This is a genomic window from Streptomyces sp. STR69 (assembly GCF_024519455.1).
GTDB lineage: Bacteria > Actinomycetota > Actinomycetes > Streptomycetales > Streptomycetaceae > Streptomyces.
On the sequence record NZ_JALJRY010000035.1, the window covers coordinates 4,920 to 111,045 of the forward strand.

At 70.3% G+C, this 106,126-nt stretch carries 107 protein-coding genes and 1 pseudogene (1 of these 108 running past the window's edge); 49 read left to right on the forward strand and 59 right to left on the reverse strand.

The features are described from left to right. On the forward strand, window positions 1-626 hold the 3' portion of the coding sequence (locus OC490_RS41710; protein ID WP_262063268.1) for an SPFH domain-containing protein. It extends 460 nt beyond the left edge of the window; the window shows 626 of its 1,086 coding nt (coding positions 461-1,086); its start codon lies off the left edge, out of view; it ends in the stop codon at window positions 624-626. Then, entirely contained in the window at window positions 623-1,522 is a 900-nt protein-coding gene (locus tag OC490_RS41715) for a hypothetical protein (RefSeq protein WP_262063269.1), read from the forward strand. Before OC490_RS41710 ends, OC490_RS41715 begins: the two co-directional genes overlap by 4 nt. A 140-nt stretch (window positions 1,523-1,662) precedes the next feature. On the opposite strand, the gene OC490_RS41720 is transcribed toward OC490_RS41715, so the two are convergent. The 3 genes from OC490_RS41720 to OC490_RS41730 all read right to left on the reverse strand — a co-directional run bounded on the left by OC490_RS41720 (window position 1,663) and on the right by OC490_RS41730 (window position 6,475). Next, the gene (locus OC490_RS41720) at window positions 1,663-4,209 is read right to left on the reverse strand and encodes a polynucleotide kinase-phosphatase (RefSeq protein WP_262063270.1); all 2,547 of its coding nucleotides are present in this window, start codon (window positions 4,207-4,209) and stop codon (window positions 1,663-1,665) included. Continuing rightward, the gene (locus OC490_RS41725; RefSeq protein ID WP_262063271.1) at window positions 4,206-5,684 is read right to left on the reverse strand and encodes a 3' terminal RNA ribose 2'-O-methyltransferase Hen1; all 1,479 of its coding nucleotides are present in this window, start codon (window positions 5,682-5,684) and stop codon (window positions 4,206-4,208) included. Before OC490_RS41725 ends, OC490_RS41720 begins: the two co-directional genes overlap by 4 nt. A gap of 131 nt (window positions 5,685-5,815) precedes the next feature. Beyond that, complete coding sequence (locus tag OC490_RS41730; protein WP_262063272.1) at window positions 5,816-6,475, reverse strand: TetR/AcrR family transcriptional regulator; 660 nt, start codon at window positions 6,473-6,475, stop codon at window positions 5,816-5,818. A gap of 108 nt (window positions 6,476-6,583) precedes the next feature. Between OC490_RS41730 and OC490_RS41735 the strand changes: the two genes are divergently transcribed. Beyond that, entirely contained in the window at window positions 6,584-8,104 is a 1,521-nt protein-coding gene (locus OC490_RS41735) for an MFS transporter (protein ID WP_410099247.1), read from the forward strand. A gap of 83 nt (window positions 8,105-8,187) precedes the next feature. On the opposite strand, the gene OC490_RS41740 is transcribed toward OC490_RS41735, so the two are convergent. Beyond that, a complete protein-coding gene (locus OC490_RS41740; RefSeq protein ID WP_262063274.1) occupies window positions 8,188-9,111 on the reverse strand; it encodes an LLM class F420-dependent oxidoreductase in 924 nt (307 codons plus the stop codon). A 244-nt stretch (window positions 9,112-9,355) separates the two neighbouring features. On the opposite strand from OC490_RS41740, the gene OC490_RS41745 reads away from it, so the two are divergent. Next, window positions 9,356-9,532: a hypothetical protein gene (locus OC490_RS41745; RefSeq protein ID WP_200713655.1), complete on the forward strand. Its 177-nt coding sequence runs from the start codon at window positions 9,356-9,358 to the stop codon at window positions 9,530-9,532. A gap of 32 nt (window positions 9,533-9,564) precedes the next feature. Here OC490_RS41745 and OC490_RS41750 read toward each other — a convergent pair whose 3' ends face one another. The 4 genes from OC490_RS41750 to OC490_RS41765 form a co-directional block, all read right to left on the reverse strand. Next, window positions 9,565-10,038 carry a DUF6099 family protein gene (locus OC490_RS41750; protein ID WP_262063275.1) on the reverse strand — a complete coding sequence of 158 codons (474 nt, stop codon included), beginning with the start codon at window positions 10,036-10,038 and terminating at the stop codon, window positions 9,565-9,567. Between the two features lie 191 nt (window positions 10,039-10,229). After that, entirely contained in the window at window positions 10,230-10,556 is a 327-nt protein-coding gene (locus OC490_RS41755) for a nucleotide pyrophosphohydrolase (RefSeq protein WP_262063276.1), read from the reverse strand. Beyond that, window positions 10,553-11,779, reverse strand: coding sequence for an AAA family ATPase (locus OC490_RS41760; RefSeq protein WP_262063277.1), 1,227 nt, complete (start codon window positions 11,777-11,779; stop codon window positions 10,553-10,555). The genes OC490_RS41755 and OC490_RS41760 overlap by 4 nt, the downstream gene beginning before the upstream one ends. Before the next feature lie 86 nt (window positions 11,780-11,865). Next, a complete protein-coding gene (locus OC490_RS41765; protein WP_262063278.1) occupies window positions 11,866-12,261 on the reverse strand; it encodes a cell division protein SepF in 396 nt (131 codons plus the stop codon). Window positions 12,262-12,459: 198 nt separating this feature from the next. Between OC490_RS41765 and OC490_RS41770 the strand changes: the two genes are divergently transcribed. Continuing rightward, a complete protein-coding gene (locus OC490_RS41770; RefSeq protein ID WP_262063279.1) occupies window positions 12,460-16,500 on the forward strand; it encodes a bifunctional nitrate reductase/sulfite reductase flavoprotein subunit alpha in 4,041 nt (1,346 codons plus the stop codon). Between the two features lie 199 nt (window positions 16,501-16,699). Beyond that, window positions 16,700-18,376, forward strand: coding sequence for a hypothetical protein (locus tag OC490_RS41775; protein WP_262063280.1), 1,677 nt, complete (start codon window positions 16,700-16,702; stop codon window positions 18,374-18,376). Between the two features lie 7 nt (window positions 18,377-18,383). Here OC490_RS41775 and OC490_RS41780 read toward each other — a convergent pair whose 3' ends face one another. Then, window positions 18,384-18,896, reverse strand: a complete 513-nt coding sequence (locus tag OC490_RS41780) for a YceI family protein (protein ID WP_262063281.1) — start codon at window positions 18,894-18,896, stop codon at window positions 18,384-18,386. A 113-nt stretch (window positions 18,897-19,009) separates the two neighbouring features. Here OC490_RS41780 and OC490_RS41785 point away from each other — a divergent pair, with 113 nt between their 5' ends. After that, window positions 19,010-19,498 (forward strand): MarR family winged helix-turn-helix transcriptional regulator, encoded by a 489-nt coding sequence (locus tag OC490_RS41785; RefSeq protein WP_262063282.1) that lies wholly within the window; start codon window positions 19,010-19,012, stop codon window positions 19,496-19,498. 6 nt (window positions 19,499-19,504) lie between these two features. Here OC490_RS41785 and OC490_RS41790 read toward each other — a convergent pair whose 3' ends face one another. Further along, window positions 19,505-20,524 carry a LacI family DNA-binding transcriptional regulator gene (locus OC490_RS41790; RefSeq protein ID WP_262063283.1) on the reverse strand — a complete coding sequence of 340 codons (1,020 nt, stop codon included), beginning with the start codon at window positions 20,522-20,524 and terminating at the stop codon, window positions 19,505-19,507. A 186-nt stretch (window positions 20,525-20,710) separates the two neighbouring features. Between OC490_RS41790 and OC490_RS41795 the strand changes: the two genes are divergently transcribed. From OC490_RS41795 to OC490_RS41815, 5 genes are all read left to right on the forward strand, one after another. Beyond that, window positions 20,711-22,633, forward strand: coding sequence for a glycoside hydrolase family 127 protein (locus OC490_RS41795; RefSeq protein WP_262063284.1), 1,923 nt, complete (start codon window positions 20,711-20,713; stop codon window positions 22,631-22,633). A 48-nt stretch (window positions 22,634-22,681) separates the two neighbouring features. Continuing rightward, complete coding sequence (locus OC490_RS41800; RefSeq protein WP_410099248.1) at window positions 22,682-23,941, forward strand: extracellular solute-binding protein; 1,260 nt, start codon at window positions 22,682-22,684, stop codon at window positions 23,939-23,941. An 87-nt stretch (window positions 23,942-24,028) separates the two neighbouring features. Next, window positions 24,029-24,916, forward strand: coding sequence for a carbohydrate ABC transporter permease (locus OC490_RS41805; RefSeq protein ID WP_262063285.1), 888 nt, complete (start codon window positions 24,029-24,031; stop codon window positions 24,914-24,916). A gap of 44 nt (window positions 24,917-24,960) precedes the next feature. After that, a complete protein-coding gene (locus OC490_RS41810) occupies window positions 24,961-25,722 on the forward strand; it encodes a carbohydrate ABC transporter permease (protein ID WP_262063362.1) in 762 nt (253 codons plus the stop codon). 32 nt (window positions 25,723-25,754) lie between these two features. Further along, entirely contained in the window at window positions 25,755-27,491 is a 1,737-nt protein-coding gene (locus OC490_RS41815; RefSeq protein WP_262063286.1) for an RICIN domain-containing protein, read from the forward strand. Window positions 27,492-27,501: 10 nt separating this feature from the next. On the opposite strand, the gene OC490_RS41820 is transcribed toward OC490_RS41815, so the two are convergent. The 9 genes from OC490_RS41820 to OC490_RS41860 form a co-directional block, all read right to left on the reverse strand. Continuing rightward, window positions 27,502-28,101 carry a sigma-70 family RNA polymerase sigma factor gene (locus OC490_RS41820; protein WP_262063287.1) on the reverse strand — a complete coding sequence of 200 codons (600 nt, stop codon included), beginning with the start codon at window positions 28,099-28,101 and terminating at the stop codon, window positions 27,502-27,504. Window positions 28,102-28,222: 121 nt separating this feature from the next. Then, window positions 28,223-28,882, reverse strand: a complete 660-nt coding sequence (locus OC490_RS41825) for a hypothetical protein (RefSeq protein ID WP_262063288.1) — start codon at window positions 28,880-28,882, stop codon at window positions 28,223-28,225. A 104-nt stretch (window positions 28,883-28,986) separates the two neighbouring features. Then, the gene (locus OC490_RS41830; RefSeq protein WP_262063289.1) at window positions 28,987-29,661 is read right to left on the reverse strand and encodes a 4-carboxy-4-hydroxy-2-oxoadipate aldolase/oxaloacetate decarboxylase; all 675 of its coding nucleotides are present in this window, start codon (window positions 29,659-29,661) and stop codon (window positions 28,987-28,989) included. A 9-nt stretch (window positions 29,662-29,670) separates the two neighbouring features. Beyond that, on the reverse strand, window positions 29,671-30,888 hold the full coding sequence (locus tag OC490_RS41835) for an aspartate transaminase (protein WP_262063290.1): 1,218 nt from the start codon (window positions 30,886-30,888) through the stop codon (window positions 29,671-29,673). Between the two features lie 4 nt (window positions 30,889-30,892). Further along, entirely contained in the window at window positions 30,893-31,636 is a 744-nt protein-coding gene (locus OC490_RS41840; protein ID WP_262063291.1) for an SDR family oxidoreductase, read from the reverse strand. 59 nt (window positions 31,637-31,695) lie between these two features. Then, window positions 31,696-33,012 carry an MFS transporter gene (locus OC490_RS41845; RefSeq protein WP_262063292.1) on the reverse strand — a complete coding sequence of 439 codons (1,317 nt, stop codon included), beginning with the start codon at window positions 33,010-33,012 and terminating at the stop codon, window positions 31,696-31,698. Window positions 33,013-33,113: 101 nt separating this feature from the next. Next, complete coding sequence (locus OC490_RS41850; RefSeq protein ID WP_262063293.1) at window positions 33,114-34,151, reverse strand: biotin-dependent carboxyltransferase family protein; 1,038 nt, start codon at window positions 34,149-34,151, stop codon at window positions 33,114-33,116. After that, entirely contained in the window at window positions 34,144-34,875 is a 732-nt protein-coding gene (locus tag OC490_RS41855) for a 5-oxoprolinase subunit B family protein (protein WP_262063294.1), read from the reverse strand. The genes OC490_RS41850 and OC490_RS41855 overlap by 8 nt, the downstream gene beginning before the upstream one ends. Beyond that, entirely contained in the window at window positions 34,875-35,657 is a 783-nt protein-coding gene (locus OC490_RS41860) for a LamB/YcsF family protein (RefSeq protein WP_262063295.1), read from the reverse strand. The genes OC490_RS41855 and OC490_RS41860 overlap by 1 nt, the downstream gene beginning before the upstream one ends. Window positions 35,658-35,919: 262 nt before the next feature. On the opposite strand from OC490_RS41860, the gene nac reads away from it, so the two are divergent. The 5 genes from nac to OC490_RS41885 all read left to right on the forward strand — a co-directional run bounded on the left by nac (window position 35,920) and on the right by OC490_RS41885 (window position 40,518). Next, window positions 35,920-36,834, forward strand: a complete 915-nt coding sequence (gene nac / locus OC490_RS41865) for a nitrogen assimilation transcriptional regulator NAC (RefSeq protein ID WP_262063296.1) — start codon at window positions 35,920-35,922, stop codon at window positions 36,832-36,834. Between the two features lie 124 nt (window positions 36,835-36,958). Then, window positions 36,959-37,930, forward strand: a complete 972-nt coding sequence (locus tag OC490_RS41870) for a 2-hydroxyacid dehydrogenase (protein WP_262063297.1) — start codon at window positions 36,959-36,961, stop codon at window positions 37,928-37,930. Window positions 37,931-37,997: 67 nt separating this feature from the next. Then, entirely contained in the window at window positions 37,998-38,468 is a 471-nt protein-coding gene (locus OC490_RS41875; protein ID WP_262063298.1) for a MarR family winged helix-turn-helix transcriptional regulator, read from the forward strand. After that, entirely contained in the window at window positions 38,465-39,925 is a 1,461-nt protein-coding gene (locus OC490_RS41880) for an MFS transporter (RefSeq protein ID WP_262063299.1), read from the forward strand. Before OC490_RS41875 ends, OC490_RS41880 begins: the two co-directional genes overlap by 4 nt. Further along, window positions 39,922-40,518 carry a cysteine hydrolase family protein gene (locus tag OC490_RS41885; RefSeq protein WP_262063300.1) on the forward strand — a complete coding sequence of 199 codons (597 nt, stop codon included), beginning with the start codon at window positions 39,922-39,924 and terminating at the stop codon, window positions 40,516-40,518. The genes OC490_RS41880 and OC490_RS41885 overlap by 4 nt, the downstream gene beginning before the upstream one ends. On the opposite strand, the gene OC490_RS41890 is transcribed toward OC490_RS41885, so the two are convergent. The 4 genes from OC490_RS41890 to OC490_RS41905 all read right to left on the reverse strand — a co-directional run bounded on the left by OC490_RS41890 (window position 40,492) and on the right by OC490_RS41905 (window position 44,501). Continuing rightward, complete coding sequence (locus OC490_RS41890) at window positions 40,492-41,451, reverse strand: RNA polymerase sigma factor (protein WP_262063301.1); 960 nt, start codon at window positions 41,449-41,451, stop codon at window positions 40,492-40,494. The two genes, OC490_RS41885 and OC490_RS41890, sit on opposite strands and share 27 nt — an antisense overlap. Window positions 41,452-41,571: 120 nt before the next feature. After that, window positions 41,572-42,966: a carotenoid oxygenase family protein gene (locus OC490_RS41895; protein ID WP_262063302.1), complete on the reverse strand. Its 1,395-nt coding sequence runs from the start codon at window positions 42,964-42,966 to the stop codon at window positions 41,572-41,574. 149 nt (window positions 42,967-43,115) lie between these two features. After that, window positions 43,116-43,826: an alpha/beta fold hydrolase gene (locus OC490_RS41900; protein ID WP_262063303.1), complete on the reverse strand. Its 711-nt coding sequence runs from the start codon at window positions 43,824-43,826 to the stop codon at window positions 43,116-43,118. A gap of 90 nt (window positions 43,827-43,916) precedes the next feature. Further along, entirely contained in the window at window positions 43,917-44,501 is a 585-nt protein-coding gene (locus OC490_RS41905) for a hypothetical protein (RefSeq protein ID WP_262063304.1), read from the reverse strand. A gap of 165 nt (window positions 44,502-44,666) precedes the next feature. Here OC490_RS41905 and OC490_RS41910 point away from each other — a divergent pair, with 165 nt between their 5' ends. The 3 genes from OC490_RS41910 to OC490_RS41920 all read left to right on the forward strand — a co-directional run bounded on the left by OC490_RS41910 (window position 44,667) and on the right by OC490_RS41920 (window position 47,014). Beyond that, window positions 44,667-45,353, forward strand: a complete 687-nt coding sequence (locus OC490_RS41910; RefSeq protein WP_262063305.1) for a DUF998 domain-containing protein — start codon at window positions 44,667-44,669, stop codon at window positions 45,351-45,353. Continuing rightward, window positions 45,350-46,024, forward strand: a complete 675-nt coding sequence (locus tag OC490_RS41915) for a TetR/AcrR family transcriptional regulator (protein ID WP_262063306.1) — start codon at window positions 45,350-45,352, stop codon at window positions 46,022-46,024. Before OC490_RS41910 ends, OC490_RS41915 begins: the two co-directional genes overlap by 4 nt. Window positions 46,025-46,120: 96 nt before the next feature. After that, a complete protein-coding gene (locus OC490_RS41920) occupies window positions 46,121-47,014 on the forward strand; it encodes a hypothetical protein (RefSeq protein WP_262063307.1) in 894 nt (297 codons plus the stop codon). A 387-nt stretch (window positions 47,015-47,401) separates the two neighbouring features. Here the strand turns inward: OC490_RS41920 and OC490_RS41925 are convergent, their stop codons facing one another. The 3 genes from OC490_RS41925 to OC490_RS41935 all read right to left on the reverse strand — a co-directional run bounded on the left by OC490_RS41925 (window position 47,402) and on the right by OC490_RS41935 (window position 48,975). Further along, the gene (locus OC490_RS41925; RefSeq protein WP_262063308.1) at window positions 47,402-47,842 is read right to left on the reverse strand and encodes a hypothetical protein; all 441 of its coding nucleotides are present in this window, start codon (window positions 47,840-47,842) and stop codon (window positions 47,402-47,404) included. Next, entirely contained in the window at window positions 47,839-48,150 is a 312-nt protein-coding gene (locus OC490_RS41930; RefSeq protein ID WP_262063309.1) for a transposase, read from the reverse strand. The genes OC490_RS41925 and OC490_RS41930 overlap by 4 nt, the downstream gene beginning before the upstream one ends. Window positions 48,151-48,294: 144 nt before the next feature. Beyond that, complete coding sequence (locus OC490_RS41935) at window positions 48,295-48,975, reverse strand: ferritin-like domain-containing protein (RefSeq protein WP_262063310.1); 681 nt, start codon at window positions 48,973-48,975, stop codon at window positions 48,295-48,297. 172 nt (window positions 48,976-49,147) lie between these two features. On the opposite strand from OC490_RS41935, the gene OC490_RS41940 reads away from it, so the two are divergent. The 11 genes from OC490_RS41940 to OC490_RS41990 all read left to right on the forward strand — a co-directional run bounded on the left by OC490_RS41940 (window position 49,148) and on the right by OC490_RS41990 (window position 57,602). Then, window positions 49,148-49,843, forward strand: a complete 696-nt coding sequence (locus OC490_RS41940) for a response regulator transcription factor (protein ID WP_262063311.1) — start codon at window positions 49,148-49,150, stop codon at window positions 49,841-49,843. Continuing rightward, window positions 49,833-51,287 (forward strand): sensor histidine kinase, encoded by a 1,455-nt coding sequence (locus OC490_RS41945; protein ID WP_262063312.1) that lies wholly within the window; start codon window positions 49,833-49,835, stop codon window positions 51,285-51,287. Before OC490_RS41940 ends, OC490_RS41945 begins: the two co-directional genes overlap by 11 nt. Window positions 51,288-51,382: 95 nt before the next feature. After that, entirely contained in the window at window positions 51,383-51,709 is a 327-nt protein-coding gene (locus tag OC490_RS41950) for a rhodanese-like domain-containing protein (protein WP_262063313.1), read from the forward strand. Between the two features lie 62 nt (window positions 51,710-51,771). Then, entirely contained in the window at window positions 51,772-53,001 is a 1,230-nt protein-coding gene (locus OC490_RS41955) for an FAD/NAD(P)-binding oxidoreductase (protein WP_262063314.1), read from the forward strand. Window positions 53,002-53,127: 126 nt separating this feature from the next. Beyond that, a complete protein-coding gene (locus OC490_RS41960) occupies window positions 53,128-54,513 on the forward strand; it encodes a rhodanese-like domain-containing protein (protein ID WP_262063315.1) in 1,386 nt (461 codons plus the stop codon). 83 nt (window positions 54,514-54,596) lie between these two features. Next, window positions 54,597-55,178: a rhodanese-like domain-containing protein gene (locus tag OC490_RS41965; RefSeq protein WP_262063316.1), complete on the forward strand. Its 582-nt coding sequence runs from the start codon at window positions 54,597-54,599 to the stop codon at window positions 55,176-55,178. Continuing rightward, window positions 55,175-56,140 carry a sulfite exporter TauE/SafE family protein gene (locus OC490_RS41970; protein WP_262063317.1) on the forward strand — a complete coding sequence of 322 codons (966 nt, stop codon included), beginning with the start codon at window positions 55,175-55,177 and terminating at the stop codon, window positions 56,138-56,140. The genes OC490_RS41965 and OC490_RS41970 overlap by 4 nt, the downstream gene beginning before the upstream one ends. 63 nt (window positions 56,141-56,203) lie before the next feature. After that, window positions 56,204-56,473 carry a metal-sensitive transcriptional regulator gene (locus tag OC490_RS41975; RefSeq protein ID WP_315986730.1) on the forward strand — a complete coding sequence of 90 codons (270 nt, stop codon included), beginning with the start codon at window positions 56,204-56,206 and terminating at the stop codon, window positions 56,471-56,473. Window positions 56,474-56,504: 31 nt separating this feature from the next. Then, window positions 56,505-56,810, forward strand: a complete 306-nt coding sequence (locus OC490_RS41980) for a three-helix bundle dimerization domain-containing protein (RefSeq protein WP_262063319.1) — start codon at window positions 56,505-56,507, stop codon at window positions 56,808-56,810. After that, on the forward strand, window positions 56,807-56,986 hold the full coding sequence (locus tag OC490_RS41985; protein WP_262063320.1) for a hypothetical protein: 180 nt from the start codon (window positions 56,807-56,809) through the stop codon (window positions 56,984-56,986). The genes OC490_RS41980 and OC490_RS41985 overlap by 4 nt, the downstream gene beginning before the upstream one ends. Window positions 56,987-56,996: 10 nt before the next feature. Continuing rightward, window positions 56,997-57,602, forward strand: coding sequence for a class I SAM-dependent methyltransferase (locus OC490_RS41990; protein WP_262063321.1), 606 nt, complete (start codon window positions 56,997-56,999; stop codon window positions 57,600-57,602). 25 nt (window positions 57,603-57,627) lie between these two features. Here OC490_RS41990 and OC490_RS41995 read toward each other — a convergent pair whose 3' ends face one another. Beyond that, window positions 57,628-58,305 (reverse strand): peroxiredoxin, encoded by a 678-nt coding sequence (locus tag OC490_RS41995; RefSeq protein WP_262063322.1) that lies wholly within the window; start codon window positions 58,303-58,305, stop codon window positions 57,628-57,630. 285 nt (window positions 58,306-58,590) lie between these two features. Here OC490_RS41995 and OC490_RS42000 point away from each other — a divergent pair, with 285 nt between their 5' ends. Continuing rightward, window positions 58,591-58,884 carry a hypothetical protein gene (locus OC490_RS42000; protein WP_262063323.1) on the forward strand — a complete coding sequence of 98 codons (294 nt, stop codon included), beginning with the start codon at window positions 58,591-58,593 and terminating at the stop codon, window positions 58,882-58,884. A gap of 17 nt (window positions 58,885-58,901) precedes the next feature. Here the strand turns inward: OC490_RS42000 and OC490_RS42005 are convergent, their stop codons facing one another. The 4 genes from OC490_RS42005 to OC490_RS42020 form a co-directional block, all read right to left on the reverse strand. Next, a complete protein-coding gene (locus OC490_RS42005; protein ID WP_262063324.1) occupies window positions 58,902-59,579 on the reverse strand; it encodes a PIG-L deacetylase family protein in 678 nt (225 codons plus the stop codon). A gap of 1 nt (window position 59,580) precedes the next feature. Further along, window positions 59,581-60,054, reverse strand: a complete 474-nt coding sequence (locus tag OC490_RS42010; RefSeq protein ID WP_262063325.1) for a DsrE/DsrF/DrsH-like family protein — start codon at window positions 60,052-60,054, stop codon at window positions 59,581-59,583. A gap of 64 nt (window positions 60,055-60,118) precedes the next feature. Then, on the reverse strand, window positions 60,119-60,436 hold the full coding sequence (locus OC490_RS42015; RefSeq protein WP_262063326.1) for a TusE/DsrC/DsvC family sulfur relay protein: 318 nt from the start codon (window positions 60,434-60,436) through the stop codon (window positions 60,119-60,121). A gap of 43 nt (window positions 60,437-60,479) precedes the next feature. Then, window positions 60,480-61,721, reverse strand: a complete 1,242-nt coding sequence (locus tag OC490_RS42020; protein ID WP_262063327.1) for an NAD(P)/FAD-dependent oxidoreductase — start codon at window positions 61,719-61,721, stop codon at window positions 60,480-60,482. 275 nt (window positions 61,722-61,996) lie between these two features. Here OC490_RS42020 and OC490_RS42025 point away from each other — a divergent pair, with 275 nt between their 5' ends. Genes OC490_RS42025 through OC490_RS42035 form a run of 3 tightly spaced genes read left to right on the forward strand, consistent with a single transcriptional unit; the run spans window position 61,997 to window position 64,563 of the window. Next, the gene (locus tag OC490_RS42025) at window positions 61,997-62,449 is read left to right on the forward strand and encodes an OsmC family protein (protein ID WP_262063328.1); all 453 of its coding nucleotides are present in this window, start codon (window positions 61,997-61,999) and stop codon (window positions 62,447-62,449) included. Further along, window positions 62,446-64,140 (forward strand): aminotransferase class V-fold PLP-dependent enzyme, encoded by a 1,695-nt coding sequence (locus OC490_RS42030; protein WP_262063329.1) that lies wholly within the window; start codon window positions 62,446-62,448, stop codon window positions 64,138-64,140. The genes OC490_RS42025 and OC490_RS42030 overlap by 4 nt, the downstream gene beginning before the upstream one ends. Window positions 64,141-64,191: 51 nt before the next feature. Next, the gene (locus OC490_RS42035; protein WP_262063330.1) at window positions 64,192-64,563 is read left to right on the forward strand and encodes a thioredoxin family protein; all 372 of its coding nucleotides are present in this window, start codon (window positions 64,192-64,194) and stop codon (window positions 64,561-64,563) included. Between the two features lie 47 nt (window positions 64,564-64,610). Here OC490_RS42035 and OC490_RS42040 read toward each other — a convergent pair whose 3' ends face one another. Beyond that, entirely contained in the window at window positions 64,611-65,198 is a 588-nt protein-coding gene (locus tag OC490_RS42040) for a rhodanese-like domain-containing protein (RefSeq protein ID WP_262063331.1), read from the reverse strand. 80 nt (window positions 65,199-65,278) lie between these two features. Here OC490_RS42040 and OC490_RS42045 point away from each other — a divergent pair, with 80 nt between their 5' ends. Beyond that, window positions 65,279-65,566, forward strand: coding sequence for a metal-sensitive transcriptional regulator (locus OC490_RS42045; protein ID WP_101403955.1), 288 nt, complete (start codon window positions 65,279-65,281; stop codon window positions 65,564-65,566). Window positions 65,567-65,587: 21 nt separating this feature from the next. On the opposite strand, the gene OC490_RS42050 is transcribed toward OC490_RS42045, so the two are convergent. The 3 genes from OC490_RS42050 to OC490_RS42060 all read right to left on the reverse strand — a co-directional run bounded on the left by OC490_RS42050 (window position 65,588) and on the right by OC490_RS42060 (window position 68,158). Next, window positions 65,588-66,334: a sulfite exporter TauE/SafE family protein gene (locus tag OC490_RS42050; RefSeq protein ID WP_262063332.1), complete on the reverse strand. Its 747-nt coding sequence runs from the start codon at window positions 66,332-66,334 to the stop codon at window positions 65,588-65,590. Beyond that, window positions 66,331-66,720, reverse strand: a complete 390-nt coding sequence (locus tag OC490_RS42055) for a rhodanese-like domain-containing protein (protein ID WP_262063333.1) — start codon at window positions 66,718-66,720, stop codon at window positions 66,331-66,333. Before OC490_RS42055 ends, OC490_RS42050 begins: the two co-directional genes overlap by 4 nt. 70 nt (window positions 66,721-66,790) lie before the next feature. Then, window positions 66,791-68,158: an MBL fold metallo-hydrolase gene (locus OC490_RS42060; protein ID WP_262063334.1), complete on the reverse strand. Its 1,368-nt coding sequence runs from the start codon at window positions 68,156-68,158 to the stop codon at window positions 66,791-66,793. Between the two features lie 180 nt (window positions 68,159-68,338). On the opposite strand from OC490_RS42060, the gene OC490_RS42065 reads away from it, so the two are divergent. After that, window positions 68,339-68,734: a DUF302 domain-containing protein gene (locus tag OC490_RS42065; protein ID WP_262063335.1), complete on the forward strand. Its 396-nt coding sequence runs from the start codon at window positions 68,339-68,341 to the stop codon at window positions 68,732-68,734. 621 nt (window positions 68,735-69,355) lie between these two features. Here OC490_RS42065 and OC490_RS42075 read toward each other — a convergent pair. The 7 genes from OC490_RS42075 to OC490_RS42105 form a co-directional block, all read right to left on the reverse strand. Continuing rightward, a complete protein-coding gene (locus OC490_RS42075; protein WP_262063336.1) occupies window positions 69,356-69,934 on the reverse strand; it encodes a hypothetical protein in 579 nt (192 codons plus the stop codon). 374 nt (window positions 69,935-70,308) lie between these two features. After that, complete coding sequence (locus OC490_RS42080) at window positions 70,309-71,490, reverse strand: PAS domain S-box protein (protein WP_262063337.1); 1,182 nt, start codon at window positions 71,488-71,490, stop codon at window positions 70,309-70,311. Between the two features lie 45 nt (window positions 71,491-71,535). After that, window positions 71,536-72,645, reverse strand: a complete 1,110-nt coding sequence (locus OC490_RS42085; protein WP_262063338.1) for a SpoIIE family protein phosphatase — start codon at window positions 72,643-72,645, stop codon at window positions 71,536-71,538. 25 nt (window positions 72,646-72,670) lie between these two features. Continuing rightward, window positions 72,671-73,099 (reverse strand): ATP-binding protein, encoded by a 429-nt coding sequence (locus OC490_RS42090; protein ID WP_262063339.1) that lies wholly within the window; start codon window positions 73,097-73,099, stop codon window positions 72,671-72,673. After that, on the reverse strand, window positions 73,096-73,482 hold the full coding sequence (locus OC490_RS42095) for an STAS domain-containing protein (RefSeq protein ID WP_262063340.1): 387 nt from the start codon (window positions 73,480-73,482) through the stop codon (window positions 73,096-73,098). Before OC490_RS42095 ends, OC490_RS42090 begins: the two co-directional genes overlap by 4 nt. Then, window positions 73,479-74,696 (reverse strand): PAS domain S-box protein, encoded by a 1,218-nt coding sequence (locus OC490_RS42100; protein WP_262063341.1) that lies wholly within the window; start codon window positions 74,694-74,696, stop codon window positions 73,479-73,481. The genes OC490_RS42095 and OC490_RS42100 overlap by 4 nt, the downstream gene beginning before the upstream one ends. A gap of 411 nt (window positions 74,697-75,107) precedes the next feature. Then, window positions 75,108-75,623 carry a DUF5994 family protein gene (locus OC490_RS42105; protein ID WP_262063342.1) on the reverse strand — a complete coding sequence of 172 codons (516 nt, stop codon included), beginning with the start codon at window positions 75,621-75,623 and terminating at the stop codon, window positions 75,108-75,110. A gap of 602 nt (window positions 75,624-76,225) precedes the next feature. On the opposite strand from OC490_RS42105, the gene OC490_RS42110 reads away from it, so the two are divergent. Beyond that, window positions 76,226-76,807 (forward strand): hypothetical protein, encoded by a 582-nt coding sequence (locus OC490_RS42110; RefSeq protein WP_262063343.1) that lies wholly within the window; start codon window positions 76,226-76,228, stop codon window positions 76,805-76,807. Between the two features lie 314 nt (window positions 76,808-77,121). Here OC490_RS42110 and OC490_RS42115 read toward each other — a convergent pair whose 3' ends face one another. Continuing rightward, window positions 77,122-77,613, reverse strand: coding sequence for a nitroreductase family deazaflavin-dependent oxidoreductase (locus tag OC490_RS42115; protein WP_262063344.1), 492 nt, complete (start codon window positions 77,611-77,613; stop codon window positions 77,122-77,124). A 944-nt stretch (window positions 77,614-78,557) separates the two neighbouring features. Here OC490_RS42115 and OC490_RS42120 point away from each other — a divergent pair. The 3 genes from OC490_RS42120 (at window position 78,558) to OC490_RS42130 (ending at window position 82,089) form a co-directional block, all read left to right on the forward strand. Then, window positions 78,558-80,315 carry a GAF domain-containing protein gene (locus OC490_RS42120; protein ID WP_410099249.1) on the forward strand — a complete coding sequence of 586 codons (1,758 nt, stop codon included), beginning with the start codon at window positions 78,558-78,560 and terminating at the stop codon, window positions 80,313-80,315. Between the two features lie 251 nt (window positions 80,316-80,566). After that, complete coding sequence (locus OC490_RS42125) at window positions 80,567-81,421, forward strand: slipin family protein (RefSeq protein ID WP_262063346.1); 855 nt, start codon at window positions 80,567-80,569, stop codon at window positions 81,419-81,421. Between the two features lie 287 nt (window positions 81,422-81,708). Beyond that, the gene (locus OC490_RS42130) at window positions 81,709-82,089 is read left to right on the forward strand and encodes an STAS domain-containing protein (protein ID WP_262063347.1); all 381 of its coding nucleotides are present in this window, start codon (window positions 81,709-81,711) and stop codon (window positions 82,087-82,089) included. A gap of 61 nt (window positions 82,090-82,150) precedes the next feature. Here the strand turns inward: OC490_RS42130 and OC490_RS42135 are convergent, their stop codons facing one another. Further along, window positions 82,151-82,360, reverse strand: coding sequence for a hypothetical protein (locus OC490_RS42135; RefSeq protein ID WP_262063348.1), 210 nt, complete (start codon window positions 82,358-82,360; stop codon window positions 82,151-82,153). 966 nt (window positions 82,361-83,326) lie between these two features. Here OC490_RS42135 and OC490_RS42140 point away from each other — a divergent pair. The 3 genes from OC490_RS42140 (at window position 83,327) to OC490_RS42145 (ending at window position 86,651) form a co-directional block, all read left to right on the forward strand. After that, window positions 83,327-83,722, forward strand: coding sequence for a luciferase family protein (locus OC490_RS42140; RefSeq protein ID WP_262063349.1), 396 nt, complete (start codon window positions 83,327-83,329; stop codon window positions 83,720-83,722). A 30-nt stretch (window positions 83,723-83,752) separates the two neighbouring features. Beyond that, the gene (locus OC490_RS49665; protein ID WP_410099250.1) at window positions 83,753-83,965 is read left to right on the forward strand and encodes a three-helix bundle dimerization domain-containing protein; all 213 of its coding nucleotides are present in this window, start codon (window positions 83,753-83,755) and stop codon (window positions 83,963-83,965) included. Between the two features lie 250 nt (window positions 83,966-84,215). Then, the gene (locus OC490_RS42145; RefSeq protein WP_262063350.1) at window positions 84,216-86,651 is read left to right on the forward strand and encodes a hypothetical protein; all 2,436 of its coding nucleotides are present in this window, start codon (window positions 84,216-84,218) and stop codon (window positions 86,649-86,651) included. A gap of 411 nt (window positions 86,652-87,062) precedes the next feature. Here OC490_RS42145 and OC490_RS42150 read toward each other — a convergent pair whose 3' ends face one another. Further along, complete coding sequence (locus tag OC490_RS42150) at window positions 87,063-87,311, reverse strand: hypothetical protein (RefSeq protein WP_262063351.1); 249 nt, start codon at window positions 87,309-87,311, stop codon at window positions 87,063-87,065. Here OC490_RS42150 and OC490_RS42155 point away from each other — a divergent pair. Beyond that, a pseudogene (locus OC490_RS42155) lies at window positions 87,285-87,757 on the forward strand (iron-containing alcohol dehydrogenase); the annotation flags it as partial. The gene OC490_RS42150 and the pseudogene OC490_RS42155 sit on opposite strands and share 27 nt — an antisense overlap. A 453-nt stretch (window positions 87,758-88,210) precedes the next feature. Here the strand turns inward: OC490_RS42155 and OC490_RS42160 are convergent. Together OC490_RS42160 and OC490_RS42165 are read right to left on the reverse strand one after the other, a co-directional pair. Continuing rightward, entirely contained in the window at window positions 88,211-89,539 is a 1,329-nt protein-coding gene (locus OC490_RS42160; protein WP_262063352.1) for a class I SAM-dependent RNA methyltransferase, read from the reverse strand. A gap of 118 nt (window positions 89,540-89,657) precedes the next feature. After that, a complete protein-coding gene (locus tag OC490_RS42165; RefSeq protein WP_262063353.1) occupies window positions 89,658-91,709 on the reverse strand; it encodes an APC family permease in 2,052 nt (683 codons plus the stop codon). A gap of 370 nt (window positions 91,710-92,079) precedes the next feature. Between OC490_RS42165 and OC490_RS42170 the strand changes: the two genes are divergently transcribed. Together OC490_RS42170 and OC490_RS42175 are read left to right on the forward strand one after the other, a co-directional pair. Next, the gene (locus tag OC490_RS42170; protein ID WP_033283949.1) at window positions 92,080-92,751 is read left to right on the forward strand and encodes a potassium channel family protein; all 672 of its coding nucleotides are present in this window, start codon (window positions 92,080-92,082) and stop codon (window positions 92,749-92,751) included. Then, complete coding sequence (locus OC490_RS42175; protein WP_019061074.1) at window positions 92,751-93,428, forward strand: potassium channel family protein; 678 nt, start codon at window positions 92,751-92,753, stop codon at window positions 93,426-93,428. Before OC490_RS42170 ends, OC490_RS42175 begins: the two co-directional genes overlap by 1 nt. A 79-nt stretch (window positions 93,429-93,507) precedes the next feature. On the opposite strand, the gene OC490_RS42180 is transcribed toward OC490_RS42175, so the two are convergent. From OC490_RS42180 to OC490_RS42215, 8 genes are all read right to left on the reverse strand, one after another. After that, window positions 93,508-94,269, reverse strand: a complete 762-nt coding sequence (locus OC490_RS42180) for a DUF3159 domain-containing protein (RefSeq protein WP_262063354.1) — start codon at window positions 94,267-94,269, stop codon at window positions 93,508-93,510. A 3-nt stretch (window positions 94,270-94,272) separates the two neighbouring features. Next, complete coding sequence (locus OC490_RS42185) at window positions 94,273-94,671, reverse strand: OB-fold nucleic acid binding domain-containing protein (protein WP_262063355.1); 399 nt, start codon at window positions 94,669-94,671, stop codon at window positions 94,273-94,275. 45 nt (window positions 94,672-94,716) lie between these two features. Beyond that, complete coding sequence (locus tag OC490_RS42190; protein ID WP_019072966.1) at window positions 94,717-95,400, reverse strand: response regulator; 684 nt, start codon at window positions 95,398-95,400, stop codon at window positions 94,717-94,719. Then, window positions 95,397-97,973, reverse strand: coding sequence for a sensor histidine kinase (locus tag OC490_RS42195; RefSeq protein WP_262063356.1), 2,577 nt, complete (start codon window positions 97,971-97,973; stop codon window positions 95,397-95,399). The genes OC490_RS42190 and OC490_RS42195 overlap by 4 nt, the downstream gene beginning before the upstream one ends. A 147-nt stretch (window positions 97,974-98,120) precedes the next feature. Further along, on the reverse strand, window positions 98,121-99,296 hold the full coding sequence (locus OC490_RS42200) for an alginate lyase family protein (RefSeq protein WP_262063357.1): 1,176 nt from the start codon (window positions 99,294-99,296) through the stop codon (window positions 98,121-98,123). 157 nt (window positions 99,297-99,453) lie between these two features. Next, window positions 99,454-100,206 (reverse strand): DUF3710 domain-containing protein, encoded by a 753-nt coding sequence (locus OC490_RS42205; protein WP_019072963.1) that lies wholly within the window; start codon window positions 100,204-100,206, stop codon window positions 99,454-99,456. Window position 100,207: 1 nt separating this feature from the next. Further along, window positions 100,208-100,729, reverse strand: coding sequence for a dUTP diphosphatase (dut, locus tag OC490_RS42210; RefSeq protein WP_019072962.1), 522 nt, complete (start codon window positions 100,727-100,729; stop codon window positions 100,208-100,210). Next, window positions 100,726-101,310: a PaaI family thioesterase gene (locus OC490_RS42215; RefSeq protein ID WP_262063358.1), complete on the reverse strand. Its 585-nt coding sequence runs from the start codon at window positions 101,308-101,310 to the stop codon at window positions 100,726-100,728. Before OC490_RS42215 ends, dut begins: the two co-directional genes overlap by 4 nt. 58 nt (window positions 101,311-101,368) lie before the next feature. Here OC490_RS42215 and OC490_RS42220 point away from each other — a divergent pair, with 58 nt between their 5' ends. Next, window positions 101,369-101,833 (forward strand): DUF3093 domain-containing protein, encoded by a 465-nt coding sequence (locus tag OC490_RS42220; RefSeq protein ID WP_200717221.1) that lies wholly within the window; start codon window positions 101,369-101,371, stop codon window positions 101,831-101,833. A gap of 28 nt (window positions 101,834-101,861) precedes the next feature. On the opposite strand, the gene OC490_RS42225 is transcribed toward OC490_RS42220, so the two are convergent. The 4 genes from OC490_RS42225 to OC490_RS42240 form a co-directional block, all read right to left on the reverse strand. Beyond that, window positions 101,862-102,779 carry an EcsC family protein gene (locus tag OC490_RS42225; RefSeq protein ID WP_262063359.1) on the reverse strand — a complete coding sequence of 306 codons (918 nt, stop codon included), beginning with the start codon at window positions 102,777-102,779 and terminating at the stop codon, window positions 101,862-101,864. 13 nt (window positions 102,780-102,792) lie between these two features. Next, a complete protein-coding gene (locus OC490_RS42230) occupies window positions 102,793-103,089 on the reverse strand; it encodes a DUF4193 domain-containing protein (protein ID WP_005481602.1) in 297 nt (98 codons plus the stop codon). Window positions 103,090-103,484: 395 nt separating this feature from the next. Next, window positions 103,485-104,717: a sensor histidine kinase gene (locus OC490_RS42235; protein WP_262063360.1), complete on the reverse strand. Its 1,233-nt coding sequence runs from the start codon at window positions 104,715-104,717 to the stop codon at window positions 103,485-103,487. A 6-nt stretch (window positions 104,718-104,723) separates the two neighbouring features. Further along, a complete protein-coding gene (locus OC490_RS42240; protein WP_010983842.1) occupies window positions 104,724-105,377 on the reverse strand; it encodes a response regulator transcription factor in 654 nt (217 codons plus the stop codon). Window positions 105,378-105,792: 415 nt separating this feature from the next. Here OC490_RS42240 and OC490_RS42245 point away from each other — a divergent pair, with 415 nt between their 5' ends. Beyond that, window positions 105,793-105,966: a hypothetical protein gene (locus OC490_RS42245; protein WP_019072956.1), complete on the forward strand. Its 174-nt coding sequence runs from the start codon at window positions 105,793-105,795 to the stop codon at window positions 105,964-105,966. Window positions 105,967-106,126: the final 160 nt, after the last annotated feature.

A 106,126-nucleotide genomic window follows, 5' to 3' on the forward strand; every position in this document is an offset into this window, starting at 1 on the left:
GAAAGGCCCGCCTCCCCGCCACCGGTATCGAGGTGGTCGCCGTCCGCGTGATGGCGCTGCGGCCCGAGCCCGAGGTGGAGCGGGCGCTGCGCACCCCGGCCCGCGAGCAGATCCAGCAGGAGGCGGACCGGGCCACCTACGAGCGGCGGGCGGTGGCCGTCGAGCGCGAACGGGCGATCGCCGAGAACGAACTCGACAGCCAGATCGAACTCGCCCGCCGCGAGGAGCAGTTGGTCGACCAGCGCGGCACGAACGCCCGCCGCGAGGCCGAGGAGCACGCGGCGGCCGACGGGGTCCGCGCGGAGGCGGAGGCGACCCGTACGGTACGGCTCTCGGAGGCCGAGGCCACCCGGACGGTACGGCTCGCCGACGCCGAGGCGGCGCGTTCCGTACGGCTCGCCCGTGCCGAGGCCGAGGGCTCGCGCGAGGTGGGCGACGCGCGGGCGTATGCCCAGGCCGCCTGGCTGCGGGTGCACGCCGATGTCGACGTCGCCACGCTGAACGCGCTCACCGGGACGCGGCTCGCGGAGAACCTGCCGAACATCGACAGCGTCACGATCTCGCCGGACGTGCTGACGGGGCTGCTCGCCCGGCTCGGTGCCGGTGGTGGCGGGGCCGGCGCGTGAGTCTCGCACCGCGGGTCGTCCTCGTCCACCGGACCACGGAGTACGAGGAGTTGGTGGCCCGGCACGGGACGCACGGCCAGGCCGCGTACTTCCTGCGGTCGCGCGGCCGGGACATCGAGGAGGTCGCCGAACGGCACCGCCGGACCAGGCGGGCACTGGCCGAGGTCTCCTCGGCGGTACCGCTGACATGGCGTCAGACGCAGGTCGAACGGGCCGACTTGGACCGATTCCTGTTCGCGCCGGAGGACGTGGTGGTCGTGGTCGGGCAGGACGGGCTGGTCGCGAACGTCGCCAAGTACCTCACCGGGCAACCGGTGTTGGGCTTCGACACGGATCCCGGGCGCAACCCGGGTGTCCTGGTACGGCACCGGCCGTCGGACGCCGGCGTCCTGCTGGCCTCCGCCCTCGCGGCCGGCACGGGGGTGGACGAACTCACCATGGTCGAGGCCGTCGCCGACGACACGCAGCGGCTGGTCGCGCTCAACGAGATCTATCTGGGAGCCGTCGGTCATCAGACGGCCAGATACCGCCTGGGTCTGGAGGGCGACGGGGGTGTCGTCGAGGCCCAGGCGTCCTCCGGGGTGCTCGTGGGAACGGGCACCGGGGCCACGGGGTGGCTCCGGTCGGTGTGGCAGGAGCGGGGCAGTGCGCTGTCCCTGCCACACCCCTCGGAGGACCGGCTGGTGTGGTTCGTACGGGAGGCGTGGCCTTCGCCGGTGACGGGGACGTCCCTCGTCGCCGGTGAGCTGAGTGGTTCGGCGGGGTTGCAACTCACCGTTGAGTCCGAGGAGTTGGTTGTGTTCGGGGATGGGATGGAGGGGGATGCGGTGGGGTTGACCTGGGGGCAGGGGGTGCGGGTGGGGGTTTGTGGGGAACGGTTGCGGTTGGTGGGCTGAAAAACAATTTCCCGCCCACCCACCCGACTCGGACGCTTTGAAGGTTGACTTGTTGGCCGACCGTAAACAGGTGGGTGGGTGGGAAGCGGGGGTCTGGGGGCGGAGCCCCCAGGGACGCCTGCCCCCGCCTGCCCGTACCGTCACAGACGTGGGTCCACCGGCTCCGACTCCAGCGCCAGCACCGCGAACACCGCCTCGTGGACACGCCACAGCGGCTCCCCCTCCGCCAGCCTGTCGAGGGCCTCCAGACCGAGCGCGTACTCCCTGATCGCGAGTGAGCGCTTGTGGTTCAGGAAACGGCCGCGCAGGCGGGCGAGGTTGTCGGGGCGCGTGTACTCCGGGCCGTAGATGATCCGCAGGTATTCGCGGCCACGGCACTTGATGCCCGGCTGGACCAGTCGGCCCGTCTCGCCGCGCACCACCGCGCCCACCGGCTTGACGACCATGCCCTCGCCGCCCCGGCCCGTCATCTCCAGCCACCAGTCGACGCCCGCCCGGATCGACTCCGGGTCGCCGGTGTCGACGTACAGGCGGCGGGTGGTCTGCAGCAGGCCGGTGCTGTCGTGCTCCACCAGCCGGTCCAGCAGGGCGAGTTGTTCGTCGTGCGGGAGTGCGGCGAGGCTGCGGCCCTGGACCGCGAGGAGCTGGAACGGGGCCAGGCGGACACCGTCGAGGCCGTCCGTGGTCCAGCAGTAGCGCCGGTACGCGTCGGTGAACGCCGAGGCGTCGATGGCCCGTTCGCGCTGCCGGGACAACAGGTCGGCCACGTCGACTCCACGGCCCGCCGCCCCCTCCAGCGCGGCCAGTGCACCCGGGAACACCGCTCCCGCCGCCGCGCCGACCGCCGCGTACTGACCGCGCAGCAGCCCGGACGCCTTCAGCGACCACGGCATCAACTCCGCGTCCAGCAGCAGCCAGTCCGTCTCCAGATCCGACCAGAGGCCCGACTCGTCCAGCGCCGTGCGCAGTCGGCCGAGGATCTCCTCGGTCACCGCCGCGTCGTCGAAGAACGGGCGGCCGGTGCGCGTGTACAACGACCCCGTCGAACCGCCCTCCACGCCGAAGCGCTTCGCCGCCGTCTCCGCGTCCCGGCACACCAGCGCCACCGCCCGCGAACCCATGTGCTTCTCCTCGCACACGACCCGCGCGACCCCGTCCTGCGCATACTGCGCGAACGCCTCGGCCGGGTGCTCCAGGTAGCCGTCCACATGCGAGGTCGCCGTGGGAGCCATCGTCGGCGGCAGGTACGGCAGCAGGCGCGGGTCGACCGCGAAGCGGCTCATGACCTCCAGGGCCGCCGCCGCGTTCTCCTCACGGACCGACACCCGGCCGGCATGCCGGGTCTCCACCACCCGGCGGCCGTGCACGTCCGCCAGGTCGAGCGGGCGTCCGTCGTGGCCGCCGGGTGCCTCGGTGAGCAGCGGGCGGGTCGGCTCGTACCAGACCTGCTCGGCCGGTACGTCGACCAGCTCCCGCTCCGGCCAGCGCAGCGCGGTCAGCTTGCCGCCGAAGACCGCGCCCGTGTCGAGGCAGATGGTGTTGTTGAGCCAGGTGGCCTCGGGGACCGGGGTGTGGCCGTAGACGACGGCCGCGCGGCCCCGGTAGTCCTCGGCCCACGGATAGCGCACGGGCAGGCCGAACTCGTCGGTCTCGCCGGTGGTGTCGCCGTACAGCGCGTGCGAGCGGACCCGGCCGGAGGTGCGGCCGTGGTACTTCTCGGGCAGGCCCGCGTGGCAGACCACGAGCCGGCCGCCGTCGAGGACGTAGTGGCTGACGAGTCCGTCGATGAACTCCCTCACCTGGGAACGGAATTCGTCGGTCTCCTCCTCCATCTGCTCGATCGTCTCCGCCAGGCCGTGGGTGTGCTGGACCTTGCGGCCCTTGAGATAACGGCCGTACTTGTTCTCGTGGTTGCCCGGTACGCACAGCGCGTTGCCCGACCCGACCATGGTCATCACGCGGCGCAGCACGCCGGGCGAGTCGGGGCCGCGGTCGACGAGGTCGCCGACGAAGACGGCCGTGCGGCCCGCCGGGTGGACGCCGTCGTCGTAGCCCAACTTGCCGAGCAGGGTCTCCAGTTCGGCGGCGCAGCCGTGGATGTCGCCGATGATGTCGAAGGGGCCGGTGAGGTGGGTCAGGTCGTTGAAGCGCTTCTCGGTGACGACCGTGGCGTGGTCGATCTCCTCGACGCCCCGCAGGACGTGCACCTTGCGGAAGCCCTCGCGCTCCAACCCCCGCAGGGAACGGCGGAGTTCGCGGGTGTGACGGGTGATCACGCGGCGCGGCATGTCGGCCCGGTCGGCGCGGGCGGCGTTGCGCTGGACGCACACCTCCTCCGGTACGTCGAGCACGATGGCGATGGGCAGGACGTCGTACTGCTTTGCCAGGTCGATCAGTTGGCGTCGGCTGTCCTGCTGCACGCTGGTCGCGTCGACGACCGTGCGGCGGCCGGCGGCGAGGCGCTTGCCGGCGATGTAGTGCAGGACGTCGAAGGCGTCCCGGCTGGCGCTCTGGTCGTTCTCGTCGTCGGCGACCAGGCCCCGGCAGAAGTCCGAGGAGATGATCTCGGTCGGCTTGAAGTGGCGGTGCGCGAAGGTGGACTTGCCGGAGCCGGAGGCGCCGATCAGCACCACGAGGGAGAGGTCGGTGACGGGCAGGACCCGCCCCTTGTTCTGCGTCTCGGTCATGCCGCCTTCGCCTCCTTCGTGGTCGTCTGCTTGGCCGTGCTCATGGAAAAGACCGCCATCTGGGTGGGCGGTCCCACCTCGGGGTCGTCGGGTCCTACCGGTACGAACTCGACGTCGTAGCCGTGCCGTTGGGCGACCTTCGCCGCCCACTCCGCGAACTCGGCGCGGGTCCACTCGAAGCGGTGGTCGCCGTGCCGGACGTGTCCGGCGGGGAGGGTTTCCCAGCGGACGTTGTACTCGACGTTCGGGGTCGTCACGAGGACCGTCCTCGGGCGGGCGGCGCCGAACACCGCGTACTCCAGCGCCGGCAGCCGGGGCAGGTCGAGGTGCTCGACGACCTCGCTGAGCACGGCGGCGTCGTAACCCTTGAGGCGGTTGTCGGTGTAGGCGAGCGAGCTCTGGAAGAGCTGGACGCGCGAGGACTGCCGCTCCCCCATGCGGTCGAGCTTGAGGCGGCGGGCGGCGATGGTGAGCGCGCGCATCGACACGTCGACGCCGACGATCTCCGTGAACCGGGTGTCCTTGAGCAGCGTCTGCACCAACTGGCCCTGTCCGCAGCCGAGATCGAGCACGCGGGCGGCGCCGGACGCCTTGAGCGCCTCGACGATCGCGTCCCGGCGCTGCACGGCGAGGGGCGTCGGCTTCTCCTCCGTCTCCGTCTCCGGCTCGACGGCGTTGTCGATCTCCTCGACCTCGCTGTCGTCGGCCTCGGCGAGCCGCACCAGTTCCAGTCGCTCCATGGCCTCCCGGGTCAGGGACCAACGGCGGGACAGATAGCGGCTGGTGATGAGCTTCTGCTCCGGGTGCGCGGGCAGCCAGCCCTCGCCGGCCCGCAGCAGTTTGTCGACCTCGTCGGGGGCCACCCAGTAGTGCTTGGCGTCATCGAGGACCGGGAGCAGGACGTACAGGTGGCGCAGCGCCTCGGCGAGGGTCAGCGTCTCCGATTCCAGTACGAGGCTCACGTACCGCGAGTCGCCCCACTCGGGGAACTCGGCGTCCAGTGCGACCGGTTGGGCGGTGACCGTCCAGCCGAGGGGCGCGAAGAGCTTCTGTACGAGGTCGGTTCCGCCTCTGGCGGGCAGTGCGGGTACCTCGATGCGCAGCGGCAGCGGCCGGGCCGCGCGCTCGGGGCGGGCGTTGCACACGCCGCGCATGGCGCTGGAGAAGACCGCGCTGAGTGCGACGGCGAGCAGTGAAGAGGCCGCGTACGGACGGTCGTTGACGTACTGCGCGAGTGCAGCGTCGGGCGCGCCGCCGCGTCCCTTGCCCTTGCCGCGCCGGACCAGTGCCACCGCGTCGACCTCCAGCAACAGCGCCGCCGTGCAGCGCTGCGCATCCGCCTCGGGGTAGAGGACGTACGCCTTGCCGTAGGACGTGGAGAACGCCTGCGCCTTCTCGGGATGCTTGTGCAGCAGGAACCCGAGGTCGGTGGCGGGGAGTTCGGGGGTGCCGGTGGTACTGATGGTCAGGAACATGCGGAGGACCTCTCCGACGGGTGGATGAGTGCGGTGCCGTACGTGCGGAAGCCCCCGGGGGTCGGTGATCCCGGGGGCTCGGCAGGACGACCGTCCCACCTTCGCACAGGGCGGGCGAGCTGCGCCTTCGGTTATCGCGCGGGGTTCCCGGCCAGGCGTTCCACCGTCGTGACCGTCTGGTCGAGGATCGTGTCGAAGAGGCGGGCGTGTGCGGCGGGGAGGTCGGCGAGGAGGCGGCGGAGGGCGTCCGCCGTGGGGTCGGGGGCGTCGTCGAGGAGGGCCGTCATCTCCTCGTCGGGTCTGCGGTAGCCCTCGTAGACGGCGTTGCCGAGCAGCGTCGAGGAGATGAGGGTGACGGCGAGGGCCAGGTCCTCGGCGGAGAGGCCGGCCGGGAGGAGGATCTCGCGCAGGCGGGTCAGGCCGGGGGTCCAGGCGGGGTGCCGGGTCGTCGTCATGTACGGCATGAGCTGCGGGTAGGGGCGGAGGTTGGCCTGCCCGGCGCGCATCCAGGCACGGAGCCGGTCGGGCCAGGGGCCCTCGGGGATGGGGTCGCGCCGCATGGCCTCCAGGACGTGGTCGGCGGCGGCCTGGAGGAGGGCGTCGCGGTCCGGGAAGTAGCGGTAGAGGGCCATGGGGGCGGCGCCGACGACGTCGGCGACCCGTTTGATGGTGAGGGACACGGCCGGTTCGGCGAGCAGTACCTCGACCGCGCCGTCGACGATCCGCTCCCGTGACAGCCGGGGCGGGCGCCCCCTGCCCCGGCGGCCGGAACCCGTCGCCACCTGCGTCATCCGCCGCACCTCTCCGTCCGCGACAACCGTGCCCGGACAGGGGAAGGCTACCGCTCCGGCCCTTCCCGATCCCGCCTCCGGCTATTTTGCGTATGCCATACGAAAAACATGCCAGACTCGTTTCGTTCGGCCCCCTGTCGCGCGCATCAGCCGGAGGCTTCGCCATGTCCGCGTCCACCGTCCCCACCCGTCGAGGGATCCGGGCCCTCGCGCTCCGGCGCCGTGGTCTGGGTCCTGGCCCTCGGCGGGATCACCGTCTCGCTGATGCAGACGCTGATCATCCCGATCGTGCCCGAACTCCCGAAGCTGCTGAACTCCTCGCCGTCCGACGCCACTTGGGCGATCACCGCGACCCTGCTCGCCGGTGCCGTCGCCAACCCGGTGGTGGGGCGGCTCGGGGACATGTACGGCAAGCGGCGGATGCTGCTCCTCAACCTCGTTCTGCTGATAGTGGGTTCGGTGGTCGGCGCGCTCAGCGACTCGCTCGCCCCGATGATCGTCGGGCGAGCGCTCCAGGGCTTCTCGATGGCGGTCATCCCGCTCGGCATCAGCATCATGCGCGACGAACTCCCGCCGGAGCGGCTGGGATCGGCGACCGCGCTGATGAGTGCGTCGCTGGGGGTGGGCGGTGCGCTGGGGCTGCCGACGGCCGCGTTCATCGCCGAAAAGGCGGACTGGCACGTGCTGTTCTGGACGGCGGCGGTGCTCGGTGCCGTCGTGACCGCGCTCGTCGTGGCGCTCGTACCGGAGTCGGCGGTGCGCAGCGGAGGCCGGTTCGACGTCGTGGGCGGCGTCGGGATGTCGATCGGTCTGGTGTGTCTGCTGCTCGCCGTCTCCAAGGGGGCGGACTGGGGTTGGGGCAGCGGGACGACGACGGGTCTGTTCGTCGTGGCCGTCGCCGTGCTCCTGGTGTGGGGCTGGTGGGAGTTGCGCACCGACCGGCCGCTGGTCGATCTGCGGACCAGCGCGCGACGTCAGGTGCTGCTGACCAACCTCGCGTCCGTGGTGTTCGGCTTCGCCATGTTCGCGATGTCGCTGGCCGTGCCGCAACTGCTCCAGCTGCCCACGCTCACCGGCTACGGCCTCGGCCAGACCGTGCTGGCGGCGGGTCTCACGCTCGGCCCCTCCGGTCTGGTGATGATGGCCACGGCGCCGCTGTCCGCCCGGATCTCGGCGGCGGCCGGGCCCAAGGTCACCCTCATGCTGGGCGCGTTCGTCGTGGCCGCCGGTTACGGCCTCGGCGTCGTCATGCTGGCCACGGTCTGGCAGGTCGTCGTGGTGTGCTGTGTGATCTCCGCCGGGGTCGGTTTCGCGTACGGCGCGATGCCCGCGCTGATCATGGGGGCGGTGCCGCTGTCCGAGACGGCCGCCGCGAACAGCCTCAACAGCCTGATGCGGTCCATCGGTACGTCCGCCTCCAGCGCCGTCGCCGGAGTCGTACTGGCGCACATGACGACGACGTTCGGCTCGCTGACGGTCCCCTCCCACAACGCTTTCCGCGTGATCATGGGCATCGGTTCGGCGGCGGCCCTGGCGGCCCTGGCACTGGCCGCGTTCCTCCCGGGCCGACGACCGGCCGTCGACGCGGGGGTGCCGGCGGCGGCCTCCGCCGGGGCGGGGGTGGGGTAGGGGTTCCGAAAAAGTGTGTCACTTTCCCCTGAAAGTGACACACTTTTTCGGAGAGGGTCCCGGGGCCCGGCGCCCTCGCGGTGCTACGACAGCTGCGACTGCACCTGGGACGAGATCAGCTCCAGGTGGTCCAGGTCGTCGAGGTCGAGGATCTGGAGGTAGATGCGCCGGGAGCCGGTCTCGGCGTAGCGGCCGATCCTGTCGACGACCTCGGACGGGGAACCCGCCAGGCCGTTGGCCTTGAGTTCGTCGACCTCGCGGCCGATCACTGCGGCGCGGCGGGCGACCTCCTGGTCGTCCTTGCCGACGCAGACGACGAGGGCGTTGGAGTAGACGAGGTCGTCGGCCTTGCGGCCGGCCGCCTCGGCGGCGGCGCGGACCCGGCCGAACTGCAGCTCACTGTCCTCGATCGAGGCGAACGGCATGTTGAACTCGTCGGCGTACTGAGCGGCCAGCTTCGGGGTACGGCTCGCGCCGTGGCCGCCGATCAGCACGGGGATCCTGGTCTGCGCGGGCTTGGGCAGCGCGGGCGAGTCGGTCAGGTCGTAGTACGTGCCGTGGAAGTCGAAGGTGTCTCCGGGCTTGGTCTCCCACAGCCCGGTGACGATGGCCAGCTGCTCCTCCAGGCGGGCGAACTTCTCCTTCGGGAAGGGGATGCCGTACGCCTTGTGCTCCTGCTCGAACCAGCCCGCGCCCAGGCCGAGTTCGACCCGGCCGCCAGACATCTGGTCGACCTGCGCGACCTGGATGGCGAGGACGCCGGGGAGGCGGAAGGTGCCGGCCGTCATCAGGGTGCCGAGGCGTATGCGCCTGGTCTCGCGGGCGAGGGCGGCGAGGGTGAGCCAGGCGTCGGTGGGACCGGGGAGACCGTCGCCGGAACCCATGCTCAGAAAATGATCAGAGCGGAAAAAGGCGTCGAAGCCGAGGTCCTCGGTGGCCTTGGCCACGGCGAGCAAGGTGTCGTAGGTGGCCCCCTGCTGGGGCTCGGTGAAGATGCGAAGATCCATGCCTCCATCCTGCACGTCGGCCCACCGGTCAACCCCACCGGTCCCTCCGGCCCCACTCTTGCCCGGTCGGGTGAAATTGCGTCAACCGTGCGCACGGGGACTGCCCGTGCCAGTGACCCGCCCCGGTGATGATCGTTGGCTCGGGCGGAGCCGGACCGCCCGGATTCCCGCACCGGCAAGGCGACGTCGGGGCGTCACCCGCATCGGCCTCCGCTCTCGGAGGCCACGGGCCGAGGAGGCCGTCATGTCCGAAGAAGCCGTGCCGCAGCAGGGCGGGCCTGCACAACCGAAGGGGTTGTTGCAGCAGATGGAAGAGCTGATGGCGTCACTGAACGCGGACCTGTCCGCCCTCGACGCGGATCTGCAGTCGGCCGGAAGCACGGGGTCGGTGTCCGCCGAGGAGGGCGGCGCGACCGCCTGACGCTTCTGCGGCGCCGGAGGCGGACGTCTCGGTCACCCCGCCTCCCGCTCCGGTACCTCCGCCCGCTCCCGGTCCGCCAGTCTTCGCAGCATCTCCAGGACCCGGTCCCGCGACTCGTCCGCCGCGTCGATCGCCTCCATGCACTGCCAGTACGTGCCCTCGTCGTCCGCCGCGCAGGCGATGCCGACCAGGGCGATACCGACCTCGCCGAGCAGGCCGCCGAGGCAGAGGAGCGCGAGGCGCGCGTCGCCCAACTCCGTGAGCTGCGCCGCCCGTAGGTCCTCGACGGCGAGCACCGGGGTGTCCAGGACTCCGCAGCCCCGGCCCGCCAGCTCCGTCAACCCCAGCGCCTCACCGCGCAGTTCGGGCGGGCCGAAGACCGCGAGGCGGCTGCCGATCGCCTGGGCGAGGGCCTGCGCCTGCCACACCTCCGTCATGGTCTGCGGCACGTCGCCGCTTCCGGCCAGGGCGCGCCTGCTCGTCACGATGAGCCGCATCGCGTCCATGTGCTGCCCCCGTCATATCCCGACGTGCCGGTCGCACGTCCGCCCGAACTCCCTTGTCCACTACCCAGAGTGAGAGTCCCTGAGACGAAAAGCCAGAGGAAGGCGGAAATCTGTGGACAACAAATCGGTTGCGGACAGATGAATGACTCCGGAGAGTGAAAATGGACGCGCCCGCTCCCCCAACTTGTCCATTACGGCCGGGGAAACCTGTCCTCGTTCCGGTCGATCTTCGCCTCCAGCGCGGCGAGCGGGTCGATGCCGAGCACCTCGCACAGCTGCAGCAGGTAGGCGAGCACATCGGCGACTTCGTCCCGCACCCGGTGCGCGCTGTCCGGGTCGTCCATGACCCGCGCGGACTCCTCGGGGGTCAACCACTGGAAGATCTCGACCAGTTCGGAGGCCTCCACGCTGAGCGCGGCGACGAGGTTCTTGGGGGTGTGGTACGGCTGCCAGTTCCTGGCGGCGGCGAACTCGGCCAGTCTGCGCTGCAGTTTCGCCACGTCGAGATGTTCTGTCACGGCTCCAGGTGTACCACCGTGACCCCCTCGATCCGGTCGGCCCAGGACGCGTCGCTCACCGCACCGACCAGCCGGATGTGCCCGCGCTCGCACATCCGGGCGGCGAGCCGCAGCAGTTCGGCCCGTTGCCGTACGTCCAGTCCGCGGTCGAGGCCGTCGGCGAGGACGGTGAGGGTCTGCATCGCGGCCGGGACCTCGCCCGGCGGGTCGACCTCCAGGACCCCGGGGCCGGTGAGGAGCACCAACGCGAGGGCCGCGTAACGGAGTTCACCGTCACCGAGCCGTTCGAAGCCGGTGCGCCCGCGGTCGCCCCGGTCGAGCACGGCCCTGGCCGTGCCGTCGCCCAGGGGTTCCGCGAGCACGTCCGCGACGGTTCCGGCGCAGCCGGTGCGCAGGGCCGCGACGAGTTGCCCGTGCCGTCGCCCGCACTCGCTCCGGGTGCGCCACAGCACGTCGGCGAGGTTGCCGCAGTCGCGCAGCAGCCGTCCGTCGCCGATCGGCACGGGTGCGCGCATCCGCTCGGGCGCCGGATCGCAGGCGAAGACGGAACGCAGGGCAACCACCATCTGCTCGGCGGCGGCGAGGACTTGGCGCTGTCCGTCCGTCTTGCCCGCGACCCGCAACGGCAGCAGCGCGGTGCCGAGCCGGTCGTCGGGCAGCGGGGCGCGGGTGACCGGTGACGAACCCGCCGTGTGCCAGGCGGCCTGTACCGAGCGGCGGGCGGGGTCGCGCAGGGCGGTCTCCAGGAGGACCAGGCCGCCGGACGTCAACCGCTCGCCCACAATGCGCAGTTCGGGATCGGCCTGGACGGCGACGTCGAGCCGTACCGGGCCCTCGGGTCCGTCCGCCGTACAGCCGATGCGGAAGCCGCGCCGGCGCTGGGCGTCGGGCCGGGCCCGGTCCGGGACGCAGGCGACCGGGTCCGGGAACACCTCCCCCACCTCGCCTCCGCCGCCGAGCCGCGCGAGTGCCTCGTACGCCCGCAGCGCGCTCGTCTTGCCGCAGCCGCTGGGCCCGGCGAAGAGGGTGAGCGGCCCGAGCGGGAACCCGGCGCCTCGATGCGTGGCGAACGCGGACAGCCGCAGCTCGGTGAGGTGCGGCCGGTCGGGGCAGGACTCGGGGCTCCCGGGGCTCGCCGATGACGGCCGAGTTGAGGCGGCCTGCGGCGACACGCGGGGCTCACACGGCGGAGCGGACTGCGGGGACTGCGGGGACACGGCCATATCCGGACCGTAGGCCTCCGCCGTCAGGCGAACCGTTCCGCCCGGGGGACCTTCCTACGATCGAGCGACGGGCCTCAGGAGTCGCCTCACGCTCCCGGAACCCCCGCCCCCTGCATCAGCCCTCGCACTTCCGTCCCCGGAGGTGTGAGCAGGAACACATTCCGGTCGACGCGGGTCATCCCGCTGGCCAGGCCGAAGACGACGCCCGTGCTGAAGTCGAGCACCCGCTTGGCGACGTCCGTCTCCGCGCCGGTCAGGTCGAGGAGCACCGGTATGCCCGCCATCAGGGTCTCCGCGACCTCGCGGGCGTCCCCGAACACGTTCACCCGGAGGACGACGAAGCGGCGGCGCGGCTCGGTCTCGGCCTCGGGCACGGCCCGGTGGCTCACGGCGGACGGCCAGGCGTCCCGGCCTCGCAGCGGCACTACCTGCGCGAGCCCCTCCCACTGTTCGTCGGTGACATCGTGGCTGTTCACCGGCATGCTCCGTCCTGGGTCGCGCTGGCAGTCTGCATCCGGCAATTGTTGCGCACTGTCACCCGTTCGGCCCACCAGCGACACACTCCGCGACAAGATCGGCCGCATCTCACACCGGCCCCCGGCCGGTTGTGCAGCGCGCGTAACCCCTCATGATCGAGCCGCGTGACATCGGCGTAACGGGCAATTCGTACGGTCTACGGCATGACGACAAGCCTCCGGACGCAGCAGGTACGAACGGTCTGCTCGTACTGCGGTGTGGGCTGCGGCATGCTGCTCGACGTCGGGGCGGGTCCCGACGGCAGGCGTACGGTCCTCAAGGCGTCCGGCGACAAGGCGCACCCGGCGAACGCGGGGCGGCTCTGCACGAAGGGCGCGACCACGGCCGAGATGCTCGCCGCGCCGGGCCGGCTGACCACCGCGCTGGTCCGGGACGACCGGGGCGCGGAGCCACTGCCGGCGCCCGTCGCGGACGCCGTCGCCGAGACCGCGCGCCGGCTGCGGAAGATCGTCGACGAGCACGGGCCGGACGCGGTCGCCTTCTATGTCTCCGGGCAAATGAGCCTGGAGGCGCAGTACTTGGCGAACAAGCTGGCCAAGGGGTTCGTGCGGACCAACCAGATCGAGTCCAACTCCCGGCTGTGCATGGCGAGTGCGGGTGCCGGCTACAAGTCGTCGCTGGGCGCGGACGGGCCGCCGGGTTCGTACGAGGACTTCGAGCGGGCGGACGTGTTCCTGGTCATCGGCTCGAACATGGCCGACTGCCATCCGATTCTCTTCCTGCGGATGATGGAACGGGTCAAGGCGGGCGCCAAGTTGATCGTCGTCGACCCGCGCAGGACCGCGACGGCGGCGAAGGCGGACCTGTTCCTGCAGATCGCGCCGGGCACCGATCTCGCCCTGCTCAACGGCCTGTTGCGGCTGCTGCACGAGAACGGGCACACCGACCCGGAGTTCATCGCCGCGCACACCGAGGGCTGGGAGGCGCTGCCCGGGTTCCTCGCCGACTACGCGCCGGACGCCGTCGCCGCCCTCACCGGACTCGCCGAGGACGACATCCGTACGGCGGCCCGGCTGATCGGCGAGGCGGGCGAGTGGATGAGCTGCTGGACGATGGGGCTCAACCAGTCCACGCACGGCACCTGGAACACCAACGCCCTCGTCAACCTGCATCTCGCGACGGGCGCCATCTGCCGCCCCGGCAGCGGGCCGTTCTCCCTCACCGGCCAGCCGAACGCGATGGGCGGCCGTGAAATGGGCTACATGGGACCGGGGTTGCCCGGCCAGCGGTCCGTACTGGTCGACGCGGAACGGGAGTTCACCGAGGAGGTGTGGGGGCTGCCGCCCGACACCATCCGCGCGGACGGCGTCGGCCGGGGCACCGTCGAGATGTTCCAGAAGATGGCCGACGGCGACATCAAGGCCTGCTGGATCATCTGCACCAACCCGGTCGCCTCCGTCGCCAACCGACGCACCGTCATCGAGGGCCTGGAAGCAGCCGAGTTCGTCGTCACCCAGGACGTCTTCACCGACACCGAGACCAACGCCTACGCCGACGTCGTCCTCCCCGGCGCGCTGTGGACCGAGTCCGAGGGTGTCCTCGTCAACAGCGAGCGCACCCTCACCCTCGCCCGCCCCGTCGTCGACCCGCCCGGCGAGGCCACGGCCGACTGGCGGCTCATCGCGGCCGTCGCCCGCGCGATGGGGTACGAGAAGGGCTTCTCCTACGACAGTGCAGAGGAAGTCTTCGAGGAGATACGGCAGTTCTGGAACCCGGTGACCGGGTGGGATCTGCGCGGGGTGACCTACGAGCGGCTGCGGTCCACGCCGGTGCAGTGGCCGGCGGCTGAGGAGGACGGGCCGGACCGCAATCCCATCCGGTACGTGAGTGGCGGCGAGCTGCGGTTCCCGACCGCCAGTGGGCGAGCGGTGTTTCACGCTCGCCCTCACCTGCCGGCCGCCGAACTGCCCGACGACGACTACCCGTTCGTGCTGAACACGGGGCGCCTTCAGCACCAGTGGCACACGCTGACGAAGACGGGGAAGGTCGCCAAGCTCAACAAGCTGAACCCCGGGCCCTTCGTCGAACTGCATCCGCAGGACGCAAGGGAGTTGGGCATCGCGGAGGGCGATTCGGTGGAGGTCGCGTCGCGACGGGGGCGGGCGGTGCTGCCAGCCGTGGTGACCGACCGGGTGCGGCCGGGGGGTTGCTTCGCGCCGTTCCACTGGAACGACCTCTTCGGCGAGTATCTGAGTGTCAACGCGGTGACGAGCGACGCGGTCGATCCGGTGTCGTTCCAGCCGGAGTTCAAGGTGTGCGCGGTGTCGCTGGCGAAGGTGGCGAGCGCACCACCGGCACAGCCCGAGGTTGTCCTGCCGACCTCCGTGACCCCTTCCGCCGTCACGACGGGCGGGAATCCCTTCGGTCTCGACCCCGCCCCGCCGCCCGTGCTCACCGCGCAGGAACGCGTCTATCTGACCGGCTTCCTCGCGGGCATCGAGTCCGGCGCTCCGGGTGTGCCGACGCTTCCGCCCGACGCGCCCTTCAGCGCCGAGCACGCCTTGTGGGTCAACGGTGTTCTCGCCGGGATGTACTCGCGGTCGACGGCCGCTCCCCCACAGGAACGGCAGCAACAGCCGCGGGCCGGGCGGCAGATCGTCGTCCTGTGGGCCTCGCAGACCGGCAACGCCGAGGAGTTGGCGGCGGCCACCGCGGAGCGTCTTGGCTCGGCCGGACACCGGGCGAGTCTGCTGGGCATGGACCAGGCGGACGCCGGCACGCTTCCGGCCGACGCCGATCTGCTCTTCATCACCAGCACGTTCGGTGACGGTGACGCGCCCGACAACGGCTCCGGCTTCTGGGACACGCTCTCCGGCGAGCAGGCGCCCCGGCTGGACGGAGTGCGGTTCGCGGTGCTGGCCCTGGGCGACTCGTCGTACGACGACTTCTGCGGGCACGGGCGCCGACTGGACGCGCGGCTCGACGAGTTGGGCGGGGTGCGGCTGACCCCGCGCACGGACTGCGAGCCGGACTTCGAGCCGTCGGCGGACGCGTGGCTGGGCCAGGTGATCACCGCGCTGGGCACCGATGCCGAGGCCCCGAAAGCACAGCCCCGTACCCCGAAACACACCCTCACCACCGCCCGTCTCGTGGGCAACCGGCTGCTCAGCCGGCCCGGCGCGGGCAAGGAGGTCCGCCGGTTCACCTTCGACACCAGCGGCACCGACCTGACGTACGAGACCGGTGACGCACTCGGCGTGCGGCCGGTCAACTCCCCCTCCCTGGTGGACGAATGGCTCGCCGTCACCGGCACCGATGCGGGGGCGGTCGTAGACGTGGCGGGTGTTGGCGAGTTCCCTTTCGCCGAAGCACTTCACCGTCAGCTGGACATCACCCGCATCACCCCCGACCTGCTGCGCTTCGTGGCCGAACGGGCCCGGGACGACCGGGAGTTGCGCAAGCTGCTGCGGCCGGACAACAAGGACCGGCTGGCGCAGTGGAGTTGGGGGCGGCAGGCGGTGGACGTGCTCGCCGAGTACCCGGTGAAGGCGGCTGCGGAGGACTGGGCCGGAGTCCTCAAGAAGCTTCAGCCGCGCCTGTATTCGATCTCGTCCAGCCCACTCGTCGACCCGCACAGCGTCTCGCTGACGGTGTCGGTGGTGCGTTACGAGAATCTCAACGGCCGTCCGCGCGGCGGCGTTTGCTCACCGTTCCTGGCCGATGCCGATGCCGAGGCGGGGACCGAGGTGCCGGTGTTCGTGCAACGCGCACCGCACTTCCGGCCGCCCGCCGATCCCGCGACACCGATGGTGATGGTCGGACCCGGCACCGGTGTCGCGCCGTTCGTCGGGTTCCTCCAGGAGCGGCGCGCGCTCGGGCACGCGGCGCCGAACTGGCTGTTCTTCGGTGAACAGCACCGCGGGACGGACTTCTACTACGAGGAGGAACTCACGGAGTTGCTCGACGAGGGCACGCTCGCCCGGCTCGACACCGCCTTCTCCCGCGACCAGCGGGCCAAGGTGTACGTGCAGGACCGGATGCGTGAGCACGGGCCGGAGTTGTGGCACTGGCTGCAGCAGGGCGCCCACTTCTACGTGTGCGGTGACGCCTCGCGGATGGCGAAGGACGTGGACCGTGCGCTGCGTGACATCGCGGTCGCGCACGGCGGTCTCGACGAGGTCGAGGCGGCCTCGTACGTGAAGCAACTGGCGGCGGCGAAACGGTATGTGCGCGATGTTTACTGAATGAACTGATGGCTTCGGTCAGTTGAACAATGACGTTCGCTTTTGCGTCTTTCCCGCCACAAAAGCGGACTTCTTACCGCCCTCACACCCGACTCTTCACGATGCGCGGCACCCCGCTCACCAGGGCCGAATAGCCTCCTATGTCGTGCACTTGGCAGAAACACCTCAGGTGACACCCGGTCGGCGGACACAGTCGGCGGTGTCCGCCCCGGAGCCCCCCGCGCAGTGGCACCGCATCCTCACCCTCCTCGCGGACATCAGTCTGTTCATCGGTGTCCGCCCGGTGTGGACGCAGGCCGCCAGCCACCGGCTCGTCGTGGCGGCGGTCGTCTCCCTGTGCTACGTCTCGATCCTGGTGTGCGGGGTGCTGGCCCTGGTGGTGCGCCGGTCGCGGTCGCTGGCCCGGGTGGATCTCGTCGTCCTGGTGACGGCGGTGCTGCTGACGCTGTCCGCGTGGTCCGTGTTCCACAACGGCGGCGACGAGGCGGTCCTCACCACCCAGGCCGCCAAGGAACTGGTCGCCGGGCACCCGGTCTACGGACAGCCCTGGCCGTGGCTCTTCCACTCCGGCCAGGGGGTCGCGCTGACCCCGACCGTGACCGGCGGCTACGACTACACCTACGGATATCCGCCGCTGGAAACGCTGTTGACGGCGCCCCTGCTGTGGATCGGGCACGGCGGCGCCCCCGCGACGGCCGTCGCCACCGCCGCGCTCATCGCGGGCGCGGTCCTCATGTGGCGGCTGCTGCCCACCCAGTGGCGCTCAGCGGCCACCATCGCATGCCTGGGCCTCGGCCTGCTGCCGACCTACGGCCGGCAGGGCTATCCCGCCGTCCTGGCCATGGCGCTGCTGATCCCGGTGGTGGTCCGCTGGCCCCGGATCGGCAGGGGCGGCCGGCTCGGCCCTGCCGGGATCGCCCAGGCCGCGTGTCTGGGGGCGGCCTGCGCGGCGCAGCAACTCCCCTGGTTCCTCACGCCGTTCCTGCTCGCCGGGATCTACGCCGTACGGCGCGGCGAACTCGGCGCCAGGCAGGCGGCGTTGGTGCTGCTGCGGATCATCGGGGTCGCGCTCACCGTGTGGCTGCTGATCAACACGTACTTCATCGTGCACGAGCCGGGCACCTGGATCGCGGGCATCGCGCTGCCGCTGACCCAGGGCGCGGTGGTGCACGGCCAGGGCCTGGTGGACATCTCGCTGTACTTCACGAACGGCAGCGACCGGCTCGACTGGTACTCCCACGCGAGCATGCTGCTGGCGGCGGGACTGCTCGCCGTGTTCATGCTGTTCGTACGGCGGCTCGGCCCGGCCGCGACCGTCCTGCCCTGGTGCGCCTTCTATTTGGCGACCCGTTCGCAGGACGGCTACTACCTGATGATGACCCCGCTGTGGCTGGCGGCGGCGGTCACCACACCGCTCTCCGAGTTCCGCGACGCGTGGCAGCCGCGCCCCCGGGCGCTGTCCGGCCCGCGCGGCCGCCGGGTCAGGGTCGCGGCGGCCGTGCTGCTGCTCACGCCCGCGCTGGCGAGCGCCGCCGTCGCGGCGACGGGGGCACCGCCGATGAGCATGAAGCTCGCCGGGGTGCGGCGCGCGGCGCCCACCGTCGTGACCCGGCTGACCGTCCAGGTCACCAACTCGTCCGGCAGCGCCCTCTCGCCGCACTACATGCTCACCACGGGTCAGGGCATGAGCAGGTTCTGGTCCCAGGTGGGCGGCCCGACGACACTGCCCGCGCACAGCACGCGGCGCATCGAACTCCAGGCACCCGGGGGGAAGTTCACCCTCCCCCACAAGAAGGTCCGGATCCGGGTGCGCGCGTTCACCGCGACTCCGCAGACGCTGTCCAGCTCGGACGTCCGGCTGCAACCCGCGGGTTGACGGTCCGTCAGGCGGCGGTACGCAGGAAACGCAGCGTGGTGGTCACGGTGGTCAGGCCGCGCAGCATGCCCATCTGGTTCCAGCCCAGGCCGAACTGGTCGCGGTCCACGGTGAATTCGGCGTCCAGGGTGAGTGCTTCGCCGGTGGCGTCCTTGAGGCGGGCCGTGAAGGTCTGCGGGCGGCTGATGCCGTGGACGGTCAGCTGGCCGACGACGTGCACGGTGTCGCCGGTCAGCTCCGCGCTGCGCACCGCGAAGGTGATCTCCGGGAACTTCTCGACGTCGAACAGGTCGGCGGAGCGCAGATGCTTGTCGCGCTTGGCGTTCTTGGTGTCCAGGGAGGCGGCGGCCAGGGTCAGCGTGCCGATCGCGGACCCGTCGGGCCGGACCTCGCCCTGACCGGTGACGGTGCCGAAGGTGCCCTTCACATTGACCAGGCCCCACATCGTCCTGTGGCTGATGCCCACGGTGGAGGCGGCCTGGTCGAGCTGCCACACCCCGGTTTCGACGGCGACGGTCATGATCTCTCCACCTGGTTCCAGTAGTCCAAATTTGAATGAGCCACACGCTAGCCCATTATCCAAAACTGGACAACCACCTCCTCCAAAATTGGACAACAGGTAGACTCGGAGTCATGGCCGACCCTGTTGAGCACCCTGCCGACCAGCCCGAATGTCCCTCCATGCAGGGCGGCGGGCTGCTCCCGCCCGAGCTGCGTGCCTGGATGCTGCTGCTGGCGGCGACCGGCGCTGTGGAGCAGGAGCTGCGCTCGGTCGTGAAGGGCAACCTCGACGTCTCGCACGACGAGTTCCTGGTGCTGTGCCTGCTGGCCGAGCAGCCCGAGGGGCTGCGCATGACCCGGATCGCCGAGCTGCTCGGCCGCCCGAAGACCCGGCTGACGTATCAGATCGCCTGTCTCCAGCACGCGGGCCTGGTCACCCGCAAGTCGGTCTGCGGGGACAAGCGCGGGGTCGAGGTCGCGCTCACGGAGAAGGCCCGACGCCTGCTGACGGAGGCGTCGGAGACCCTCTCCGAGACGGTCAAGCAGGCCCTCACCCAGTTCGTCGGCCCGGCCCAACGCGAGGCGATGTGCGCCCTGTTGCCGGATCTGGCCGCCGACTGACAGGGTTCAGCTGGACTCCCGCACCACCAGCCGGCACGGCACCGTGTGCAGCCCGGGCGCCTGCTCCGCGTCGATCGCCTCCAGGAGCCGTAGGGCCGCGATCCGGCCGATCTCGTCGAGGCTCATGTCGATCGTGGTGAGGGGCGGACGGCTGGCCAGGGACATCGTGTCCCAGTTGTCGTAGCCGACCACGGCGATGTCGGCGGGGACGCCCACCCCGCGTTCGCGCAGCGCGTCCGTGGCGCCGCGGGCGATCTGGTCGTTGCCGCAGAAGAAGGCGTCCGTGTCGGGTGCCGTGCGCAGCACCGCGTCGGCGGCACGGCGGCCCCAGGCCTCGCTCCACTCGCCGAAGTGGACTCGCCCGCCGGCGAGTTCGAGCCCGGCGCCCCGCAGGTGGTCGCTCGCGAACCGGGCCCGGTCCCGGGCGGCGGCGTGGTGGGCCGGGCCCGTGATGTGCGCGATCCGGGTGCGGCCGGTGGCCAGCAGATGTTCTACGGCGAGGCGCGCGCCACCCTCGTCGTCGGAGACCACGGAGGTGTCGTCCGGGTCGGTGGACGGGGACAGCGCGTAGACCACCGGGACCTCGTCGACGCCGGTGAGCGGGGGGCGCGGATCCGTGCGGCGGCCGGTGACGATGATGCCGTCGACCCGGCGGTCCATGAGGTTGCGCAGATGGTGCTGTTCGCGGATGGCGTCGCCCCGGGTGTCGCACAGCAGCACGGAGATCTTCCCGGCTCCGAGCGCGTCCTCGGCGCCCAGCAGCACCGGCGTACTGAACCGGCCGATGCCGTCCGTGGTCATCAGGCCGACCGTCCAGCTCCGGCCGGTGTGCAGACTCTGCGCGTTCTGGTTCGGCCGGAACCCGAGGGCCTCGACCGCGTCCAGCACCCGCTGCCGAGTCTCGGGCCGCATCCGCCCGCCGCCGTTCAGCGCCTTCGACGCGGTGCCCACGCTGACGCCCGCGAGCGCGGCGACATCGGCGAGTCTGGCCCGGCCCGCGGAGGACGAACGAGAAGCAGAGGTCACGGGCAATCCTTTTCCTTCACGTCGGCGATACGTCGGCGCTGACGGCCTCATCGGCGACAGTAGCAGCCCCTGGGTGCGCTGAAAAAACCTTTGTCTGGCTACTTGACCCCGCTCTGCCCCCTCCCCTCTACTCTCCTCCAGGAAAACGATTGCTCAAACGAGTTCCTGAGAAGAATCCGGAGAGCCATGCCCCGCATCGCTACCGCCCCCTCCCCCAGCGGCCCGGTCCGGCTCGGCCCGGCCGCCCGCGCGGCACTTCGGCCCGCCACCGCCGAGGTCGACGCGGGCTTCTGGCACACCCGCCGCGAGATCAACGCCCGGGTGTCCCTCCCCCAGGGTCCCGGCCTGCTGGAATCCGCGGGCAATCTGCACAACCTGCGCCTGGCGGCCGGCACCGCCGAGGGCGAGTACCGGGGCGCGTACCCGTTCGTCGACACCGACGTCTACAAGTGGCTGGAGGCGGCCTCCTGGCAACTCGCCCAACAGCCCGACGGCGAACTGGAGTCGGAGGTCGACCGGATCATCGCCCTGGTCGCCGACGCGCAGCGGCCCGACGGCTACCTCAACACCTGGTTCCAGACGCGGGAGGGCGGCGCGCGCTACCAAGACCTGCGCTGGGGACACGAGTTGTACTGCGCGGGTCATCTGATCCAGGCGGCTGTGGCCCATCACCGGGCCTCCGGCCGACCCGAACTCCTCGATGTGGCCCGCGGGTTCGCCAATCACCTCGGCCAGGTCTTCGGCCCGCCCGGCAGCGGCAGGCCGATCGACGGCATCGACGGGCACCCCGAGGTGGAGACCGCCCTGGTCGAGCTGTACCGGGAGACCGGTGAACGCCAACACCTCGACCTGGCGGGCTACTTCGTCGACCGGCACGGCCACGGCCTCCTCGGCGGCGAGGCCTACTGCCAGGACCGGGTCCCGGTGCGCGAGGCGACGAACGTGGAGGGCCACGCCGTACGGCAGTTGTACCTGCTGGCCGCGGTCGCCGACCTCGCCACCGAGACGGACGATCCCGAACTGCGCTCCGCCGCCGAGCGGTTGTGGCACGCGATGACCACGACGAAGACCCACCTCACCGGCGGCCTCGGCGCGCACCACGACCAGGAGGACTTCGGCGACCCGTACGAACTGCCCAACGAGCGCGCGTACTGCGAGACCTGCGCGGCCATCGCGTCGGTCCAGTGGAGTTGGCGGATGGCCCTGCTCACCGGCGAGGCCCGCTACTCCGACCTGATCGAACGCACCCTGTACAACGGCTTCCTGGCCGGAGTCTCGCTCGACGGCGAGAGCTGGCTGTACGTCAACCCGCTCCAGGTCCGCGACGGCCACACCGACCCCGGCGGCGACCAGTCTGCGCGCCGCACCCGCTGGTTCCGCTGCGCCTGCTGCCCGCCGAACGTGATGCGGCTGCTGGCCTCCCTGGAGCACTACCTGTCGTCCGGCGACGAACAGGGCCTGCAGATCCACCAGTTCGTCACCGGCCGCTACTCCTACGGCGCGATGTCCGTGCGCGCCGAGACCGACTACCCCTGGCACGGCACGATCGCCCTCACTGTCGAGGACACCCCCGATCGGCCGTGGGCCCTGTCCCTGCGCATCCCGCAGTGGTGCCGCGAATTCCGGGTGCGCGTCGGGGAGTTGTCCTACGACCAGACGGACGCGCCCGTCTCCGGCGGCTGGCTGCGGCTCGAACGGGCCTGGGCACCAGGCGACCTGGTCGTCCTGGAACTGGGGCTCGAACCCCGCCTGACCGGCGCCGACCCGCGGGTGGATGCCGTGCGCGGCTGCGCCGCGATCGAGCGCGGACCCCTCGTGTACTGCCTGGAACAGGTGGACCACCCCGGCGGCGGACTGGACGACATCGTCCTGGACCCCACACGCCCGCTCGCCGTGAAGCACCGCCCCGACCTGCTCGACGGTGTCACCACCGTCGTCGCAGCCGGGTACCGCAGGCGCCTTGCGGACGACGGGAGTTGGTGGCCCTACCGGGCCGCCGGACCCGACGCCGCACCGGCCGGCGACTTGGTCGAGCTCACCGCGATCCCCTACTACGCGTGGGCCAATCGGCAGGACGGCAGCATGCGCGTCTGGCTGCCGACCTCCTGAACTCCCCTGTCCTTCAGCCCGGTTCACCCTGACAACGAGGTCACTCCCGTGCGAAACACCCGCCGAATCCGCGACACCCGCAGGACCCTCCTCATCGCGCTCGCCACGACCGGTGCGCTCGTCTCCGTCGCCGCGTGCGGCTCCGGCTCCGGCTCCTCCTCGTCCTCCGGCAACTCCAAGACCTACACCTTCTGGGACCCCTACCCGCAGTTCGACGCATCCTCCGACTGGGGCAAGCGGGTCGCGCAGTGCGGCACGCAGGCCGGGGTGAAGATCAAACGGACCGCGTACGACACGTCCGACCTGGGCAACAAGGCGCTGCTGGCCGCCCAGCAGGGCAACGCGCCGGACGTGATGCTGGTGGACAACCCCGTCGTGTCCACGCTGGTGGAGGCGGGCATCCTCAACAAGACGAGCGACCTCGGGCTCGACACGTCGGCGATCCAGAAGAACATCATCGGCGCGGGCACGCTGGACGGCTCGGCGTACGGGATACCCGTGGGTGCCAACACCCTTGCCCTCTACTACAACAAGAAGGTCCTGACCGCCGCGCACGTCGACCCGGCCTCCGTGAAGGACTGGGCCTCGCTGACGGCGGCGCTGAAGAAGGTCAAGGCCGCGGGCAAGAAGGGAATCACGTTCTCCGCGATCAACACGGAGGAGGGCAGCTTCCAGTTCCTGCCCTGGTTCTGGGGTGCGGGTGGCGACCTGACCAAGCTCAACTCGCCAGAGGGTGCTGCCGCGTTGACGCTGTGGAAGGACTGGGTCGACGCGGGGTACGCACCAAAGGACGTTCTCAACAACACCCAGACCACCAGCTGGCAGGAGTTCGCCACCGGGGACTACGCGTTCAGCGAGAACGGCACGTGGCAGCTCGGCAACGCGGACAAGGCCGGGTTCGGGTACGGGATCATCAACATCCCCGCGCAGAACGGGGGTTCGGCCCCCGTGCCGACCGGCGGCGAGTTCGTCACCGTGCCGGTGCAGAAGGACACCGGGCGGTACGACGTCAGCAAGAAGATCGTGACGTGTCTGACCAGCGCGGACAGTCTGCTGGCGACCGACACGACGTTGACGTATGTGGCGCCGACTGCTGCGGTGCAGGCCGAACAGGTGGCTAAGAACCCGGAGTTGAAGCCTTGGGTCACTGCGGTGGCGGCAGCTCGGGGGCGGACCAGCGGCGGGCTCGGCACCAAGTACCCGACCATCTCGCAGCCCTTGTGGACGGCTGTGCAGTCGGCGCTGTCCGGAGGGAAGAGTCCGCAGGGGGCCTTGGATGTGGCTCAGTCCGCTGCGGGCAAGGGGTGACGGGTGGTTCTGAACCTGCGGGCCGGTGGGGGCTGGTCACGCAGTTCCCCGCGCCCCTGTCGGGGCGCCCCACACCTGGGAGTTCGCATGTCCCCCACTCTTCATAGGCGGCTGACCTCGCTCGCCTTCGTCGCGCCCCTCCTCGCCTACCTCGCCGCCTTCTACGCCTACCCCCTCTATCGCAATCTCGATCTGAGCCTGCGTGACTACACTGTTCGGTCGTTCGTGCAGGGGGATGCGCCGTACTCCGGGTGGGACAACTTCTCCACCGTCCTGCATGATCCGACGTTCGGGCCGGCGATGCGGAACACGATGGTGTTCACGTTCGTGTCGATCGTCTTCCAGTACGCGGCCGGGCTGGCGCTCGCCGTGTTCTTCAACCGGCACTTCCGACTGGCCTCCACGCTCAGGGCGTTGTTCCTGATCCCGTGGCTGTTGCCGTTGATCGTGTCGGCGTCGACCTGGTCATGGATGTTCAACAGCGAGTCGGGGGTGGTGAATTACGGCCTGCACCTGGTCGGCGTGGACCCGGTCGGCTGGCTCACCTCGCCGGACTGGGCGTTGACGTCGGTGATCGTCGCGAACATCTGGATCGGCATCCCGTTCAACCTGGTGATCCTCTACAGCGGGCTCCAGAACATTCCGGCGGAGTTGTACGAGGCGGCCTCCCTGGACGGGGCGGGTGCCTGGCAGCAGTTCCGGCGGATCACCTTCCCGCTGCTCCGCCCGGTGTCCGCGATCACCCTGCTCCTCGGACTGGTCTACACCCTCAAGGTGTTCGACCTGATCTGGATCATGACGAAGGGCGGTCCCGGCGACTCCTCGTCGACGCTGGCGACGTGGTCGTACCAGCTCGGATTCGGCACGCTGCTGCCCAAGTTCGGGCCCGGCGCCGCCGTCGGCAACATCCTCATCCTGATCGCGCTCGTCTTCGGGCTGCTGTACATCCGCGTCCAGAGGAGGCAGGAGTCGTGAAATCGCGCGGCTACACCGTGATCGGCCTCGTCCTCACCGCGCTGATGCTGTTCCCGGTGTACTGGATGCTGAACGTGTCCCTCACCCCGCAGCAGGACATGCGCAGGTCCCCGCCCGACCTGTTCCCACTGCACCCCACGTTCGAGGGCTACCGGGCGGTGCTCGACGACCAACTCCCCTACCTGGGCACCAGTCTGCTGATCGGGATCGGCACGGTCGCCCTGACTCTCCTGATCGCCGCCCCGGCCGGCTACTCGCTGGCGAAACTGCGGCCACGCACCGGCGGCGCCCTGAGCCTGGCCCTGCTGATCGCCCAGATGATCCCGGGCATCGTCATGGCGATGGGCTTCTACGGCATCTTCCTGGACCTCGGCCTGCTCAACTCCTGGTGGGGACTGATCATCGCGGACTCCACCATCGCCGTGCCCTTCGGCGTCATGATCTTCACCGCGTTCATGTCGGGCATCCCCGGCGAGCTGATCTCGGCCGCCCTGATCGACGGCGCCGGGACCTGGCGCACGTTCCGGTCGGTCGTCCTGCCCCTGAGCCGCAACGCGATCGTCACGGTCTCGCTGTTCGGCTTCCTGTGGGCCTGGTCCGACTTCGTCTTCGCCAACACCCTCGACGGCGGCGGAAGTTGGCGGCCGATCACGCTCGGCATCTACAAGTACATCGGTAACAACAACCAGGAGTGGAACTCGATCATGGCCACCGCCGTCGTCGCGTCGATCCCGGCGGCCGTCCTCCTGGTCCTCGCCCAGCGCTACGTGGCCGCGGGCGTGACCGCGGGCGCGGTGAAGGACTGACAACCCGTTAACTCCTTGAGGAGACCCCAGCCATGAGCCGCACATCCCTCAGAGCCACCCTAGGAGCCGCGACCCTCACGGCCGTCGCCGCGCTCAGTACCGCCGCCCCAGCCCAGGCCGCCCCCACCTCCGCGACCACCCTGGTCGTCAACGCGGCCTCGACCCTGCGCTCGGTCACCCATGTGGCGACCGGCAGCCTCTACGGCCTGGCCGACGCGAGCACCCCCGCCGACAGCCTGGTCACCCCGCTCAAGCCCAACACCTTCGTGCAGATGGCGCCGGGCGGCTCCCAACTGCCCAACGGTGAGCCGAAGCCCGCCGGTGACGCGCTCGTCGTGGCGTCCAAGGCGGCGCGGGCGGGCGCCAAGGTGGTGGTCCGGATGCCCGACTGGTATCCGAACTTCCCGTATCAATGGGTGAGTTGGAGCAACTGGCTGTCCGCCGTGGACCAGCAGGTCGCGTCCGTGAAGTCCTCCGGCGCCACCAACGTCAGCGCGTACGAGCTGTGGAACGAGCCCGACTGGACCTGGGACACCTCGGCGGCCGGCGCTTTCGACGCGGGGTGGGCGACGACATACAAGGAGGTCCGCGCCAAGGACACCAGCACGCCGATCCAGGGCCCGAGTTACTCGGCGTGGAACCAGAGCTGGATGAGCACCTTCCTCACCGACGCCAAGGCGAGCGGCACCGTCCCCGACATCGTCAGCTGGCACGAGTTGCAGGGCTCGCAGAACATCGCCGCGCACGTGGCCGCGTACCGCGCGCTCGAAACGAGCCTGGGCATCAGCCCGCGCCCGATCTCGATCGAGGAGTACGGCACGACGAGCGAGGTCGGTGTCCCCGGCCAACTGGTCGGCTATGTCGCCAAGTTCGAGCGGACCGGCGTCCACGACGCCGAACTCGCCTTCTGGAACCACTACGGCACCCTCGGCGACACCCTGACCGACACGGGCGGCTCGCCCAACGGGTCGTACTGGCTCTACAAGTGGTACGGCGACATGTCGGGCAACATGCTCACCACCACTCCCCCGGCCCAGACGGGCATCGACGGCGCCGCCGCGCTGACCGGCGACGGGAAGCAGATCAGCGTCATCTTCGGGGGTGGAGTGGGGTCAACGGCCGTACAGGTGAACGGGCTCGGGTCGTTGTCCGCCTTCGGCAGCACCGTGCACGTCAAGCTGGAGTACACGCCGTCGAAGGGGCGGACCACGGCCGTGTCGGGGCCGATCACCGTCTCGAACGCCGACTACACCGTGTCGAACGGCTCGATCACCGTGCCGGTCGCGATGAACGCGTCCGACGGCTACCACCTGGTCGTCACGCCCAGCGGGACCTCGACCTCGCTGGCGGGGACGTACCAGATCAAGAACAAGAACAGCGGGCTGGCCCTGGACACACTGGGGGCCGCAACGGCCCAGGGCACGGCGGTCGTTCAGGCGACGTCGAGCACCGGTACCAGCCAGTCCTGGACGCTGACGGCCGCCGGCTCCGGCCTCTACAAGATCACCAACAAGGCGAGCGGACTGCTGCTCGGCATCACCAACGCGAGCACCGCGGACGGCGGCACCGCCCTCATCTGGGGCGACAACGGCACCGCCGACCACCTCTGGCAGCTGATCCCGGCCGGGGACGGCACGTACAAGATCGCCAACTACAACAGCGGTCTGCTGCTCGGCGTGACCAACATGAGCACCACCTCCGGTGCGCAGGTCCTGCAGTGGGACGACAACGGGACGGCCGACCACCTGTGGAGCCTGACCGCCCGGTAGGGAATCCCGGTCAATGAGTGGGCAGGGCGCCCTCGTCGGTCAGCAGATCCACGAGGGTGGCCCGCGCCCGGGCCACCCGTGAACGGACCGTGCCCACAGGGCAGTTGCTGATTTCCGCCGCCTCCGCATAGGGCAGACCGAGCAGTTGGGTGAGGAGGAACGCCTCACGGCGGTCGTCCGGCAGCAGGGCCAGCAGATCGAGCAGCGCCACCCCGTCGTCGAAGCCGGGCAGGCCCTGGGGCTGGGCGAGTTCGACGGCCAGTTGCCAGTCCTGTACGTCGGACAGGCGTGGACGGGTGGCGGCGCGGCGGTAGCTGTCGATCACCGCGCGGCGGGCTATGGCCAGCAGCCAGGTACGGGCCGAGGACCGGCCCTCGAAGCGGTGCAGGCTGCCGAGCGCCCGCAGGAACGTGTCCTGCGCGAGGTCGTCCACCGCCTGCGGGTCGGCACACAGATGGGCGACATAACGCAGGACGTCGCGGTGCAGGGCGCGCACGAGGCGGTCGACGGCGACGGGGTCGCCGTGGCGGGCGGCGAGCGCCCAGTTGGTCACCGACTCGTCGCTCGACTCCATCGAATCGGGCGCGGCGGGCAGGGCAGGAGTGATCACCTGGAGTCCTTCTCGGTCATCCGCGAAAGGAGAGCCGGCCGCCCTGCGGCGCCGGGAGCGGCGCGGAGGGTACGACCGGGGCCCGAGGCGCGCGGGAGCGGCCTCGGGGTGCCAGCTGTCGTCAGACGACAGCCGTCCCCAGGGGTGGGCCCCGAGAGGTGATCGCGTGGACGAGAAGGAGAAGCCGCGGCGCCCGGTCGGAACGGGGGCGGCGCGGACGGAGCCGCGGGCGGTGCGGTGGGGCGGGCAGCGCCAGCAGCAGTCGTAGCGGAGCCGCCAGGCGTCCGGCGACGGCCCGCAGCAGACGGAACGCGGCGCGTTCGCCGTACGCCAGCCACAGGCCGCAGAGCAGGGCGGCGAGGAGGTGGGCGGTCAGCATGCCGGGCGAGGACGTGCCCCCGACGGTGGGGGCCACCGACATATGGCCCATATCCATGGAGTCCGTGGCACTCATATGCATGGAGCCCATGTCGGCCGACCCCATATTCATGGACGCCGACATGTCCATGGCCGTCGACCGTCCCGTCACGGGCTGCGCCAGTGAGAACGCCGAGTGGAGGGCGGCCTGGGTGGCGACCACGAGGGTCACGATCAGCGGGAGCCCGCGTTCACGGCCCGCCAGGGACCAGGCGGCGCCCGCGGTCACGGCCAGTCCGGCGGCCAGTGCCCACGCGGGGACATGGCGGCCGGACATCAGAACGTGCCCCAGGGCGGCGAGCACCACACAGACGGCCGCGAACACCGCGGACCGTACCGTGCGCGCACCCCACCCTGCCGTCATGGCGCCTCATCCTGGCATCCGAACCTGGGCCTCAGCCGTGGGTACGGAATTTACCGGCCCTGAACTCAGCGGGACGCGGTGGTGGCGGGCGCCGCGGAACGGCCCTACTCCTCGATCACCAGGCCCTTCGCCGCCAGCACCGGGGCGAGGCCGCACATCTCGATCACCGTCCTGCCCGCCCGGTACGCGGCGATGTATCCCGCCTCGGCGTCGACCCGTTCCTGTGAGGCGCCGACCGCCTCGGCCGCGTCCTCGCGGCGGACGACGACCACGCCGTCGGCGTCGGCGCGCATGATGTCGCCGGGGCGGACGAGGACGCCGCCGATGGTGACCGGCTCGCACATGGGGCCGACGGTCTCCTTGACCGTGCCCTTGATGGAGACGCTGCGGGAGAAGACCGGGAAGCCGAGGGCCCGCAGGTCCTCGGTGTCACGGACACCCGTGTCGGTGATCAGACCGGCGAGGCCCTTGGACTGGCAGGCGTTGGCGAGGACGTCGCCGAAGGAGCCCGCCTCCTCGTAGTTACCGGCGGACACGACGACGACGTCGCCGGGCTGGGCGTAGGCGATGGCGGTCTGGAGCATGAGGTTGTCGCGCGGGGCGCACTGGACGGTGAAGGCCGGGCCGCACAGGGACATGGTGTGGTCGACCGGCTTGATGGCCGAGTCCAGCGCCCCGAGACGGCCCTGCGCCTCGTGGATCGTCGCCGAGGAGAACTCACTCAACTGCTTGACGACGGAAGGCTCCGGCCGGTCGAACTTGGTGCTGACGCGGATCATGACGACCTTTCAGACGGAGGGGGCGGCGGACGTCAGTTCGGCGCACGCCGCCGCGATGCGCTCGCAGGCCTCGGTGAGGACGTCCGTCGACGTGGCGAAGGAGATACGGAAGTAGCCGGGGGCGCCGTACGCGGCTCCGTGGATCACCGCCACCTGCCGGCTGTCGAGGAGGTGCCGGGCGAAGTCCTCGTCGTTCTCGATCCGGGTGCCGGCGGGCGTGAACTGCCCTATGGCCGCACGGCAGTTGACCAGGAGGTAGAAACCGCCGTCCGGGATCGTGCAGCTGAGTTGAGGCACGTCGTTGACGAGCTTCACGGTCTCGTCGCGGCGGGCGCGGTAGACGCGCACGGTGTCCTGGACGAAGTCCTGCGGTCCGGTGAGCGCGGCGGCAGCGGCGGCCTGGCTCACCGAGGAGGGGCACGAAGAGGTCTGCGACTGGAGGGTGTTGATCGCGGTGACCAGATCCGCGGGGCCGACCCCGTACCCGATGCGCCAGCCCGTCATCGCGTAGGTCTTGGAGACACCGTTGGTGAGGAACACCCGGTCGGCCAGGCGGGGTTCGACGGCTGCGAGGGACGGGGCCGCCTCGTCGCCGTACCAGATCTCGTCGTAGATCTCGTCGGTGAGGACGCCGACGTGCGGGTGGGCCAGCAACACCTGGGCGAGGGCGCGGAGTTCGGCGGTGGTGTAGGCGGATCCGGTGGGGTTTCCCGGGGTGTTGAGGACGACCCAGCGGGTGCGTTCGGTGAGGGTCGCTGCGAGGCGCTCCGGGGTCAGCTTGAAGCCGTCCGCCTCGGGGCAGTCGACGATGACCGGGGTGCCGTCGTTGGCGCGGACCATGTCCGGGTACGACACCCAGTACGGGGCGGGGACGACGACCTCGTCCCCCTCGTCCAAAGTGGCCATCAGCGCAAGGAAGATGACCTGCTTCGCGCCCCCGCCGACGGTGATGCGGGAGTCGGTGACGTCGAGTCCGTGGCGCTCGCGGAGTTTGCCGGAGACGGCCGCACGCAGGGCCGAAGTGCCGTTCACCGGCGTGTACTTGGTCTCGCCCGCCTCGATGGCCTTGATCGCGGCGGCCTTGACATGGTCGGGGGTGTCGAAGTCGGGCTCGCCCACGGTGAGGTCGAGGATGGTGAGCCCCTGGCTCTTCAACTCGCGTACGCGCTGGGCCGCCGCGGTGCTGGGCGAGGGCTTGATGCGCCGTAGCCGCTCTGCCGTCTTCATGCGATCAGCCCTCCCTGCGCTCGAAGTTGAGGCCGCCGGGCACCTGGAAGGTGGGCAGGATCTCGATGTGGCCGATGTTGACGTGCCGGGGCGCGTCGACGGCGAACTCGATGGCGTCGGCGATGTCCTCGGGCTTGAGGGACTCGTAGCCGTCGTAGTACTCGCGCTGGGCGGCCTCCATGTCGCCGAGGAGACGGCCGAAGATCTCCGTCTCCACGCGGCCGGGGCAGATCTCGCTGACGCGGACCCGGCGGCCGTAGCCGTCGACGCGGAGCTGGCGGGAGAGGGTGTGCACGGCGGCCTTGGTGGCGTGGTAGATCGTGTTGCCGCCGAAGTTGTAGACACCGGCGATGGAGCTGATGTTGACGATGTGGCCGAGGTCGCGCTCGACCATGCCGGGCATGAGCAGGCGGACCAGGTGCAGGACGGCCTGGATGTTGACGGCGATCTGCTCGTCCACGGCGAACTCGTCGGCGGTGAGGATGTTGCCGGTGCGGGAGACGCCCGCGTTGTTGACGAGGACGTCGATCTCCAGGCCGGCCAGTACGGCGGTGAGCGCCTCGGTGTCGGTGATGTCGACGGCGTGGGGGATGCAACCGGTCTCGTCGGCAAGGGTGTTGAGCCGGTCGGCGTTGCGGGCCACGGCGTGTACTTCGAGGCCGCGCTTGGCGAGCCGTTCGACGACCACGGCTCCGATGCCGGTCGACGCTCCGGTGACGAGGGCCGTCCTGTAGTCGGAGATGGGCATGCTGAGGTGCTCCTTGTTGTGCGGGGGGGGTGCAACGGACGTGCGGGTGCGGGGAGTTGTCAGGCGTCGCGCAGGGGCAGGTGGGCGCGGTCCTTCACCTTGGACACGGCGAGGAGCGTGCCCAGGGCCGTGATGACGGCGTAGAAGGCCGGCATGTTGACGTTGCCCGTGCGGTCGATGAGGTAGGTCATCAGGAGCGGGGCCGTGCCGCCGAAGAGGGCCGAGGAGACGTTGTAGCCGAGACCGTAGGCGGAGTAGCGCACACGGGTCGGGAAGAGCTCGACGAGGAGTATGTGGATGACGCCTGTGTGGCCGGCAAACACAACTGCCATGACGCAGGCGCCGATCACGGCGAGGCCGACGTTGCCGGTGCCGATCAGCAGGTAGCAGGGGATGCCGACGATCGCCATCGCGACGGCGGCTCCGGCGAGGACCTTCTTGCGGCCGACGCGGTCGGAGAGGCGGCCCATGTAGGGGATGGCGAAACAGATCGCGACCAGGCTGGAGGCGGTGACGAGGAGGCCCTGCACCTTGCTGAAGTTCAGCTCGGTGCTCATGAAGGTGGGCATGTAGCTGAACAGGACGTAGTAGCCGGAGCCGTTCATCAGGGGGATGAACAGGGCCAGCAGCATGGCGCGGCGGTGCTCGGCGGAGGCGAAGGCCTCCTTGAGCGGGTTCTTGGAGAGGCCGTCCTCTTCTTTGAGGCGCGTGAAGTTGGGGGTGTCGCTGATGCGCTTGCGGATGTAGATGCCGGCGATGCCGAGCGGCACGGCGAGCAGGAACGGGATGCGCCAGCCCCAGGACTCCATGCGCGCGGAGCCGAGTCCGCTGGTCATCGCGGCGGCGACCAGGGTGCCGGTGAGCAGGGCGAGGAACGAGGCGATCTGCGCGTAGCTGGTGTAGAGCCCGCGCTTGCCCTCGGGGGCGTGCTCGGCGAGGAAGCTCATCGCGCCGGAGGCCTCACCGCCGACGGAGAAGCCCTGCGCGACGCGGAGCAGGATCAGCAGGGCGGGGGCGGCGACGCCGATGCTGGCGTAGGTCGGCAGTACGCCGATGGCCGCGGTGGCGGCGCTGATGAGGAGGATGACGAAGACCAGCATCCGCTGGCGTCCGATGCGGTCGCCGAGGTGGCCGCAGATGACGGCGCCGAGGGGGCGGAAGAAGAAGGAGACTGCGTAGCCGAGGAAGACGAACTGGACGGCGGTCGCGTTGTCCGTGTTGGGGAAGAAGACGGCGGCGAGCGATCCGGCCATGAAGCCGAAGATGCCGTTGTCGTAGAGCTCGGCGAAGATTCCGACGCAGCCCGCGAGGGTGACCTTGCGGGCGGTTCTGGGATCGACCGTGTTGGGGACGGGTTGAGCGGCCACGGTACTCATGGCGTCTCCTGTCTGGGCAGCCGGATGCTTCCAGCGGGTGAGCGGGAGTTGTTGAGCGGTGGGGCCTGGTGCGGGTGGAGTTTGTGGGCGTCAGTTGCGGTTCAGTGCGATATGCGGGTCGGTGGGGGCTGGGTGCGCAGTTCCCCGCGCCCCTTCAGGGCTGGCCCGTGTTGGATGCGTAGGGCCTCGAAAGCTGTGTGGACCCTCGTTCTCAGGGCGTCTATCGCGTGGCGTTGGGCGCGGTGGGCGGTGATCGCCTGGTCGAGGGTGCGGTGGCGGAAGCGGATGGTCTGGCCGGGGCGGACCTGGCCGAGGGCGGACAGGCCGGTGGCGGTGACGACGGCGAGGACGGGGTAGCCGGCCGTGACACCGCGACCGCGGTGGAGTACGAGGAGTTCGTCGCCGGCGGGTACCTCCACGGCCCCGATGGGGACGCCTCGGGAGAGCACCTCGCCCTTGGTGACGCGGCGGGGCACCACGCCTTGCAGACGCAGACCGATGTGGTTGCTTCGCGGGGTGACCGTGAAGGGGGCGTCGAACAGGCGTCGGCCCGTGTCGCCGAACTCGGCCCGGTCGGGGCCGTCGGTGACGTCGATGGTCCAGCTGGTGGGGAACGGGGGGACGGGTGCGTTCAGGCGGAAGAGCGGGATCCGCGAGAAGGGGTGGTCCATGGGCGGGCAGGCCGTGCGCAGGGCGAGTTCGTCGCCCGCGCGGAGAGGCGGGCCGAAGCCCAGGATCGTGTCGGGGGCGCAGCTGCCCTGGAGGCGCTCCGCCTCGAACGAGCCGAGTACGGCCAGGTAGACGCGGAGGCCGCGGTGGATGCCGGTGACCCTGACCGTTTCGCCGGCCCGGACCGGGACCGGTTCCCACTGCGGCCGTACGACACCCTCGACGGTGACGTGGGCAGGGGCGCCCGTCACGGCGATCAGGATGTCGCCGGAGGGGACGCACGCGAAGTCGAGGGCGGTGATCTCCAGCAGCGGGGCGCGGTCGTCGTTGCCGCACAGGACGTTGGCGACGCGCGCCGAGTGCTGGTCGGCGGCACCGTTGGAGGGCAGGCCGTAGCGGGAGCGGCCGACGCGGCCGAGGTCCTGCACGGTGACGAGGCCGGCGGTGCGGACGGTGAGGGTGTCAGCCATGGCCGACCGCCGAGTCCGCCAAGTCCGCCAGGGTCAAGTCCGTGTATTCGTCCCACTGTTGGGGTTCGATGGGCCGGAAGCGGAAGGTGTCGCCGGGGCGGTACGCGGTGATCGGGTCGCTGTGCAGGTCGAGGACACGCACGGGGGTGCGGCCCAGGAGCGGCCAGCCGCCGGGCGACGGCATCGGGCAGATGACCGCCTGCCGACCGGCGACCGCGACCGAGCCGGCGTCGACGCGGGTGCGGGGCGACGCGAGGCGCGGTACCGGTTTCGGGAAGGGCGGGCCGTCCGTCATCGGGGCTCCGGCGGGTGCGCCGAGGCAGCGCACGGTGAGGTCGGTTCCGGAGTGCAGGGCGATGATCTCGCCCTCGGACAGGCCGAGTTGGGCGGCGACCTCCGGCAGGTCCGGTCCGTACTCGCCGCCGTAGACGACGGGGACGACGAAGCGGCGCCGGGGTGTCGTCGGCTCGGGGTGCGGGCCGAGGCGGGTCGCCTCGTGGGCCAGGACGCGGCGGACGGTGGCGTGGTCGGTGGTGGCGCAGTCGAATTCGACGAGCAGGGCGTCGTAGGTGGGCACCACGTCGTGGACACCGGTGAGTTGGACGGCGTTCAGGGCGTCGGCGAGGGCGTGGACCAGCCGCCAGGCGGGTTCGGCGTCCAGGCCGACGGCCTTGGCGACGAGGGCGGAGTCGCCGCAGTCGGTGATGGTGACGTTGGCACTCATCAGGCGTCCTTGCCGCTGAGGACCTTGTCGAGCGAGGTGATCTCGACGCCGGCGGTGAGGAGTTGCTCGCGGATGCGGCCGGCCAGGGCGATCGCGCCGGGGCTGTCGCCGTGCAACAGGACGGTGTCGCAGGCGACTTGGACGTCCGTGCCGTCGACGCTGCGGATGGCGCCCTCGGTGACCATGCGCAGGGTGCGGCGGGCGACCTCGTCCGGGTCGTGGATCACCGAGCCGGGCTCGGAGCGCGGGACGAGCGTTCCGTCGGCGCGGTAGGCGCGGTCGGCGATGCCCACGATGCCGACCCGCAGGCCGCGGGCGCGGGCCGCGTCGGCGAGTTCGCCGTCCTGCGCGAGGACGATCAGGGACTCGTCCAGGGCGGCCACGGCGTCCACGACGGCGCGGGCGTAGTCGGCGCGTACGGCGACCAGGTTGCCGAGGCGGCCGTGCGGGGCGATGTGGTGCACCCGGGTGCCGTGGGCGACGGCGAAGGCCTGGAGGGCGCCGATCTGGTAGAGCACGTCGGTGCGGACCTCGTCCGGGGTGAGGTCCATCGCGCGGCGGCCGAAGCCGACCAGGTCGGGGAAGCTGGGGTGGGCGCCCACGGCGACCTGCTTCTCCACACAGGTCCGCACGGTCGCGTCCATGATGCGGGGATCGCCGGCGTGGAATCCGCAGGCAACATTGGCGGAGGTCAGCATCTCCAGAAGGGCCGCGTCGTCGCCCATTGTGTAGGCGCCGAACCCCTCGCCGAGATCGGCGACGAGATCAACCATGGGGGTCATGACGTCCTCCGGGAGAGAATGCGGGAATTCGGGAATGCGGAACTCCGGGGAAGGGAATTCTGCGGGGAGGGTAATTCCGGTATGGGGATGCCCTGGATGTTCGGCTCAACTTATTCCGCCGGTCGCGTGATCGCCAATATCCGTTCGGTCTGGCGTTATCGCGAACCGCTATGACTCCCCTCACACCCGCCACTCGCCGGGGCTGTGCTTCGGGGTGATCCCTCCCTACGATGAGGCTTCGCTCCACCCGGAAGGCCCGCGCATGGACACCAGACGTCTCTACTCGTTCATCAAGATCATCGACGCGGGGAGCATCACGCGCGCGGCCGACATCCTGCACATCGCCCAGCCGGCGCTGAGCCAGCAACTGTCCGCCCTTGAGGCGCAGTTCGGGCAGCAGCTACTGATCCGCAGCAAACGCGGGGTCGCCCCGACCGAGGCGGGCCGGGCGCTGTACCGGCACGCCCAGCTCATCCTGCGGCAGGTGGACCTCGCGCAGGCCGCCGTGGACGTCTCGGGCCGGGCCCCCGCGGGCAGCGTGTCGGTGGGCCTCGCGCCGTACAGCCTGGGCGCGGCCCTCGCGCTGCCGCTGCTCAAGAGCGTGCGCGAGCGCTACCCGGACATCCTGCTGCACATCAACGAGAACTTCGGCGGGGTGATCAGCGAGGCGATCATGACCGGCCGGATGGACATGGCGTTCATCTACGGCGCCGGGCCGCTGCGGGGTGTGCAGTTCGAGCCCGTCCGCACCGAGGACCTCTTCCTGATCGAGTGCCCCGGTGACACGGCGCCCCCGGGGCAGGGCGAGGTGCGGCTCGCGGAACTGGCGAGCCTGCCGCTGCTGTTGCCCAGCCGGATCCACACGATCCGGCAGGTGGTGGACGCGGCCTTCCAGCAGGCGTCGCTCCGGCTGAACGTGGTGGGCGAGGTGGAGTCGGCGCTGACCCTCGTCAACGCGGTGGACGCGGGCCTCGGCGCGACGGTCCTGCCATGGTCGGCCGCGCGCGCCATTCTCGATGTCCGGGCCCTGTCCGTACGGCGGATCGTGGAACCCGTCACCACGGTCAAACTGTCCGTGGTGACCTCGGACAATCAGCCGCTCTCGGAACCCGCGCTGGCCGTGCACGATCTGTTCCTGGAGCTGATCGACAGCGACAGGAATAAGGACGACCAATAGCGTCACACGAATCCGTTATTTGTTTCCGGTGACCGCCGGGGCTAGCTTTCTTCGAAACCTCTTGGCAACCACTTCGAAATCGTTCGCCCGGTCGGTAATACACGGCTCGTCACTGGAGAAGCACATGAAGAAGCGTGTCCTCGCCACCCGTGAAAACCTGCCCGGCCGAGGTCTGGACCGCCTCTCCGGGAGCGCGGAACTGGTGACCTGGCCCGGTGCAGGCAAGCCCGGACCCGCCGAACTCGCCGAACTCGCCCCCGGGGTGAGCGGTGTACTGGCCCTCGGCAACGACCCGGTCGACGGCGCCCTGATGGACGCGGCCGGCCCCTCGCTGCGCGTGATCGCGCTGGCCAGCATGGGCTTCGACAACGTGGACCGGGCCGCCGCCGCCGAGCGCGGCATCGTCGTCACACACACGCCCCGCGTGCTCGCGGAGACCACCGCCGACCTCACCTTCGCGCTGATCCTCGCCGCCCGCCGCAGGCTCGGCGCGGCCGGGGCGAGCCTCGCGGACGGTTCCTGGGGACTGTTCCGCATGCACGACTACCTCGGCCTGGACGTCCACGGCGCCACCCTCGGCCTGATCGGCTACGGCCAGATCGGCCGCGCGGTGGCCCGCCGGGCGCACGGTTTCGGGATGCGGGTGATCCACCACGACCCGTACGCCCCGGACGACGACCTGTCGACCTCGGTCGGCCTGGCCGCGCTGCTGGCCGAGGCCGACGTCGTGTCGTTGCACGTACCGCTCACCGAGGAGACCCGCCATCTGATCTCGGCCCGTGAGCTGGCCGCGATGAAGCCCACGGCCACGCTGGTCAGCACCTCGCGCGGCGGGGTCGTGGACGAGGAGGCGCTGCTCGACGCGGTCCGTGCGGGACGCCTGCACTCCGCCGGGCTCGATGTCTTCGAACGCGAGCCGATGGGACGGGAGTTGTCCCCGCTGGTCGCCGAGCCGAACGTGATCGCGCTCCCCCACATCGGATCGGCCACCGAGGCGACCCGGGCCGCGATGGTCGACCTGGCCGTCGACAACATCCTCGACGTGCTGGCCGAACGGCCCGCCCGTACGCCTCTTCCGGGCAGTGCGGGGGTGTGAGTCAGGAGACGGCGAAAACTACACAAGCAACTTGGCAAAGTTACTTGTGTAGTTTTACGGTGGGGTCATGAACACGAACCCCGGGCCGCCGCCGACGGTCGCCACCGCGCAACGGCTCAGCGACGCGATCATCCGGCTGCGGGCACGGCTGCGCACCGAGTCGGGGCAGCACGCGACCGGTCTCACGCCCACCCAGCTCGCCGTGCTGGGGAGCGTCGTACGGGAAGGACCCGTCACGGCGGCGCGGCTGGCCGCGCTGGAGCGGGTCAGCGCGCAGTCCATCGCGCAGAGTCTCGCCGTACTGAAGGCCGCCGGGCTGGTGCACAGCGAGCCCGACGCGCGGGACGGCCGCAAGAAGCTGATGAGCGCCGACCCGTCCGCCGCCGAGCTGATCGACAAGCTGCTCAGGGGCCGCGCCACCTTCCTGGCCAGGGCCATCGATCAGCTCGTCGCCCCAAAGGAGCGGAAGGACGTCGACAAGGCCATCGAGCTGCTGGAGCGCCTCGCCGGGGCCGAGCTGGACGACGGCCGCATATGAGGACCGACGCCGCCAAAGCCGTCGCCGCGGCCCGCGACCTCGCGCGCAAGCCCTTCACCTGGACCTTCACGACCCCGCTCTATGTGGGCGCGAGCCTCAACCCGGTCAACAGCTCCATCATCGCGACGGCCCTGGTGCCGATCGCCACCGAGCTGCATGTCCCGGTCGGCAGCACCGCCGTACTGGTCTCCTCGCTCTATCTGGCCAGCGCCATCGCGCAGCCCACCGCCGGCAAGCTGGCGGAGGTGCTCGGAGCGCGCCGGATCTTCCTGGCCGGGATCGTGCTGGTGCTGCTCGGCGGTGTCGTCGGGGGCCTCGGCCAGAACCTGGCGATGCTGACCGTCGCCCGGGTCCTGGTGGGCATCGGCACCTCGGCCGCGTTCCCCTGCGCGATGGTGCTGATCCGGCGCCGAGCCCAGGACGCCGGTCTCGACGCCCCGCCGGGCGGAGTGCTCGGCGGGATCGCGATCGCGGGCATGGCCACGGCCGCCGTCGGCCCGCCGATCGGCGGACTGCTGGTCGGCGCGGCCGGCTGGCGCTGGGCGTTCCTGATCAACATCCCGGTCACCGCGATGGCGATGGTGATGGCGGTGCGCTGGCTGCCCAAGGACCCCGTGCTCGACCGCGCGGACCGGCGTTTCCGCACGGTCGCCGACCGGATCGACCTGCCCGGCATCCTCGGTTTCGCCGTGACGATGAGCGCGCTGGTCGTCTTCCTGATGAACCTCCCCCGGCTCGACCGGCCCGCCCTCGCCGTCTTCGTCCTGGCCGCCGTACCCACCGTCCGCTGGGAACTGCGCAGGACCACGCCGTTCTTCGACTTCCGCGGCCTCGCCGCCAACGGCGCCCTCACCCGCACCTATCTGCGCCAGGGGCTCACCCTGCTCGGCACCTACTCCGTGATGTACGGCATGACGCAGTGGATGGAGGCCGCGCACGGATACTCCACCGTCACGGCGGGACTCCTGCTGCTGCCGATGGGCGCCGTCTCCGCGCTGCTCTCGCGCCCGCTGGCCAGCCGCAATCTGGTGCGCGGCCCGCTGATCGTCTCGGCGGTGACCATGCTGATCGGCTCGGCCGGGATCATGCTGCTCACCTCGGACAGCCCGGCGATCGCGCTCGTGCTGGTCTCGCTGATCTTCGGCGTCACCTCGGCCACCACCACCGTGGGCAACCAGACCGCCCTGTACCTCGCCGCGCCGCCGGACCAGATCGGCACCGCCTCCGGGCTGTTCCGGACCTTCGGCTACCTCGGGACGATCACGTCCGCCGTGATCGGCGGGATCGTCTTCCGCGACGGCGCGAGCGACCACGGTCTGCACATCCTCGGCCTCGTGCTGGTCGGGGCGGGCGTCGTGGTCCTCCTGCTGACCGTACTGGACCGCCGGCTGATGGGCCGCGACACGACCGACTCCCCCGCACATACGGAAAACCCCACCAAGGAGAACCTCGCGTGAGCACCACCCCCCTCCCCACAATCGACCCCGAGCGCACCGCCCTGCTGGTCATGGACTTCCAGAACGGGATCGTCCCGATCGCCCCCGACTCCGACGCGCTCGTCCAGCGGGTCAAGGGCTCCATCGCCGACGTCCGCGCGGCCGGCGGCACCATCGGCTACGTCCGCGTCGCCTTCACCGAGGACGACTGGGCGGCGGTCCCCGAGCACAGCGCGTCCTTCAGCGCGGTCGCCGGGGCGAAGATGCTGCACCACGAGGACGTTTCGACCCAGATCGACGAGCGGCTCGCCCCCGAGGACGGCGACGTCGTCGTCCGCAAGATCCGCTACGGCTCCGGCTCCACGACCGATCTCCACCAGCAGCTGGGCGAGCGGGGCATCGACACCCTGGTGCTCGCCGGGATCAGCACCAGCGGTGTCGTCCTGTCCACCGTCATGGACGCCGCCGACCGCGACTACCGCGTCCTCGTCCTGTCCGACGGCGTCGCCGACCCGGACGCCGAGACCCACCGGGTGCTGGTCGAGAAGGTGTTCCCGTCCCGCGCCCGGGTCATCGACACGGCGGCGCTACGAGAGCTGCTGCGCTCCGCCTGACGGGGTCCCCGGGAAGACCACCCGGAGCTTCCGCACCCGCCCGTCCTGCCGGAACATCAGCCAGGCGAGGCTGGGCGGGCAGGGGTTGGAGATGCCGGCGGGGTTGACGGCCTCCATCTCCCAGATGGCGATGTCGCGGCTGGCCACGACATGGCGCAGATGCTGGGTCACGCCCTTGGTCCGGGTCTCCCGCATGGCCGGGAAGGGATGGACGCGTCCGCCCTCCTTGTTGAGGACGCCGACCAGTTCGGTCTCCGCCGGCCACAACTCCAGGATCTCACCGGGCAGTTGACCGCGCATGGCACCGTCCAGCGTGACCTCGGCCTCCTGCCGGCTGTCCTCGGTGATCGCGGCGGCGTCCTCGTGGCCCTGCGTCCGGGTGGACAGCAGCACCTTGGCCATCTTCGCCCTGGCCTGGTTGAGCCGGCTGCGCACGGTGCCGACCGGCACCTCGCAGGCCTCGGCGATCTCCTGGTACGAGGTGATCCCGCTGAAGTGCCGCAGCATCAGCACCAGCCGCTGCTGCTGCGGCAGTTCCTCCACCGCGTCCCAGATCCAGTCCCGCATCGCGTGCTGCTCGATCAGCCGCTCGGGATGCGACGGCCCGTCGTCACGCGACCGCAGCTGCTCCAGCCCGTCGAGGCCGGGCAACTCCCGGTTGGCCCTGAGCCGCATCCGCGCGGAGTTCCGCACGATCGCCCGCAGCCACGCCCCCACGGCCGCGGGCTCCCGTACGTCACCGATGCGCCGGAGCGCGGTCAGGGCGGCATCCTGTACGGCGTCCTCGGCGTCGGGGCCGTAGCCGAGCAGGCTCAACGCGACCGCGCGCATGGGCGCCTGATGGCGTGTCAGCAAGAGTCCCAGGGCGCCGGAGTCGCCCGCCTGGGCCCTGCGGGTGAGTTCCTCGTCCGTGGGGTGGTTGAGGGGCACCATGAATCCGAAGCCTCCATGACGACGCATCGCGAACGGAGTGCTGCCAGGGACCTCGTGCATCGGGTCGAGGGGCCCCTGCCGAGGAAGATACGCCGGAGCGGCTCCCCGGCAAGGGCGTTCTCAGTCCTCGGACCGGGTGCCGGGCTCGGGCAGCCAGCTGCCGTGGAAGCCGGACGGAACCGGGTACGGCAGTTCCACGACCGCCTGCACCGAGAGGTCCGCGGCGTCGAGGACGAGGAGTTCGCCCGCCGCTCCGTCGTCGTCCGAGAGGAGCGACAGGAGCCAGCCCTCGTCCTCGGCGGTGCCGTCGGCCGCGGGGACGAAGACGGCTTCGCCGGAGTAGCGGCTGCCGGGCGTCTTATGGACGTCATCGGTCTGGCGCGCGAGGTCGTGCTTGGCGATGCCGTCGCCGTTGACCGTGTAGAGGTAGCGGTTCGGGCGCCCGGTGAGGGTCTCGTTGTGGGTGGGGAACTCGGCTTCGCGGTCGTCGAGTTGGGACTCGAAGACCCGGCCGGCCACCGGGTCCAGGATCCACCGGTACAGCACGGACGGCGCCTGGGTGTGGCCCGGTTCCCGCACCCCGACCCGCCCGCTCGGCACGCCGGGGGCGCCCGAACCGGTGGGCCCGCCGATGTCGCCCCAGACCTTCCGGAACCCGGCGTCGTCGTAGCGCACCGCGTCCAGCACCACCCGGCCCTGCGGGTCCTCATAGGCGTTGCCCACATGGAAGACGTAGCAGGGGTCGACGTCGAACCAGCGCACCTCGGTGCTGCCGGGCTCGCGCGACATGATCCCGATCCGGGCGCCGTACGCCTCGGCCCACTGGTACGGCATGCCGCCGCGCCCGGCGAGTCCGGCGTCGAAGACCACGGGCAGGTCCATCCACACGATGTGGTGCTCGGTGATGGCGAAGTCGTGCATCATCGTCGGGCCCGGCACGTCGATCGGCCGGCTGTCGAGCAGCTCGCCCTCCGGGGTGACCCGGTGGTAGGTGAGGTAGGGCGGCGCGAACCCGGTCCCGAACAGGTGGAGTTCACCGGTGACCGGGTCCTCCTTGGGGTGCGCGGTCATCGCGGTGGTGAGCTTCCCGCCGAAGTCGTACGGCCCGACGGTGTCCAGCTCCGGAGTGACCCAGTAGGGCAGGCCGACCTCGCACAGCGCGAGCACGGTGTCGGCGTGCCGGATCACATGGGTGTTGGCGGGTGTCGCGGCGAGGTCGATGCTGAAGTCCTCGCGGACGAAGGGGTGGCCCTCCAACTCCCTGGTGCGGACCCACCTGTTGCGGTACCACTCGGCGCGGCCGTCGCGCAGCCGGATGCCGTGCAGCATGCCGGGGCCGGTGAACCAGTGACCCTTGTCCTCGCCGGGCAGCGGGTTGGGGCCGTTGCGCAGATAGCGGCCGTCCAGCTCCGGCGGCAGGGTGCCGCGCACGGTGAGCTGGGCGGCGGTGTGCTCCTCGGGGACCGGGGCGAAGCGGCCCCGGAGATACAGCGGAACGGTTGTCTCGTCGGTCATCGGTGCTTTCCTTGTCGAGCCGTGCACCCGAACCGCGTTGGTCCGGGCGGGAGTTGGCCGTGGCGGCGGACACCCGCCGGGCGTCCGCCGCCGCGGTTGCGACGGCCGCGCTGAGCACCGCGGCCGCCACGACTGCCTGCGGAGTGGCCTCACGCGGTGGTGCCGGACGCCGCCTTCCCGATGAACGCGGCGACCTCGGCGGGCTTGGACACGTACACGGCGTGGCTGCCGCCGGTCTCGGCGACCGTGGCACCGGCGCGCTCGGCCATGGCGCGCTGGGCGGGCGGCGGGATCATGCGGTCGTCGGTGGCGACCAGGTAGAAGGCCGGCTTGCTGCGCCACGCGGGCCGGGTGACCGCACCGCCCAACGCGTCCAGTCCCCACGGCACTTGGGAGTCGGCGAGGAACCGGGCGTCGGCGGCGGGCAGGTCCCCGGCGAAGGACGCGGCGAACTTCTCCCGGTCGAGGAAGAGGAAGCCGTCGACGGGCGGCAGGATGGGCGGCACGGGGGCCCCGGGCGGCGGGTCGGCGATGAGGGTGTTCACCGACTCGCCCTTGTCGGGCGCGAAGGCCGCGATGTAGACGAGCGCCGACACGTTCTCGTGGTTCCCGGCCTCGGAGATCACGGCGCCGCCGTAGGAGTGTCCGACGAGTACCGTCGGGCCGTCCTGGGCGTCGAGGACCCGTTTGGTCATGGCGACGTCGCCTTCGAGGGACAGGGTGGGGTTCTGGACGACGCTGACGTGGTGGCCGTCGGCGCGGAGTGCGTCGTAGACGCCCCGCCAGCCGGATCCGTCGACGAATCCGCCGTGCACGAGGACGATGTTCCGCGCTGTGGCGGCTTCCTGTGTGGTGCTCACGATGCGCCAACTCCTTCGTGGGGGTGAGTACTTGGTGTCGAGAGGTCGTGAAGTCGCGGTACGGGGACGGTCGTCGGCCGTCCGGCCGGGCTACGGGACGGCCCGCACCGGCGGTTGTTGGGCCAGGGCCATGAGCCGTGCCTGGACGCGGGCGGGATAGACCTTCGTGAAGACCGCGGGACCGACGAGCCCGACGACATGGGCGGTGATGCCGACCCACGCCGGGGCGTCCACCGCGCCGGCGACGGCCAGGCTGACGGCGATGAAGGTGAAGCCGGCTCCCCAGGCGCTGGTGACGTAGTTGTTGAACTGGAGGAACCCCGGCGTGTCCCAGTACTCGCGGGGGGTCTGCCGCTTGGCGATCCCCAGCGTGAAGGGGCTCCAGACCACCAGGCTTCCCCAGGCGGTGCCGCCCAGCCAGACGAAGGAGATGACGTCGGTGTGGTCGGCCAGCGACGATTCCGGCCTGGCGAGGGCGACGGCGCCGATCACCACGAAATAGGCGAGGGTGCTGATCTCCAGGACCAGGGCGTCGAAGCCGACCCCGCGGCGACGGTCGTTCAGCATCATCAGCAGCCCCGTGACGAGACCGCCGAGCGCGCCCCAGCGCCAGTCGAAGGACGTCAGGACGCCGGCGACGATCCAGGGGGCGAATCCGGGCAGATAAGCCAACATTGATTGTTCCTCGGTGGAATGGAGTGGACGCCGACTAGATGCACGGCGGCCCTCGAAGTTCGAACCCCGCTTTGTGACGCTCGCCATATGACCGTCGACCGCTAACCGGATGAATCTATCCACTTAATGTAGGGTGGCGAACGAGACCTGTCGAGAGGAGTTCCCATGCCACGCACGAACCGGCTTCCCCTGGCAGGGGCAGTCGTCCTGCTGCTGAACGCGGTGCAATGGGTGCTGTCCGAGGCGGTCTCCGCGATCGCCTGGACGTCACCGCCGTACAGCTACGCCACGAACTACATCAGCGACCTGGGCGTCCCCGACTGCGGCACGCACTACCAGGGCCGCACCATCTGCTCGCCGGACCACACGCTGATGAACACGTCGTTCGTCGTCCAGGGAATCCTGTTCGCGACCGGTGTCGTCCTGCTGGCGGCCACCCTGCTCACCGGCCGCGCGCGCCTGATCGTCATCGCCCTCGCCACCGCGCACGCGGTGGGCTTCGTCCTCGTCGGCCTGTTCCACGGCTCCCCGGACGGCCCGGGCCACAGCCTGGCGCTGCACGTCGGGGGCGCGTCGGTCGCCATCCTCTGCGCGAACACGATCGCGATCCTCGCGGGCTCGCTGCGGAACCTCCAACTGCCGCGCGCCTACCGCGTGTTCAGCATCACGGTCGGCACCCTGGGGCTGCTCAGCGAGGCGTTCGTGGGCGCCTCCACGAGCACGGCCGGGATCTTCGAGCGGGGTGGTGTCTACTCGTGGCTGCTGTGGAGCGTCGTCACCGGCGTCTCCGTCCTGGTCGGGTACCTGCGCCGGCCGGTCGGGGCGAGGATGCCGGAGAATGTCCCGGCGTGAGCCCCGAGACACAACGCCCGCTGCGCGCGGACGCGGAACGAAACCGCCGCCTGATCATGACGACGGCCGACCGCCTGTTCGCCCGACGCGGGGCCACCGTCCCCCTCAACGAGATCGCCCGCGAGGCGGGGCTCGGCGTCGGCACGGTGTACCGGCGCTTCCCGGACCTCCAGGCACTGGTCGACGCCCTGTTCACCGAACGGTTCGCGGTGTTCCTGCACCTCGCGGCCACGGCCGCGGAGCAGCCGGACCCGGCCGGGGCGCTACGGCACTATCTGCTGGAGGCTGCGCGGATGCGGGCCGAGGACCGCGCTCTCGAAGTCGTCCTGGCCAACGCCGACTTCACCAAGGGGACGACCGCCCGGACGCGTGACCGGCTCGGCCGGCTCGTGGACGGGCTGGTGGCACGGGCGGTGGCGGCGGGCGCGGTCCGCGAGGACTTCGCCAGCGCCGACGTGTACGCGTTCCTGTACATGATCGGCGCCGTCGCCGACCGCACGAACGACGTGGCTCCGGACGCCTGGCGCCGCTACGCGGAGGCGCTGATGGTGGGCTTCGGCCTCGATCCTGCACCGGCACCGCACCCGACCGCCATGACCGACGACCAGCTCCTCGACAGCTGGCCGAAGCCTTCGGGCGGACAGGACCAGGGCCTGTCCGGCGGCTCCTGAGGTGAACCTCTCCGTACCCCGGCTACGTGTCCGGTGCAGTGCCCGTGGCGATCCCGCGGGCCCACCGATCGTCGACGGACAGGAACGGATGACTCAATGACGAGATCTACGACCGCGACCCGACTCCCGCTCGACCGTCCCACCCGCTCGCTCACCAGCCGTGGCCGCGCGCTGGGCGTGGCACTGACCCTCGGCGCGTTGCTGGCGTCGGGAGCGACAATGACCCTCGCCGCTCCGGCAGTTGCCGCGACGGGTGACGTCAAGTGCCCGTCCGCGGACTGCGTGCGGATCGCACCGGCGGCCGGCTCCCCGGTCGCCATCGCCCCCGACAACGCCGGCGCTGTGTACCTCGCGTACTCGGGCGGCGACCTGCTCGAGCTCGACCTGGCCACCGGGGCGCTCAGTACGGTCACGACCGGTCTGGGCAACCTCCGCGGAGTGGCCGTCGCCGGCGGCAACGCGTACATCACCAACTTCGACGGCACGCTCCAGCAGGTCTCGCTCGCCACCGGCAGCCGCCGCACCCTGGCCTCCGGCCTGCCCTCGCTCTTCGGTGTGGCACGCTTCGGCACCACCACCTATGTCACGGACGGCAACGGGGAGATCGTCGCCGTCCCGGACGGCGGGACGGCCCGCGTGGTGGCCACCGGACTCGGCTTCTCCTACGGCCTCGCCTTCGACAGGGCGGGCCTCGCCTACACCGCGGACATGGGCCAGGGCCGCATCCTCCAGACGAACGTGACCACCGGCACGACACGGGTACTGGCCGGCGAGAGCTACGAACCCACGTCGATCTCGGTCGGCGGCGACGGCCTGGTCTACTTCCAGGTCGGCGACGAGGTGAAGCGGGTGAACCCCGTCACCGGGGTGCAGTCCCACGTCACCGACCTCCTCGGGATCAACGCCTTCAGCTTCTCCCTGGCGGCATCCGGCGACGCGTACACCGCCAACGACGGCCTGTGGCGCATCAACGGGCTGACGTCACGATGAGGCGGTAGACACCTCGTGATCAGGGAAGGGTGCCCGCCGGGTCTCCGCCCGGGCGGGCATCCTTCGGGATCAGGGAGCGGGCCGTCGAACCCCCGGAGGGCGAAGAGCGTCCTGACGGGCTAGTACCGGAAGTTGGCCTCCCCGTCACGGATATGGATCATTACCGGGTCAATCACCTCGCCGTCGTCCTGCGAACAGAGTTGCAGATGAAGTTCCCTCACCGCTCTCACAGCTTCCCGCATGGCCGGTTCCGCACCGGATTCGAAAGCCTCTGCCTGAGCTTCGAAAAGGGCCTCCTTCTCCGCCCGGTCATTCCCGGGTGTGAATGCACAACGAAACCATGGTTGATTCATTTCAAGAAGAACGAGAGTCCCCAGTCGAGCGTTCTCATTTCGCAGCTCCCATGATCGTGAGGGCACTTGACACCTTCCACCTGGTGACAGGTTCGGCACCGGACACAGAGAAGTCCCAGAACGTGTCAGGGGTGGGAAGATGTGCGGCAGCATCAAGCTTCTCGGAACTGACTCGCGACAGGTCCACAGCGACAATCCCCTTCTCGCCGTTGCCGCTGAATTTCCAAGCGACATTCGGGTCACGGGACAGGGATATCCAGGGTGAGTCATTGTGCTGGACCACGTGTCGCCAAGCAGGAGTGTGGATCTCCCGGATCTGTCGCGCCAGTTCTTCTTCCTCATCCACCCGCTGCTGTCGTGTCTCCTTGTTCTTGTGCCAGGTGTAGTAGCCGGAGCGGTCCCAGACCAGGACGTCGCACATCCGCTTCACGCCGTGGGCGTTCCGGTGTTCGTCGACGAAACGGAAGCGGATCACCGTGTCGTCTCCCGTGCGAAATAGGCAGCAGCTTTCCGGAGGATCTCGTTGTCCTCCTTCAGCCGGGCGTTTTCCCGCCGCAGGCGCCTGAGTTCCTCTTGTTCGCCGGCGCTCATATGGGAATCACCCCCGCCGTCCAGCGTCCGGGAACGCCGGGTGGCGTCCTCGCGGACCCACTTCCGCAGGGTTTCCAGATGGATGCCCAGGCCCCGGGCGATGTCGGTGAGAATGCGGTCCTTCGAGGAACGCACGAGGTCGACCGCGTCCCGTTTGAACTCGTCCGGGAAATTCCTTCGCTTTGCCACCATGGATCACTTCCCCTGGATGACGAAACATCCAGCGTCCAGGTGTCGGAATCTCGGGGTCACTCCACTCTCCGACGAACCCGACGGTCCCGGCCAGGTACAGGCCGGGACCGTCTCCCTTTGCTCGTCCTACTCGTGTTGCTCGTCCTACTCGTCGGCGATCCAGTGCTCGAATGCCGTCAAGTGCCTCTCGGAGGCGGCGAGCAGGTTGGTGTACACCTGGCGCGTGTCCGGGGCGGTGAGTCCTGACAGCGCCTTGTTCAGTGCGGCGATGTCGTCGGTCTCAACCGTGCGGCCCGCCTTCAGGGCTCCGGACAGGCTGTCTTCGCCCTGCTTCAGGAGCCGGTCGTAGGTGGCCTGCACGCCCGGGTCGGTGAACTCACCGGCCGACTTTCCGGCGGTCGGGTCGGTCACGTCGTAGCGGTCCAACAGGGTGCGCACGGCGGTCAGGTGCTGGGTCTCGGCCGACGCGATCCGCTCGAAGACCCGCACGTCGTAGCGTTCGGCGAACGCCGTGTAGAGGTCGTGCGCGAGCTTCTCCTCATCGGCCATGCTCGCCAGCGTGGCCTTCTGAGCGGCCGTCAGGGTGCCCTGCTCGGCCAGGGCCGCTCCGTTGCAGGTTCCGTCGTGCTGCCGAATGCCGTTCGTGGTGCCGCCATGGTGACGCGCCTGGTGCTGGGCGTCCGTCATCATGCTCTGGGACATGGTCTGCCCGGCCACCGGCCCGCCGCTACCGGGGTCCGCGATCACCGGGCCCACCGCCAGCACGCCGCCGATGACGAGAGCGCCCGCGGTGACCGCTGTCGCGATCTTGATGTTGCGCCTCATGGCGAACCTCCTCGGTTCCGTGGGAGCGTCTCCCGTTCCCACACCGTCACCGTCGCCCCGGGCCATGCAGTCGCCGTGCGGTGCGTGTGGAGACGGGATGGAGACGACCGGCGGGCGGGTTGGGCTGTTCGGCCCCTCCCGGGGGCGTGCGCGAGGCGCGTAAGTGTGGGACATGGCAGCCACAGTGCTCGTCGTCGAGGACGAGAGGGAGATCCGCGAGCTGCTGCGCCGCTACCTGGAGCGCGCCGGATACGGGGTATTGACGACCGGATCGGGCGCCGAGGCGGTGCGGCTGCTGGGGGAGCGTGGGATCGATCTGACGCTGCTTGATCTCGGACTGCCGGACGTGGACGGTGACGAGGTGCTGCGCGAGGCCCGCGAGCGCGGGCAGGTGCCGGTGGTGGTGCTGACCGCACGTACAACCGTCGAGGACCGCATCCACGGGCTGCGGCTGGGCGCCGATGACTACGTGACCAAGCCGTTCAGTCCCACTGAGGTGGTGCTGCGGGTGGGTGCGGTGCTGCAGCGCGCCCGGGGTACGGCGGCGGGGGCGGCACCCGTCGTGTCGTACGGCGAAGGACGGCTGCGGATCAACGAGGCCCGGCACGAGGTGGTCCTGGACGGCTCCGCGATGGAGTTGACGCCCACCGAATGGGGGCTGCTGACCACGCTGGCGTCGGTGCCGGGGCGGGTGTACTCGCGCTACGAACTGGTCAACAGGGTGCGCGGCTACGAGTTCGCCGGATACGAGCGGACGATCGACTCGCACGTGAAGAACCTGCGCCACAAGCTGGGGGACGCCGGACCCGGCATCGTGGTGACCGTGCTGGGCGTGGGCTACCGGCTGGGGTGGACCCGTGACCCGTGAGCCCCGTCCCGAAGGCGTCGGCAGGGGGCCGTCCGGCGGTCTCGGCCCGCTCGGGAGGCGCTTGTTCGCCGCGTTCTCCGTGGTCGCGCTGGCGTCCGTGGCCCTGCTGACGGCCGCGGCGCTCGTCGGTGCCGACCGCGGGATCAGCAGTGCCCACCAGGCGGACCGTCAGCACACCGCCTCCCGGGTGGCCATGGCCGCCGCCGACGCCTACCGGGCCGCGGGAGGCTGGCCGGCGGCCGACCTGTCGGCCGCGCGCTCCCTCGCCGCTGGTGTCGGGGCGGTGCTCACGGTGCGCAACGCGGACGACGAGATGATGTCCGGTGGCTCCGGGACCGAGGACGACCACGGCATGTCCGGCTCGGGTGGCGGGCATCACGGGCAGGGCTCCGGATCGGGACCCGGGGCGAGCGCGCCCGTGGTGGTCGACGGCCGCACCGTCGGTTCCGTGCACCTGGTCTTCTCGGCCGGCTCCGGGTCGGCGGGCCTGTCCGTCGCCTGGGGCTGGGTGGCCGGGGCCGCCGTCGGCGCGGTCGCCCTGGCACTGGCCGTGAGCTGGTTCGTCACCCGGCGCTTGACCGCTCCCGTGGTCCGGGTCGCGGCCACCGCCCGTGCGCTGGCCGCCGGGGACCGCAGCGCACGGACCCACATCGACGCGCCCGGCGAACTCGGCGACCTCGCCCATGCCTTCGACGCCATGGCCGACAACGTCAGCCACGCCGAGCAGGCCCGCCATCGGCTCGCAGCGGATGTCGCCCACGAACTGCGCACGCCCCTTGCCTCGTTGCAGGCGGGGCTTGAGGAGCTGCGGGACGGCTACGCCGACCCGTCGACCGAGCGTCTGGCCTCCCTGCACGACCAGACACTGCGGCTGGGCCGCATCATCGGCGATCTGGGGGAACTCGCGGACGCCGAATCGGCCCGGCTGTCCCTGCACCTGACCCAGGTGGATCTGACCGCCCTTGCCGTCGCCGCCGTGGCCGAGCGGGAGGCCGAGCTGCGCACCGCAGGACTGACCGTGTGCACCGTCCCGGGCCCCACTCCCCTGCTGGTCCGCGCGGACGCGGACCGGCTGCACCAGGCTCTCGGCAATCTGCTGAGCAACACCGCCCGTCACTGCCGTCCCGGCGACACCGTCACGGTCACCACCTCCGCCACGCCCTTCGAGGCACTTGTCGAGGTGGCCGACACCGGGCCGGGCATCCCCACCGCGGAACTGCCTCATGTCTTCGACCGCCTCTGGCGCGGCACCCGCGCCCGCGCGGGCGGCGGCAGCGGCATCGGCCTCGCCGTGGTCAAGGAGCTGGTCACCGCCCACGGCGGCACGGTCACGGCGGACTCCGGACCGGGCGGCGGAACGCGGATGACCCTCCGGCTGCCCAGGACCGAATCGCGGGGATCACGGCGCACTCCCGACCCTGCCTCCGAGCCTCGGGTTGCCTGACAGGCAAATACCCCTGGGGGTATTTGACGGGCTGCTCGCAGCCGCCTTACTCTCGCTGGAGAGATACCCCCAGGGGTAATTGAGGAGGCAACGAAGTGGCTCGTGAAGTGACACAGGAGACGTTCGCGGCGGCCTGGGGCGACGGTGGGCTCGTGGTCGATGTGCGAGAGGCCGGCGAGTACGCAGCCGGGCACGTACCGGGCGCGCGGCTGATGCCGCTGCGCACCGTGCCCGCTCGGTGCGGTGAACTCCCCTCCGACCGGCCGGTATTCGTGATCTGCGCCAGCGGCAACCGCAGCCGCACCGCCGCCGACGGGATGAACTCCCGCGGCATCGACGCCTACTCCGTGGCCGGCGGCACCTCCGCCTGGGCCCGCGCCGGACGTCCGGTCGCGGCAGGACCCGCCGAGCACGCGGCCTGACCCCACACCGACACCTGACACCTGACACCTGACATTCGGGCCAGAAGAGAAGGAGCTCCGCCTTGGCCGCCACACCCTCCCCCACCGACGCCCCGATCTCCGGCCGCCACCGCGTCGCCGTCATCGGCGGCGGCAGCGCCGGTATCAGCGCCGCCGCCCGCCTGCGCCGCGCCGGCATCAGCGACATCACTCTGATCGAACCGTCAGACACGCACTGGTACCAGCCCCTGTGGACCCTGGTCGGCGGCGGCCAGGCACCGCTGCGGGCCACCCGCCGCCCCGAAGCGTCCGTGATACCCGACGGCGTGCGCTGGATCCGCCGGCGCGCCCAGGCCGTCGACCCCGACGCCCGCACGGTGACCCTCTCCGGCGGCGACGAACTCACCTACGAGCACCTGGTGTTGGCGCCCGGTCTCCAGCTCGACTGGGGCGGCGTGCCGGGCCTGGCCGAGGCGATCGGCCACGACCGGGTGAGCAGCAACTACGCACCCGAGTACGCCCCGCGCACCTGGGAGCTGATCAAGAACATGCGCTCGGGCACCGCGGTCTTCACTCACCCTGCCACGCCCCTGAAGTGCGGCGGCGCCCCCCAGAAGATTGCCTACCTGGCCGCGGACTACTGGCGCAGGCAGAAGGTTCTCGGCGACATCCGCATCATCCTCGTCATCCCGGACCCGGCGATGTTCAAGGTGCCCGCCTGGTCACAGGTCCTGGAGAAGGTGGCCGCCCGGTACGGGATCGAGGTGCGGCTGCGCTCCGAGATGACCGCAGTCGACGGCGACGCCCGCGAGGTCACCGTCACCGACCACGCGAACGGCACGAAGGAGACCATCGGCTACGACCTCCTGCACGCCGTGCCGCCGCAGAGCGCCCCCGACTGGATCAAGACGGGCCCGCTCGCCGACCCGGCAAGCCCCCAGGGGTTCGTCACCGCGGACAAGCACACGCTCCAACACCCCTCCTACGACAATGTCTTCGCGCTCGGTGACGTGGCGAACCTGCCCACCTCGAAGACCGGTGCCGCGGTGCGCAAGCAGGCCCCGGTCGTGGCCGGCAATCTGCTCGACGTCATGAACGGCCGGGCTCCGTCGCACCGGTACGACGGCTACACGTCCTGCCCGCTGGTGACCGCCCGGGACCGGATGCTGCTCGCCGAGTTCGACTACGACCTCAACCCCACGCCCTCGTTCCCGCTGCTCGACCCGTTCAAGGAGCGGCGCACGATGTGGGTGTTCAAGCGGTACGGCCTGCCGCCGGTGTACTGGCACGGCATGCTCACCGGCCGCCTCTGACCGGTCGGCCCGGGCATCCCCCGACCCGGGCCGACCACCATCCCCGCTCTCCGACAAGGGCGGACCAGACCCTTAGATATACCCCCCGGGGTAATCATGCCCTTCTGACACGGAGGTAACCCGCTCATGTTCTTCGCCCAGTACTACCTCGACTGCCTCTCCCAGGCGTCCTACCTGATCGCCGACGAGTCCACCGGCAAGGCCGTCGTCGTCGACCCGCGCCGCGACGTCTCCGAATACCTCACGGACGCCGCCGAGCACGGCTTCACCATCGAAGCCGTCATCAACACCCACTTCCACGCCGACTTCCTCGCCGGCCACCTCGAACTCGCCGACCGTACCGGCGCCTGGATCGGCTACGGGCAGCGCGCCGAGGCCGAGTACCCCATCCGCAAACTGACCGACGGCGACCGCATCAGCCTCGGCGACGTCCACCTGCAGATCCTCGAAACCCCCGGCCACACCCCGGAGTCGATCAGCGTCCTGGTCTACGAGCACGCCGGCGACACCGTCCCCTACGGCGTCCTCACCGGCGACGCGCTGTTCATCGGCGACGTGGGCCGCCCCGACCTGCTCGCCTCGATCGGCGTGACCGCCGACGAACTCGGCAAGATGCTCTACGACACCATCCAGCACAAACTGATGGCCCTCCCGGACGCGGTGCGCGTCTTCCCCGCGCACGGCGCCGGATCCGCCTGCGGCAAGAACCTCTCCACCCAGCGCCAGTCCACCATCGGCGAACAGCGCGCCACCAACTACGCCTGCCGGCCCATGAGCGAGGGGAAGTTCGTCTCGCTGGTGACCGAGGGCCAGCCGTCCGCGCCCGCGTACTTCGTCTACGACGCCATCCTCAACCGCAAGGAGCACGGCCTGTTCGACGCGGCCACGGCGCCCCGGCCGCTGTCCGTCGAGGAGTTCATGCAGCGGCGCGCGGCGGGGGCGGTCGTCCTCGACGCCCGCTCGCCGCAGGACTTCGCGCCCGGGTATCTGCGCGGCTCGGTCAACGTGCCCGCGGACGGCCGCTTCGCCGAGCAGGCCGGCATGGTCGTCGCCCCCGAGCAGGACGTCGTCGTCATCGCGCCCCAGGACCGCGAGGAGGAGGTCGTCACCCGGCTCGCCCGGATCGGCTTCGACAAGGTCGGCGGCTACCTGCGCGAACCCGAGGGCGCCTTCCCCGCCCTGGCCGACGAGATGGAACAGGCCAGCCGCCTGACCGCCGACGAGTTGCGTCGGCTGCTGGACGGCGAGGAACCGCCGCTGGTGCTGGACGTGCGCAACACCGCCGAGCGCGAAGAGGGCTTCATCGAAGGCTCCCTGCACATCCCGCTGGCCGAACTCGCCCGCCGTATCGACGAGATCCCGGCCGACCGGCCCCTGGTCGTCCACTGCGCGGGCGGCCACCGGTCCTCCATCGCCGCCAGCCTGCTGCGCCATGAGGACCGCACCGACGTCTCCGACCTGCTCGGCGGCTACGGCGCCTGGCTCGCCCTGCCCGCATCGGCCGACGTCTGAACCACACCGCTCCCGGGCGGCGGCCGAAATCATCGGCCGCCGCCCACTCCCGCCGGCCGCCCCAGCGACAGCAAGGAACCCCGATGACCACCAGTGCCGACAAACCCCGACTCGTTCCCGCGACCCTGCGCGACCTGACCCAGGAGGGCGAAGGCCCGCGCCTGCTGGACGTGCGTACGCCCGGCGAGTTCCGCACCGCCCACATCCCCGGCTCCTACAACGTGCCCCTCGACACCCTGCGCGAGCACCGCGGCGAACTGCTGCACCACCTCGACGAGGACGTCATACTCATCTGCCGCTCCGGCGCCCGCGCCACCCAGGCCGAACAGGCCCTGGCCGAAGCCGGGCTGCCCAACCTGCGCGTCCTCGACGGCGGCGTCATGGCGTGGGAAACCGCCGGAGGCCCGCTCACCCGCGGCCCCGAACGCTGGGACCTGGAACGCCAGGTGCGCCTGGTCGCCGGATCCATCGTGGTGGTCACCGGCATCGCGGGCGTGTTCCTGCCCGGACTGCATCTGATCGGCACGGCCGTCGGCGCCGGACTGACCGTCGCCGCACTCACCAACACCTGCGCCCTTGGCATGCTGCTGGCGAAGCTGCCCTACAACCGCGGCCCGCGCACCGACCTCGACACGGTCGTCGCCGCCCTGCGGGGCCCGTCGTGATCGCATTGGTCGTCGCCGCGTCCCTGCTGATCGGGGCCGGCCTGGGCGTCCTGGGCGGGGGCGGGTCCATCCTGACCGTGCCGGTCCTCGTCTACCTGGCCGGGATGGAGACCAAGGAGGCCATCGCCACCTCCCTGTTCGTCGTCGGCGTGACCAGCGCCGCCGGAGTCGTCCCGCATGCCCGTGCCGGGCGGGTGCGGTGGCGCACCGGGCTGCTGTTCGGCGTGGCCGGCATGAGCGGCGCGTACGCGGGCGGCCGACTGGCGGCGTTCGTCCCCGGCACCGTGCTGCTCCTCCTGTTCGCCCTCATGATGATCGCCACCGCCGTCGTCATGATCCGCGGCCGTCGGAAGCCGCAGCAGATCCGCCACGAACTTCCCATGGGACCCGTCCTGTTGAACGGCGTCGCCGTCGGCCTCGTCACCGGGCTCGTCGGTGCCGGCGGCGGTTTCCTCATCGTCCCCGCGCTGGCCCTGTTCGGCGGGTTGCCCATGTCCGTCGCCGCCGCCACGTCCCTGCAGGTGATCGCCCTCCAGTCGTTCGCGGGGTTCGCCGGTCATCTCTCCGGTGTGCACATCGACTGGGCGCTCGCCGCCGTCGTCACGTCGACCGCCGTCGTCGGCAGCCTGGTCGGCGGCCGTCTCGCCGGGCGCATCCCGCAGGACGCGCTGCGCAGGGCCTTTGGCTGGTTCGTCGCCCTCATGGGCGCCTTCGTGCTGACCCAGCAGATCCCCTCAGGCGTGCGCCACACCCTCGTGACGAATCCATGGATCTGGTCCACGACAGCCGCGACCGCCGGGGCCCTGTTCAGCTGGTACGTGCTACGCCGCTCCGGACGGGCCCGGGACCGGGACGACGACGCGCCAGAGCCTGCAGGCGGGGACGATGGTCAGCCGCACCCACATCCCTCACACCAGGACACGACGTCCAGCCACGCCACCCGGTCACCGCTCGACACGTAGCGGTGTAACCCCGCCTCCGACGAACACGCCCCAAGGAGCTGTCCCGTGAAGGACACGGCACTCGTGAACGAGGTAGACGACTCGCAGGCCGAGGTGCTCAACCGGCTGCGTCGGGCGCAGGGACAGCTGGCCGCGGTCATCTCCATGATCCAGGCGGGACGCGACCGCAAGGACGTCGTCACCCAACTGGCCGCGGTCTCCCACGCCTTGGACCGGGCCGGCTTCAAGATCGTGGTCGGCGGCATGCTCCAGTGCCTGTTTGAACGGCAGCAGGGACACATCCCTCCGCTGACCGAGGCCGAACTGGAGAAATTGTTCCTGGCGCTCGCATGATCCCGGGCGCCCTGTCCCAGGGGGTGTACAGGTGTTTTCCTTCCCCGTCATCACCGGGTCGGCCATCGAGCCGGGGCGCCGCTGCCCCGACACCCGCCTGGCCGGCCCAGCGACACCCGCGGCGGACCAGCGTGCCCGCCAGGACGTCCGGGCGCGGCTCATGAGCCGGTTCCCGGATGTCCCGGCCGAGACCCTGGCGACGGCAGCGGCAGAGGCGTTCACGTACTTCGCGGACGCGCGTGTCCGGCACTACGTTCCCGTTCTGGCCTTCAAACGCGCCTCGCGGCAACTGTCCGGCCGCTTCGACACCCGGGACGATGCGGGCAGTGCGGCATGAGACCGGCACCGAAGTGCGTCATCGACCGGTCCCGCCCCTGCAACGCCTGCATCGCCCCGGATCCCAGCAGCTGCCCCTATCCGTATCTGCTCGCCGGGGACGACGCGGAGGACCCGGACGACGGCAACAGTGCAGACGAGGATTCCACTGACCCGGATGAACGACCGGAGGAATGAGGTACGCACGATGGACGCAGCAGGCTGGGACGAGCGGTATCGCGGCAGCGAGCTGGTGTGGAAGGCGGAGCCCAACCGGTTCGTCGAGGAGGAGCTGGCCGGTCTGAAGCCGCCCGGGCGGGCGGTGGACCTCGCTGCCGGAGAGGGACGCAACGCGGTCTGGCTCGCGGAACAGGGCTGGGAAGTGGACGCCGTCGACTTCTCCGCCGTCGCGCTGGAGAAGGCCGAGCAGATGGCCGCCGGCCGCGGCGTACGGCTGCACACCGTCCGCACCGATCTCACAGCCTGGGCGCCTCCGGAAGCGACGTACGACCTGGCGCTGATCGCCTATCTGCACCTGCCGTGGCCGGAGATGGCCCAGGTACTGCCCCGGGCCGCCACTGTCGTGCGCCGAGGCGGAACCCTGCTGCTCGTCGGCCACGACGCGGCCAATCCCGAGCACGGTCACGGCGGCCCGCAGGATCCGCGCGTGCTCTACGGCGCCGGGCAGGTCGCCGATCTGTGGCGGCCGTACGCCGACATCCTGCGGGCCGAGACGGTCACCCGGCCGGTGACCGACGCCGAGGGCGGAAGCCGTACGGCCCTCGACGCGCTCGTCCGCGCCGTGCGGCGATGAGGCCGTCCGGCGTGGCCATGCCGGGTCAGGACGGTGTGCCGGGCTTCGTCGCCAGGTACCAGTCGGTGAGCTTGACGCTGTCGTCGGCCAGCCGGGCCTCCAGTTCCGCCTGGGTGCGCGGGGCGCCCAGGACGACGTCCTCGCCGGGGTGCCAGTTGGCGGGGCAGGAGACGCCGTCGCGGTCGGAGGTCTGCAGGGCGTCGACGAGCCGCAGGATCTCGGGGATCATGCGTCCGGCGTTCATCGGGTAGTACAGCACCGCCCGTATGGTCTGCTCGGGGTCGATGACGAAGACGGCGCGTACGGCGGCGGTGCCGGAGGTGTTCGGGTGGAGCATGCCGTAGGCGTGCGAGACGCGCATGTCCAGGTCGGCGATGATCGGGAACGAGACGCGCACGCCCAGCTTCTCCTCGATCGCGCGGGTCCAGGCGAGGTGGCTGTGGACGGAGTCCACGGAGTTGCCGAGCAGGGCGGTGTTGCGGGCGGCGAACTCGTCGGCGAGTTCGGTGAAGGCGACGAACTCGGTGGTGCACACCGGGGTGAAGTCGGCCGGGTGGCTGAAGAGCACCAGCCACTGGCCGTAGTAGTCGGTCAGTCGGACGGGACCGTGGGTGGACTCGGCTTCGAAGTCCGGCGCCCTGTCGCCGATGAGAGGCAGACGGGTGTACTCGGCGGGCTCGGCCAGTTGGTCGGAGACGGTCATCGGAGGATCCCTCCCGGACGATCACGGATTCGGATACCCCCCAGGGTATTTTCACGACCCCGGTCGGCGGAGGACCACACGGCCTGACATTCGCCCCCGTCGGCCCTTGCGTCTGCTGTCCGACGAGACCCTCCCCGCATCGCACGGGAACACCCGGGCGGGGGCGGGGGCGGGGGCGGAACAATTCGGCCTCGCACCGCGCTGTTCCTTATACCCCTCCGGGTATGCAAGTCGTAGTCGGTGCCCGGGGACCGCGACCGGACCCGGCGAAGGAGCGTGAGCCCGATGGAGACAGCAGGACATGACGGACCTGCCAGGACAACCGAGGACACCTGTCTTGTGACGACCTGTGGGCGCAGGATCGCCGTGCGGTGTCTGCGGCTTGCTCCCGCGCACCGACCCATCACCCGGGTCGCCCTGGACGTGGGCCAGGACCAGGGCGGCGAGCCGGGAGTGTGGGCGGCGCTGACCGCCGACGAGGCCCGTGACCTGGCTCGCCTGCTCCTCCTGCACGCCGGCCTGGCCGAGCGCGGCACCGACACCCTCGGGTCGCCACCGAAGAGCGGCCCTTCCTTCTGACTTCGGCGACGGGCACGTCACTCCAGGATGCGCAGGTATTCGCGGTCGCCGAGGAGTTCCAGACGGCGCCAGAGCACCGGGTTGTCCGACGACTGGCTTGCATGACAGGCGATGGCGCGGCGCTGCCGCTGCCGTGACACCGGTTCGACGACTCGGCACTCGGCCGGGCCGCGGCCCGTGAAGGACGTGCCGAACTCGGCGTTCAACCGGTCCGCCACCTCCTGGGGCAGCGTCCAGCCCAGCATCGCAACACCGGCCCGGCGGGCGGCCGACAGCGCGGCCTCGGTGGCTCGTCGGTGGTCCCGGTGTCCTGTGACACCTTCCGTGTCGAACACGAGCAGGTGGCTGGGGCGCTCCTCGCCGATGAGGCCGGTGACGTGGGCGGTGAGCCGGTCCAACGGGATGTCGCTCAGACCGCCATCCGGATGTCCGGCCAGTTCCACGCGCTGGACGCCCAGTTCCCGTGCGGCGCAGGCGAACTCGCCCGCGCGGACGGTGTGCAGGTCGCCGGGCCTGCCGTGCAGGGTGGACGCCTCACCGTGGGTGAAGCAGAGGACCGTCGTGGGCACGCCGCCCTCGGACAGCAGGGCCAGCAGTGCGCCCAGCCCGAACGACTCGTCGTCGGGATGGGCGACCACCGCCAGCACACGCCGCACTCCGTCCGGCAGACCGCGCCCCGAGCCAGTACCGGTCATCTCAGGTGTAGATGATCTGGCCGCCGGCCGCGTGCTCGTAGAACTCGCCGACCGTGATGATGTCCTGGACCTGCTCGACGAGGTCGTCCTTGTCGAGTTCGAAGAGGTCGACCGACGCCTTGCAGGCGTAGATGCCGGCTCCGGTGTCGGCGATCATCTCGATGAACTCGGGGATCGGCGGGATGTCGAGCTTGTCCATCTTGCGTTCCATGTAGCGGGTCACGAGGTCGGGGACGCCCGGCATGCCGCCCAGCAGGGTGGGCAGGTGCAGACCGGGGTTGCCGACGGTGGCCAGCTTGATGTGCTCCCAGCGCTTCTTCGTGATGGCGTCGAGGCCGAAGAAGGTGAAGAACAGGTCGGCCTCGATGCCTTCGGCGCGGGCGCCGTTGGCCATGATCAGGGCCGGGTAGATCCCTTCCAGGGACCCCTTGGAGATAATGATCGAGACCTTCTCGATCGTTGCGGTGTCGGCCATGACGGCATGCTCCTCGATGACAGAGACGGTGGCGGAGGTGATGGCGGAGGCGGTGACCGGGAGGTCAGATGCAGCCGCGCGGCTTGGGGATTCCGGCGATCTTCGCTGCGGTCTTGGCGGGCCCCTTGGGGAAGAGCTGGTACAGCTCCTTGACGCTCACGCCGGATGTCTTGCCGAGGACGCGGACCGTGGGGCCGGTGCCCTTGGCTGCGTATTCGGCGCGCATGAAGTGGATGACCGTCCAGTGCCGGTCGGTCAGCGCCTCGATGCCCGCCTCGTGGGCGATCTGCTCGGCCATGGGCTCGGTCCAGCGGTCGGGATCGGTGAAGAATCCCTCGTCGTCGACGGGGACGGCTGTGGAGCCGTAGGTGGCGGTGGGCATGGCGGCGTTCTCCTTCACTCAGACGGTTCAGGCGTTCAGGCGTTCAGGCGTGGACGTGGTGCTTGCCGTGCTCGGGCATCGCCGAGTCGATGCCGGGCAGTTCCCGGCCGGGCAGGAGGCTGTGCCAGTACAGCCACTCGAAGGCGAGCTTGCCGAGGTGGTTGGCGTGCGACTCCTTCAGCAATGGCAGGCCGAGAGCGGCCGGGAAGTGGCCGGGCAGCGGCTCGGTGTCGTAGTTGAAGTCGATCAGCAGGGCCTTGTGGAAGCCGGTCTCGACGAAGCAGTTGGTGTGCCCGTCGAAGGTCGCGTCCAGCGGCTGTCCGGCCAGGAAGCGGCCGATGTTGTGCGTCAGCGTCTCCCCCGCGAAGTGCGCCACCGAACCGGCCTTGGACGCCGGCAGCCCGGCCGCGTCGCCGATCGCGAACACCTCAGGATGCTGGGGGTGTTGGAGGGTGCGCTGGTCGACAGGGATGAAGCCCAGTTCGTCGCCGAGGCCCGGGGAGCGTTCGACGTATTCGGCGCCGCCGTGCAGTGGCACGACCACCGCCAGGTCGAAGGGCACCTCGCGTTCGTCGTACGACACCAGCCTGCCACCGGTGCCGTCGACCTCGCCAAGCGTGAACTCGGTGACCAGCTCGATGCCCTTGGCAGCCAGCAGCCCGCCCAGCGCCTCGGCGGCGACAGGCTTGGTGAAGGCGCCGTCCAGCGGGGTGGCGTACGTCAGCTGGACCTTGTCGCGGATGCCGCGCCGCTGGAAGTACCAGTCGGCGAGAAAGGCGAACTCCAGTGGTGCGACCGGGCACTTGATGGGCAGGTCGGCCACGTTCACCACGACGCGCCCGCCCTCGAAGTGCTCCAGGGCGTGGTGCAGGCCGACGGCGCCGGGCAGGTCGTAGAAGGTGAAGACCTTCTCGCCCCAGCCGGGACCGGTCAGCCCCTCGGTCTCCTCCGGGAGGAGGGTGGCGCCGGTGGCGACGACGAGGACGTCGTAGGTCATCCGTATGCCGCCGCTGAGGTGCACCGTCCGCGCGTCCAGGTCGACCCGCTCGATGCGTGCCTGTTTGTAGTCGACGTCTGCGTGCAGCTGCTGCGGGCGGGAGCGGACGAGGTGGTGCGGCTGGGCCGCCCCGAAGGGGACGAACAGCAGGCCGGGCTGGTAGACGTGGTCGTCGTCCTGGTCGACCACGGTGATCCGGCATTCGTTCTCGTCGTACATGCGGCGCAGCCGGTTGGCCGTCAGCGTGCCTCCGGTGCCGCCTCCGAGTATCACGATGTGTGTGCCCATGCCCCCACTGTCGTGCGGGAGAAGGGACCCGGGCATGGGCCACAGGTCCCCATCCGGTACCCACCCGGGTATACCTTCGCTCCGCCCCCGCGGGCCCGGCACGCCGCCCGCCCTCCATGAACTCCCTGAAAAAATACCTACCAGGGTATGCCACCACGGTTGTCGACGCGAGGGCCGAACGGCCCCTGGCACACCCCGTCGGCCTCTCGATCAGCAGCACGGTTCGCGGTCGACTGGAACTGGCAGCAGTCGACCCCCACGAGAGAGGCCCGGCCATGACCGGCACCGCACCGCAGACCCTCCCCACGAACCAGCCGCAGGACGCGGACGTACACCACTTCGAGGTGACCCACGCCGAAGGCGACATCTACACCGTGGACATCCGCGGCCACCGCTTGCATGTCGACCAGCCCGTCGAGGCGGGCGGCACCGACATCGCACCCACCCCCACCGAATTGTTCGCCGCCTCCCTGGCCACCTGCGTCGCCTTCTACGCGGGCCGTTTCCTGCACCGCCACGGCCTGGACCAGGCCGGACTGCGCGTCCATACGGAATTCACCATGGCCACCGACCGGCCCGCCCGCGTGGCCTCCCTGCACGTCACGATCGTCCCGCCGGCCGGACTGTCCGAGCAGCGCCGCGCGGCCCTGCTCGCCGTCGCCTCGCGCTGCACGGTCCACAACACACTGCAGCAGCCGCCCGAGATCGGCATCGGGCTGGCACTATGAGCACGCATCTGGCACCGCCCACCTCCCCCCTTCTGGACCGCATCCGCCGCGGCCTCATCGGCGACGGCGAGGTGCTGGAGGGCCCTTACGGCCCCCGACGCCTCGTCTACGCCGACTACACCGCCTCCGGCCGTTCCCTGGACTTCGTCGAGGACTTCGTGCGCGAGCAGGTGCTGCCCCTGTACGGCAACACCCACACGGAGAGTTCCAGCACCGGACTGCAGACGACCCGGCTGCGGGAGGACGCCCGGCGGATCATCCGCGACGCGGTCGGCGGCAGCGAGGACGACCTCGTGATCTTCTGCGGCTCGGGAGCGACCGCGGCGGTCAACAAGCTGGTGGGCATCCTGGAACTGCGCCGGACCGACCCGCTGCCGCAGGCCATGCGCCCGGTCGTGTTCGTCGGCCCGTACGAGCACCACTCGAACGAACTGCCCTGGCGGGAGTCGGTCGCCGACGTCGTGGTCATCGGCGAGGACGCGGACGGTCACATCGATCTCGGCGATCTGGAGGCGCAGTTGGCCCGGTACGCCGACCGGCCGCTGCGCATCGGCAGCTTCTCCGCCGCCTCCAACGTCACCGGCATCCTCACCGACACCGACCGCATCGCCCGCCTGCTGCACGCGCACGGCGCCCTGTCCTTCTGGGACTACGCGGCTGCCGCCCCCTACGTCTCCATCCGGGTCGCCGAGAGCGCCCCCGGCGCGGGCGACCACAAGGACGCGGTCTTCCTGTCCCCGCACAAGTTCGTCGGCGGCCCGCAGACCCCCGGCGTCCTCGTCGTCCGCCGCGAGCTGGTCCGCAACCCGGTGCCCACCGCACCGGGCGGCGGCACAGTCTCCTTCGTCGGTCCGCTCGGCCATCGCTATCTGGACGACCCGGTCGCCCGGGAGGAGGGAGGCACTCCGGCGATCGTGGAGTCGATCCGCGCCGGGCTGGTCTTCGCCCTCAAGCAGGCCGTCGGCACCGACACCATCCAGGCCGCAGAGGAGCGGCACTGGAAATGTGCGCTCGCCCGGTGGGACCGCGACCCCGGCATCGAAATCCTCGGCAGCCACCACGCCCGCCGCCTGTCCATCATCTCGTTCCGCATCCGGCACGGCAGCCACGCCTACCTGCACCACAACTACGTCGTCGCCCTCCTCAACGACGTCTTCGGCATCCAGGCCCGCGGCGGCTGCTCCTGCGCCGGTCCCTACGGCCACCGCCTCCTCGCCATCGACGCCGCCACCTCCCACGCCCTGCTCGACGAGGTCGTCCACGGCTGCGACGGCATCAAACCCGGCTGGATCCGCATCAACTTCAACTACTTCATCAGCGACACCGTGCGCGACTACCTCATCGACGCGGTCGAGCTGATCGCCGCGTACGGCCACCGGCTCCTTCCCGACTACCGCTTCGACCCGCACACCGGGCAGTGGCGCCACCGCACCGGCCCGTCCTCTCCCCCGCTGCGGCTGACCGACGTGCGCTTCGCAGCCGACAGACGGATCACCGCGCCGACCGTCCGCCACCACCGGCTGGGCGAGGAAGCGCTGTCGGGCCAGCTCGACCGTGCACGCGAGGTGCTGACCTGCCGTGCGGATTCCCTCGACGACGGCCCCACCGGGCTGCCGGCCGACTTCGAGCGGATGCGCTGGTTCCCGCTGCCGCCCGTCTGCCTGGAACAAACCCGGACCGGCACCGGTTGAACCGAAGGGATCCAGATACCCCGCCGGGTATATGAGAGGAGACCGGAAACCATGCCCACCGTGGAACTGACCAAGGACAACTTCGAGGAGACCGTCACCGGTTCGGAGATCGTACTGATCGACTTCTGGGCCGCCTGGTGCGGACCGTGCCGCAGCTTCGCCCCCGTCTACGACAAGGCGGCCGAGCGGCATCCGGACATCGTCTTCGGCAAGGTCGACACCGAAGCACAGCCCGAACTCGCCGCAGGCTTCCGCATCTCCTCCATCCCCACCCTGATGGCCGTCCGCGACCGGACCGTGCTGTACGCCGAGCCGGGCGCCCTGCCGCCACAGGCCCTGGAGGAACTCATCGGAAAGATCAGGGCCGTCGACATGGACGACGTACGCCGGAAGGCCACCGCGGGCTCGACGGGAGCAAACTGACGCCCCGGGCGCCCGTGGTGTCTCCACGGGCGCCCCGGAACGCGGGTTCAGCGGCTGCGCAGAGCGGCCAACGCGGCGTCGAGATCAGCCGCGCGCGGGCGGTTGTGCGGCAGCTTGCCGAGCACGGCCGCCATGCCACAGGTGTTCGTGAGGGCGGAGAAGACCAGACCGCCCGCGATACCGGCCGAGATCAGCAGGAGGGCCGGGTGCACGAGCAGGCCGAGGAGGAGACCCAGGAGCACCACCGTGCCGGCGGTGAAGCGCACTTGCCGCTCCATGCTCCAGCCGGCCCGCGTGTCACAGGCGGCCGGGGTGTGCAGGTCGTGCCCCTCGGCGGCCCAGGCGCCTGTGCCACCGGAGAGGGTGGCGGTCGGTATGCCCTGCTCGGCCAGGAGCTTGCAGGCGTTCTCGGAGCGGGCGCCGGAGGCGCAGACGACGAGGACGTCACCCTGCTCGGAAGCGTGGCGTATCTCCGGCAGGGCGCGGCGGACGTGGTCCAGCGGAATGTTCAGGGCGCCCGGGAGATGGCCGGAGGCGTACTCGGCGGGCGTGCGCACGTCGATGACGGTGAGTTCGTGCAGCCGGGTGCGGGCCTGCTCGGTGGCGATGGTGACGGGGGTGGGAGAGCTGGTCATGGCAGGTGTGATCCTTAATGGTCGACGCCGCCCCGAACCGGGACGTACAGTACCCCTAGGGGTATTTCTGAGGAGTGATCGTGGAACTGGAGCTTGAGGGTGCGGACCTGAAGTCCGTGCTGAACCGGCTGCGCCGTGCGCAGGGTCAGATCTCCGGCGTGATCCGGATGATCGAGGAGGGGCGTGACTGCGAGGACGTCGTCACGCAGCTCGCCGCCGCCTCCCGCGCTCTCGACCGCGCCGGTTTCGCGATCATCGCGACCGGCATGCAGCAGTGCATGACCGACATCGAATCCGGCCGCAAGAACGGCGAGGACGCCCAGCAGATGCGGGCCCGCCTGGAGAAGCTGTTCCTGTCCCTGGCGTGAGGGCTCCCGACGCGGCGGCCCTCACAGCACCGCGTCGATCAGCATGAAGGCCGCCACCGCCAGCAGCACCAGCGCGAAGATCCGCTGAAGCGTGTGTCCCGAGACCTTCACGGACAGCCGCTTGCCGTCCCAGGCACCGAGGATCGCAGCCGCGACGAACGGTCCGACGACCGCCCAGTCCAGCCCCTCGACCGTACCGGCGCGCATCGCCAGCGCGGCCAGCGAGTTGACGGTGATGACCAGCAGGCTGGTGCCCACCGCGTTCCGCATCCGCAGGCCCAGCACACTCACCAGCGCCGGTACGGCAAGGAAGCCGCCACCGACACCGAGGACACCGGTGACCGCGCCGAGCCCGCCACCGGCTGCCGCCACCCGCACCGGCCGCACCGTCACGGCGCCCTCCACGGCCGGCCGGAACCGCAGCATGCGCAGGGCGGCCACTCCCGCGACCACGGCGAAGGCCGCCGTCAGCACGGCCCCCGGGATACGTCCGGCGAGCGCGCCGCCCAGCATCGCCGGACCGATCCCGGCCGCCGCGAACAGCAGCCCCGTCCGCCAGCGGACGTTCCCGTCACGGGCGTGCGCGACCATCGCGGTGACCGAGGTGAGCGTGACGATGACGAGACTCGCGGTCGTCGCAGCGACCGGACTGAAGCCGAGCAGATAGATCAGGGCGGGGACGGCGAGCACACTGCCGCCGCCCCCCAGCGCGCCGAGCGCCAGACCGATGACCGCACCCGCGGCCAGGGCGAGTATGAGAGTGCTCACGCGACGGTGCCGTTTCCGCCCCGCGGGTCCACCACCGGCAGTCCCGCCTCGGCCCAGTCCCGCATGCCGCCGATCACGTCCACGGCCTCCGCGCCCCGGGCGGCCAGCAGTTCGGCGGCCTGCCGGGAGCGGTTGCCCGAGCGGCAGATCACGACCAGGGGCCGCGCCTGCGCGTGAGCCGGCAGCCCCGCCCCTGCGGCCAGCGCCGACAGTGGCAGATGCACGGCTCGGGGTGCGTGGCCCGCCTGCCACTCGTGCGGCTCGCGCACATCCAGCAGCACGGCGTCACCGCCGCTGCCGGCGGCGTTGCCGTGCCCGGTCCGGATGGCCGCCTCCTGGACGGTCACGCGGCCGGGGCCGCCCCGTTCTCGCCGGAAGATGCTCATGTCGGTTTCTCGCTCCTGTTTCCCATGTCGGCAGTGAAGATCGGTGGGACGCTGACGGCACCCGATGCCGTCAGGGCGTCCGTACGGCGAGCCCGGCCTTCTCGGCCGCGTCGAAGGAGTCGTCCACGGCGACGACCTCGCGACCGGCCGCGTCCAGCAGCGAGGCGGCGATCGCGGCACGCATCCCACCCGCGCAGTGCACCCACACCTCACCGGCGGGAACCTCGCCGAGGCGGCCGTGCAGGGCGTGGACCGGGATGTGGACCGAGCCCTCGATGTACCCGGCCGCCCGCTCCGAGCCGCGTCGCACATCAAGGACGACGACACCCTCCACGGGACGCCGACCCGCGAGGTCGGCGAACGTCGCCCGCCGGAAGGAGGCCGGTGCCGCGCCCTCGGGCACCCACTCGGCCGGTGCCCCGGTGGCCGCGGCAGCGGGGCGGTCGATACCGACCCGGACCAGCTCGCGCTGGGCGGCGGCGAGCTGCTCGCGCGACTCGGCCAGTAGCGTCACGGGCTTGCCCCACGGAATCAGCCAGGCCAGATACGTGGCGAGTTGCCCCTCGGCCTCGAAGTTGAACGAGCCGGACACGTGCCCTTCGGCGAAGGCGACGCGGTTGCGCAGGTCCACCACCCACTCCCCTACCGCCAGCCGGGCGGCTATCTCCTCGGCGTTCGCGACGGCGGGCGGGGTCAGGTCGACCGGCGCGGGTCCGGCGGCGTTGGCCGGGCCCATGTGCGTGTAGTAGGCGGGGATGTCGTCCAGCCCGGCCAGCAGACCGGCGACAAAGTCGTCCACGTCCCGGGTGAGGGCCTCGTTGGACGCCTTCTCCTTGCCGATCGTCGTGGCACTGCCCTCCGCCTGCGAGGACGAGCAGAAGCTGCCGAAGCCGTGCGTGGGCAACACCTCGGTCTCGTCCGGCAGTTCGGCGGCGAGACGGTGTGCGGAGGCGTGCTGGGCGCGGGCGAGCTGCTCGGTCAGCCGAGGCTCCACGAGGTCCGGGCGGCCCACCGTGCCGATCAGCAGCGAGCCGCCAGTGAACACCGCGACCGCCGTGCCGTTCTCCTCCAGCGCATAGGAGGTGTGGTGCGGGGTGTGACCGGGCGTCGCCACGGCACGCAGGGCCAGTCCGGCGGCGGTGTCGATCTCCGTACGGTCGCCGTCGTGCACCGGTATCCGCGCGAAGGAGACCCTGGCCCCGGCGGGGACGAGGTAGGCGGCGCCCGTAATCCGGGCCAGTGCCAGGCCGCCGGTGACGTAGTCGTTGTGGACGTGGGTCTCGACGACGTGCGAGATCCGCACGCCCCGCCGCGCCGCCGCCGCGATCACCTGGTCGACGTCGCGGGGCGGGTCGACCGCCACCGCCGTCCGCTCACCGCCCGCGAGATAGCTGCGGTTGCCGAGCCCTGACACCTCGATCGTGTCGACGAAGAACACGCGGTACTCCCTTCCAACGAAGAATTACCCCAGGGGGTATGCTTACGACCGTAACACTAGTACCCCGGGGGGTATTTCCAAGGGCAGGGAAAGTCCGGGAAACGCTTCACGAGTGCCTCGCACACGGCCGGACGCCCGTCCCGCGCCACGCGAGCCGACCTGACCAGAAGGGCCACCGCCATGCGTTACGACCGCACCGTGCACCTCGACACGGACTTCGCCACCACCGTCGGCCGCGTCCGCGAGGCCCTCGCCGCACAGGGCTTCGGCATCCTCACCGAGATCGACGTCACCGCCACACTCAAGGCGAAGCTCGACCACGACATGGAGGACTACGTCATCCTCGGCGCCTGCAACCCGCCCCTCGCCCACCGCGCCCTGGAGACCGACCGCACCATCGGCCTGCTGCTGCCCTGCAACGTCGTCGTCCGCCGCGACGGCAACCGCACCGCCGTACAAGCCCTCGACCCCGGCACGATGGTCGCCCTCACCGGACTCGACGCCCTCCGCCCCGTCGCCGAGGAGGCCACCCACCGCCTCGACGCCGCCCTCGCCTCCCTCACCAAGGACGACTGACGGCCCCACCCCGGGACGCCTCCGACCGAACCGTCCGACCTGTGCCTCTTGGGCCGCTCGAAAGATCCAGGGCAGCGGCGAAGGCGGAGAAAGTGGGCGCCACGACTGGCCACTCGTGCATCAGAGGACTCGGCGACACGTAACTGCCCACGACCCGCGGGTCGTGGGAGTCGGTGCGGCAGGCGAGGGCGAGGGCGAGGCCGACGTCATAACCAGGTACGCGGTTCACCGCGACAGCGACCAGACGATCTCTGTCTGACGTCGCCAACACCTCATCGATACGGGGCAGTTGTACTGCCGGCCTGCCGGGTGCTGCACGTCGCCGAGTCCGGGTACTACGCCTGGCGGGACCGGCCGCCGTCGAACCGCCTGGTCAGGCACGCCTGGCTGACCGAGGCCATCGTGGGCATCCACACCGCCTCCCGCGGCACCTACGGCTCCCGCCGGATCCATGCTCGGCCCGTCCGCGGACTCTACGAAACTCGGGGCAGCTCAATGTGATCGTCGCCCACGCGATATGCGCTTCGCTGTGATTTCGCATCTGAGACCAAGGCGGCTCTCCACGCGATCCGCGACTCCTGACACTTGCTCACGCGTGACAGATGGCTGCCCGCCCCTGGATCACGTGGTGTTGCGCTGCCACTGCGGCCCGACCTGCTTCCATTCCCGGCCCCACTGGTCGATACGCTTCCGGTCGAGCCGCCATCGTGCGATGCGCCCGGCGCCGAGTGTCAGGCCGCCGACGGCGAGCGCGGCCACGGTGCCCATGAGGCCGGCCTCGGCGGCTGCCTCCGTGGCGGTGGCCGGCTCCTTTGTGAGATCTCCCTGGCGATCCGTCCAGACCAGCACGGTAGCCCCTGCCTTGTGCCCGGCGTCCACCATGGTCCGGCCTGTGTGTACGGAGCGGTCCGAGCCCGTCCAACGGACCTTCGCCCAGACGGCGTTGTCGCTCGCACCCTCTGTGTCAGTCACCGACGACGCAGTGCTCTCGACGAGGACGGCCTCGACGGAATGTCGTTCGGCGCGCGCCTGCGAGAGGGACTCGTCGGCAGTTCGGGCCGTCACCGTGCCGACGACGGCGCCGCCCAGGGCGAAGCCCGTCCATGAGGCCAGCACAATCCATGCCTCGACAACGTCGGCGTGCCGTCGAAGCGGGTTGCTCCGCCACCGCCACAGCGTGGTACGCCTCACCTTGGACATGAGACCGCCCCTCCTCTTCGTCGCGGACGTATTCGTCACAGACAGAAGAGTGACCGCCCGGCATGGAGCCACGGCAGGGGCCAAGGGGACGGCTCCGCAGGGTCGTTCGGGGTCTGCTTTTTCTTGCGGTGGGCCGGTCGGCCCTGGTGCGCCGGTTCGCGCGGGCTGCGGAGGGCTGGGGGCCAGCGGGCCGGATCCTTCATGGAAGTTGCGCCGCCTTGACGGGAAGTGCCGCAGCGAGGGCTCCGGCAGGTGTTGGGACGCGCCACCGCGGGAACGGGCGCCTCCCGTTGCCACCGGCCGGGTTCCGGCACTACGCCCTCCCCCACTCGCCGGCAGCATGCGCTGGGCCGTCCGTGAAGGGCAGGGCGGGGTCAGGGGGTGCGGGCCGGACTTTCGGTGGTGAGGGGGATGCGCCAGCGCAGGCGGGTGCCGCCTTCCGGGCGGCCGGCCGCCTCGAACGTGCCGCCGAGCTTCTCCGCCCGGCGGCGCAGATTGGTCAGACCGCTGCTCCGGGTCACCGCCGGATCGATGCCGCAGCCGTTGTCGGTGACTTCCAGGAGCAGTTCGTCCCCGGCGTGGACGGCGACCCGGACCGCGGAGGCGTGGGCGTGGCGGGCCACGTTGGACAGCGCCTCACGCAGCGCCGCCAGCAGGTGGGCGGCGGTCGCGTCGGGCAGGGCGGCGTCGACGGGGCCGTCGAACTCGACCGCGGGGGCGAACCCGAGCCGGTCCTGTGCGGTGGCGGTCTCGTCGAGGACCTGGGCGCGGAGGCTGGCGGCCTTCTGGGCGGGCTGGCCCAGCTCGAAGATGGTGCCGCGCAACTCCCGGATGGTGGCGTCGAGTTCGTCGATCACCGTATGGATGCGGGTGGCGGAGTCGGGATGGGTGATGCGGGCGGTGACGCCCTGCAGCGCGAGGCCGGCACCGAAGACCCGCTGGATGACCATGTCGTGCAGGTCGCGCGCGATGCGGTCGCGTTCGGCCATCACCTCGCGGTCCGCCCGTGCGGCGGCCAACTCGGCCTGGGCGGCGAGCTGGTGGGTGACGTCCCGCGCCGCCGTGGCGAAGCCGATCAGGCCGCCGTTGGCATCGCGCATCGGCGACACGGTTACGGCCACCTCGACCTCGGTGCCGTCGGTACGGCGCCACCGGCTCTGGTAGGAGTCGGCGTGCCCCCACGAACGGATCTGTTCCACCGCAGCCAGGAAGGCGGCGCGGGCCGCGTCGGACATGAGGGTCTCGATCGTCTGGCCGATGATGTGCTGCTCGGCCTGGCCGAACAGCCGCTCGGCGCCCGGGTTCCAGGTCTGGACGAGGCAGCTGGGGCCGAGCGAGATCATGGCGTCGTCGGAGGCGGCCACGATGGCCGCGAGCCGTGCCTCGGACAGCCGGGCTGCCTCCAGCTCGGTGTGCAGGGCTATCAACCCGCGGTTGGTGTCGTCCAGTTCCTGGCGCAGCTCGTCCACCAGCTGCGCGCGACGCTCCAGTTCGGCCCTCAGCGCGACTGCGTCGTCCACGCCGTCAGCGGCCGTGGGGCCGTGCACGTCACCCATGGCTGGCTGCCCTTCGCGTCAGTGGCGGGACCGACTCCCGAGGCATCATGGCATGCCACCGGCACGGCGGACCACGAGCACGGTGGCGTCGTCGGTGGGCCGCCCGTAGTCGCGGTGCACCACGGCTGCGACGATCGCCGGGTGCTGTTCCAGCAGGCGCGGATGGCCGTCCAGGTTCCAGCCGGAACGGATCCCGTCGGACACCAGGAGGAGCGTCGACCCGGGCTCCCAGGGGCAGTGCTGAAGGCGGACGGAGGGCACGGGCAGCTGGGTGCCGAGCGTGCCGGGCCGGTCCAGCAGATGCACCGACCGGCCACCGGTCACCACCCGCCCGGTGATGTTGCCGACGGCCGCATAGGTCAGCTCCCCCCGCCCGGGATCGATCAGGCACGTGCCCAGGACTCCGCCGCGGGTGGACCGCATCGCCTCGTGGGCCCGCCGGACCAGGGCGTCGAGATCGGTGACAGGTACCCGCTCGAAGGCACCGACCGCTGCCTGCGCCGCCGCAGCGGCATGCGGCCCGTGCCCGAGCCCGTCCACGAGCAGAGCGGCCAACGGACGGGAGCGAAGAGGGTGAAGGCGTTCGCCGGACCGGACGGTCGAGGCGGGCGCGGGGGTGGGGGCGGGACTCCGGCATTCGCCAGGCGTCACGGCCCAGGCGTCCCCGGACTCGCCGTCGCCGCCCAGCGGGACGTTGACGCCCCCGAAACGCCACCCCGGGTGGACGTCCGGTTCGGGGGCGCCGAGGCGGGCGTAGACGACCGTGCCGTTCAGGGTGGAGTACCACTCGAACTCGGCGGCGCTGCGCCGGATCACGGACAGCCCCGCATTCAGGCCGCGTCCACCCGGCCGGGACGGACCGGCTGACGGGGCCGTCCCGGCCGGCACGGTGAGCGCTGCCGCGGTCGTGCCCGGGCCACGGTCGACGGACAACAGCTCCATCCCGTCGCCCGCCTGCCGCGCCAGCACGTACCCGCCCGGCAGCGCGTGCCGCAGCAGATTGGTGCCGAGTTCGGTCGCGACCAGTTCGGCCACGCCCGGACGCAGCGCGCGACGGTCGGCGGCCATCCTCGCCACCGCCCTGCGCAGCGCGCCGACGTCCTCCTCGGCCTCGACGACAAAGCGACGGTGCTCGCTCCCGCTCAGCGCCGCCACATCCTTGCCGCCCGCAACTCGCCGGTCACCGCTGCCACTTCACGATCACCACGGTCGTGCCCGACCCGGCGTCGGAGGTGAGCGTCATGTCGTCCACCAGCCGCCGTGCGCCCGGCAGGCCCAGCCCCAGGCTGCCGCGTGTGCTGAAGCCGTCGGTCAGTGCCGCGTCGATGTCCTCGATGCCCGGCCCGTCGTCGCTGAAGGTGGCCCGCACCCCCCGACGGCCGGAGCGGTACACCTGTTCCACGCTGATCCGGCCGCGACGGCCGGTGGCGTAGTTGAGGATGTTGCGGGCCAGCTCGCTGCCCGCCGTGATCAACTTCGTGGCGTCCACCAGGTTCAGCCCCACCGCCTCGGCCTCTGCACGCAGCACCTTGCGCACCCGGATCAGGTCGGCCTCGTGGGCGATGGCGAAGACGTCCGGCTCCCGGTGCGTGGCGGCTTGTGTCGTCACAGCCAGCCCGCACCGGTGTCGTTGCGACGCAGCCGCTCCAGCAGCGCCAGCCCCTGTTCGGCGTTGAGCGCGGTGTCCAAATGCCCCATCGGTACGCCCAGTTCGACCAGGGTGATGGCCACGGCCGGCTGGATGCCCACGACGGCCGCCTGTGCTCCCAGCAGCCGTACCATCGCCACGATCCTCGCCAGCACACGGGCGATGAACGTGTCGACGACGCCCAGCCGGCTGACGTCGATGAGCATGCCCGACGCGGAGGTGTCCGCGATCTCCCGGGTGAGCTGCTCCTCGATCGCCATCACCGTGGTGTCGTCCAGATCGCCCTGCAACGCCACCAGCAGCGTGTCACCGATCCGCATGACCGGTACGACGTCCTCGGTCATCGCGATCCCCCGGACCTCAGTGCCTGCGCGGCCGTCGCCGCGGTCCCGGCCCGCTCGGCGAGTACCGCAAGAGCCAACTGCAGTGCGTCCTGCAGGGTGTTGCGGGAGCGCAGACGCCCCATGTCGATGCCCAGATGCACCATCGACTGGGCGGTCTCGGGCCGTACCCCGCTCATGATGCTCACCGTCCCCATCAGGGCCGCCGCCTGCACGGTCTTCAGCAGGTGCTGGGCGACCTGGGTGTCGATGGTGGGCACCCCGCTGATGTCCAGGATGGCGACCTCGGCCTGCGTCCGGGCGATCTTCTCCAGCAGGCCCTCGGTCAGCCGGGTGGCCCGCAGCGTGTCCAGCGTGCCGATGATCGGCAGCGCGAGCACCTTGTCCCACACCTGGATCACCGGCGTGGACAGCTCCAGGATCTCGTCGCGCTGCCGCTGCAGGCGCTGTTCGGTCTCCCGGCGCTCGGTGACATCCCGGATCGCCGCCGCCACCAGCCGCCCCTCGGCCGTCTCCAGCGGGCTCAGACTGATCTCGACCGGGAACTCGGTGCCGTCCCGGCGCATCCCGGACAGCTCCAACCCCGCACCCATCGGCCGCAGTTGGGGAGCGGCGAGGAAGCCGGAGCGATGGCCGACGTGCCGGTCCCGGAACCTCGGCGGCACCAGGACCTCGATCTCCCGCCCGACCAGTTCGTCGCGCCCGAAACCGAACAGCGCCTCGGTCTGCCGGTTGACCAGGACGATCCGCGCGTCCGGATCCACGATCACCATGGCGTCCGGAGCCGAATCCAGCAGGCCGTGGAACAACGACTCGGTCCGCGCGCTCTCCGTGGCGTCCTGGAAGACCTTGACGAAGCCGCTCACCGCCCCGTCCTCGCCACGCACCGGAGTCAGCGCGACCCGGGCCAGGAACCGCCCGCCGTCCTTGCGGATCCGCCAGCCCTGGAACTCCCGACGCCCGTCCCGGGCGGAGTCCAACTCCCGCTCCATCAGGCCGGCTTCGCGATCCTCTTCCAGGTGCAGCAGCGACACCGGCCGCCCCACCACCTCGTCCGCCGCATAGCCCGTCAACGCCTGCGCGCCGCCGCTCCAGCGGACGATCTCACCGCCCGGCCCGAGCTTGACGACGGCATGGTCGGTGACCGCGTCCAGCATCGCCTCAAGATCACCGAGGTCAGCCCCCGGATCCTGGCCGTCCTCTGCCGACGTCGTCATGTCCGAGCCTGCCCCTCGCATCGCCGTACCCCGAGCCGGGCGTCCCACCTCACGCGTCCCTGGTCCCGGCGCGGCCGATGCTACCCGGCCTGGTCGCAACTGATCAGTGTCTCCCGGGCAATGCCTCAGTCATTTGCGACACTCTCGGCGGCGGACCTGTCTTCACTCTCCCTGAACAGCGGCTTCACGATCCCCCCGCAGAGCCCCGCAGCCGGCAGCTCATCCGGCCGCTCCCTCAGCTCGCCCGTCATCTGCCCTCCAGCGGTGATCACGGACATCAGCAGACCGTCGGCGACCTGCTGCTGCCGGTCGCAAGGGCCGGTGGATTCTCGGCCCGGGCAGTCCTGCGACGTCGGAGGAGGGACGCACAAGAAGTAGCCGGAGCCCCGGCCGCACCCCCTTGACGCGCAGTCAGCCCCTTTGGTCGACATCCCCGGCCAGTATCTTGCGAGCCGCCTTGTGGGATGCCTTGTCGGCGCGAGCCGTTGCGATGGCCAGGAGCTCGGTGGCGGTGCGGCTGCCATCGACCGGGACCGGCGTACTCATCAGCCAGTCGGCAGCGCCGGGCGCCGTCGTGGGAGGAACGACGAGGATGGTGCGAAAGCCCTTGAGGTAGGAGCAGAGCACGATCTCGTTCTGCTCGTGACCGGACACGAACCACCCTGCGGTCACCGTGTGCTCGCCGAAGGTGACCTGGTGCGGGATGTCGGGCCACGACTCGATCCCCACAATGACCCTGGTGATGCTGCCCGCCTCGTCCATCGCCTCGACCAGGCAGGGGAGTTCGATGATGAGATTGCGGGAGTAGGGCCACCATGCGCCGTCGAATCCGCCGGAGACGGCTTCGTAGGGTGCCAGCGAAAGCCGGACCGGCAGCGGTGAGGAGCGCTGCGCGTTGGCCGAGGGATGACCGGCAGTCGTTTCCATGACGTGAACCTGCCTCCGGGCGGTAGCCGCGCCGCCCCTGTATCGTTGTTCGCCGCCAACAGCCCGTCAAGGCATGCTCCGGCCCGGAACATCGGTGATGGAATGGCCCACGGCCGCCGCCGCATGCAGCCGAACACGGGCGGCGGCCGTACGTGCGAAGACGACACCGAGGTCCCCTCCCTCGCCGTCTCGCACTGACCCGTCCTCACCACCCACCCGGGGTGTACCGGGGTACACCCCGGGCTCGAAAAAGGGCCGGGGAGGACGAAGGACTGGAGCTGCATTGTCGGTGACGCGGCTCCAGCCCGCTCACAGTGGTCGGATGGTCACTGTGGCCCGGGGGCAGGGGGCCGAAAGCCGAAAGATGCGGGTCGGCAGCTGTTCACCAACTACAACTACATGGTGATGCGCGCGAGCCTCGTAACGGAGCCTATACCCGGCCTGGTGACGGCGACAGTGGGCGATTCCGGGCACGCCACCAGACCCGACCGCCCAGGGATCCAGATCAGGTGCTGCCGCACGGCTCGGCGTTGTTTTTTCGGCGAGAACCGCATCTGCCCCGACACGCCCGTCTTCCCGCTACCCGCGGCAGGATGACAGCCATGAACCAGCTGTGGGTCGCTGTCCTGCCCACCGTCGCTGCAGGCGTCTTCGGTATCGCCGGAACCATCGCCGGCCGCCGCCAAACCACCGACGAGGCAGCCGTCGAACACGACCAGTGGCTACGTGGACAGCGTCAGACCGCCTACCTGGACGCCCTCGACGCCATGGACGCGGCCCTGCGTGACTTCGCTGCCCTGAGAGAGGACTGGAACCGCCGGTACGAGAACGCCATGACGGGCGGAGGAGGCGAGGAAGGCTTCCAGGAGCACATCGCCGAGGAGTTGGACGGCATTTCGCGGGCAGTGGACAAGCCGCTGGAACGCGCCCGCCTCCTCAGCGCGACCGACGTTGACGAGGCTCTTCAGGTGGCGAGCACGGCGTACGAGGCAATGCTCCGGTACCTGGAGGGGCAGCTCGACGAACCCGCCCAGGACCGTGGATGGACGCGCTGGGAAGACGCCCGTAACACGGCGCGGGAAGCGCGGGCACGAGTGATGGTGGCGTGCCAGAAGAAGGTGCAGGATCCGCCCCGGCCGGGCCGCCGTACAGGCCGCGCACCCTGGCGGCGGCCAGCGCGTTGAGGACTGGGTGCACGACGGGACCGGCCAGAGGGAGAGCCCAGGGGCGGACCGGCCACGAGGCCCTGATCCCGGCGCACGAAGGCCCGGCTACCAGAACATCGACCCTCTACAGTCCCGGGGCCGACAGTGGTGAGCTCGCATGTTCAACCGTCGCCGATGTACCCGCGGTCGAGAACCAACGTCCCTCTCCGCAGCCGATGGACGCGGCGACCCGGGGAACTTGCGACAGTTGAATACGCGAACTCACCAACGTGGGACCCCGTGTTGGCTGCTGCTACGCCCATCCGCTCACGCATCGCGGATCAGTTGCGCCGTCATGCGTCCGGCGCACCGGCTCTGGGCGCGAGGACCACCACTGCGGTCTCGGACGGTCGTAGCGTCGCGTAGGCGTCCAGGTTCGTGTCGATCTCGCGCCAGCGGGCCCACAGCCGCGACCGCTCGTCGCCGGTTGCGGCGTGGCCTCGTACCGGCCGCCGCCCGTCGACGAGATCGACGGTCGCGTCCGGGTGCGCCTGCAGGTTGAGCCACCAGGCGGGCTCACCCTCGCCCCACCCGTTCATCGCCAGGGAGACCAGATTCGGGCCGTCCTCGACATACGCGATGATGACGCTGCGTTGCCGCTCGGTACGGCGCCCGGTGGTGGTCAGCCGCAGCGTGCCCCACTTGGTGGCGCGCGGTCGCCACAGCCCGACCCTGCCACCGAAGACCCGGTACACGCCCCGGTGCACCGACCAGGCCAGTCGGATGAACCAGCGCGGCGGAAGCCACGGTGTCTTCTGCGACTTCGCCCTGCGTTCGTCCGCCATGGCGACCTCCCCTACGCGTGGTCGGCTGCGGTCACGAGCAGCACGCTAGCCGCAGGCGTGGACGGCCGGTAGAGCCGAACGGCCCGCCGGCAGACGTCGCACAGCACTGCGGCCCTGCCAGTCGAGGGGAGCGGACGGCAGGATGAGAGCAGTGAACCGGGCAGGGGCGCAGCGGGTTCCAACGACCGTCTCACGCCGGTTCCACAACCAACACGTTCCGCTACTTCCGCGGGGTACGCCGACGGGGCGGTTTCCTCCAGCGGCTTTCGGCCATGAGCCGTACGGGGCCATCCGGCGTGCGGAGGAGCTGCATGCCGACGGAGAAGGCCGACCATGCAGGCCGAGACGTCCCCGTGGGCGGCGGGAGCCATGAGGGCCGCGCCGCCGAACCCGACCCACAATGCTCGGTGGCCCGAGCCCACGAGAACCCGCGCCACCACTGCCATCAGGGCAACCGCATCGCAAGCATGCCTGGATGATCTATCCCAAGGAGTGCTGTGGTTCGTGCGTCGAGCGTGGACAGCGCTCGCCCACGGTCAGGCGCTGTCCGGTGCCGCGCATACCAGTCGTGCCGCCGGCGGTAGCGGTGCGTGCTGAGGGCAGGCTTCGAACGCCTGGATCGCCAGCCCCGCGAACCGCCGTGGGGCCATGACCTGGGTGTCGGCCGATCCTGTGCAAGTCCGCAGACCTCGTTCGCCACGTGCCCCGCACGCCCGCCACGGGCACCATGCTGTGGAGCGACCGCCGCCACCGCCTCTCGTGGCATCTGCCCTAGGGCCGCGCACTCCGACTCATTGACACGCGGGAGGCGCCGCACCGGCGAGGAGTCACTCGGGCCCAGGGAGACCCGTCCGGTCCCGTCATGGATGCCGACAGTACTGACTTGACGTGAACGTTTGCCCACGGTTCGCACCCATGAGGGTCACGGGTGGCCCGCCCGGTGCATGCTGGAGAGCGCGGGGGCACTTGCCTTCCCGAGGGGAGCACACGTGGACGGGCACACGGGCGCTGCACCGCGGGAGGGAGCTGCGGCGCCGCAACTGCGGCTGGATGACCTGCTGGACGATCTGCAGGCGCAGATCGCGCGGGTACGTGCCACCCAACAGCGTGTGCACGCGCTGCTGGAGGCGGTCCTGGCCGTCGGCACCGATCTGGACCTGGCCGTGGTGCTGCGACGGGTCGTGCAGTCGGCGGTCACCCTGGTGGATGCCGAGTACGGGGCGTTGGGGGTCCTGGGCGAGGAAGGCGGCCTGAAGCAGTTCGTCACGGTAGGCATGGACGAGGAGACCATCGCCGCCATCGGGCACCACCCACAGGGCCGGGGCATCCTGGGACTGCTGATCCGCGAGCCCCGCTCACTGCGGCTGGCCGACCTCACCACGCACCCGGACGCCACCGGTTTCCCGACGGGACATCCGGCGATGCACAGCTTCCTGGGTGCCCCCGTACGGGTTCGTGAGGCGGTGTTCGGCAACCTGTACCTGACCGGCAAGCGCGGCGGCGCGCAGTTCGACACCGACGACGAGGTGGTGCTGGCGACCCTGGCCGCCGCGGCCGGAGTGGCGATCGACAACGCCCGCCTGTACGACGCCGTCCAGCGCCGCGAACGCTGGCTGACGGCCAGCGGCGAACTGACCCGCAGCCTGCTGCGCGGAACGGACCCCGCGGAGGTCCTCGACGCCTTCACCGCCACGGTCCGCGAGATGGCCGACGCCGCTCTGGTGACCCTCGCCGTGCCCGTTCCCCACACCTCGGCCCTGGTCGTCGAGGCCGCCGCCGGCAAGGGCACCGACCGCGTACGCGGCCTGGTCCTGCCGGACACCAACCTGGCCGCGAAGGTCTACAGCTCCGGGGAGACCGTCACCACCGACGACTGGAGCACCGACCCCCGAACGGAACACGACACCACCCCGCTCCCCCCGGGGCCGGCCTTCCTCGTCCCGCTCGGCACCCCCGAGCACGTACGCGGCGTGCTCCAGGTCTCCGGTCTTCCCGGCCGCCCCGCCTTCGCCGACGCGGTCGTCGCCATGATCGCCGGATTCGCCAACCACGCCGCGCTCGCTCTGGAGATCGCCGAACACCGTCGCGCGGCCGAACAGCTCCTGATCGTGAGCGACCGCGACCGCATCGCCGGTGACCTGCACGACCTGGCCGTCCAGCGGCTGTTCTCCGCAGGACTGTCCCTGCAGTCGCTCCGCGCACAGTGCGCCGACCGCCCTCGGGCCACCGTGCGCATCGAAGGGGTCGTGGACGACCTCGACGAAGCCATCAAAATCATCCGATCCACGGTCCACGCCCTCAAGCCGCACGACACCACCACCCGTGCCGCCAGCAACACCAACCTGCGGACCCGGCTGGTCGCCGAGACAAGCCGGGTCTCCGCAGACCTGGGCTTCAGCCCCTCACTGCGGATGACCGGCCCGCTGGACACCCTGGTCACCGACGACATCGCCGACCAACTGCTCGCCGTACTACGCGAAGCCCTCACCCGCACCGCCCGGCATCCCCACGCCGACACTGTCGACGTCGCCGCCGAGGCCACCAACACCCGCCTGACACTGCGGGTCACCGACGACGGCCGCGGCATCGACCCCGCCCGCACCCGTGCCACGGAACTCGGCGGCACCCTCACCCTCACACCCCGCCGTCCCACCGGCACCACCCTGGAGTGGGCCGTCCCCCTCTTCGCCGGCAACGGCTGAACCTCCCCGGCCGGACCCCGGCGCTCAGAGGACCGTTCGGCCCAAGCGGCAGACGCTCGCGGCAAGGGAAGCTGAGTACATGGCGGGCCCGCGGTCCGCACCGCGCTCCGGCCAGGTGACAGCACGGCTCTCCACGAGGAAGCCCGCACCCCGACAACGTGCCGGTGCCCCGTGGCTCACGCGCCGCCGCCCCAACCCCGTCCCGGGACCTCGCGCGACAACGACGTGGTCCTCATTCCGAGGAGCAGCTCATGGGAGTTCTGGTCTTCCTTCTGGTCGTCGTCGCGATTCTTGCCGTCCTGGCACTCGCGATGGCCGTGAAGATCGTCAAGCAGTACGAGAACGGCGTGCTGTTCCGCTTCGGCCGCCTGGTCGGAACCCGGTCTCCGGGGCTGCGGATCATCATCCCGTTCGTGGACGTCCTGCACCGGGTGTCCCTGCGGATCGTCACCATGCCGATCCAGTCCCAGGGGATCATCACCCGGGACAACGTGAGTGTGGACGTGTCCGCGGTCGCCTACTTCCGGGTGGTCGACGCGGTGAAGTCGGTCATCGCCGTCGAGAACGTCCACGCGGCGATCAACCAGATCGCCCAGACCACCCTGCGGAAGGTCGTCGGACAGCACACGCTGGACGAGACCCTCTCCGAGACCGACCGCATCAACCTCGACATCCGCGAGATCCTCGACGTCGCCACCGTCGAATGGGGCGTGGAGGTCACCCTGGTCGAGCTGAAGGACATCCAGCTGCCCGACAGTATGAAGCGCGCCATGGCCCGCCAGGCCGAGGCCGAGCGGGAGAAGCGAGCGAAGATCATCAACGCGGAGGGCGAGTCCCTGGCCGCCGCCGCACTCGGCGACGCCTCCGACACGATGATGGCCCACCCCCTGGCCCTCCAACTCCGCAACCTGCAGAGCCTGGTGGAGATCGGCGTCGACAAGAACACCACCGTCGTCTTCCCCGCCCCCCTCATGAGCACCATCGGCGAACTCGGCTCCTTCCTCGCCCGCGAGACGGCGGCGGCCTCCTCCCCGGCGCCCCCTGCCGAGCTCCTCGCCAAGACGATCCCCGGCCCCACGTCGAACGGAATTCCCGAGACCGTGTGACCGCCGTACCCGTAGGGGCGTTGCCCGGCCACGCGCGTGGCCGGGCAACGCCCCTACGGGCAACAGCCCCTTGCTGTACGAATGCCTCGCACGATCGAGACCCACATGTCAAGCATGCGCACCGAAAATCGCCTCACCGAGTGAACCGCCCGCACAGAGAACCGTTTTGTCATGCAAGAGGCACCAATGGGCCATACGCTGGCGGCCTGTTGCCGCCCCGGCCCCTGGTGGCGAAAGCGTCCCCGCTCCCGAAGCATCGGGCAGCCGGACTCACCGGGGGAAACGCCGTGCAACAGAGCAGCAGTGCATGGCCCATTGGGCACATCCACAGCCAACAGGTCAGTGGAATCACCGTCATCGAGTTCCACGGCGAGATCGACATCGCCGCCGCCCAACAGATCCTGCCGGACCTGGACGCCGCGACAGCCGCGCCGGGGCGCACCGTGGTCATCGACCTGACCCCGGTCGAATTCTTCGACGCCTACGGCCTACGACTCCTGTGCCACGCCGAACGACGGGTCACGGAGCGGCACGGATGGCTGCTACTCGTCTGCCCGCATCCGATGATCCTGAAGATCCTGCGCGCGGGAAACCTCATCGGCCGGTTCACCCCGCTCGCCGCACTCGAAGACGCCCTGGCACTCGCCGACTCGGAGGCCACAGGCTGACGCGCGGACCGGACGGGACAGTCTGAACAGGGTCGGACCGGACGGAAGAGGCGGGACTCGGTCAGTCCGATGCGTCCAGGCACTGTACGGCCAAGTCCCTGAGCCGGGTCTCCTTGGCGTCCAACTGCCTGCCCTCGGTGTGCCAGCGGTGCCGGGCCTGAGATCGCCAGCGGGCCGGCTCACGCCGCCGCCAGTCCTCACGGGAGAACGCGGTACACACATCCTCGACCACCAGCATCATCACGTTCGGCAACCGGAGCGCGGCCTCCACACCAACGGTGCGTCGCGCGCACGGCAGGCTGACAACGGTCGTGGGACGCCGACGCGACCGACGCCAGGGAACCGTGCTCACGGCAACCACCTCCGGGGGTCCTCCTCACGGCCCGCGCGGCAGCCCTGCTCCCGCACGACCGGGGCGTGCGGTCATCCTGCGCGCCCAGCGGACGCGGCAACAGAGGCCGACCGGCCCCATACCGAACCAAACGGCAGCTGTCGGTCACGTGGAACAGCCGCTTGTCCACCTGGTGAGCTTCGAAACCTCGATGTCGCCCCGCGAGGGTGAGGTGGTGCAGGTGGGCGAAGGCGTGCTCGGCGCGAGCATGGACCTTGCGATGGGAGGCGTTGCGCTCCCCTACTTGGCGAGCATAGGGCGGGGACGGCCCGGTCCGGCAGTGCCGTGCATCCGTTGCAGGGCCGACCAGCCGAGGCAGGGGCCCGGGAATACCGGGTGTGGCGGCCGTCGCCCTTTCGTCGGCGATGGCGACGGCCGCCTGCGCGAGGACTCGCGTCCCCCCAAGGCCGCAAGGTCTCGCGCGGGATCGTCCTCATGGCCCGCAGGGCGTGCGGGAGTGCGCCCCACTCGAACGGGCCGGAGGACGAGGGATCATGGTCCGCGCAATCGTTCGCGAGAGGCGGGTTCCGGTTTCCCCTGGTGGTTCGGTTGTCTTCCAGGCCCAGGGACAGGGGGCCGGACAGCTGACACTCGTCAGCAGGCTTACTGATACTCGGCAAGCAGGACAGGGCCATACGCTCGAAGTCCCAGAACGTGGCGGACGGCCCTGACAGCCGGTGTCGGCCGCCACTGAACTCTGGTTCGCACGACGCCGAAAAGCCTGCGCTCAGTGTGACGCCCCAAGCCGGTTGCCCATCCGCGCGATTCAGCCAATCGGACATTGCTGCCCGGTTACGGATATCTCACCTTCTGGTGGCCGTGGAGTGAGCTGGTCATGATGGGCGCATGACGTTGGCCGCGCGTGCACTCACGCAACTGGCAACCTGGCCCGGCCTCACCGAGGCGGAGCCGAGTTGCGTCACCGGCCGCGCGCTCACCTCCGCCCACGGCGAGATCGCCCACTTCCATTCCGACCGGGACATTGACCTGCACCTCACAGCGAGGGCCGTCCGACAGTTCGAAGAGCACCTCACGAGCGCCCCCGCCGTCGTTCTCGTACCCGGCTCGCCATGGGTGACGCTGCACCTGGACGTCGCCGCGGACGTCGATCTGCTCATGACCCTGGTGAGCCTTGCCCTGCACGCGCACCAGGCACGGCCGGTTCCCGGCGACGGCCCACGAGCACGGTGCAACGATCAACACAGTGCGACACTTCCGCGTGAGAACCTCAGCGGAAGCTGAGTCGCACCCTCCCAGGCAGGTGGCGTCGTGGTGGACAGGGCACACGAAGAAGACGCCATCCGCCGAGTCGTGGAGCGCCTTACAAACGCCTTCAGCGCGTCACACGACCCGGCCGAGGTCGAAGCAGCCGTAGCCAAAGCCCACGCGTCGTTCGATGACCGGCCCGTACGCGAGTTCGTCCCCGTGCTGGTCGAGCGCAAAGCACGGAGCTTCCTCGACAGTCACCCAGCTGACGAAGCGTAGGCAGTAGAGCGGGACGGTCGGCCTCGAGAGGCCATCGCCCCTTACACCACCCTCTCGCCGTCCATCAGTGAACACAACGGCCAACCGCAAGCAGGCATTTTCGGCAGCCCACCTGCCATTCTCCGGCCCTGCCCGGCCAGCTCGCGCCAGGGTGCGGTTCCGGCTCTGGATGGCACAGCTCGACAAACCTCCGAAAATTGGCCGATACATGGAGGACTCAGATGTTGCGGACAACTTCATACTCACAGTCATGCAACGCAGGCGCGTCAGCGCGCGGGGGCGGGAGGGCTACGGCCTGGTCGTGGCGGCGGCTCTCCTCGCCGGCGGAGCGGCCGGTCTGTCCGGAGTGTGGTTGCCCGGAGTGTGGGCGGCCCTTGTGACAGCGAGTGCCGCTGTGGTGGCCGGCGTGTTCGCGGAACTGGGTGTCACGCGCCATGCCTCAGCTGTCGCCGACTCGGACCAGTGGCCGAATCTGCTGTACCTGGACAGCGGACGACGACTCCCCGTGGTGAGAACAACGGATCCGATAACGCTCGGTGTGCACCGCGCGGCCAGCGGTCCTGGTATACCCGCAGATCTGCCCCCGTTCGTCCGCCGGGACATCAGCGACCAACTGGAGGAGTGCCTGGCTCCGGGGCGATTCGTTCTGCTGGTGGGGGAATCGACGGCGGGCAAGACCCGCATCGCCTACGAAGCGATGCTCGCGCGGGCGGGGAACTGGCCATTGATCGTCCCCAACGGGATCGCAGGAGTGCCCGCCGCACTCGACGCGACCCGGACCGTCCGTCGCCCGGCGGTGGTCTGGCTGGACGACCTGGAGAAGTTCCTCGGCAGTGACGGGCTGTCACCCACACACATCCAGAATCTGCTCCACGGTGGGCGCCGACCGCACCTCGTCCTGGCCACGCTACGAGCCGAGGAGTACACCCGGCTGACGGGCATTGGCCAGGGCCCTCCCGGCAGCCCTCCGACTGTGGACCGTCGACGCGGCGGCGAGGAGGTCCTGCGGCTGGCCGAGCAGATTCAGCTGGCGCGCGCCTGGTCTCCTCGTGAGAAAGCAGACGCCCAGCAGGACATCTACACGGCCGATCCGCGCATCCGCGAGGCCCTGAAGCACATCGACCGGTTCGGTCTCGCCGAATACCTGGCGGCCGGACCCCAGATGCTCCAGGAATGGTGCAATGCCTGGGCCGTGGGCAACCGTCCGCGCGGAGCTGCCCTTGTCGCCGCCGCCGTCCTCGCACGCCGGTGCGCCATCCACCGCTCCTTGCCCGAGACGCTCCTCGCCCGCATCGCCCAGCCCATCCTGGAACAGCACGGCGGCACCAGGCTGCGTCCCGAATCCCTGACGTCGGCCCTTGGCTGGGCCACCACCCCGGTGCATGCGACCAGCAGCCCCCTCCTCCCGGAGGACAACGACGGATACATCGCGTTCGACTACCTCATCGACGCCCTCCCCAAAGACCCGCCGCCGGCTGCGGCGCTGGACGCACTCCTCTCGTTCGCCACCGAGGACGAGGCCATCGACCTGGCCGAACTCGCCGGGGGCTGGTGCCGCTTCGTGCAGGCACGCGCCGCCTGGCAGCGTGCGCTCGGCCACCCTGATCACGAGCGTCGTGCTTATGCCTTGGACAATCTCGCCAGCCTGATCGCCGTGTGGCGGGGTGACGACCAGGCACGGGACTTCTTGATCAGTACTGAGCGGGAGCGCACCGCACGGCTGGGAGCCGAGCACCTGGAAACCCTGGACGCGCGGCTGACGCTCGCCGAATGGACCGGTTGGGGAATCGACGTCCGCGAAGGAATACGGCAGGCGCAGGACCTCTTGCAGCCTCTGCGTAATGTGGGGAAGAGCGGCGCGGCGCAGCTGTTGCGATGCCGCGGCCTCATCGCAATGAGCCGGGGAAATCTCGGAGAGTGGTGCGCTGTAGAGCCCGAACTGGCCCAACAGATCCAGGAGTGGGGCACCCTGACGGAAACCGACGCAGCCGAGACGCTGTACAGCATCGTCAGGCATGCCCACTGCCTAAGCCGTATGGGCCGGCAGGACGAACAGATTGCGCTGTTGCGCGAGCTACTGGACGATCCACGCTTTGTCGGCGCGAAAGACCGCGAAGGCACGCTCGCCCAACTCGCCAACGCACTGCAAGAGGCCGAACGGTACGAAGAGGCTGCGGAACTGTTCCGTCAACTCCAGCACATAGGAGAAAGTCGGCATGGCGCCGCGCACGGCGCCGCGCTCTCCCCCCGATTCCACCTCGCGTCCTGTATCGGCCATCTGGGAGATCCCGCGAAAGCTGTCCGCATTCTCGATGACGTCGTGCGTCTGCAAGAGACCACCGGCCACGAGACGGGCGTCATCCAGGTGCTCCTGCGCCAGCGGCTCTACACCTGGACCGGCATGGCGGGCGACCCGCACGCCGCCGCCACCCGGCTCCACGACCTGGCCAAGGCGAGCGAAACAGCCCTGGGACAACACGCCCACGCCACCCTCGCCTGCCGCAGCCGCGCCGCCCACTGGGCCGCAGCAGCCGGCGACATCCCGCACGGAATCGAGGAACTCACCCGCCTACTCGCCGAGTTCGAACGACGCTTCGGCCCCGACGACCCCGAAGCCCGAGCCAGCCGCAAAAGCCTTGACCACTGGCGCACGCACACCCGGCAAGACCACCCGCCCGCGAGCTGAACGAGCGGCTGCGGCGGGCCTTCCGGGCACCGCCCGGAGCCGGACCATCCCGCAAGCCGATTCGTGGGTACGCTGCCCTGCCCGGCGTCGCCGACGCCGAGCCGCTGTCGAACTGTCGGCGTGCCGTACCCCCGCTGTCCACAGGTTGTGACGATCCGCCAGCCCTGTCTCTCAAGCGCCAGTCTCGGCGGAGAAGAGCGCGATGCGGCTGTCCTCCTTGTCGATGACGTGGCCTTCGGTTAGGACCTTGCTCGGGATGCCTGCGGACGTGACTCAGTGCTCAGTCGCATACCGCGCCCCTGCGCTCCGGTGACTGCGAGCCAGCAGCGCCGGCCTCACGGCCTGGAGGCGGTGTCGGAACCCTGAACCGTGGGGTGCACCGGCCCGGCCCGGCGTACCCCACGAGAAGGCTCACGTGGAGATTGCCGCGGCGGAGTCGGTGGAGTCGCTGGTATCCGGTGCTCCCGGGCGGACGAGCAGGCCACAGAGAACGGCGCCGACGGCGAAGATGGCTCCGGCCCAGGCGAAAGCGGTGGTGTAGCTGTGGATCGCGGCATTGGCGAGGGCATCGGGGGTGGGGGTCCTGCCCTTGGTGTAGCTGCCGGCGGCATCGGCGTGGACGATGCTGAGCAGGGCAACCCCTTCCTCGGCATCGTCCACGCCATGTCCCACACCCCTCGGCGCCACCTTCCACCTCGCGCACGGCCGCACCAACGCGGTCCTGCTGCCCCACGTCATCCGCTACAACGGCACCGTCCCCACGAAATTGACCGGCTGGCCCAAGTACGAGAACTACCGCGCCCCGGAACGCTTCCAGGACATCGCCCGCACCCTCTCACTGCCCGCCGCCACCCCGGCCGAGGGCGTCGAATCGCTCGCCGGCGCGGTGTAACGCCTCCGCACAGCGGTCGGCATCGAACCGACGTTCAAAGCCCTCGACGTCGACGAGCGCACCTTCCTCCACCCACTGCCCCAGCAGGCGCTGAACGCCTACGAGGACCAGTGCGCCCCCGGCCAACCCGAGGATGCCCATGCTCGACGACATGCAGCACCTCATGCAGGCGGCCTACTACGGCAACGACGGCGACCACCGCTCGGACCACTGACGAGGACTGAGCCGAGAGCAGACCACAGAAATGCTGGAAAGAGGGCCGAAGGAGGAGAACCGCAGGACGCTCCTTCCCGGAACACGGACCGTCCGGACCTCCCTCAAGGCCCGGCGAGAGAGTGACGCGGCGTCAGCCCAAGCCGTCCTCGGCAGCGCGCCACCCGCTCCGGCGGGCCAGGGACGCGAAGAGCTCACGGATGTACATCCGACCGACGAACTCAGGCCCCGGCGCCCCGGCTGCGCCGGGCGCTCCGCTCATGCGGCTGAGCATGACTGCTTGGCGGCACCCCTGCCTCACAGCCTTACCCATCAGAGCGCCTGACCAGCGACGCAACGTACCTGACATTCCATCAGAACGAGCGTCAAATGAGCGTCACGAGCGTCATTTCGGCGTCAAGATATCGCCCGTAACGCCCACACCGCACATAATGCGCACGCACAAAACCGCAGGTCAGGACAGCTTGGCCACCGGCTCAAGGATCGCGACACACTCCACATGATGAGTCATCGGAAACAGATCGAACGCCCGCAAAGTCCGCACCCGATACCCCCCGTCCCGGAAATACCCCAGGTCCCGAGCCAACGCCGCCGGATCGCACGCCACGTACGCGATCTTCCGCGCCCCCAGTGACGACAGGTGCTCCACCGTCTTCTTCCCGGCTCCCGAGCGAGGCGGGTCGAGGACGATCAGGTCGACCTCGCTGATCCCCGTCTTCGGGAGCACGCTCTCGACCTTGCCCTGCTCGATCCTCACCCGCTCGAACCCGGCGAGGTTGTGCCGCGCGTCCTCGACCGCGCGCTTGCCGGACTCGATGCCGAGGACCGCGCCCTTGTCGCCGAGGCGGTCGGCGAGGGCGCCCGCGAAGAGGCCGACGCCGCAGTACAGATCCAACGCCATGTCGCCCTTGCGCGGCAGCAGGCCCTGCATGACCGCCTTGACGAGGGTGTCCGCGGCCATCGGGTGGACCTGCCAGAAACCGCCGCTGCCGACGCGGTACGTACGGCCGTCGGCGCGCTCGCGGACGAACGCGCGGCCGTGGACGCGGTGGATGCCGCCGTCGTGCTCCTCGACGCGCATGACGGAGACAGGGCGGTCGAGTTCGACCAGGGGGAGGCGGGCTCCCGGCCTCGGCTCCAGAATCACCATGCGGTCCTGCGAACCCGTCGCCGCGATCACGTCCACCGACGCCATGCCGGACCAGTCGCGCTCCTCGATGCCCAGCTCGCTGACGCCCGGCGCCGCGATCATGCAGTGCTCGACCGGCTCGACCTCGTGCGAACGGTGCCTGCGCAGACCGGCGTTGCCGTCGACGTCCACCGCGTACTGGACGCGTGTGCGCCACTGCGGTACCTGGCCCGCGGGCAGCTTGTCGCCCTCGGCCGGCATCACCGTGCCGTCCCAGCCGGCCTCCTCGGGCGTGAGACCCGCGAGCCGCTGCAGCTGCTCGGCGATGACCTCGCCCTTGAGGCGACGCTGGGCGCCGGGCTTCGCGTGCTGCCAGTCGCAGCCGCCGCAGCGGCCGGGGCCGGCGTAGGGGCAGGGCGCCTCGACGCGGTCCTTGGACTCCTCCAGGATCGTCACGGCGTCGGCCCGCAGGAACCGCGCGCCCTCCTCGCCGTCGGTGACCCGAGCGATCACGCGCTCACCGGGCAGCGTGTGCCGGACGAACAGCACCTGGCCCTCGGCCGTACGGGCGATGCAGTGCCCGCCATGGGCGACGGGGCCCACCTCGACCTCGTACTCCTCCCCCACCAGCGATTTCTTCGGTTCTGCCTGCATGGCGGGGTGACTCCACAACGTCAAAGGGGGAACGGCCGGACAACAGCCCACCAGTCTACGTGGGCCCTGCCCGACCGCTCACCACAAAGCCGTCCCGGCCGGGACCAGCTGGTCCCGGCTAGAGCTTGGACTTCGGAGCCTCGCTGGGCCGCTCCTCCGCCGGCCCCCGCCGCACCGCACCCGGCGCGCTCCACTCCTGCCGCTTGCGGGCCCGGTTCTTCGCCGCCTCGGAGGACTCCAGCTGGTACGGCACCGACGTCACCATCACGCCCGGCGTGAACAGCAGCCGGCCCTTCAGCCTGAGCGCGCTCTGGTTGTGCAGCAGGTGCTCGTACCAGTGGCCCACGACGTACTCGGGGATGATCACGGACACCGCGTCGCGCGGCGACTCCTTCCGCAGGCTCTTCACGTACTCGATGATCGGCCGCGTGATCTCCCGGTACGGCGAGTCCAGCACCTTCAGCGGTACGTCGATCCCGCGCCGCTCCCACTCCTCGCGCAGTGCCTTGGTCTCCGCCGGGTCCACGTTGACGCTGAGCGCCTCCAGGGTGTCCGAGCGCATCAACTTGGCGTAGGCCAGGGCCCGTAGAGCCGGGCGGTGGATCTTGGAGATGAGGACCACGGAGTGGACGCGGGACGGGCGGAGGCTGTCGTCGCTCGGGCCCTCGGGGGCCGCGATCTCCTCGGAGACCCGGTCGTAGTGCTTACGGATCGCGGTCATCGTGGCGTAGAAGATGCACATGCCGAGCAGCGCCACCCAGGCGCCGTGCGTGAACTTCGTGACCAGGACGACGACCAGCACCAGGCCCGTGAAGAACGCGCCGAAGGTGTTGATCGCGCGCGAGCGGACCATGTGGCGGCGCTTGGCCGGGTCCTTCTCGGTGGCGAGGTGGCGGTTCCAGTGCCGGACCATGCCGGTCTGGCTGAGGGTGAACGACACGAACACGCCCACGATGTACAGCTGGATCAGGCGGGTCGAGTCGGCGCCGTAGATCGCGATCAGCAGGGTGGCCGTACCGGCGAGCAGCACGATGCCGTTGGAGAAGGCCAGGCGGTCGCCTCGGGTGTGCAGCTGGCGCGGGAGGTAGCGGTCCTGGGCGAGGATCGAGCCGAGCAGGGGGAAGCCGTTGTAGGCCGTGTTGGCGGCCAGGAACAGGACCAGCGCGGTGGCCGCGGCGAGGACCACGAACAGGAAGCTGCCCTTGCCGAACACCGCCTCGGCGACCTGGGAGATCACCGGGTTCTGGACATAGCCGGAGCCGATCGCGACGCCGTTGTGGAGGAGGTCGGTGGCCGGGTTCTCGGCCATGCGGACCTTGGTGGTCATGGCGAGGGCGATGATTCCGCAGAACATCGTCACGGCCAGCAGGCCCATCGCCGCGAGGGTGGTCGCCGCGTTCTTCGACTTGGGCTTGCGGAAGGCCGGGACGCCGTTGGAGATCGCCTCGACGCCGGTGAGGGCGGCACAGCCGGAGGAGAAGGCGCGCAGCATCAGGAAGACCAGCGCGAAGCCCGCGAGGCCCTGGTGCTCGGCCTTGATGTGGTAGTCGGCGGTCGGCGCGCGCATGGTGTCGCCGAGGACGAGTCCGCGGAAGGCGCCCCACGCGATCATGACGAAGACGCCCGCGACGAAGACGTAGGTCGGGATCGCGAACAGCGAGCCGGACTCCTTCACCCCGCGCAGGTTCATCAGTGTGAGGAGGACGACTACGGCGACCGCGCAGATCACCTTGTGCTCGACCACGAAGGGGATCGCGGAGCCGAGGTTCTCGATGCCGGAGGCGATCGAGACGGCGACGGTGAGGACGTAGTCGACGAGCAGGGCGCTGGCGACGGTGAGGCCGGCCTTGGGGCCGAGGTTGGTGGTGGCCACCTCGTAGTCGCCGCCGCCGCTGGGGTAGGCGTGGACGTTCTGCCGGTAGGAGGCGACCACGGTGAACATCAGCACCACGACCGCGAGCGCGATCCAGGGGCTGAAGTGGTACGCCGACACGCCCGCGATGGAGAGGACCAGCAGCACCTCGCCGGGCGCGTAGGCCACGGAGGACAGCGGGTCGGAAGCGAAGACGGGGAGTGCGATGCGCTTCGGCAGGAGCGTTTCGCCCAACCGGTCGCTGCGCAGCGCGCGCCCGATGAGGATGCGCTTGGGCACGTCGGTCAGTTTGGACACAACAGAGGATCGTAGGCCTTCGAACAGGCGATCCTCTACTCGCCACCTGCCTGAGCCCTGTCATCTGCCTCACGGGTGAAATCGATGACGAGTGGAGTTGCGGATTCCGTCGGGAGTGACGACTCCGTGTCTATATGACAAAACCCCGCTCCCGTCGCCCTCCTGGAGGTTCCATGCCCTCGACCGCAGAGCTGATCGGCGCCCTCGCCGCCCTGGCCGGCCTCGGAATCCTCACCCTGGCCAGTGTGCGCAGCATCGGGCGCCGCTGACGCACAGGGGTGCCCCGGAAGGGCCGGACGTGTGTACTTTGGCCTCGGTCTGAGACCCTGATGGGGCTGAGCATTGATTTCAGGACACCGGAAGGACGGTCGTGCACATCGTCATCATGGGCTGCGGCAGAGTGGGTTCCGCTCTCGCCCAGACCCTGGAGCAACAGGGGCACACGGTCGCCGTGATCGACCAGGACCCCACCGCCTTCCGTCGGCTGGGCCCGGGATTCGGCGGTCGCCGGGTCACCGGGGTCGGCTTCGACCAGGACACGCTGCGCGAAGCGGGCATCGAGGAGGCGGGCGCGTTCGCGGCCGTCTCCAGCGGTGACAACTCGAACATCATCTCCGCGCGGGTGGCCCGCGAGATGTTCGGCGTCGAGAACGTCGCGGCCCGTATCTACGACCCCCGCCGTGCCGAGGTCTACCAGCGCCTGGGCATCCCCACCGTCGCCACGGTCCGCTGGACCGCCGACCAGATGCTGCGCCGGCTGCTGCCCTCGGGTGCGGAGCCGCTGTGGCGGGACCCCACCGGCGGTGTCCAGCTCGCCGAGGTGCACGCCTCGGCGGCCTGGGTCGGCCAGCGGATCAGCAAGCTGCAGGAGGAGACGGGCGTCCGCGTGGCGTTCCTCACCCGTCTCGGCGAGGCGATGCTGCCCTCTTCGCAGACCGTGTTGCAGGAGGGCGACCTCGTGCACGTGATGATGCGTACGGACGAGGTCGACAAGGTCGAGGCGGCGTTCGCCAAGGGTCCCGAAGAGGAGGGCGGTCACTGATGAGGGTCGCCATTGCCGGAGCCGGCGCGGTCGGACGTTCGATCGCCGGTGAGCTGTTGGAGAACGGTCACGAGATCCTTCTCATCGACAAGGCCCCGACCGCGATCTCGGTCGAGCGGGTCCCTCAGGCGGAGTGGCTGCTGGCCGACGCCTGCGAGATCACGTCCCTGGACGAGGCGGCGCTCCAGCGCTGCAACGTCGTGATCGCCGCGACGGGCGACGACAAGGTCAACCTCGTCGTCTCCCTCCTGGCGAAGACGGAGTACGGCGTCCCGCGCGTCGTGGCCCGCGTCAACAACCCGAAGAACGAATGGCTCTTCAACGAGTCCTGGGGCGTCGACGTGGCCGTCTCCACCCCCCGCCTGATGTCGGCCCTGGTCGAGGAAGCGGTCTCGGTCGGCGACCTGGTCCGTCTGCTCCGCTTCAGCCACGGCGACGCGAACCTGGTGGAGCTGACGTTGCCGGAGGAGTCGGCCCTGGCCGGCACCCAGGTCGGCGACGTGGAGTGGCCCGAGGACACCTCCCTGGTCACGATCATCCGCGGCACCCGCGTCCTGACCCCGTCCCGCGAGGACTCCCTGGAGGCGGGCGACGAGCTGTTGTTCGTGGCGGCTCAGGCGCGCGAGGAGCAGTTGGAGGACCTGTTGTCGGTGCGCCGGGAGGATGCGGCGAGCTAGTCCGGTTCTACGACGAAGAGGGCGCCCCGGGATCTCGGGGCGCCCTCTTCGTCGTAGCGGAAACTAGTCGTAGCGGAAACTATGCGTCCCGCCGGTGACGACCCTCCGCCGTGGCAGCAGCCGCCGCCTTGCGTTCCTTTTCCGCCTGTTCCTCCGCCTCCATCTCCGCGAACACGTCGATGGGGGCGGGCGCCTTCGCGAGGAAGACCCACGTCAGCCAGACGGCCAGCAGGAACGGCGGGATCTTCAACGCGACCAGGACCCAGCCGAGTTGGGCGGTGTTGGCCCACCAGTAGAGCGGGAAGAGGATCGCGCACTTGGCGAGCAGGATCAGGCCCCAGGCCCAACTGGCCTTGGCGTAGGCCTTCTTGCGGCCGGGGTTGCGCTTCCGCCAGGAGAGGTTCTCCTTGAAGACCGGGCCGAGGATCAGGCCGATCAGCGGGACGCCCGCGAGGGTCGTGATGATGTACGCCAGCGCCAGGCCCAGCGTGTAGAGCATGCCGGGGAGGTAGAAGTTCTTGGCGTTGCCGGTCATCATCGCGAAGACGACACCGAAGGCGACGCCGAAGACACCGCTGAAGGCGTGCTTGACCGTGTCGCGCTTCACCAGCCGGACCACGACCAGGACCAGGGACACGGCCAGGGCGGCGATCGCCGACCAGTGCAGGTCCTTGTTGATCGTGAAGATGGTGACGAAGAGGAGGCCGGGCAGGACCGTTTCGATCATGCCGCGCAGCCCGCCGAACGCCTCGAAGAGGGCCGCCTCGGTCACCGCCCGGACATCCTGCTCGGTGTCTTCGGCGTCCACGGTCTCTGTGGTCGGCTTGTCGAGCGACGTCACCGGCTACTCCCGTCCGAGGGGTCTCAGTTCGTATTTCGGGTTGAAGAGCACCCGGCGGCCTCTGCTCATGGAGATCCGGCCGGACGCGATCAGCTTGCGCCCCGGTTCTATGCCCACGATGGAACGCCTGCCGAGCCACACCACGTCCAGGGCGGCGGAGCCGTCGAACAGCTCGGCCTCCAGGGCCGGGACTCCAGCCCGGGGGCGCAGCGTGACCGTGCGCAAGGTACCAGTAACCGTCACGATCTGTCGGTCGTGGCAGTCGCCGATCCGGACACAGCCCTCGGTCGCGGTGTCCTCACGCAGCTCTTCCGACTCCAGGTCCTCCTGCGAGGTGGAGAGCCGGTCGAGCATGCGCCGGAACCGTCCGGCCGGCTTTTCGGAACGAGGGACAGCGCTCATATCTGAAGCGTACCGGGGTCCACCGACAGCGACGTACCCACGTCCTCAGCGCTCGAACCGGTAGCCCATCCCGGGCTCCGTGATGAAGTGCTTCGGGTGCGCGGGGTCCGTCTCCAGCTTGCGCCGCAGCTGTGCCATGTAGACGCGGAGGTAGTTCGTCTCGGTCCCGTAGGACGGCCCCCACACCTCCTGCAACAGCTGTTTCTGGCTGACCAGTCGCCCGGTGTTGCGCACCAGCACCTCCAGCAGATGCCACTCCGTGGGGGTGAGCCGTACGTCCCGCCCGTCCCGCTGGACCTTCTTGGCGGCCAGGTCGACGGTGAACTCCTCGGTCTCGACCAGGACGTCGTCCTCGCCGCCCCCGGTGGGCTCGGCCCGGCGCACGGCGGCCCGCAGCCGGGCCAGCAGCTCGTCCATGCCGAAGGGCTTGGTGACGTAGTCGTCGGCGCCCGCGTCCAGCGCCTCCACCTTCTCGTCCGAGGAGTGCCGGGCGGACAGCACCAGGATCGGCACCCGGGTCCAGCCGCGCAGCCCCTTGATCACCTCGACGCCGTCCATGTCGGGCAGCCCCAGGTCGAGGACGACCACGTCGGGGTGGCGGGAGGCGGCGAGGTCGAGCGCGGTCTTCCCGTCGGCCGCCGCGTCGACCTCGTACTTCCGCGCCTTGAGGTTGATCACGAGGGCCCGCACGATCTGCGGCTCATCCTCGACCACGAGGACCCTGGTCATGAGACCTGCCTTTCCGGTTGTACGTCTTTCACGTCATGCCCGTCTTCTACGGCACTGTCCTCCGGCGCGAACTCCAGTGGCTTGGCCGCGCGGAGCGTGAGGACCATGGTGAGGCCGCCGCCGGGCGTGTCCTCGGCGTTCAGGGTGCCGTTCATGGCCTCGGTGAAGCCACGCGCCACGGCGAGGCCGAGCCCCACTCCGGCACCGCGCGGGGCGTCGCCGTAGCGCTGGAAGGGCTCGAAGATGCGGTCCTTGGCCTCGTCCGGGACTCCGGGGCCCCGGTCGACCACCCGGACCTCCACCCGGTCGGCGATGGCGCTGGCGGACACCAGGACGGGTCTGTCCGGCGGGCTGTACTTGACCGCGTTCTCGACCAGGTTGGCCACCGCCCGCTCCAGCAGCCCCGGGTCCACGGCGACCATGGGCAGTGTCTCCGGGATGTCGAGTTCGGCGCTGCCCTCGGGGACCCCGACGAGCGCCATGGGCACCACCTCGTCGAGGTCGATCTCCCGGACGATCGGGGTCACCGTGCCGGTCTGCAGGCGGGACATGTCGAGGAGGTTGCCCACGAGGTGGTCGAGCCGGTCGGCGCCCGCCTCGATGCCCTCCAGCAGCTCGGCCTGGTCCTCCTCGGACCAGGCCACGTCGTCGGACCGCAGACTAGACACGGCCGCCTTGATGCCGGCCAGCGGAGTCCGCAGATCGTGGCTCACGGCTGCCAGGAGGGCCGTACGGATGCGGTTGCCCTCGGCGAGGGCGCGGGCCTGGTCGGCCTCCTCGCGCAGGCGTCTGCGGTCCAGTACGACGGCGGCCTGCGCGGCGAAGGCGGCCAGGACCCGGCGGTCGGAGGCGGGCAGCACCCGGCCGGTCAGCGCGAGGGCCATGTGGTCGCCGACCGGCATGTCCACATCGCCGTCCTCGGGCCGCTCCAGCGGCACCCCGACGCCGACCCGGCCCGCGCAGGTCCAGGGGTCCACGTCGCTCTTGCGCTCCAGCAGCGCCACGGACTCCATGCCGAAGGTCTCCCGGACCCGCTCCAGGAGCGCTTCGAGGCTGGTCTCGCCGCGCAGCACGCTGCCCGCGAGGAAGGACAGGATCTCGGACTCGGCGCGCAGTCTGGCGGCCTGCTGGGTGCGCCGCGCGGCCAGGTCGACGACGGAGGCCACGGACACGGCGACCCCGACGAAGATCGCGATGGCGACGATGTTCTTGGGGTCGGCGATGGTCAGCCGGTGCAGCGGAGGCGTGTAGTAGTAGTTCAGCAGGAACGACCCGAGGGCCGCCGAGACCAGTGCCGGCAGCAGCCCGCCGAGCAGCGCCGCCGCGACGGTCAGGGACAGGAACAGCAGCATGTCGTTGGCGAGCCCGAGGTGGATCGCGTTCAGCAGGAGCGCGAGGCCCACCGGCCCGACCACTCCGACCACCCACCCCGAGACGATCCGGGCCCGGCCGAGCCGCGCGCCCCGGGCCACCGGCAGTCCGCGGCCCTTGGCGACCTCTTCGTGGGTGACGATGTGGACGTCCAGGTCGGGACCGGACTCGCGGGCCACCGTGGTGCCGACGCCGGGCCCGAAGACGTACTGCCAGGTCTTGCGGCGCGAGGAGCCCAGGACGATCTGGGTGGCGTTGACCCCGCGCGCGAAGTCGAGCAGCGCGGCCGGGATGTCGTCGCCCACTACGTGGTGGAAGGTGCCCCCGAGGTCCTCGATCAGGGTGCGCTGCTGGGCCAGTTCCTTCGGGGAGGCGGAGGTCAGGCCGTCGCTGCGGGAGATGTAGACGGCCAGCACCTCGCCGCCGGCCCCCTTCTCGGCGAGTCGCGCGGCCCGCCGTATCAGGGTCCGTCCCTCCGGGCCGCCGGTCAGTCCTACGACGATCCGCTCGCGCGAACCCCAGATCGCCGACACCTGATGCTCGCTGCGGTACTCCTGGAGGTATTCGTCGACCCGGTCGGCCACCCACAGCAGGGCCAGCTCCCGCAGGGCGGTGAGGTTGCCGGGGCGGAAGTAGTTCGAGAGGGCCGCGTCGACCTTGTCGGGCTGGTAGATGTTGCCGTGCGCCATCCGCCGGCGCAGTGCCTGTGGCGACATGTCGACCAGTTCGATCTGGTCGGCCCGGCGGACGACCTCGTCCGGCACGGTCTCCTGCTGGCGCACCCCGGTGATCGACTCGACGACGTCGCCGAGGGACTCCAGGTGCTGGATGTTGACGGTCGACACCACGTCGATGCCGGCCGCGAGCAGTTCCTCGATGTCCTGCCAGCGTTTGGTGTTGCGGGAGCCCGGGATGTTGGTGTGGGCCAGTTCGTCCACCAGGGCGACGGCGGGGGCCCGGCGCAGTACGGCGTCGACGTCCATCTCGGTGAAGACGGTGCCCCGGTAGGCCAGCTCCGCGCGCGGGACCTGCTCCAGGCCGTGCAGCATCACCTCGGTGCGGGCCCGGCCGTGGTGCTCCACGAAGGCGACCACGCAGTCGGTGCCCCGCTCCACCCTGCGGTGGGCCTCGGACAGCATGGCGTACGTCTTGCCGACGCCCGGTGCCGCACCGAGGTAGATCCGAAGCTTGCCGCGTCCCATGGCCCCATTGTCTTCCCGTCACACCCGTGTACGCAGCGTCGACTTTACGGCCAATAAGTCCGACAAAAGGGGTGGCGGGCCTGGTCCGGGACGTCTTTGACACATCCCTGATGCCCGTATGGCACGGGCATCAGGGCGTGACGGTGTTCAGTTGGGGTTGTCGCCGTGGGTGAGGGTCTCCCAGGCCACGAAGAGGTTGTTGCTGCCGGCCGGGCGGTTGTTGAGGGTGAGCGTCTGGGTGTTGGTCATGGCGATGCCCAGGCGGTTGTGCAGGGCGTTGTAGCCGACCTCTGTGACGGGTCCGAGCCCGAGGGTCAGCGACCCGCCGCACAGCCAGCTCGGCACGGCCGTCCCGAGCTGGTACTTGGCCTGGAACCCGAGCGCCTGCCGCAGCCGCTCGCCCACGTCGGTGCCGTAGAGGTCGGTGCCCTGGATCCGGCTGGTCTCGGCGACGTGCGAGATCGAGGAGAGGCCGTACCCGGTGTGCGTGAAGTCGCGGCACGTCTCCTGGGTGAGCCCGGTGACGAAGGTCGACTGGCCCTGCCAGTAACTGACGATCTTCGCCGTGGTGTTGAGGTTCTGGCTCGGCACGGTTTTCGGTACGGAACCGTCCGAGGCGAGGTAGATGTAGGCGGCCGTCCGCGTCCGGAAGAGCGCCATGGCCTTGTCGTACGACGTCCTGTCCTCCAGGAAGACGGAGATGCCGACGGCGGCGTCCATCATCGTCAGCTCCCAGTTCCCGTTGGAATTGGAGCCGTTGATGATCTCGGGGAGGTAGACGTTGCGGAGCATGGTCGCGAAGCGGGCCGAGTTGGCCCAGGTGCCGGTGTACGTGTATTTGATGATCTCGGCGGCCTTGGGCCAGGAGGAGCCGGCCCAGCCGGTCTGCAGGGGCGCGTTGCTGTTGGTGTGGCTGGTGATCGTGGCCGACCAGGCGTCCATGATCTCGATGGACTTCTGGGCGTAGCGCGCGTCCTTGGTGATGTACCAGGCGAGCGCGTCGGTGTAGGCCGCTATCGCGTCCTCGCGTTCGTCGGTGCAGCCGTAGTTGGGGTTGGAGTACGAGCCGCACTCGACGACGGCTCTGGGCTTCGGGGTGCGGGTGAGGCCGGCGTAGGAGCTGGCCATCATCTGGTCGTAGGCGCCCTTCCAGGGCTGGGCGCCGGCGAGGACTTCGGTGCGGGCGAAGTCCAACTGGCTCCTGGAGACGTCGACTCCGGGATGGACGAAGGTGGCGGGGGCGGCCTGGGCGGGGGCGCCGGGCTGGGCGAAGAAGCCCAGGACCAGCGCGGTGACGACGGAGAGCAGGGCAGCGCGGCGCACGGTGACTCCGTTCTCGTATGTGAACAAAGAGCACCCTGATGAACGTGGGCGTTGAGCCGAGACCATAGGTACAGACCAATACGCCGTCAAGAGTGCGCGCACGACGAAGGGCCGCACCCCGGGAGGGGTACGACCCTTTCGTGTCTGTCTGTTCCGGCTAGCGGACCTCGGTGATCTCCGGTCCGCGCTGCAACTGGCCCATGCCGCCGGAGAAGCGGGAACCCGCCTCCTCCTGCTGGACACCCTCGGGAACCATCTGGGCGTCGTTCGGCAGCTTCAGGACGATCGGGTCGCGGGGCGCCATCGGGCCCTCGCCGCGCACCACGACCGTGTCCCGGAAGATCTGCTCCAGCAGACCGGCCGCCTGCGGCTGCACCGCGCCCTGCCCGGAGATCACCCCGCGCAGGAACCAGCGCGAACCGTCCACACCGACGAACCGCACCACCTGGAAACCGCCCGTGCCGTCCGGCAGCTGCACCGGAACCTGCGCGCGCAGCTCCCAGCCCAGCGGCCCCTCGACCTCGTCGACGATGCCGCCCTGCTGGGTGATGCCGCTGGCGATCTCCTCGCGGACCTCACCCCAGATGCCCTCGCGCTTGGGGGCGGCGAAGGCCTGCAACTGGATGGCACTGTCCTTGAGGACCACCGTGGCGGCGACGATCGCGTCACCCGCGACCTCGACCCGCAACTCCATGCCGTCGACTCCCGGCACGAACAGACCGCCCAGGTCCACCCGGCCCTCGGCGGGGTCGCCGACCTCCGAGTCGTCCCAGGGTCCGTCGGGGCGGGGCTCCGGTTCGAGCCTCACGCGCTCCACCGCGTCCGCCTCAGTGTCGACGTCGTCGACGACCTGCTCGGCCTCGCTCGCCGCGTCCTCGGCGGCAGTGCCCTTCTTGCGACGTCCGAACACGTCACTGTCCTTCCCGGTCGGATACGACCGAAGCGTATCGATTCCCACCCGTGGTGCCGCCCACAGCGGCGTGACCGCCGGTGGACCCGAAGCCCCCCTCGGCCCGCGCCGAATCGGGAAGTTCCGCGACCTCCTGGAAGCGGACCCTCTCGACCTGCTGGACGACCAGCTGGGCGATCCGGTCGAAGCGCTCGAACCGTACCGACTCGTACGGGTCGAGATTCACCACGATCACCTTGATCTCCCCACGGTACCCGGCATCAACCGTCCCCGGGGCATTCACTAGGGCGACACCGCAGCGGGCGGCAAGCCCCGAACGAGGGTGCACGAAGGCCGCGTACCCCTCCGGGAGCGCGACAGACACCCCCGTGGGCAGTACGGCCCGTTCACCCGGCTTCAGTTCCCGGCCCTCGGTGGTCCGCAGATCGGCGCCTGCGTCACCGGGGTGCTCGTACGACGGAAGCGGTACGTCGGGGTCGACGCGCCGGATCAGTACGTCCAGGGGACTACGGCCACTGCTCACGGGTTCACCTCGAAGGCACGGGTACGCCGGACCTGGTCCGGGTCGTCCATGGCGGCCCGGATCTCCTGCGGGCGGCCGTTGTCGATGAAGTGGTCGACCTTCACCTCGACGAAGAGGGCGTCGGCGCGCACGGCGACCGGCCCGTCGGGAGCGCCGATGCGTCCGGTGGCGGTCGAGTAGATCTTCCGCCCGGCCACCGCCGTCACCTCGGCCTCCAGATACAGCACGGTGTCCACGGGCACCGGCCGCACGAAGTCCGTCTCCAGGCGGCCGGTCACCGCGATCGTCCGCAGCAGCCAGTTCAGCGAGCCGAGGGTCTCGTCCAGCGCGCTGGCGAGCACTCCGCCGTGTGCGAGGCCCGGGGCGCCCTGGTGGGCGGCCCGCACGGTGAACTCCGCGGTGATGGTCACGCCCTCGCCGGCCCGCGCCGCCAGATGCAGCCCGTGCGGCTGGTCGCCGCCACACCCGAAACACTGTTCGTAGTGGGCACCCAGCAACTCACCGGGCGCGGGCGCGTCAGGGTGCCGCACCGGTTTCACGGCGTCGGACGGAGGCTTAAGAGCTGGAGAAGTACCACTCACAGCCGCAGACCTTACCCGCGCGTCGGTACGTTCCCGACACCGTGCCAAGCTTGGCTCCATGCAGCTCTCCGCCTCCCCCTACGACGAGCGCCTCACCGCCCCCCGTTCGTGGTGGTTCATCTCGTTCCTGGTCGGCGTCTCCTTCGCCCTGATCCTGCTGCCCTTCGGCACCCTGCCACTGCTCGGCGGCCTGGTCGGCGGCACCGCGTTCGCCGCGGTCACGGCCAGCTCCTACGGCTCGCTCCGCATCCGGATCGTGGGCGACTCGCTGATCGCCGGCGAGGCGAAGATCCCGGTGACGGCCCTGGGCGAGGCGGAGATCCTGGACCCGGAGGAGGCGCGCGCCTGGCGCACCTACAAGGCCGACACCCGGGCCTTCCTGCTGCTGCGCTCCTACATCCCCACGGCACTGCGCGTGGAGGTCACCGACCCGGCCGACCCGACGCCGTACCTGTACCTGTCGACGCGTGAGCCGGAGCGGCTGGCGGAGGCCCTGAAGGCGGCACGGGCGGCAGCCGTCTAAGAGAACCGGTCCCCTCCGATCCGATCCCCTAGCGCCCGAGTTCCTTGGGGATCTCGCCCATCCTGAGCGGGTCGGGCGGGGCCTCCAGGGGCGGCAGTTCGGGCAGCGCGTCCCAGGGCACCTGGGCCTTGCGCAGGTCCTTGCGGATGCGTTCGGCGAGCTTCTTGGTGTCCCGGCGGTTCATGACCGCTCCGACGGCGGCGCCGACCATGAAGGGCATCAGGTTCGGCAGGTCGCGGACCATGCGTTTCATGATCTGCTGGCGCAGCTCGCGCTTCATGTGGCCGTTCAGCGCGGCGCTCATGGTCGACGGCTTGGTCACGTCGATACCGCGCTCCCCGGACCAGGAGTTCAGATACGTGGTGGTGCGCTGCCGGAGGTCGCCGGGCGGACGGACGCCGTAGATCTCGTACAGCTCGGCGATCAGCTTCAGCTCGATCGCGGCGACGCCGGTGATCTCGGCGGCCAGTTCGGTGGGCATGGCGGGTGGCACCGGCAGCATCGCCGCGGCACCGATTCCGGCGCCGACGGTCGACGTCGCGTTCGCCGCGCCCGCCACCAGCTTGTCGGCGAGCTGTTCGGGGCCGAGGCCCGGGAACTGCCGCCGAAGCGCCTCAAGGTCCCGTACGGGGATCCTCGGGGCGATGTCGATGATTCGGTCGGCGAGGTACGCCAGGCCCGCCCTGGCCCGGCTGCCGCCCTTACGGACGCCTTCCTTGGCCTTGTCCCGGATGACCGCCGCCCGTCGCCTGGCGACGGGGGCGGCTGCGGGAACGTCGGCGGGCACCGGGAGGTCAGCCCGGTCGGCCGCCGGTTCGAGCGAGGCTGATCCCTGTTCGGATGAGCCCCGCTCGTCGTCACGCGCGCCATGAGGACCGTCTGTCGGCCCTTCGTCCGCTCCCGGTCGGCGGGAGCGGCGCTTCCAGGGTGGGGTCGAGCCAGTCACGGCCGACCCCTCCTCAGTCGCAGTCGCGGCAGATCGGCTGGCCGTTCTTCTCGCGGGCCAGCTGGCTGCGGTGGTGCACCAGGAAGCAGCTCATGCAAGTGAACTCGTCCTGCTGCTTGGGCAGCACCCGGACGGCCAGCTCTTCGTTCGAGAGGTCCGCTCCGGGCAGTTCGAGGCCCTCGGCCGCCTCGAATTCGTCGACGTCCACTGCGGAAGTCGACTTGTCGTTCCTACGCGCCTTGAGCTCTTCAAGGCTGTCCGAGTCGACGTCGTCGTCGGTCTTGCGTGGGGTGTCGTAATCCGTTGCCATGTCGCGCTCTCCCCCTCTGGGTGTCTGCGGTGTCTCCAGCGCACGTAACGCGTGAGAGGCCGGACTTGTGCCCGACCTGAGGCGGAGATTTTGCCTCACATCAAGGTCTGTTACTCAATCGACACCCAACCGGACCCCTCAAGAGTGATCGGCTTGGATGGCGAAGGGGACCGTACACGGTCCTCATGCCGCTCTTCAAAGGCACCTCACCGTGTACTTCCCGTGATCAAGACCCCTGAAAACCCGGATTTTCCCGGCTTTCCGACAGGGTGCATGATCACGGAGAGTAGATGCCCCGAAAATTGCGCTTGTGATCGATCACACACAAGGGTGCCGAAGATGCGGCCAGAAAATTCCGCGCAAAGCGAACATCCTCGTGTGTCGGCGACATGATCTCAGATGGGCAGGGTGACTCGCATCACGAGCCCACCCCCCTCACGTGGCTGGGCCGAGATATGGCCGCCGTGTGCGCGCGCCACGGACCGCGCGATCGACAGACCGAGGCCCACACCCTTGTCGCTGCCCGTTCGCTCCGTACGCAGCCGTCTGAAGGGCTCGAAGAGGTTGTCGACCTCGTACGCCGGGACCACCGGCCCCGTGTTCGAGACGATCAGCACCGCATGACCGTGCTGGACCTCGGTGGTGACCTCGACCCAGCCGTCCTCGGGCACGTTGTACCGCACCGCGTTCTGCACGAGGTTCAGGGCGATCCGCTCCAGGAGGACGCCGTTGCCCTGGACGACGACGGGCTTGCGCTCGCCGCGGATGACCACGTTCTTCGCGCTCGCCTCCGCGTGCACCTGGTCGACGGCCTGCTCGGCGACCTCGGCGAGGTCCACGGGCTTGCGCTCGACGATCTGGTTGTCGCTGCGGGCCAGCAGCAGCAGACCCTCCACGAGCTGCTCGCTGCGCTCGTTGGTGGCCAGCAGCGTCTTGCCGAGCTGCTGGAGCTCGACGGGGGCACCGGGATCGGACAGATGCACTTCCAGGAGCGTGCGGTTGATCGCCAGCGGGGTACGCAGCTCGTGCGAGGCGTTCCCCACGAAGCGCTGCTGGGCGGTGAAGGCCCGCTGCAGCCGGTCCAGCATCTCGTCGAAGGTGTCCGCAAGTTCCTTCAGCTCGTCGTCCGGGCCGTCCAGCTCGATCCGGCGGGACAGGTCCGAGCCGGCCACCGCGCGGGCGGTCCGGGTGATCCGGCCCAGCGGGGACAGCACCCGGCCCGCCATCGCGTACCCGAAGGCGAAGGCGATGATCGCGAGACCGAGCAGCGCCAGCAGCGAGCGGCTGAGCAGGTCGTCGAGCGCGTGCTGGCGCTGCTCGTTGACGCACTCGTTCATCGCGTTGTTCATCTCGGTCGCCGACGGCTGCGACGGGAAGTTGCAGGTCTTGCTGCTCACCGAGCCTTCGAGGATCTTGAACGGCAGATCACTGCCCACGTTCAACGCGTGCGCGGCGAGCAGATAGATGATCGACAGCAGCAGGATGCCGGCGATCAGGAACATCCCGCCGTACAGCAGCGTGAGCCGTATACGGATGGTGGGGCGCAGCCAGGGGAACGGTGGTTCGGGCCTTCTCGGGTCCCACGTGGGCTTCGGGGGCGCCTGGGGAGGCGCGGGGGTCGTCGCCACAGTGGATCAGATCCGGTAGCCGGAGCCGGGCACGGTGACGATGACCGGCGGTTCACCGAGCTTGCGGCGCAGCGTCATGACAGTCACCCGCACGACGTTGGTGAACGGGTCCGTGTTCTCGTCCCAGGCCTTCTCCAGGAGCTGCTCCGCGGAGACGACCGCGCCCTCGCTGCGCAGCAGCACCTCCAGGACGGCGAACTCCTTGGGGGCGAGCTGGACTTCCTTGCCGTCGCGGAACACCTCGCGGCGGTTCGGGTCCAGCTTGATGCCGGCCCGCTCCAGGACGGGCGGCAACGGCACACTCGTACGCCGGCCGAGGGCACGCACGCGTGCCGTCAGCTCGCTGAACGCGAACGGCTTGGGCAGATAGTCGTCCGCGCCGATCTCCAGGCCCTCGACACGGTCGCTGACGTCGCCGGACGCCGTGAGCATCAGCACGCGGGTGGGCATGCCGAGCTCGACGATCTTGCGGCAGACGTCGTCGCCGTGCACGAGCGGGAGGTCGCGGTCGAGGACGACCACGTCGTAGTCGTTGACGCCGATGCGCTCCAGGGCGGCCGCACCGTCGTACACGACGTCGACGGCCATGGCCTCCCGGCGCAGTCCGGTGGCCACCGCATCGGCGAGCAGTTGCTCGTCCTCGACGACGAGTACGCGCACGTCGCTTGTCCTTCCTCTGTCCACCCGCGTAGCGCGTCTCGGCGCACGCGGGCAGGGTCTTCGTGGCTGTGTGACCTCCATCCTGCCCTTTTCGGCCATAAGTCGGCTGTAAGGCGGCGGGGCGCAAGATGAAGGTCGGGTATGAGGCTCGGGAATGCGGGATTTTCTCGATGGGTTGAGGTTTCCACCGAAGGGAGCGCGGGGAGGACGGCTTTACACCCCGCGATCACGCTCTGCATGTGGCAAGCCACCTTGTGGTACGTCCAACGCTTCCGCAGAGCGGGCGTGGGTGTCCGGCACCGTCGCCGCCCAGCCAGGGCAGCGCTGGGCACTCGCATCCGCAGACGTGATCGCCCCTTCCGAACGGCACACCCCCGTGCCACCCGACCCACGACCCAGGACGAGGGGGCGCAGCATGGACGCATTCACCGCAGGACTTCTGCAGCGCATAAGGGCGACCGAGACCGACCTGACGCGGGCTCGCGACGAAGGCGACGACTTCCTCGTCGAGGTGGAACAGGCCGAGTTGGACGACCTGCGCCGCCTGGCCGCCGACCACGGTGTGGAGGTCAGCGCGACAAGCGTCTGATCAGCGCAAACAGCAGAAAAGCAGGACCCCGGCGAATCCAGCGCCGGGGTCCTGCTGCTTTCCGCGCCCACCACAACCCGGGGCGAGGGCCCACCAACTCCCACTGTCCCCACGCGCCGGCCGAGAGGGCGCCGTAGGGGCGCGCCGGTGTCGAGAGCCC

What these genes read in the sequence shown, in the direction of transcription:
- OC490_RS41720 (WP_262063270.1), bottom strand. Translation starts at nt 4,209, where the DNA reads ATGACCGAGACGCAGAACAAGGGGCGGGTCCTGCCCGTCACCGACCTC.
- OC490_RS41725 (WP_262063271.1), bottom strand. Translation starts at nt 5,684, where the DNA reads ATGTTCCTGACCATCAGTACCACCGGCACCCCCGAACTCCCCGCCACC.
- OC490_RS41730 (WP_262063272.1), bottom strand. Translation starts at nt 6,475, where the DNA reads ATGACGCAGGTGGCGACGGGTTCCGGCCGCCGGGGCAGGGGGCGCCCG.
- OC490_RS41735 (WP_410099247.1), top strand. Translation starts at nt 6,584, where the DNA reads ATGCCAGACTCGTTTCGTTCGGCCCCCTGTCGCGCGCATCAGCCGGAG.
- OC490_RS41740 (WP_262063274.1), bottom strand. Translation starts at nt 9,111, where the DNA reads ATGGATCTTCGCATCTTCACCGAGCCCCAGCAGGGGGCCACCTACGAC.
- OC490_RS41745 (WP_200713655.1), top strand. Translation starts at nt 9,356, where the DNA reads ATGTCCGAAGAAGCCGTGCCGCAGCAGGGCGGGCCTGCACAACCGAAG.
- OC490_RS41750 (WP_262063275.1), bottom strand. Translation starts at nt 10,038, where the DNA reads ATGGACGCGATGCGGCTCATCGTGACGAGCAGGCGCGCCCTGGCCGGA.
- OC490_RS41760 (WP_262063277.1), bottom strand. Translation starts at nt 11,779, where the DNA reads ATGGCCGTGTCCCCGCAGTCCCCGCAGTCCGCTCCGCCGTGTGAGCCC.
- OC490_RS41765 (WP_262063278.1), bottom strand. Translation starts at nt 12,261, where the DNA reads ATGCCGGTGAACAGCCACGATGTCACCGACGAACAGTGGGAGGGGCTC.
- OC490_RS41770 (WP_262063279.1), top strand. Translation starts at nt 12,460, where the DNA reads ATGACGACAAGCCTCCGGACGCAGCAGGTACGAACGGTCTGCTCGTAC.
- OC490_RS41780 (WP_262063281.1), bottom strand. Translation starts at nt 18,896, where the DNA reads ATGACCGTCGCCGTCGAAACCGGGGTGTGGCAGCTCGACCAGGCCGCC.
- OC490_RS41785 (WP_262063282.1), top strand. Translation starts at nt 19,010, where the DNA reads ATGGCCGACCCTGTTGAGCACCCTGCCGACCAGCCCGAATGTCCCTCC.
- OC490_RS41795 (WP_262063284.1), top strand. Translation starts at nt 20,711, where the DNA reads ATGCCCCGCATCGCTACCGCCCCCTCCCCCAGCGGCCCGGTCCGGCTC.
- OC490_RS41805 (WP_262063285.1), top strand. Translation starts at nt 24,029, where the DNA reads ATGTCCCCCACTCTTCATAGGCGGCTGACCTCGCTCGCCTTCGTCGCG.
- OC490_RS41810 (WP_262063362.1), top strand. Translation starts at nt 24,961, where the DNA reads ATGCTGTTCCCGGTGTACTGGATGCTGAACGTGTCCCTCACCCCGCAG.
- OC490_RS41815 (WP_262063286.1), top strand. Translation starts at nt 25,755, where the DNA reads ATGAGCCGCACATCCCTCAGAGCCACCCTAGGAGCCGCGACCCTCACG.
- OC490_RS41825 (WP_262063288.1), bottom strand. Translation starts at nt 28,882, where the DNA reads ATGACGGCAGGGTGGGGTGCGCGCACGGTACGGTCCGCGGTGTTCGCG.
- OC490_RS41830 (WP_262063289.1), bottom strand. Translation starts at nt 29,661, where the DNA reads ATGATCCGCGTCAGCACCAAGTTCGACCGGCCGGAGCCTTCCGTCGTC.
- OC490_RS41835 (WP_262063290.1), bottom strand. Translation starts at nt 30,888, where the DNA reads ATGAAGACGGCAGAGCGGCTACGGCGCATCAAGCCCTCGCCCAGCACC.
- OC490_RS41840 (WP_262063291.1), bottom strand. Translation starts at nt 31,636, where the DNA reads ATGCCCATCTCCGACTACAGGACGGCCCTCGTCACCGGAGCGTCGACC.
- OC490_RS41845 (WP_262063292.1), bottom strand. Translation starts at nt 33,012, where the DNA reads ATGAGTACCGTGGCCGCTCAACCCGTCCCCAACACGGTCGATCCCAGA.
- OC490_RS41850 (WP_262063293.1), bottom strand. Translation starts at nt 34,151, where the DNA reads ATGGCTGACACCCTCACCGTCCGCACCGCCGGCCTCGTCACCGTGCAG.
- OC490_RS41855 (WP_262063294.1), bottom strand. Translation starts at nt 34,875, where the DNA reads ATGAGTGCCAACGTCACCATCACCGACTGCGGCGACTCCGCCCTCGTC.
- OC490_RS41860 (WP_262063295.1), bottom strand. Translation starts at nt 35,657, where the DNA reads ATGACCCCCATGGTTGATCTCGTCGCCGATCTCGGCGAGGGGTTCGGC.
- nac (WP_262063296.1), top strand. Translation starts at nt 35,920, where the DNA reads ATGGACACCAGACGTCTCTACTCGTTCATCAAGATCATCGACGCGGGG.
- OC490_RS41870 (WP_262063297.1), top strand. Translation starts at nt 36,959, where the DNA reads ATGAAGAAGCGTGTCCTCGCCACCCGTGAAAACCTGCCCGGCCGAGGT.
- OC490_RS41875 (WP_262063298.1), top strand. Translation starts at nt 37,998, where the DNA reads ATGAACACGAACCCCGGGCCGCCGCCGACGGTCGCCACCGCGCAACGG.
- OC490_RS41880 (WP_262063299.1), top strand. Translation starts at nt 38,465, where the DNA reads ATGAGGACCGACGCCGCCAAAGCCGTCGCCGCGGCCCGCGACCTCGCG.
- OC490_RS41890 (WP_262063301.1), bottom strand. Translation starts at nt 41,451, where the DNA reads ATGGTGCCCCTCAACCACCCCACGGACGAGGAACTCACCCGCAGGGCC.
- OC490_RS41895 (WP_262063302.1), bottom strand. Translation starts at nt 42,966, where the DNA reads ATGACCGACGAGACAACCGTTCCGCTGTATCTCCGGGGCCGCTTCGCC.
- OC490_RS41905 (WP_262063304.1), bottom strand. Translation starts at nt 44,501, where the DNA reads ATGTTGGCTTATCTGCCCGGATTCGCCCCCTGGATCGTCGCCGGCGTC.
- OC490_RS41910 (WP_262063305.1), top strand. Translation starts at nt 44,667, where the DNA reads ATGCCACGCACGAACCGGCTTCCCCTGGCAGGGGCAGTCGTCCTGCTG.
- OC490_RS41920 (WP_262063307.1), top strand. Translation starts at nt 46,121, where the DNA reads ATGACGAGATCTACGACCGCGACCCGACTCCCGCTCGACCGTCCCACC.
- OC490_RS41930 (WP_262063309.1), bottom strand. Translation starts at nt 48,150, where the DNA reads ATGGTGGCAAAGCGAAGGAATTTCCCGGACGAGTTCAAACGGGACGCG.
- OC490_RS41935 (WP_262063310.1), bottom strand. Translation starts at nt 48,975, where the DNA reads ATGAGGCGCAACATCAAGATCGCGACAGCGGTCACCGCGGGCGCTCTC.
- OC490_RS41940 (WP_262063311.1), top strand. Translation starts at nt 49,148, where the DNA reads ATGGCAGCCACAGTGCTCGTCGTCGAGGACGAGAGGGAGATCCGCGAG.
- OC490_RS41960 (WP_262063315.1), top strand. Translation starts at nt 53,128, where the DNA reads ATGTTCTTCGCCCAGTACTACCTCGACTGCCTCTCCCAGGCGTCCTAC.
- OC490_RS41965 (WP_262063316.1), top strand. Translation starts at nt 54,597, where the DNA reads ATGACCACCAGTGCCGACAAACCCCGACTCGTTCCCGCGACCCTGCGC.
- OC490_RS41985 (WP_262063320.1), top strand. Translation starts at nt 56,807, where the DNA reads ATGAGACCGGCACCGAAGTGCGTCATCGACCGGTCCCGCCCCTGCAAC.
- OC490_RS41990 (WP_262063321.1), top strand. Translation starts at nt 56,997, where the DNA reads ATGGACGCAGCAGGCTGGGACGAGCGGTATCGCGGCAGCGAGCTGGTG.
- OC490_RS41995 (WP_262063322.1), bottom strand. Translation starts at nt 58,305, where the DNA reads ATGACCGTCTCCGACCAACTGGCCGAGCCCGCCGAGTACACCCGTCTG.
- OC490_RS42000 (WP_262063323.1), top strand. Translation starts at nt 58,591, where the DNA reads ATGGAGACAGCAGGACATGACGGACCTGCCAGGACAACCGAGGACACC.
- OC490_RS42005 (WP_262063324.1), bottom strand. Translation starts at nt 59,579, where the DNA reads ATGACCGGTACTGGCTCGGGGCGCGGTCTGCCGGACGGAGTGCGGCGT.
- OC490_RS42010 (WP_262063325.1), bottom strand. Translation starts at nt 60,054, where the DNA reads ATGGCCGACACCGCAACGATCGAGAAGGTCTCGATCATTATCTCCAAG.
- OC490_RS42015 (WP_262063326.1), bottom strand. Translation starts at nt 60,436, where the DNA reads ATGCCCACCGCCACCTACGGCTCCACAGCCGTCCCCGTCGACGACGAG.
- OC490_RS42020 (WP_262063327.1), bottom strand. Translation starts at nt 61,721, where the DNA reads ATGGGCACACACATCGTGATACTCGGAGGCGGCACCGGAGGCACGCTG.
- OC490_RS42025 (WP_262063328.1), top strand. Translation starts at nt 61,997, where the DNA reads ATGACCGGCACCGCACCGCAGACCCTCCCCACGAACCAGCCGCAGGAC.
- OC490_RS42030 (WP_262063329.1), top strand. Translation starts at nt 62,446, where the DNA reads ATGAGCACGCATCTGGCACCGCCCACCTCCCCCCTTCTGGACCGCATC.
- OC490_RS42035 (WP_262063330.1), top strand. Translation starts at nt 64,192, where the DNA reads ATGCCCACCGTGGAACTGACCAAGGACAACTTCGAGGAGACCGTCACC.
- OC490_RS42040 (WP_262063331.1), bottom strand. Translation starts at nt 65,198, where the DNA reads ATGACCAGCTCTCCCACCCCCGTCACCATCGCCACCGAGCAGGCCCGC.
- OC490_RS42055 (WP_262063333.1), bottom strand. Translation starts at nt 66,720, where the DNA reads ATGAGCATCTTCCGGCGAGAACGGGGCGGCCCCGGCCGCGTGACCGTC.
- OC490_RS42065 (WP_262063335.1), top strand. Translation starts at nt 68,339, where the DNA reads ATGCGTTACGACCGCACCGTGCACCTCGACACGGACTTCGCCACCACC.
- OC490_RS42075 (WP_262063336.1), bottom strand. Translation starts at nt 69,934, where the DNA reads ATGTCCAAGGTGAGGCGTACCACGCTGTGGCGGTGGCGGAGCAACCCG.
- OC490_RS42080 (WP_262063337.1), bottom strand. Translation starts at nt 71,490, where the DNA reads ATGGGTGACGTGCACGGCCCCACGGCCGCTGACGGCGTGGACGACGCA.
- OC490_RS42095 (WP_262063340.1), bottom strand. Translation starts at nt 73,482, where the DNA reads ATGACCGAGGACGTCGTACCGGTCATGCGGATCGGTGACACGCTGCTG.
- OC490_RS42100 (WP_262063341.1), bottom strand. Translation starts at nt 74,696, where the DNA reads ATGACGACGTCGGCAGAGGACGGCCAGGATCCGGGGGCTGACCTCGGT.
- OC490_RS42105 (WP_262063342.1), bottom strand. Translation starts at nt 75,623, where the DNA reads ATGGAAACGACTGCCGGTCATCCCTCGGCCAACGCGCAGCGCTCCTCA.
- OC490_RS42110 (WP_262063343.1), top strand. Translation starts at nt 76,226, where the DNA reads ATGAACCAGCTGTGGGTCGCTGTCCTGCCCACCGTCGCTGCAGGCGTC.
- OC490_RS42115 (WP_262063344.1), bottom strand. Translation starts at nt 77,613, where the DNA reads ATGGCGGACGAACGCAGGGCGAAGTCGCAGAAGACACCGTGGCTTCCG.
- OC490_RS42120 (WP_410099249.1), top strand. Translation starts at nt 78,558, where the DNA reads ATGCTGGAGAGCGCGGGGGCACTTGCCTTCCCGAGGGGAGCACACGTG.
- OC490_RS42125 (WP_262063346.1), top strand. Translation starts at nt 80,567, where the DNA reads ATGGGAGTTCTGGTCTTCCTTCTGGTCGTCGTCGCGATTCTTGCCGTC.
- OC490_RS42140 (WP_262063349.1), top strand. Translation starts at nt 83,327, where the DNA reads ATGACGTTGGCCGCGCGTGCACTCACGCAACTGGCAACCTGGCCCGGC.
- OC490_RS42145 (WP_262063350.1), top strand. Translation starts at nt 84,216, where the DNA reads ATGCAACGCAGGCGCGTCAGCGCGCGGGGGCGGGAGGGCTACGGCCTG.
- OC490_RS42160 (WP_262063352.1), bottom strand. Translation starts at nt 89,539, where the DNA reads ATGCAGGCAGAACCGAAGAAATCGCTGGTGGGGGAGGAGTACGAGGTC.
- OC490_RS42175 (WP_019061074.1), top strand. Translation starts at nt 92,751, where the DNA reads ATGAGGGTCGCCATTGCCGGAGCCGGCGCGGTCGGACGTTCGATCGCC.
- OC490_RS42185 (WP_262063355.1), bottom strand. Translation starts at nt 94,671, where the DNA reads ATGAGCGCTGTCCCTCGTTCCGAAAAGCCGGCCGGACGGTTCCGGCGC.
- OC490_RS42190 (WP_019072966.1), bottom strand. Translation starts at nt 95,400, where the DNA reads ATGACCAGGGTCCTCGTGGTCGAGGATGAGCCGCAGATCGTGCGGGCC.
- OC490_RS42195 (WP_262063356.1), bottom strand. Translation starts at nt 97,973, where the DNA reads ATGGGACGCGGCAAGCTTCGGATCTACCTCGGTGCGGCACCGGGCGTC.
- OC490_RS42220 (WP_200717221.1), top strand. Translation starts at nt 101,369, where the DNA reads ATGCAGCTCTCCGCCTCCCCCTACGACGAGCGCCTCACCGCCCCCCGT.
- OC490_RS42230 (WP_005481602.1), bottom strand. Translation starts at nt 103,089, where the DNA reads ATGGCAACGGATTACGACACCCCACGCAAGACCGACGACGACGTCGAC.
- OC490_RS42245 (WP_019072956.1), top strand. Translation starts at nt 105,793, where the DNA reads ATGGACGCATTCACCGCAGGACTTCTGCAGCGCATAAGGGCGACCGAG.